Here is a 113,787-nt window from a genome sequence, read left to right as displayed (position 1 = left end):
GGCCCAGGCCATCACGTATCTGGCCTGCGCGCCGAAAAGCAACGCGGTATACATGGGCTTCAAGGCCGCGATGCGCAGCGCCACCGAGCACGGTTCGCTGGAAGTGCCGCTGCACCTGCGCAATGCCCCGACCAAATTGATGAAGCAACTCGGTTACGGCGACGAATACCGTTACGCCCACGACGAGCCGGATGCCTACGCCGCGGGCGAAGACTATTTCCCGGAAGAACTCGAACCGCAGCCGTTCTACCAGCCTGTGCCGCGAGGCCTGGAATTGAAGATCGGCGAAAAGCTCAATCACCTCGCCCAACTTGACCGTCTAAGCCCTCGGCAGCGGAGAAAATAGTGATTCCATTGGTCATCGCGGTGTCCATCGGCGGTGTCGCCGGCACGCTGTTACGTTTTGCTACCGGAAACTGGATCAACGCTAATTGGCCGCGGCACTTCTATACCGCGACGCTGGCCGTTAATATCGTGGGCTGTTTGCTGATCGGCGCTCTATACGGTCTGTTTTTGATTCGTCCGGAGGTGCCGCTTGAGGTGCGTGCCGGGTTGATCGTCGGCTTCCTCGGAGGGCTGACGACTTTTTCATCCTTTTCACTGGATACGGTGCGCCTGCTGGAAAGCGGGCAAGTGCCGCTGGCCCTGGGCTACGCGACGCTCAGCGTATTCGGCGGGCTGCTTGCCACCTGGGCCGGCCTGTCCTTGACCAAACTTTGATAAACGAGAAACCGACATGCTCGATTCCAAACTGTTACGTAGCAACCTTCAGGACGTAGCGGACCGCCTGGCATCCCGTGGCTACACGCTGGATGTTGCGCGCATCGAAGCGCTGGAAGAACAGCGCAAGACCGTCCAGACCCGCACCGAAGCACTGCAGGCTGAGCGTAATGCCCGTTCCAAATCCATCGGTCAGGCCAAGCAGCGCGGCGAAGACATCGCGCCACTGATGGCTGACGTCGAGCGCATGGCCAACGAATTGAGCGCCGGTAAAGTCGAACTGGACGCGATCCAGACCGATCTGGATTCGATCCTGCTGGGCATCCCGAACCTGCCGCACGAATCGGTACCGATTGGTGAAGACGAAGACGGCAACGTCGAAGTCCGTCGCTGGGGCACCCCGACCGCGTTCGATTTTCCGGTTCAGGACCACGTGGCCCTGGGCGAGAAATTCGGCTGGCTGGACTTCGAAACCGCCGCCAAGCTGTCCGGAGCGCGTTTCGCCCTGTTGCGCGGCCCGATTGCCCGCCTGCACCGTGCGCTGGCGCAATTCATGATCAATCTGCACGTCACCGAGCATGGCTACGAAGAGGCTTACACGCCTTATCTGGTCCAGGCGCCGGCGCTGCAAGGCACCGGTCAACTGCCGAAGTTCGAAGAAGACCTGTTCAAGATCGCGCGCGAAGGCGAAGCCGATCTGTACCTGATCCCGACTGCCGAAGTGTCGCTGACCAACATCGTCGCCGGCGAAATCGTTGATTCCAAGCTACTGCCGATCAAGTTCGTGGCCCACACCCCATGCTTTCGCAGCGAAGCGGGTGCGTCGGGTCGTGACACCCGCGGCATGATCCGTCAGCACCAGTTCGACAAAGTTGAAATGGTCCAGATCGTTGAACCGTCGACCTCGATGGAAGCGCTGGAAGGCCTGACCGCCAACGCCGAGAAAGTCCTGCAACTGCTGGAACTGCCTTACCGCACCCTGGCGCTGTGCACCGGCGACATGGGCTTCAGCGCGGTCAAGACGTACGACCTGGAAGTGTGGATCCCGAGCCAGGACAAGTACCGCGAGATTTCGTCGTGCTCCAACTGCGGCGATTTCCAGGCCCGTCGCATGCAAGCGCGTTTCCGCAACCCGGAAACGGGCAAGCCTGAACTGGTTCACACCCTGAACGGTTCCGGCCTGGCGGTCGGTCGTACCCTGGTGGCGGTGCTGGAGAACTATCAGCAGGCCGACGGTTCGATCCGTGTGCCTGACGTGCTGAAGCCGTACATGGGTGGCCTTGAGGTCATCGGCTAAATGAACTATCTGCCGCTGTTTCACAACCTGCGCGGCAGTCGTGTGTTGGTTGTCGGTGGGGGGGAGATTGCCTTGCGCAAATCCCGCCTGCTGGCCGATGCCGGTGCGCTGCTGCGGGTGGTTGCACCTGAAATCGAACCGCAACTGCGCGAACTGGTGGCCGGCAGCGGTGGCGAGTGCCTGTTACGCGGTTATGTCGAGTCGGATCTGGACGGTTGCGGGCTGATCATTGCCGCCACCGACGACGAGCCGCTGAACGCGCAAGTCTCCGCCGATGCCCATCGGCGCTGTGTTCCGGTCAACGTCGTGGACGCGCCGGCCCTGTGCAGCGTGATCTTTCCGGCGATTGTCGATCGTTCCCCCCTGATTATCGCGGTGTCCAGCGGCGGCGATGCGCCGGTGCTGGCGCGGTTGATTCGCGCCAAGATTGAAACCTGGATTCCTTCCACCTACGGCCAACTGGCCGGTTTGGCGGCGCGTTTTCGCCATCAGGTCAAAGACCTGTTTCCGGATGTGCAGCAGCGTCGCGGGTTCTGGGAAGACGTATTTCAAGGCCCGATCGCTGACCGGCAACTGGCCGGGCAGGGCGCCGAAGCCGAGCGTCTGTTGCAGGCGAAAATCGACGGCGAAGCGGATGTCACGACCGGCGAGGTGTATTTGGTCGGGGCGGGGCCGGGTGATCCCGACCTGCTGACGTTCCGTGCCTTGCGCCTGATGCAGCAAGCTGACGTGGTGCTGTACGACCGCCTGGTAGCCCCGGCGATTCTTGAATTGTGCCGTCGTGATGCCGAACGTGTTTACGTCGGCAAGCGCCGCGCCGATCACGCCGTACCGCAGGATCAGATCAACCAGCAACTGGTCGATCTGGCCAAGGCTGGCAAGCGGGTGGTGCGGTTGAAGGGCGGTGATCCGTTCATTTTCGGTCGCGGCGGTGAAGAGATCGAAGAACTGGCGGCCCATGGCATCCCTTTCCAGGTGGTGCCGGGTATCACGGCAGCCAGCGGTTGCGCGGCGTATGCCGGGATTCCGCTGACCCATCGTGATTACGCGCAGTCGGTACGGTTTGTCACCGGGCATTTGAAGGACGGCTCCACCGATCTGCCGTGGGCCGACCTCGTCGCGCCGGCGCAGACGTTGGTGTTCTACATGGGCCTGGTGGGCTTGCCGGTTATCTGCGAGCAGTTGATCAAGCACGGTCGCGGGGCGGACACCCCAGCGGCGTTGATTCAGCAGGGCACCACGGTCAATCAGCGGGTATTTACCGGTACGTTGGCGGATCTGCCACGGCTGGTGGCTGAGCATGAAGTGCATGCGCCGACGTTGGTGATTGTGGGGGAAGTGGTGCAGCTGCGCGAGAAGTTGGCGTGGTTCGAGGGTGCTCAGGCGCAGGTCTAGAGAGCGAGTCGCTGCCATCGCGATCAGGCTCACTCCTACAGGGGATCTGTGTCATTCACAAATCCCCTGTAGGAGTGAGCCTGATCGCGATGGGTCCTTCAAATTCGCCACAAAACCTCAGGCTTTGCGCCAAACCCCTTTCCCGCTCAACCGCGCCCGATCATGTGCCACGGTAAAGTCCTGCGCGGGCCCTTTCGGCACAATCCCGGTCGGGTTGATGGTCTTGTGGCTGCCGTAGTAATGATTCTTGATGTGCTCAAAACTCACCGTTTCGGCAATCCCCGGCCACTGGTAAATCTCACGCAACCAGTTCGACAAATTCGGATAATCGGCAATCCGCCGCAGGTTGCACTTGAAGTGCCCGTGGTACACCGCGTCAAAACGAATCAGCGTGGTGAACAGCCGAATATCCGCTTCGGTCAGGTATTCGCCGGTCAGGTAACGATTGGCGCTTAACAACTGCTCCAGTCGATCCAGTTCTTCAAACAAGCCATCAAACGCTTCTTCATAAGCATGCTGCGAGGTCGCAAACCCGGCGCGGTACACGCCGTTGTTCACTGCCGGATAGATCCGCTCGTTCAACGCATCGATTTCGCCGCGAAGTGGCTCAGGGTAGAAATCCAGGTCATTGCCGGTCAGGTCATCGAATGCGCTGTTGAACATGCGGATGATCTCCGCCGATTCATTGTTGACGATGCGGTTCTGCTGTTTGTCCCACAGCACCGGCACCGTGACGCGGCCGGTGTAGTTGGCGGTGTCGGCGGTGTAGCGCTGGTGCATGAAGTCGAGGTGATCGAGTTTGTCGCCGGTGGAGCCCAGGCTCTGGTCGAAGGTCCAGCCGTTTTCCAGCATCAGCCAACTGACCACCGACACGTCGATCAGGTTTTCGAGGCCTTTGAGTTTGCGCAGGATCAGCGTGCGGTGCGCCCACGGACAGGCGAGGGACACGTAGAGGTGATAGCGGCCGGCTTCGGCGGCAAAGCCACCGACACCAGTCAGGCCCGGCTTACCGTTGGTGGTGACCCAGTTGCGGCGTTGCGCCTGTTCGCGCTTGAACGTGCCGTCCTTGCCGCTTTCGTACCACTGGTCCTGCCAGCGGCCTTCGACTAATAAACCCATGATCAAGACTCCTCAAACCGATAAAGCGTTGGAGAGGAGTCTATGCCCATCAGTTCGAACAAATAGCGCAAAGGTTGGGCAGTTATGATCGGTTAAATCGATCTGTCGCGCGCATCCCAATACTGCTGGGCGGTTTCGAACGCCTGATCACGGGATTGACCGAGCCCGCGCAACGCCAAGGCCATGGTCGAAATCAGGGCCATTTGCGGGTAGCTGTCGACCACATCGCCGCGCCACACGGCCTTCATATGTTCAGGGTCGAGGGCGGCGGGTTTGACGTGACGCTGGGCCGACAGTTGCGGCCACTCTTCGTCCCAGCTTTCACCGCCGGTGGTGCCGTACAAGTGACTGTCGGCGTCCGGGTTGATCTCGATCTCGCCGCCGTCACCCTTCACCACAATCGCTGTGTCGCCCAGCAAGCCGCTGGCATCGCGGTGCACCGCCTGATAGCCGGGGTGGAAAATACTTTGCAGGCCGCAACGGGCGCCCAACGGATTGAGGATGCGTGTCAGGGAATGGATCGGCGAGCGCAGGCCCAAGGTGTTGCGCAGGTCGATCATGCGCTGCAGTTGCGGCGCCCAATCCACCAGCGGCATGAACGCCAGGCCGCCGTTTTCGAGCGCCGCACCCACCTGTTGCCAGTTGCGGCACAGTGGAATGCCCAGTCCTTCCAGCAGTTGTTCGCTGTACAGCCGTCCGGCGGTGTGCGCGCCGGCGCCGTGCATGAAAATGCGTACGCCGTTCTGCGCCAGGCATTTGGCCGCGAGCAGGTACCACGGCAGATGGCGTTTCTTGCCGGCATAGGTGGGCCAGTCGAGATCGACCTTCAAGTCAGGTGCCTGCAAACGTTCGCGCAGGGCCTCGGTGAAACCGGCCATTTCCTCGGCGCTTTCTTCCTTGTGTCGCAGCAACATCAGAAACGCCCCGAGCTGGGTGTCTTCGACCTTGTCGTCGAGCACCATGCCCATGGCTTCGCGGGCTTCTTCACGCGTCAGGTCGCGGGCGCCGCGTTTGCCTTTGCCGAGGATTCGCACGAACTGGGCGAATGGGTGCTCGGCGGGTGTTTCGAGGGTCAGCGCTGGGAAGTCGGTCATAAGCAATTCGTCGGTTTGGGCAGGCCCGCCAGTTTCGCGGCGAGTTTGGCAGGGGTGCCTTTGAACAGTCGGTTCAGGTGCAGGCTGTTGCCTTTTTCCGGGCCGAGCTTCAACGCGGTGTATTTGATCAGCGGGCGGGTGGCCGGCGACAGCTGGAACTCTTCATAGAAACGGCGCAGCAGTTCGAGGATTTCCCAATGCTCGGGGCTCAACTCAATGTCTTCGGCCGCAGCGAGGGCGCTGGCGACGTCAGCGGACCAGTCGCTCAGTTCGACCAGGAAACCGTCCTTGTCCAGCGCGATGGCGCGAGCGCCGACTGTCAGGGAGTTCATAGCCAACTGTTGACCTTGTCGTAGTGAATCGACAGATCGACGAAGGCCGGGTAATCGATGGCCTTGGCCCAGTCTGGCGTCTCAATGGACCGGGCTTGAACGTCCTCGGCCAGTACGAACAGTGTCAGGCCGCGAGTCTTCAGCGTGCTGAACGGGGCGGTGCCGGGTTGCAGGGCGTACACCGCGTCGCCGCTCAGCAGCAGCGCATCGTTGGTGCCGATCACGCGCAAGCAACTGCTCAGGCGATCGTCGCCGAACGGGGAATGAGACAACACATGCAAAGTCGACATCAGAGGGTGATCACCTGGTCGTAACGGTCAATAAGGGCGGTGATATCGTGGGCGGTCAGCACCTTGGCTTCTTCCAGCGAGAAACCGGATGGGTCCAGCCCACGTTCTGCGGCACTGGCAGCGCAGACGAACAATTGCTCGACACCAAACATCGGCAAGGCTTGGAGGTTGGCGCTCAGGTCTTTTTGTTGAAGCGCCTTGGCGTCCTGATTCGCGGCGAGCTGAAACACACCGTCATCGAGAAACAGCAGGCCGATCGGCAGATCGAAAGCACCACCCGCCAATACGATGTCCAGCGCTTCGCGCGCGTCAGGTCCGGACCATGGCGCCTGACGGCTGATAATCAGCAAGGATTTAGGCATCTCACGCGCCTCCGAAACAGATCAAGCGATCAGCGTCCTGCACCGCGTCGTGCAACTGACCGAGGCCGGACAATTCCCACGGCGCGCCCACGGCAACCGCGTCGCGCTGATAACGCCCGGCTTCTTCCTCATTCAACACGCCACGGCGCAGGGCGGCGGCGATACACACCACGCCGTCCAGTTGATGCTCGCTGACAAACCCGCGCCATTGCTTGGGCAGGTCCAGCTCGTCTTGCGGGGTGACCACGCTGCCGGACGCGTTGTAGACGCCGTCCTGATAGAAAAACAGCCGGACAATCTCATGCCCACCGGCCAGCGCAGCCTGGGCAAACAACAGGGCACGGCGCGAGGAGGGCGCATGGGCGGCGGAAAACAGCGCGATGGCGAACTTCATGACGGACTCGATCAGCGAAACTGCGGCCATGATAAAGCTTTATCGGCGGGGCGGCTAAATCGATGTTGTCTTTGCGGGCCTGCTCGCGATAGCGGTCTAACAGGCAACACCTGAATCAGCGCGGCATATACCCCAACTGCCACCGCCGCGGAACTTTCAACGACACCACCCCCAGCACCCCCGCCAGCAATCCGCTGGCGAACAAGGCCTGAAGCCCCAGATGATGTTCCAGCACCGCCCCAAGGATCGCCCCGACGAACATCCCGGTCCAGGGGATCAATTGCACGCGCCAGCCATTGCGCCGTTCGCCGAGCATCCAGCGCCCCAATCCGCGTCCGAAGCGCGAGAGGGCGCCGGTGACATAGGTCAGGCCGACCGGCAGCCCGTTCACTTCCTCAACGGCGGCATTGAGCATGCCCATGGCGATGATCGCCGCCAGCAGCGCGGGCAATTGTTCGTCGTAAGGCCAGGTAGCGGCCGCGCAGAGCAGCGCGGCGACGGTCAGCATCAAGGGCAGCGCCCGTCGCCTGCCGAGGCGGCTGACGACAATGCCCAGGGCGTTGCCGACGATGAACGTGGCCACGAGCAGTAGCAAACGTCCGGTCAGCCCCAGATCGCCGGCGCTGATGGCCACGGCGAGCCGCGTGGTGTTGCCGCTCATGAACGAGACAAAATCGCCGCTGGCCATGAAGCCGATGGCGTCGGTCATGCCGGCGAGGACCGAGAGCATGGCCACCAGCGTCATGCCGATGCGCCCGCGCCACTTTTGCGTGTGCAGGTGGCCGGGGCTGGCGTGGGTTGAGGAGGCGGAAGGCAGCATCGGTGCGGGCATCCTTGTGCAGGGGTTACGGTTCTATCCCGTATAACTCGCAATAGTCCAGCCAATTCATGCCGGCCATCTCGGCGACTTCCTTGTGCACTTCCCGGCGATGGGCTTCGTAGTCCTGTGGTGTGGCGGCCGTCAGAAGCAACGTCAGCTCCCAGGCGAACAGTCCCTGGCATTCCGCTTCGGCTTCGAACGCTTCGTGCAATCGCCCGTCGCGGTACTGCGCCGCAGTCTCACCCTTGGCCTGGGCCAATAGCGGGTTGAGGTTGTCGAGTTCGTCGCGCAGTTCAGGGCGCTCATCGAGAAACTTCTTCAGCGCCTGCTCGTGTTGCTGTTCGGTTGCCGCCATGGTCGCTCCTTGATAACGGGTTACGAAGATTGTTTCTTGCTGGCCTTGGCCGCGGCGGCCAGGCATTCGAGGGCGAACTGCTCGGTGTAGGTCATCTTGATCGGCGTGGTCTCGCCTTTGACGGTGCGTTCGCCATCGAGGATGTAACGGATGCGCTTGTCGGTGACGCCAATGCGCTTGGCAATCCAGGACGGTGTCTGGCCAATCTGGCTGATCAGCTTGTCGGCGTATTCAGGGGTTGGTTTGTAGAATTCGGCGTTGGGTGTCATGGGGTTTCCAGAAAAAGGCGGTGTTTATGGCGCGACAGGGTGCGCGAATCGTTACGCGGTGTCGCGGTATAAATGCAGTAAAGCAGAACGAAACGCCGCGCCACGGTGATACAGTCCGCTTTTTCTTGATGAGCGAACGTAATGCGAATTCTGATGGTGGCGCTGGCCGTAACGTTGCTGGCGGGATGCGCGGGCTCGGTGATGGACGATGCTCGCACCAAGGCCCCGTACAAAATCCTGAACTCGAACAAGCCGCAAATGGTCGTGGCCCAGTGCGTGCAGTTTTCCTGGCAGGACGAGGCGGTGTTTGGCGTGGACGCCGGCGCGTATTTGCAGCCGGGTAAAAAGGGCGGTTCGACGGTTTACACGCGGTCGGCGGAATCCTTTATCGACGTGACCACCGATGCGTCCGGCACCGTGATCAGTTACTACGCGCAGCATGATGATTTTGTGGCCAAGCGCCGTTTGGCGGCGTTGGCGACTTGCCTCTGAACCTGAGCTGACGCAGTACCCCCTGTAGCGGTGAGCCTGCTCGCGATAGCGGCATTACATTCAACAACAGTGTTGACTGACCCGACGCCATCGCGAGCAGGCTCACTCCCAAGAGGTTTGTGTTTTGCTCAGTTGATCAGGCGTTTCTGGAAGAAGTGGCGTTTGTGGCCCGGCGGGTAGTCGGCAATCTGGCCCAATTCGCTGTAACCGAGCCGTTTGTAAAACTCCGGCGCCTGAAAGTCGAAGGTGTCCAGCCAGATCCCCACGCATTTCTTTTCCCGCGCCAGGTCTTCGGCCATCTGCATCAGTTTCGAGCCCAAACCCTGTCCCCGAGCCTGTTCAGGCACCGACAGCAACTCGATAAACAACCACTGGTAAAAGAACCGGCCATACAACCCGCCGAGAATCTCGCCGTTGTCATCGCGCACCAGCAACGCCAGCGGTTGCGGATTGCCGGGGCCAGCCTGCGCGGTGTTGTAGGCGCGCAGCGGTATGAGGATCGCCTCACGTTCTGCCTCCGTGGGGTTTTGCGACTGTTCGATTCGCAGGGTCATGAGCGACATCCTTTTGGCAATGATCCGCCAGCCTAGCGTGCTCGCGGTCATTGTGGAACCGTCGCCGTCGCGCGGAGGTCTAGCCTAAACAGCGTCACTTCAGAACGCGGTCAATGAGGACACCCCGTGAATATTTTCGAAGCCTTGCGTGAAAGCCACGAACGCCAACGCAGCTATGCCGATGCGCTGATCAAAACCAGTGGCGACACCCCGGAGCGGGTCGAGGCTTACAAACAACTCAAGTCCGAACTCCAGGCCCACGAAACCGCCGAGGAGCGGCATTTCTATATTCCGCTGATGGCGTTCGACAACGGCGTCGACCTGAGCCGCCACGCCATCGCCGAGCACCACGAAATGGACGAAATGATGGAGGAACTGGACGAGACCGAGATGTCCAGCCCGGCCTGGCTGGCGACCGCAAAGAAGTTGGCCGAGAAGGTTCATCACCACCTGAAAGAGGAAGAGCAGAAGTTCTTCCAGATGGCCGGCAAACTGCTCGATGACAATCAGAAAGAAACCCTCGCCGGTCAGTATGAAAAAGAATACAAGGCGCAACTCTCCTGAGGCGTTCCTCGCCACAGGTTTGCGTTTGCCGCGAGATTTTCTTAAGTGGACAGGATTGCCGGGGATGCCGGGCTTTTGCGTTTTCGCCTACCATGGGCGCTTCTCATGAAAAAGGATGCGGTGCCATGGCGAACACAGCCGAACGGGTCAACATTATCGAATCCCAGGTGTTGTCCCACGACTGGTACCTGCTGAAGAAAATCACTTTCGACTATCAGCGCAACAACGGCGACTGGCAACGTCAGACCCGCGAGGTCTACGACCGGGGCAACGGCGCGGCGATTCTGTTGTTCAACCGCGAGCAGCGCACGGTCGTGCTGACGCGCCAGTTCCGCTTGCCGGTGTTTGTCAACGGCCATGACGGCTTGCTGATTGAAGTGGCTGCTGGATTACTCGAAGGGGCGGCGCCGGAAGAACGCATTCGCGCCGAAGCCGAGGAAGAAACCGGTTATCGCGTGCACCACGTACAAAAAATCTTCGAGTCGTACATGAGCCCCGGCTCGGTCACTGAAAAGCTGCATTTCTTTATTGCCGAGTACGACGCCACGTCGAAAGTCAGCGAGGGCGGCGGGCTGGAGGAAGAGACCGAAGAACTGGAAGTGCTGGAGTGGGCCTTCGACGAGGCGCTTGAAGCGTTTTATCGCGGGGAAATCTGCGACGCCAAGACCATCATGCTGCTGCAATATGCGGCGATGAAGAACATTTTCTCGGCTGAATAAGCCCCCATCAAAACAGGTCATCCATTCGGCTGGCGCCTGACCACTCGCACCCTTCAAGCGTCAGCAAGCGCTCTTTCGCCTCCAGCCCACCGGCAAACCCGGTGAGCTTGCCCGAGGCGCCGATCACCCGATGGCAGGGTGCAACGATCGAGATCGGGTTCTTGCCATTCGCCGCACCCACCGCCCGAACCGCGCTCGGGTTGCCGATTTGCTCGGCAATCTGGCTGTAGCTGCGTGTCTCGCCGAACGGGATGGTCAGCAGGGCCTGCCAGACCTTCTTCTGAAAATCGGTGCCGACAAAATCCAGCTCCAGATCGAACGAGTTTCGGGTGCCGGCAAAGTATTCCCGCAACTGCTGAGCGGCGCGCACCAGGATCGGGTTGTCCGGCGCTTCGTGCATCGGGCCCAGTCGCACCCGGTTCGGCTTGTCGTTTTCCCAGAGGATGGCCGCCAGTCTCGACTCTTTCGCCACCAGCTTCAGTTCGCCGACCGGAGACGCCAGGGTGGTGAAGGTGTAGGTCATGCTGGCGGACTCCGCAGAAGGGCTGAACAGAGCCCCAGCATACTGCCTCGACAGGGAGGCGCAATGTGTAATCCGAGCCATACTGCCTTCTGCTCTTGAAACGTTTTCTCTGCTTTTTTCAGACCCTAAAAACAAAAAGAGACCGACTCATGAAGTACGAACCTTTTGCCAAATCGCTCATCGCGACCTCCTTGGCGCTCTGCTGCCTCACTGCCCATGCCGCCTCCGTAGCCCCCGTCGCGGCCGAAAACGGCATGGTGGTCACGGCCCAGCACCTGGCCTCCCAGGTGGGCGTTGATGTGCTCAAGAACGGCGGCAATGCCGTGGATGCCGGCGTTGCGGTGGCGTATGCGCTGGCGGTGGTGTATCCCGCAGCGGGCAACCTCGGTGGCGGCGGTTTCATGACCATTCAGCTGGCGGACGGGCGCAAGACCTTCCTCGATTTCCGTGAAAAAGCCCCGCTGGCCGCCACCGCTAACATGTACCTCGACAAAGAAGGCAATGTCGTCCCTGACCTCAGTACCCGTGGCCACCTGGCCGTCGGCGTGCCGGGCACCGTGTCCGGCATGGAACTGGCGCTGAGCAAGTACGGCACCAAGCCGCGCAAGGAAGTGATCGCCCCGGCGATCAAACTGGCCGAAGACGGGTTTGCCCTGGAGCAGGGCGATGTCGATTTGCTCGACTACGCCACCGACGTGTTCAAGAAAGACATGAAGGATTCCGGCTCGATCTTCCTGAGCAACGGCGAGCCGATGCAAGTCGGGCAAAAACTGGTGCAAAAGGACCTGGCCAAAACCCTGCGGGAAATTTCCGAGAAGGGCGCCGACGGTTTCTATAAAGGCTGGGTCGCCGACGCCATCGTCACCTCCAGTCAGGCCAACAAAGGCATCATCACCCAGGCCGACCTCGACAAATACAAAACCCGCGAACTGGCGCCCATCGAGTGCGATTATCGCGGTTACCACGTGGTCTCGGCACCGCCGCCAAGCTCCGGCGGGGTGGTGATCTGCGAGATTATGAACATCCTTGACGGTTACCCAATGAAAGACCTTGGTTATCACTCGGCCCAAGGCATGCACTATCAGATCGAAGCGATGCGCCACGCCTATGTGGACCGCAACAGCTACCTCGGCGACCCGGATTTCGTGAAAAACCCAATCGCGCATTTGCTGGACAAAAACTACGCCACCAAACTGCGCGCTGCGATCCAGCCGCAAAAGGCCGGCGTGTCCCGCGACATCAAACCCGGCGTAGCGCCGCATGAGGGCAGCAACACCACGCACTTCTCCATCGTCGACAAATGGGGCAATGCGGTGTCGATGACCTACACCCTCAACGACTGGTTCGGCGCCGGCGTCATGGCCAGCAAAACCGGGGTCATCCTCAACGACGAAATGGACGACTTCACCTCGAAAATCGGCGTGCCGAATATGTACGGCCTGGTGCAAGGGGAGGCCAACGCCATTGCCCCCGGCAAGGCGCCGCTGTCGTCCATGAGCCCGACCATCGTCACCAAGGACGGCAAGGTCGTGATGGTCGTCGGCACTCCAGGCGGCAGTCGCATCATCACTGCTACCTTGCTGACAATGCTCAACGTGATCGACTACGGCATGAACATCCAGGAAGCGGTCGACGCCCCGCGTTTCCACCAGCAATGGTTGCCGGAAGAAACCAACCTGGAGACCTTCACCACCAGCCCGGACACGGTGAAGATCCTCGAAAGCTGGGGGCATAAATTTGCCGGGCCACAGGACGCCAACCACGTAGCGGCGATCCTGGTGGGTGCGCCTTCGCTGGAAGGTAAACCTGTCGGCAAAAACCGCTTCTACGGCGCCAACGACCCGCGTCGCAACACCGGGTTGTCACTCGGCTACTAGCGGTTGTGTTTGAAAGGGGACGGATCTATTTTCGTCCCCTGATCCACTGATTGTTCAAGGAACGAATCATGGCTACTGCACTGTTAATCATCGACGTCCAGCAGGCGCTGTGCTCTGGCGAGTACGAGTGCTTTGAGATCAACCGCGTTATCGAGAACATCAACCACCTGAGCATCCGGGCCCGGATAGCCAAGGTGCCGGTCGTTTTCATACAGCATGAGGAGGAGGACGGGCCGTCGGTGCATGAGTCAGCCGGCTGGCAACTGGCTGAAGGGCTTGAGACCGCGCCCGAGGATCTGCGCGTACGCAAAACCACACCTGATTCGTTCTACCAGACCAACCTGGAAAAGCTGCTGCCAAGAGAGGACTTCGAGCGCCTGATCATCTGTGGTTTGCAAACCGATTACTGCGTCAACGCGACCGTGCGCCAGGCACTGAAACTGGGTTACGACGTGGTGCTGGCGCAGGACGCGCACTCTACCATCGACAACGGTAACCTCACCGCCGAAGACATCATCGCCGAGTACAACAAGGATTTGGCGCACCTGACCGGTTCAGTGGCGCGGATTGACGTCATGCCTGCGGGGGAAATCCGCATCTGAACGCACTGCCGGATCAACGGAAACAAATTGTCATGAAATGAGAAAGCGCTGTCGCCAATTGAAAAATCGCTGATGTCCCCGCCTATTAAATTCTCTTCACGAATTGCGCCGCAAGCCCCGCAATTCGGCGGCTCGACCGCACAACCTTCAGTCGTAAGAGAACAATAATATGAGCGTAGAACAACTGATTGGCGATCTTCTCGCCGAGCTAACAGGCGTGAGGCCCGACGAACCCTTCAACGAGAACGAGCGCGTGCGGCAGAACAAAGCACTGTTCCAGCTCGATCATGATGTCTTCCATCCGGATTACGTGGCCAACAACCTGCGCTTCGGTGTGCTTGAAGAACAGTAAGTGTGTGAAAGGGGGACGATCTATTTTCGTCCCCGCAAAGCATTCGCCTCCCCAAAGGCTGGGCAGTCTTTTGTGAGGGCACTACGCATGACCTGGCGCGCGCCTGTAGCTCTGAAGGGATGATGTACAGCTTGAGACCTGGTTGTGTTTGGCTGCGTATATAGCCCAGGTTGGCCAAGGCGCCTACCGATGGGACGCCATTCATGCCTAACGCCACTTCATTGGCAAAGTGGCGCGCCGCCGCCCCCCGACTGAAACCCAGAAGCTACGAGTTGCGTTGGGGGTGGCGCAGATACAGTGATTGAGGGGCGGTAACCGGAAGGCTCAACCAAATGAGCCGCCATCGGACTGACCGGCGAAACCGGCGCTGGCGTGAAGCCGTTACCTCATAAACATAAAACAATCAGACGTTTTCTAAAGTACTCAACAACTCACTTGGCTTTCGGCTGTTGATGACCTCACCCGGCTGCAAAAATCCCGATCAACTCCGCCAGAAACGCACTCACCACCTCCCGTTGCCGCGCCGAATGTCGCACCGCCGCATGGAAACCCACCTCATAACGCAGCAGCTCAGGATTCAGCGGATGCAACTGCCCCAGCTGCTCGTGCTTGGCTGCGTAATGCTGTGGCAGAAAGCCCAAATGCTGACCCGAAAGAATCAGCAGGGCAGCGCCGTCCATGCTGTCAGTGAGCACCGTCAAGCGTTCGATAGACGTGGGCGCGGGCATTTCCGGCAACGGGTGGCTGGGCCAGACCCAGTCGTAATCGCGCACGTCCTCGCGGCTCAGCGCGCCGACGTGATCGAACAGCGGATGCGAGGGGGCGCAGTAGGCGATCTGGGTTTCCTGGAACAGCGGGAAGTAATCGATGTTGGGCAAACGGTGCCAGAAATAACCGATGGCCAGATCGATGTGGCCATTGATGATTTTCTCTTCCAGCAGCGAGGACGACAGCTCGGTGAAGTGGAAATACAGCCCCTCATGGCGCGAGCGCAGACGGGCAATCGCCAGGGCAATGTTCTTGTTGGCGGACGGATCGATTTGACCGAGCAAGCCAATGTTGATCGTGCCCGACACCTTGCGATTGATGTGCTGGACTTCAACCCGAAAGCCCTCGGCCGCCGCCAATAACCGACGGGCCGCTTCAACAAACTGGCCGCCCTTGGGCGTCACCGAAAACCCGCCGCGCCCACGCTCGCAGAGACGAAACCCGACCCGCGCTTCCAGCGTCGCCAATTGCGCGCTGATGGTGGGTTGTGTGGTGTTGAGTGCCGTTTGCGCGGCCGAGATTCCCCCGGCCTCGACGACGGTCAGAAAGACCCGGATCAAACGCAGATCCAGTTCCGATACAGTGCCCAGCATGTGTTGCCTCCGATGTTCACCACATAGACGCCGATCTATGTAAACAGTGCGCCTGCGATATTTTACCGCCCTGACCGACGCCCTACATTGCAATGAAACCGGCGCTTTGCCCATAAAAACAACAATCACCAGCATAGGAACATTCGTATGTCAGGGTCCCCACAGTCTGCGCACGCCCTCGAAGCGAGCAGCGGGTTGGCCATCGAAGGCCACTCGATCGATTACATTCCGGAAAGCGAACGTCACGCCAAACTCAGCAGCCAGGGGCCTTTCTGGTTCTTGGGCAACTTCCACTTCTTCACCATCTCCATCGGTTTTGTCGGCCCAAGCCTCGGCTTGTCGGCGCTGTGGACGATGCTGGCCGGTGCGCTCGGCATCATGTTCGGCACCATCTTCATGGCCTTCCACGGCTCGCAAGGTCCGGAAATGGGCCTGCCGCAAATGATCCAGTCCCGCGCCCAGTTCGGTTATCGCGGGGTGATCCTGGCCTTGATGGCGACGATGTTTGTGTTCGTCGGCTTCAACGTGGTGAACATCTCGCTGATCATGAACGGCCTCGAACATGTGTTCGGCATCGACCCGACGATTGTCGCGGTGGCGGTGGTGCTCATCGGCGCGTTGCTGTCGATCTACGGCCACGACCTGATGCACAAAGCCTTCAAATGGGCGTTGCTCGCCACCTTGCCGCTGTACGCGCTGGTCACCATCGCCCTGATGTTCGGCGCCGGCCAGGAGGGCGTCACCCCGGCGACGGACCTTGGCTTCAACTGGGTCGCCTTCGCCACGCTGTTCGCCATCGGCGCCAGCTACAACATTTCCTATGCGCCCTACGTGTCCGACTACTCCCGCTACCTGCCGAAAAACACCAGCCGGCCAAAACTGATCGCCGCCGTGTTCATCGGCGCCTCGCTGTCCGGCAGCTGGATGATCGGCCTAGGCGCGTGGCTGGCCCAGCAGTTGAAAGCGGTGGATGCGTTGGTGGCGCTGAACCAGGTCGGCTCGTCGATGATTCCGGGGCTGGGCAACGTGCTGGTGATCGTCTCGGTGGCGGGCTTCCTGCCGATCATCGCGCTCAACACCTACAGCGCCATGCTGACGCTGCTCACCGGTGCCGACTCGATCAAGAAAATCACCCCGACACCCCGCGCCCGAATCCTGTCCATCACCGCGATCAGCGTGATCCTGCTGACCTGCGTGCTGTCGATCAAAGGCGACGGCATCGCATTGCTGAACACCTTCCTCGTGCTGCTCCTGTACTTCCTCGTGCCCTGGACCGCCGTCAATTTGGTCGACTACTTCTTCGTACGCAAAGGCCGCTACGCCATCCCGCACTTCTTCACACCAACCGGCATCTACGGCGCCTGGCAATTTCGCGGCATCGTCTCGTACCTGATCGGCTTTGCCGCCATGGTGCCGTTCTTCTACATCTTTGATGCGGCGGCAGGCAAAGAAGTGTTTGTCGGTCCGCTGGCCCGCATGCTCGAAGGCGTAGACATCGCCTGGCTGGTGGGACTGGCGGTGTCGGGCCTGACGTACTTCATCCTCAGCCGCTCGCTGGACCTTGCGGCGGAACGCCGGGTTATCGACGCGATTACCGAGAGCGACATCATTGCCATGACCCAACCGACGATGGAGGAGGTGCGTTGAACACTGCAAAAAACACCGTGGTCGCCTGTTGCCAAGTGGCGCCGAAGATTGGCGATCTGGCGTTCAACCGGACGCTGACCGAACGGGCGATTCGTTCGGCGGCGCATCAAGGGGCGCAGGTTGTGGTGCTGCCTGAGTTGGTGCAAAGCGGGTATGTGTTCAATGACCGCCGTGAAGCGTTGTCGTTGTCGGAAACGGTCGATGGACCGGCCTTGAGCCTGTGGGCGGCACTCGCCCGCGAGTTGGACATTGTCGTGGTCGGCGGATTTTGCGAGCGACTGGACGGTGACGAACTGGCCAACAGCGCGGCGATGATCGATGCCCAAGGGGTGCGCGCTGTGTATCGCAAGGCGCACCTGTGGGATGCGGAGAGTGAAGTTTTCACCGCAGGTGATGCTGCGCCGCCGGTGGTTGAAACGGTGCATGGGCGGATTGGGATGTTGATTTGCTACGACCTGGAGTTTCCGGAGTGGGTGCGGCTGCCGGCACTGGCGGGGGCGGATTTGCTGTGTGCGCCGGTTAACTGGCCGGATGGGCCTCGGCCGCTGACGGAGCGTCCGGCGGAAGTGGTGCGGGTGCAGGCGAATGCTTCGGTGAATCGGATGTTTATTGCGGCGTGCGATCGGCATGGGTTTGAGCGTGGGGTGGGTTGGGTGCAGGGGTCGGTGATTGTGGATGCGGATGGGTATCCGGTGGCGGGGCCGGCGGAGCAGGGCGGGGAGCGGATTTTGTTGGCGACGGTGAATCTGGGGGAGGCGAGGAATAAGCGGATTAGTGCGCGCAATGATTTGCATGGGGATCGGCGGGAGGGGTTGTATGGGGGAGTCGGGGGATAAAGCGGTAGGTCGTTCTTGTTTTGGTTTATATGATTTTTGTGAATGATTTATAGCGTCGAAAAATCTAAAAGACTGTTACTTCTTACAGTTACAAATGTAGGCTGCTGGCCAGAGTATGAGTGCTGTTAGAGCAGTACATACCCGACTACGAAGGAGATCGTTATGCCAGACCTAACCCCACAGCAACTTCTAGACCTGCCTCCAGAGCAAGTGAAAAAACTTACTCCAGAGCAGATGAAGCAACGAGATGAACTCTTAAAACAAAAAAGAGTGTTAGGCAGGCCGGAATTTTCGTATTCCGCACAGGAATTGGAGTAGGTGCAGGGCAATTCAATTCGGATGTAACCGGTTGGTTGTGTTTACAAGACTGCCCAAAGGGCGTCCCGTTTTTCTTGCGCGATCTTGGGATGTTCCTGGCAATGTCTGGAGTGACTGCTTCTGGCCGATTGTGTTGAAAAAGTAGGTCCTTCCAGACTGCCCGCTTACTGACTGCTGAAAACACCTTTTTTGCGCGCAGCTACGCGAAATCTGAGCCCGGAATCCTCTGCTTAAAGTAAAGATTTCAATCTGAAGCGCGTACTTTTCTGCCGTGGAAACCATGGCAGACTTTTTCAACAGAATCGGCCGATAGCAGTCTGTACAGATCCGATTTTTCCCGAGAGTTGAAAAGTTATGCATGCACATTCGGGCCTACTACTTTTCCCTCTGTGGCGAGAACTCAGTCCCCCGCCACAGAGTCCAGCCCTTACTCCTTCACTTCAACCTTATCCAACGCCTGATTCACCGCCAATTCCCCCAACATCACCACCTGCGTAATCCCCAGCAGCGTCTTGCGGTGCGAGTTCTCCAGCAACGCCGCCAAATTGCTAAGCATCGTGGTCGCCGAGCCCAGTGATTCGCTGGCGTTGACCAGCAGGGATTCGGTGTTGCACTTGGGGTTGGCGAGGAACATCGGTTCGGGTTCGTGGTTGCCGGCCATGATCTGGGCAGCCGGGTTGAGGTAGTGGTCGAGGGCGCGTTCGGCCGCTTCGTGAAGTTTTTTGGAATCGAGCGATTCGTAGGGCGATGCCGGATCGGTTTCCGGTGGGTTGGGTGTTGGTTTGATCATTGATGAAGCTCCACTTAGACATTAAGGAGCCATCACCCTTGCTACCAAACGAGGGTGGTGGCCATACGCGGGTTGGTAGACCGGTCTAAGTGGGAAACCCGGCGCTCACGAAGGAGCCCCACGCATGACCACCATAAAAAACAGAGCCCGAAACAAGGCTGCATATGGTGTTGTCATGCGACCACTTAAAAGCGGGCTACCAAACCCGATCACTGTTTTGCAGTGACCGGAAAACGATATAGCCCACCCCGTAGCCGCACAAGCCGGCGGATTCTGTCTTACCCGTAGGCAACGACGCAAGGCGTTGTAGCCGTTAGGACGTTACACCGAGTGTCTTTAAACGCGCAGCCGGAAACACGTTTAAGCGCATCAAAATCGAACAGAACGCCCACACCGATCCATCAGGCAAAAACCAACGAAATCACTTTCTCACTGGTTTACCGCTGTTAGGCATATGCAGGTACGACATCACGCTTTCAGTCAACTCTGTCGCCAGTTTCACCGCCTCTTTATTGCGCGCCATCACGCCGGCGACCAGGCCTTCGATCAAGGCCAGCACGGCGATGTTGGAACTGGTCAGTACGGGGTGATCGCACGGCGCAAACAGGGTGTGCTCGGCAATGCCGGTGAGGGGCGAGGCGGGTGAGTCGGTGATGGCCAGCACCGATGCGCCACGTTCATTGGCGAAGCGTGCCAGTTGCAGGGTGTCGAGGGAGTAGCGCGGCAGGGAGATCGCCAGCAAGACGTCCTGGTCGGTGATCGCGGCCAGTCGGTACGCGGCGTTTTCGTTGCCGCCCTCCATGCTGATGGCCGTGGCGTCGGCACAGAAGGGCATCAGGGTGGAGGCGGCGAGGCCGGCGAAGTAAACACTGTTGCCGAACCCCAGAATGTAGATTTTACGTGCCGTGGTCAGGCGCGTGACGAATGCTTCAAAGGTGTCGGCGTGGTTGTTGGTCACTGCCGTGGCCAGGTTGCTGCTGGCGCTCTGGAGTTGTTCATGCAAGCCAAATGCGCCGCCCGGGCGATGGGCCAGTTCGTTGCGCAATTTGTCGACCGGCGACACCATCTGCTGCAACGTGGCGACCAGTTCGGCCTTCATGCCGCTGTAACCACCGAGGTTCAGCGCTTTGGCCAGACGGTTGACGGCGGCGGGTGAGGTCAATGTTTCGTGAGCCATTTCCTCGATGGTCAGGGTCGCGGCTTTGAGCGGGTGGCGCAGGATGAAGTCCGCGACCTTGCGCAGTGACGGCGGCAGTTCGGCAACGATTTCCGTCAGTTTTCGCATGACCGGCGCGGCGTAGACGGTGGTGTCTTTCGATGGGGTGGGCATATCCAGCTCAACATTTCCTGAAGGTGAGAGAAGGGCTGTGCCTGATGCCCTGACAAGGTTGGCTGGAGTGTATCCGAAGCCAACCTTGTCGGGGCAGCGCCGAGCAGTGGAGGGGTGAGCGGCGGTGTTATTTCAGGCTCCCAGCCAGAAACTGCTGGAGGCGTTCGGAGTGCGGATTGACCAGCACCTCACGCGGGTCGCCGCGTTCTTCGACAACGCCCTTGTGCAGGAACACCAGTTGGTTGGCCACCTCGCGGGCAAAGCCCATTTCGTGAGTCACCACCACCATGGTGCGGCCTTCCTGCGCCAGATCCTGCATGACTTTAAGCACTTCGCCGACCAGTTCGGGGTCGAGCGCCGACGTCGGCTCGTCAAACAGCATCACTTGCGGCTCCATCGCCAGTGCGCGGGCAATGGCCACGCGTTGCTGCTCGCCACCGGACATGTGCGCCGGCCAGGCGTTCATGCGGTGCGCCACACCGACTTTGGCAAGGTAGTGCTCGGCCTTTTCCCGGGCCTCTTTCTTGCCCAGGCCCTGCACATGCACCGGGGCTTCCATGACGTTTTCCAGCGCGCTCATGTGTGACCAGAGGTTGAAGTGTTGAAACACCATCGACAGCTGCGAACGCATGCGTTGCAACTGCTTGGGTTCGGCCGCTTTCAGCCCGCCCAGTTTATTGGTCACCAGTTTGAGCGGTTCGCCATTGAGCACGATGTTGCCCGCATTGGGTTGCTCCAGCAGGTTGATGCAGCGCAGGAACGTACTTTTGCCAGAGCCGCTGGAACCGATGATGCTGATCACGTCACCGGCCTGAGCTTGCAGGGACACGCCCTTGAGCACCTGGTGCGCGCCGTAACTTTTATGCAGGTCCTGAACTTCAAGTTTGTACATGGTTTGAACTCTCTGGAATCAGTCGCTGAGCAAGCGACCCTGGCGAATGGGGGTAGAGCCGGCAACTTTGGCCAGCCACAATCCAGGCTGGGCAAAGCGCAGCCGTTCGCGGGCATAAAGAATGCCGTCGGTACTGGCGCGCACCACGCTATGGCGGTCGGTCAGCGGGTCGATGACTTCGAACAGCGGATCGCCGACCTTGACGTGTGCGCCCAGCGGTTGCAGGAAACTCACCACACCCGGATGGGGCGCACAGGCGTACTGCGCGCCGGCGAATGGGACGGCTTGGCATTGGCTCGGCGGTGCCGCCGGCCAGTCACCGCTGATCAGGCCTTGATCGGCGAGATAGCCGAGGATGGCGTGTGCACTGTCGACGCATTGCTCGCGCTCGGTGTCTGCCATGCCTCGCAGTTCGATGGTGGTGGCCGCGCACGCCAGGGGAATATTGGCTTCAGGAAACCGCTCGGCCAGGTGTAACCACGTAATGGCGCAGGCCTCGTCGAAGGCGCTGCCGCCCGCACCTTCGGCCAGCAGCGTGACCCCGGCGCCGAGGCGTGCGGCCAGTGATTGCAGGCGTGGCCAGTGTTGCGGCATCGCATACAACAACATGATCGATTCGAAATCGCAGTGCAGGTCCAGCACCACATCGGCGTCACAGGCATGCTGCAATAGCAGGCGGCGCAGGCCGTCGAGTTCCGAGGCCGGCGCCGGCATGGCCGCGAGTGCATTGCCCATGGCACGGCGGATGAGGGCGATGTTGGCGGCGGCATCGTCTCCCAATCGGCCTTCCAGCAGCGGTGCAACCACATCAACCAACTCCGGGAAGTCGCGATTGAAGTTCTTGCCGCTGGAGAATTCAAAGCGCCCCTGATGGGTGGCCTGGAACATCTGGGCGATGCCAATCGGATTGGCCAGGGGCACCAACTCGATCACCCCGCTCAGGCGGCCTTGTGCTTCCAGTTCCAGAAGACGGCGCTTGAGCTCGACCGCGACGCGCATCCCCGGCAGTTCGTCGGCATGCAATGAAGCCTGGATGTACGCTTTGCGTGCGCCACTGCCAAAACGAAACAGCGTCAGTGTGCGTTCGGTGCCCGATGCACTCCACGGCAAGCGGTGTTGAATGTGCTCCATAGCAGCTCCTTAGTGCTTGCGCGGTGCCAGATACGCCAGCCAGCGGCGCTCGGCCAGCTTGAACAGACGCACCAGAATGAAAGTCAGGACGAGGTAGATGAGGCCGGCGGTGATAAACGCCTCGAACGGTAAATAGAACCGTGAGCTGACAGTCCGCGCGGCTCCGGTGATGTCGACGAGGGTGACGATGGACGCGAGGCTGGTGGTTTGCAGCATCATCAGCACTTCGTTGCTGTACTGCGGCAATGCCCGGCGCAAGGCCGACGGCAGGAGAATGCGGCGATACAGGGTCAGGCGTGACATGCCCATCGCCCTCGCAGCTTCGATCTCGCCTGGGGGCGCGGCTTTCAAACTGCCGGCCAGCAGCTCTGCGCTGTAGGCACTGGTGTTGATCGCGAAGGCCAGGCAGGCGCAAAAGGTGGCACTGGAGAGGTAAGGCCAGAGCACGCTTTGGCGTACGGCTTCGAACTGCGCCAGGCCGTAATAGATCAGGAACAATTGCACCAGCATCGGTGTGCCGCGAATCACGTAGGTGTAGAGCCAGGCCGGAAAGTTGATCAGTGGCGATCGCGAAACCCGCATCAGTGCCAGGGGTATCGCCAATACCAAACCCAGGGCCAGGGAAATGAGCAAGACTTTGAGGGTCAACAAGGCGCCATTGAAGTACAGCGGCAGGTTTTCCCAGATCAGGTTGTAGTCGAGAATCATGGGTGGTTCCCCCTCACAATTCGGCGGCTTTGATGCCGACCGAGTAGTGTTTTTCCAGGTAGCGCAGCACCAGCAAGGACAGGCTGGTGAGCATCAGGTACAGCGCCGCCACCGCGAGGAAAAACGTGAACGGCTCGTGTGTGGCATCCGCTGCGTTCTTGGCTTTGAACATCATGTCCTGCAAGCCGATCACCGAAATCAGCGCGGTGGATTTGGTCAGTACCAGCCAATTGTTGGTGAACCCGGGAATGGCGAGCCGAATCATCTGCGGCACCAGAATTTGCCAGAACACCTGCGCACCGCCCATGCCATAGGCCACACCGGCCTCGGCTTGACCTTTGGGGATTGCCATGAAGGCGCCGCGAAAGGTTTCCGAGAGGTAGGCGCCAAAAATGAAGCCCATGGTGCAGACGCCCGCGACAAAGGGGTTGATGTCGATATAGCGGGTGTAACCGAGCGCCAGGGCCATGCGGTTCACCAGATCCTGGCCGCCGTAGAAGATCAGCAGGATCAGCACCAGGTCTGGAATGCCGCGAATCAGGGTGGTGTAGCTTTCCCCGAGCAGGGCCAGCCATTTGAACGGTGACAGTCGTAATGCCGCGCCGATCAGCCCCAGGGCAATCGCCAGGGACATGGACGTCAACGCCAGGTTTATGGTCAGCCAGGCGCCATCGAGAATGCTCGATCCGTAGCCGTGAAGCATGATGAAGTTCCTCAAGCGAGCGCCGCGAGGCGCGCAAGACAAGCCCCGAGTGACGCCTGCCAAGGGCCGGCGCCGGGGCTAACGGTTGGGCTTACTCGCCGTAGATATCGAACGCGAAATACTTGGCCATCACTTGCTGGTATTTGCCGTTGGCACGAATGGCGTCAATCGCGGCACTCAGGCGCGCAACGTTGGCGCTGTCGCCTTTGCGCACGGCGATCCCGGCACCCCGACCAAAGTATTTCGGGTCGTTGATGTCCGGCCCTGTCAGGGCGAAGCCTTGGCCTGCCGGTGTTTTGATGAAGCTCTCATCGGTGTTGACGATGTCGGCGAGGGTGGCGTCCAGACGGCCCGAGGCCAGGTCGAGGAAAGCCTCATTCTGTGAGCCGTAACGCACCACGACGACGCCGGCCTTTTCCAGTTGCTCGGTGGCAAAACGATCGTAAGTCGAGGAGCGTTGCACGCCGACTTTCTTGCCCTTCAAGTCCACCAGCGGGTCATTGATCACGTTGCCGGCCTTCATCGCGAACTTGCCCGGTGTGTGGTAGTACTTTTTGCTGAAGTCCACGGACTTCATCCTGTCTTCGGTGATGGACATCGACGACAGCACGGCGTCGATCTTGCGCACTTTGAGCGACGGGATCATGCCGTCGAACTCCTGAATGACCCACTCGCACTTGACCTTCATTTCTTCGCACAAGGCGTTGCCGATGTCGTAGTCGAACCCGCTGACGTTGCCCTCGGGTGTCTTGAAGGAGAAGGGTGGGTAGGCGGCTTCGATACCGATTCGCAGGCTGTCGTCATCGGCATGTGCCAGGAAGCTGAAGGCACATAGCGCCAGGGCACCTAGAAGTTCTGTCTTGTTCATTTTGTTGACTCCTTGGAGGGCATTTGAGGGAACGGGTGCCCGCCATCCGGGTTGGCGCGGTGGATCAGTCCTGTGATCGGCGAGACTATAAATGACACAATAAAAATCCATATGCAACACATCTGAAAATAAACGTATCAGTTTGGCGCGTGGCGAAACGCATCAGAACCCGGTCGGGGCAGGTACTGGGGCTGATTCAGCGAGGTATCACGGCAACAGAATTTTGAACTCCCAATCCCGGCCCTAACTCCTAACCCTCAATGCCCTGCCCATAACAATGAAGTGGCGATGACCCACCAACAGCTGTTTAGCCGCAACCCCGGCGCGATATTCGAAACCGATCTTCCAGCACGCCTGGATCGCTTGCCGTGGGGCCGATTTCACTCTCTGCTGGTGGTCGCGCTGGGCATCACCTGGTTGCTCGACGGTCTGGAGGTGACGCTGGCCGGCTCGGTGTCCGGGGCGCTGAAAAACAGCCCCGACCTGCGCATGAGCAACTTTGATATTGGCTTGGCCGGCGGTGTCTACATCGCCGGCGCCGTGCTCGGTGCCTTGCTGTTCGGCTGGCTGACCGATCGCCTGGGGCGGCGCAAGTTGTTCTTCATGACGTTATGGCTGTATGTCGGTGCCACGGCGGCGACGGCGTTTTCCTTCAACCTGGAAAGCTTCCTGCTGTTCCGCTTCCTCACCGGCATGGGCATTGGCGGCGAGTACACGGCGATCAATTCGACCATCCAGGAATTCACCCCGGCACGCTTTCGCGGTTGGGTCGACCTGACCATCAACGGCACCTTCTGGTTGGGCGCAGCGCTGGGCGCCGGCGGGGCTATCGTCTTGCTGGACCCTCAGGTGGTCGGCGGCGATCTGGGCTGGCGCCTGTGCTTCGGCATCGGCGCCGCGCTGGGGCTGGTGATTCTGGTGATGCGCCTGTGGCTGCCGGAAAGCCCGCGCTGGTTGCTGATCCATGGTCAGCACGATGAGGCGCAACGCATCGTCGAAGGCATCGAAGCGCGTCTGCGCGATCAAGGTCATGAGCTGCCGGCGGTGACGAGTAAACCGCTGCGCCTGCACGCGCGGGACCATACGCCGCTGGCGGAGATCTTCCATACCCTGTTCATCCGGTTTACCCGCAGGGCGTTGGTGGGGATGACCCTGCTGACCGCGCAGGCGTTCTTTTACAACGCGATCTTTTTCACCTACGCGCTGGTGCTCACCGATTTTTACCAGGTGCCGGTCGAGCAGGTCGGTTGGTATGTATTGCCCTTGGCACTGGGCAATTTCTGCGGGCCGCTGTTGTTGGGGCGCCTGTTTGACGTGATCGGCCGGCGCGTGATGATCAGCTTCACCTACGCGACGTCCGGGATCTTGCTGGCGCTCAGTGGCTATGCCTTCCAGCAGGGTTGGCTGGATGTGACCCAACAAGCGGCGGCGTGGATGGTGATCTTCTTTTTCGCCTCGGCAGCGGCCAGCTCGGCCTACCTGACGGTGGCAGAAACCTTCCCGTTGGAAATCCGTGCATTGGCCATCGCCGTGTTTTACGCGTTTGGCACTGGCTTGGGCGGCATCATCGGGCCGATGTTGTTTGGCCAACTGATCCAGACGCAGCAGCGCAGCAGTTTGTTGATTGGATATTTGATAGGTGCCGCGCTGATGTGTGTGGCGGCGGGGGTACAAGCGGTTTGGGGCGTGGCGTCGGAGCGTCAAGCGCTGGAGCAGGTGGCCAGGCCTTTGTCGCAGGCTGGGGATTGAGCGGGGATCACGCCCCCCCAGCCCTTTACTTCAGATCAGCGACGATAGTAACGATGCTCGTCTTCGTAACGGTGCCGCATGGCGCGATCCTGGTGGCGCTCCCAATCACGACGTTCCGCTTCTCGACGGGCTTGCTCTCTACGCCAATTATCTCTGCGCCAGTCGTCCCGGCGCCAATCGTCTCTGCGATCGTGCCAACGGCCGTCACGCCAGTATCGGTCGTCATGGGCAAGCAACGCTCCTGGCTGATTGCTGGCCATACTGGCCAAGGGTTCTCAGCGGCTGGGACAGGCGCTTGAACGGCGGTGACTTGCGTTGCGAAAACTGGGGTTGAGGTTTTCATCGGTGTGGCGGATGCCGAGCTCACTGCCGCAAACGCGAACAGGCCGAAGAGCACCATCCGTGGGACATGGAATTTCATGAGCGAAGACAACCTCTGATTGAAAATTGGGCATGTGGCCATTTGGCTGAGGCAAGCCTGCGGGGCAGTGCTGACCGAGCGAATGTGCCTATCCAGATAGACCGATAAATAGGGAAAAGTTCTAAAGCCTCCTTGTTTAAATAGCCCCCGTTGCAGCAGGAACTTCAGGGCGTTGGCCCGGTCAATAGCCGCCCTGTATCGCAAACGCCGAACAGCGCTGTGGCCTGTTTAACGGCAGTGCCTTCCGAGTTCTGTCGAGTCCGCTTCTGATGCCAACCACGTGTTTTCTGCCGAGTCTCGTCCTGGTGCTCTGCGCCGTCGCGTCACTTTGTTCGGTGGCTGGCGAACGAGGCGCGTCCGCACAAAGCAACAGCGCATCCACCGCCCTGATCGAAACAGCCTCGCAGCAGTATGGAAACGGCCAATTGGACCAGGCCGCCGCCACGCTGGAGCGTGCCCTGCATATCCAGCCGAACAATCCGGCGACCCTGCATTATCTTGGCGTGTTGCGTCTTCAGCAGGGGCAGTATCAGCAGGCTGAAACCTTGGCGGCGCGCTCGAATTTGCGGGTGGGGCGCAACGTGGAGTTGCGCAACCGCAACTTTCAACTGATTCAGGCGGCGCAGCAGGCCCAATCTTCGGGTATCCCACCCACTGTCAAAGAGGACCAGGTCGCAGTGCGCGAGGGGCTGGAAGAGGAGACCCAAAGGCGCCGCGAGGCGGGCATGGCGGCGGTTGAGCCATCCCCTGCGGGCACTGGGCGTGACGCCGGCAACTTCGCTCGCGCACAGACCGATCTGACATCGGATTCACCGTCGGATGGCAGACTTCAGCCTGACGGATCATTGCAACGGGCTTCCCTCGAGCCAGAGCCGGAATACGATGAAATTCGGATTCCCCGCGGCCATATGCCGCCTCCGGGCAAATGCCGAATCTGGTTTCCTGATCGCCCGCCAGGGCATCAGCCACCACCCGGCAAATGCAAGAAATTGCGAGATCGGGTCCCGTTCGGGGCCTATCTGGTGCGTGGTTGAGTCTGCTTCTGATTAGGGACGTATTTTCCAATTGCGCATCCAAACGCCATGATGGGTAATCGCACTGATTGCCCACCCATTTGCATTCGACCTGACCAATCATTTGCATCGGATTTGACCATCCCGCTGTATGGTCTTGACCGGCAGATAACGACCCTTAGCAGGCGTTCCCGGAGAGCCGCTAACGGCTGTCGCGAAGGTCCATAGCCGACCCAAAGTGGCAAATTTTTTTGCGCGTAATGCTTATCCAAACCGCTTTCCATCTGCCGGTGGTTTCCCACCGACATTTTCTATTTCGCCTGTGCCAGTTGAGTCAGCTCACTGCAACCTGGGTGGATTGGTGGTCGAGAAGATGTAGCGCGCAAAGCGCCATTGACCATCGGTTTCTCGATGCAGCAGGAAGATTTCCTGGTTGCCTTCGGCGCTGGCCTGCCGGTCACCGGACAGTGGCTTGGCCGTTCCGTTAGAGCGCGTACGCGCAAACGCCCAGTCTCGTGACAGCGGTCGGATCTCATCGATGGTAAAACGTATATCGAGCTTGATCGTGTTGAAGACCCGGCGATACGCCGCGCGCACTGCGTCACGGCCTACGGCCGGCGGGCTGTGCTGTGGCATGAACACGGCATCGTCTGCATACAAGGTCATGACACGGTCGACGTCGGATGCGTTCAGTGCGGCTTCATAGTGGTTGAGTTGCTGGGTGACGGCAGTCTCCACCGCATTCTCGGAGGCGGATTTGGCGGCCTGAGCCGTCATGGGTAGTAGAAACGCGCCGAGAACCAGTGCGATCAATGCGGTACGCATGGCAGTACTCCTTAATGTCAGAGCAAGACGACGAGCTTGCCAAGTGCGCGATCGCTTTCCATCAAGCGGTGCGCGTGGCGGACCTCGTCGAAGGCGAAGGTTTGGGTACGGATGGAAGGCATTCGCTTGGCTGCGAGTTCCTTTGCGAGCCACGGCAACGGCGTGTCCTGCAATGGCAAGGCCGGTGTTCCCAATAATCCGCTCGGGAAGAAGTTCAGTCGCGTTCCACCAGGCAGGTCCTGCATCAGGTGGAATTGCTCCACTACCGGCGGGCCGCCGAGCAAGCCGATGACGCTCACCGCGCCGAAAGGTCGCAGCGTCTTGATCGTGTCACGCAGTGTCGTGGCACCGACGATTTCCAGTGCGGCATCCATCCCTGCAGGCGTGATTTCGCGAATACGCTGAGCGATGGCACCGTTGTCGACGACCACCTCATCAGCCCCCATTTCGTAAAGACGTTGGATGTTCGCAGAGGTGCGCGTAGTTGCGATCACTGTAAGTCCGCGGGCCTTGGCATAGGCGATGGCGGCCAGACCAACCGATGAAGTGCCTCCCCGTACCAGCAAAGTCTGGCCTTGTTGAATGGCTAAACTCTTGTCAAGCGCCCCCCAAACAGTGAGATACGCCTCCGGCAGTGTGGCCAGTTCTTCCCACGAGAGAGACGTGTCGTCCAGTGAGATCACGTTGTTGCGCAGTACCGTAACCTGCTCGGCATAGCTGCCATTGCGACTGAACTGCATGCCGCCCATGGCCGTTGCCACGCGCTGGCCGGTGCGCAAGACCCCGGCGGGGTCATGGATGACTTCGCCCACGGCCTCGATGCCAGGCACGCGTGGTGTGGTGATGTCACCCATTTTGCCAGCGCGCAGGTAAGTTTCTGCGCGGTTGAGGCCAAACGCACGGACGCGGATCTGCACTTCGTCCAGAGCCGGCTCGGGTGACGGGATATCTCGCAGTTGCAGGACTTCAGGGCCGCCCGGTTGTTCAATCACATAAGCTTTCATGGTCGTTTCCTCAGGTACGTGGCTGGTTGGTTGAAACGTTGTTTTCAGACAAGTGAGTGCACTATCCGCCACTCGAATGTGGAAGATAATCCACGCTGGAGATAAGCTTCATCTCAAAAATGAGAGGAATGCTTCAATGGACTTCAACGCCGTCCGAATGTTTGTCAGCGTGGCGCAGACCGGTAGCCTCTCGGCCGCAGCTGAGCGCCTGGACATTCCGTTACCAACCTTGAGTCGACGCATTCGCGAGCTTGAACAGCAATTGAAGGTGCAACTGCTCGAACGTTCTGTACGAGGCACCAAACTCACTGATTCAGGGACGCGATTGTACGAACATGCCAGCCGTGGCATTGAGGCGTTGATTGAAGGCGAACAGGCTGTGATCAGTGATCAGACGCATTTGAAAGGGCGCTTGCGGCTGTCATTGCCGCCGTCGTTTGAACCGTGGTGGGAGGTGCTGTCGGCTTTCCAGCGCCGCTATTCGCAGATCCAGATCAGCGTCTACACCACCGAGCGCCGCATCGATCTCATCGAAGATGGTGTCGATGTGGCGCTGCGCGTAGGCATGATTGCGCACGAGACTATGGTCGCCCGCCGAATGCTGACCTATCGTCACATTCTTGTGGCCAGTCCGGCATTGATTGAGCGGCTAGGTGCAGTCAGTAGCGTCGAGGCTCTATACGGTTATCCATGTGCGGTCTGGAGCCAGGGTGCCAATGCGACATGGCAGTTGGGGGGAGTGGTATTCAAACCTGAGGCGATGCTGTCCACCAACGACTATGCGCACCTGCGCAGCCGGGCGTTGATTGGTGATGTGGTAACGGAGCTTCCGCCTTTTATGGCGGCGAGTGCCATCCGGGAAGGGAAGTTACTTGCGCTACTTCCCGAGCATCCACTACCGGAACAGCCAATAAACTTGCTCTACCCATCACATCGTCACCCGTCTGCCATTGTGCGGGCGTACCTGGACTTCTCGCAGGAATACTTGGGATATCTAGCAGAGGTGTCGTCTTCTTCCGAATAAAGGGCTGCTTTTGGCCGATTTCTGTCTGTCAGGATGAGCTCATTACGGCGTCATCAGCACCGTTGCGTCATATTGATGGACTCTTGGTTCTTGCTGATCGTTGCCAGCGCATTTCGCACATTGTCTCCAACCTCACCGGAACCTGCATTGTGGAATAATTTTGTACATTCATAGGATAAGCTGATCAATCTGTCTGATCCCGAGTGCGCACCATGGCCATAAACTTCGACCTCAACGACCTGCAAGCTTTTCGCGCCGTGGTCGAGCAGGGCAGTTTTCGCAAAGCCGCCGACGCCGTGCGTATCTCTCAGCCTGCGCTGAGCCGGCGCATCGAAAAGCTTGAAGACGCCCTCGGCGTGCGATTGTTCGAACGCACGACACGTAAGGTCAGCTTGACTCAGGCCGGGCGCGGTTTCATGCCCAGCGTCGAGCGCTTGCTGGACGATCTGGACGTGGCGCTGCTGGGCATCAGCGAAGTCGCCTCGACCCGGCTCGGCCATGTCACGGTGGCCTGCGTGCCCTCGGCCGCGTATTACTTCATGCCGCGCGTGATCGCCCGTTACCACCGGCAGTTCCCGAAGATCAAAGTAAAAGTGCTCGACTCCAGCGCCCACGACGTACTCAGCGCCGTGGTCAATGGCGAAGCAGATTTCGGTTTGAGCTTCATGGGGACGCTGGAGACTGAAGTCGAGTTCGAACCATTGGTGCAGGAAGGTTATGTCCTGGCCTGTCGGCGCGATCATCCGTTGTCGGGTCGAACCAGCGTGACCTGGGATGAGTTCTATCAGCAGGATTACATCTCGCTGGACAAGACCTCGGGCAATCGCTTTTTGCTGGATCAGGCGCTGACCGGCATCGTGCCGCAACGGCAGAGCATCTGTGAAACCCGGCATGTGACGACGATGATCGGTTTGGTGGAAGCGGGGTTGGGGGTCGCGGCGGTGCCGCTGATGGCGATGCCGGCAGCGGATCACCCGATTCTGACGCGGGTGCCACTGACCGACCCGCAGGTGATGCGCAGTGTCGGCCTGATCAAGCGCCGGGGTCGCACGTTGACCCCGGCTGCGTTGGAACTGGAGCGGCTGGTGGTGGAAATGAAAGTACAGGTCAGCGACTGACCGAATCCAGCCCGGTGGCCTTCACATCCGGTTGAGCGGCCGAGGACGCCAGGTACTCCAGCAACGCCCTGGCTTCAGCCGGGTGTTGCGCGCCCACGGGAATGCCGGCAGCGAAGCGCGTTACCGATTGCACCGACTCTGGAATCTTTGCGACAAAACTGACGCCCGGCACGGGCAGCAATTCGCTGACCTGCTGGAAGCCCAATTGGTAGTCGCCGGTGGCAACCACCGAACCCACGGGGATTTTCGGGATCATCTTCGATTTGGGTTTGAGTTGGTCTTCAATGCCCAGGCGCTTGAACAACTGATCCTCGATGTACACGCCACTGGCGCTGTCGGAATAGGCCACGGATTTAGCATCCAGCAACGTTTTTTTCAGCCCCTCGACGGAGCTGATATCCGGTTTCGGAACGCCTTCGCGCACCACCAGGCCGATCCGCGAATCGGCCAGTTCCACCCGTGAAGCGGGATCAACTTTGCCTTGTTTGATCAGGTCGTCGAGGGCGTAACCGACCATGATCACTACGTCAGCCTTTTCTCCGCGAGAAAGACGGTTGGGAATAGCTTCCGGCGCTTTGCCCATCGACGGGCCAAGGGCTGTGTCGAGCGTGTTGCCGGTGGACGCAGCAAATTTAGGGCCGAGGATTTTGTAGGCAGCGGTGAAACCACCGGAGGTCATCACGCGGATCTCTTCTGCCTGGGCGACGGTGCTCAGGCCGAGGCTGGCCACCAGGCCGAGGGCGGCGAAATTGAATAGCTTGTTCATGGTCGTGTTCTCACAAAGGGCAGGTTCAAGACATCGCCGGTTGCAGGCGGCCGGTGGAACGGCGGTAGAGATACAGCGTCGCGCACAGTGCGCAGAGCGCGGCGAAACTCATCCAATAGCCGGGAGCAGCCTTGTCGCCGGTGTACTGGATCAGGAAGGTCGACATCGCCGGGGTGAAGCCGCCAAACACCGCCGTAGCCAGGCTGTAGGCCAGGGAGAAACCGGCGACCCGAACTTCGACCGGCATGATTTCCGTGAGCGCCGCAATCATCGCGCCGTTGTACAAACCGTAAATGAACGACAACCACAGTAAGACCAACAGCATGTTGACGAAGCTTGGCGCGTTGACCAGATAAGTCAGCGCTGGATACGCAGTGGCGAGGGTCAGCAGCGCCATGGCGATCAGCACTGGACGCCGACCGATGCGGTCAGACAACGCGCCGCCAATGGGTAACCAGAAGAAGTTCGAAACACCCACCAGCAAGGTCACCAATAACGCATCGGACGTACTCAGGTGCAGCACGGTTTTGCCGAAGGTGGGGGCGTAGACGGTGATCAGGTAAAAAGCCGTGGTGGTGAGGGCGACCATCATCATCCCGGCGAACACGATGACCCAGTTCTGCGCGAGGGTTCGGAACACATCGCCCATGCTCGGCCGATGTTTGCGCGCTTCGAATTCCTCGGTTTCTTCGAGGTTACGGCGCAGGAAAAAAATGAACGGCACGATCATGCAACCGACGAAAAACGGAATCCGCCAGCCCCAATCGGCAATCATTGCGGGCGCCATCCACTGATTCAACCCGTAGCCCAAAGCCGCCGCGACGATAATTGCCACTTGCTGGCTGGCCGACTGCCAACTGGTGAAGAAGCCTTTGTTGCCCGCAGTGGCGATTTCCGCGAGGTACACCGAGACGCCACCCATTTCCGCACCGGCCGAGAAGCCTTGCAGCAAGCGACCGATCAGCACGAGGGCGGGTGCAAATAACCCGATGGTTTCGTAACCGGGCACCAACACAATGAGAATCGTGCCGCTGGCCATAATCGACAGCGTCACGATCAACCCTTTGCGCCGACCCACATCGTCGATGTAGGCACCGAGTACCACCGCGCCCAACGGACGCATCAGGAACCCCGCGCCAAACACCGCGAAGGTCATCATCAGGGAGGCAAACTCACTACTGGCCGGGAAGAACACAGCCGCAATTTGCGTAGCGTAAAAGCCGAAAAGGAAGAAATCGAACTGTTCGAGGAAGTTACCCGAGGTAACCCGGAAAATCGCACTGGCGCGTGAACGCCCGGAAGGGTTTGATGTTGTCATTGACCTGTACTCCACCGCTCTTATGACGTGCGCTGCCTGGACGTGGCGCACGGTTCTTATTGGGGCGAATGGTGGAGCAGGACGATCGATATGATAAGTGCATTGTTGGCATGCATTAATGCATGAAGCAGATCAATACAAGCGAGCGTTAGAACCTGGGGAGGTCGTTAACTGCAATCTGAAGGGTTGTTTAGCAAGTTTGGGAGTTCAGCGTTTATAGATCAGTGCATCAACCACAACGCCAAACGCTGATGAATGCTCACGGCGATTGGGGTAGTAAAGATGGTATCCCGCAAAGGGTTGGCACCAATCCTCAAGTACTCGCACCAGGTTGCCGTCAGCCAGCTCCCTGGCGACCATATCTTCTGGCAGAAACCCTAAACCGCATCCCGCTACAGCAGCACGCAGGATCGGCACGCTGCTATTGAACGTCCACTGCCCCTCGACGCGCGCCTTGAGTTCGTGGCCATCCTTCTCAAAATCCCACTGCATCAGGCTCCCATGGGTGGGCAGACGCAGATTGATGCAGTTGTGCGCGGCCAGATCGCCCGGCTCCCGGGGAAACGACCGCCCCTTGAAGTATTCAGGTGATCCCACAACCGCGATGCGCAACGGCGGGCCGATGGGCACGGCGATCATGTCCTTGGCCACCTGATCTCCCAGCCGCACGCCGGCGTCATAGCGCTGCGCGACAATGTCGGAGAGGGCGTAGTCGACGGTGATTTCGACCTTGATGTCCGGGTAGTCGGGAAGCACCTTCAACAACTTGGGCCAAAGAATATTGTTCGCCGCATGTTCGGAGGCGGAGATCCGCACATTGCCTGCCGGGGTATCGCGAAACTCGCTGACCGCGGCCAGTTCAAGCTCGATCTCGTCAAAGCGCGGTGCCATGGTTTGATACAAGCGTTGGCCGGCTTCGGTCGGGGAAACGCTGCGTGTGGTTCGCGTCAGCAGGCGAACCCCAAGCCGGGTTTCGAGCGCACGCATGGTGTGGCTCAGTGCGGACTGCGAGACGCCCAGCTGTGCTGCCGCGCGGGTGAAGCTGCCTTCGCGGGCAATGACCACGAAGGCTTGCAGATCGTTGAGATTGGCGCGGGACATTGATGAGAGCCTCTCATGGGGCAGCGCGTGATTATGCCATGTAAGCAGGTTCCGGCTGGATGCGCGACCCCCGAAGCATCCGTCAAAGGGTTCGGGCGTAGAACGCTGTCAGCTTGCCAATGGCTGCGTCGACATAACGCGGGACCCAGTAGGTTTCGATATGGGTCGCGCCGTCGATGATGAACAATTCCTTGTCCTGGGTGCCGGTAGCCTTGGGGAACGCATCCTGAGTCATGTACAGGCTGTCAGCCTTGCTGCCCGCGATCATCAGCAACGGTTGATTGATCAACTCGATCTGGTTGGTCGCGTCGAAACGCATCAGGTCCAGCAGGCTGCTTGTGGTGTATTTGAAGGTCGAATTCGGATGCGCGTGGGTCTTCCAGTAGTACTCGTAGCCTTGGCGATAGAGTTCGAAGGGCAACTTGGAGATCTGCTCATCGGTGAGGTTGGCATCACCCGAATACAGCACCGCGCCCCCGGCGGCTTCCTGCGCGCGGGCGGCCGACGCTTGTTGCAGGCGTTGCTGGATGCTGTCCAGTTGCGAGTCGTTATAGCCGTTGCGGCGCACGCGTCCCGAGTTGAACAGGCTCACCGTCGCCAGCGATTTGAAGCGCTTGTCGGTTTGCGCGACGGCCAACGAGTAACCACCACCGCCGCAGATGCCAAGCAAGCCCAGGCGCGTGCTATCGACGCCCGCATATTGACTGATGAAGTCTGCCATACCGTGGATGTCTTCGATGCGATACGAAGGTTTATCGATGCTGCGAGGCTGTCCGCCACTTGCGCCTTGGTAGGCCGCATCGGCGGTGATCGTGATGTAGCCCTGTTCGGCCAGGCGCTGGGCGTACAGACCGGCGACCTGCTCTTTGACGCCGCCGTTCGGATGCGCGACCACAACGGTCGGGTAGACCTTCTTCGCATCGTAGTTGGCCGGGGTGTAAACGTTGGCAGCGATGTCCAGGCCATTGAGCTTGTAGCTGACCGGGTGGATGTTGACCTTGCCCGGTTCGTTGCTGGTCAGGGCGCCGTCGTACGCCAGGGTGAACGGGTTCTTTTTGTAGTCCGCAGCGCCAGCTTCGCCCGCAGAGAGACCGACCAGCGCCGACATGAGCGTGGCTTTGAGAAGGGTGTTTTTCACGTGAAGCTCCTGAGCAATAAAAAGGGCGGCAGTGCAATAGGGAGAGGGGTCAATCCAGCTGTTTTTCTTTGAGGAATTGCGACACCAGGTCGGCGATTTGCACGTTGTTCAAGTCCGACATGGGGAAATGGGTATTGCCGTTGATGCCAATCTCCGGCAAGTGGATCAGACGCACGTCGCCGCCGTGCCGATTCACTGCATCACGCCATAGCCGGGCCATCTTCAGGCGGGCGCGCCAACTGTCCTGGGCGGGCAGGTCGACCGCCTGTTCCGGGATGTTGTCGCCGTAGAGGATCAGGATCGGAATGCGCGTCAGTGCCATGAATCGTTCGATTGGCACCGCCGCGCCTTGCACCGTGTCGAACGCACTGGGAATCGGCGCCGGCACTTCGCCCTCGGCAAACACGAAGCTGCTGCCAGGCTCGAACGCCACAATGGCCTTGACCTTGTCGTTCTTGATCGCCGTCAACCAACCCGGCCCGCCGCCCTGCGAATGCGTGAACAAAATGCCCGGGCCGATCCTGTCGAAGACCGCCGACACACCATCGGAAACCACGCCCATGTCGAACGGCCCGGTGTTCGGTGTCATCGCACGGAAAAACTGATCACGGGTCTGCGCGTCCTGAGCCACTTGCACGCCGTTGAAGTAGTTGGGCCACAGGCCGATGCGGAACTGGTTGAACCACAGCTGTTCGTCCTGCGTTGGCTTGATGGTCGTCTCGACCATGCTGCGCCCGGCATCGCCACGCCGAGGCTGATCGATCAGATAGACGCCGTAGTGACGGCGCAGAAAGATGTTCTGGAAACCTTCGCGGCCATCGGCGGTGGTTTCCCAGGTCTTGGAAAACTGCCCCGCGCCGTGCCACATGACGATGGGCAGTTTTCGCGCATCGACCGGGATTTGGTAGAAGGTGTAGGCGTGGTCACCGTGGTAGGTCTGGCCGTCGGGCGTCATCGGCTTGCGCGGATTGAATGTGCCCGGCGCGGTGTTCATCGTTCCCCCGGCGGCGAAGCTGCCTTGTGCCTGAATCAGCAATGGGCCTGAGCCATCGGGCTGGTTCGCACAGGCTGCCAACAGGCTCAGCAGAGTGATGCCCAGCAGGTTTTTTACGGATTTCATGTCATTTCCCCGAGGCGGCGAGTGCCTGGTTCAGCGCTGTGTTTGCACGTTCGGCAGTTTGTGCATCGCCGTGGGCCTTCAGCACTTCAATGACCTGACGCAACTGTTCCGCGCTGAGCCCCACGCGCAGGCTCGCCAGCATGTGCGAACGCAATTGCGATTCCACCCCCGGCGTCGCCGCCAGCGCTCCGACGGTCGCCAGTTCACGGCTTTGCCAGTCGAGGTTGTCGCGCTCGAAGATGTCGCCGAACAGGTGGGTTTGCAGAAACCGGTTGATCACCGGGGCGAACTCGAACACCGGCCCTTTGACCGGGCCACCGGAAATCTTCGTTTGATTGGCCGTGCCGGCCGCCAGCAGCTCATTGCCGGTTGGAATGGCCCGGCCCGGCTCACGCCCGGGTGCGTCCTCGATGCCGCGTTGTTTGCGCGTTTGCACCACTGTCATCAGCTCGTTCAAGGCATTGAGGCTGCGCGGGAAACCAACATAGGCGTATAGCTGCACCAGAACCTCCCGGGTTTCGCTGACAGTCAGGCCGGCATCGAGCCCTTGGTTGAGCGCCGTGTTGAGATTGGCCATGTCACTGGTCGCCATGAATGCTGCGATCAGGGGAATGGCCTGTTGTTTGCTCGACAGCGTTTCTGCGGTGGCTTGCGTGGTAACGCTGAACATCGCCCCAAGGCTCAGGCAGAGCGCCATCAATGCGGGGAGGGGAGTGGTCTTGTGAGCATCAGTAGTCATCGTGAAAGACTCCGTCCATTGCGGGTCACTGCGGTGTCGCTGGATCGTACGGAGGATGGTTGTGGCGATTAACCCCGATATTGCGCAAGGACTTCTGAGCAGAACTCATGAGTCTTTTTTTTAAAGACCGTTGGAAACCGGACGCCAACTCGCAAACACTGGGCTGGAGGCGCTGTGGGGGTATCCTGAGAAAAGTGCCGAGCGCCAGGCCCTGACACATTTCGTAACTTCATTTACTGCGCTTGCGCTGCGTATTGCGCATCCGAGACTTTTTCCGCCCAAGTCACAGCCTTGCCGTCCTCGGCTTCAGCGATGGCGATATGGGTCATGCCGTTGCTGGCTGTGGCGCCATGCCAGTGACGAATGTGCGGCGGTATCCAGACAATGTCACCCGGACGGATTTCCTGACGCGGGCCTCCCTCTTGCTGCACATAGCCGACCCCGGCGGTGACGATCAGTGTTTGCCCCAGCGGATGGCTATGCCACGCAGTGCGCGCGCCAGGTTCGAAAGTCACCGTGCCGCCGCCGATGCGCGCCGGCAAGTCCCCCTTGAACAGGCCATCAACGCGTACCGTACCGGTGAAGTTTTGCGCCGCGCCCTTGATTGAGGGCTGAGAGCCATTCTGGGTGATGCGAATTTCATTGGCCGCTTGGGCTTCAGCGGTAAAGAGCGACAGGGCCACGAGTGGTGCGATCAATGGGTTCATCGGATGGACTCCGGTCAGACAATGAAGCTGCTCCGCAAACGGAGCAGCGCAAGGCAGGCTCAGAGGCCGGTCATCTTCAGCGCCGATTCCGGCAGGCGTTCACCGTGCACTTGGATCTGCGCCATCTGCTCATTGATCACGCTCAAATCGTCGCCAGTCAGCTCCAAGTCAACCGCGCCGAGGTTCTCTTCCAGTCGGTGTTGTTTGGTCGTGCCCGGGATCGGCACGATCCACGGCTTCTGCGCCAGCAACCAGGCCAGCGCTACTTGCGCAGGTGTCGCGTGTTTACGCTCAGCAACGGCCTTCACCACGTCGACCAGCGCCAGGTTGGCCTTACGCGCTTCAGGGGAAAAACGCGGAACAACATTGCGGAAATCGCTGGCGTCGAATTGAGTGTTTTCATCGATCTGGCCCGTAAGGAAGCCGGCGCCGAGAGGGCTGAACGGCACGAAACCGATGCCCAGCTCTTCCAGCACAGCAAGCAGTTCATGCTCGGGTCCACGCCAGAACAGCGAGTATTCGCTCTGCACCGCCGTGACCGGTTGCACGGCGTGCGCGCGGCGAATGGTTTGCACACCGGCCTCGGACAGACCGAAATGCTTGACCTTGCCCTCGGCGATCAGATCCTTGATGGTGCCGGCAACGTCTTCGATCGGCACCTGCGGATCAACCCGATGCTGATAAAACAGGTCGATGCAATCGGTGCGCAAGCGCTTCAACGACGCCTCTGCCACGGCGCGGATATGTTCCGGACGGCTGTTGGTGCCACTGCCACGCGCGCCGGTGACCAGGTCGATATCGAAGCCGAATTTGCTGGCGATGACCACTTGCTCGCGGATCGGCTTCAAGGCCTCGCCCAGCAACGCTTCATTGGCGAACGGGCCGTACGCCTCGGCGGTATCGAACAAGGTGATGCCTTGCTCATGGGCAAAACGAATCAGCTTGATCATGCTCGGTTTGTCAGCGGCCGGCCCGTAGGCCGAGGTCATGCTCATGCAACCGAGGCCCAGAGCGGAAACTTTCAGGCCACTGCCCAACGTGCGGGTTTTCATCGTGTTACTCCCGTGCAGAAATCGATTAGCGCGTGAGGTGGCTATCGCTCAACCATTCATTCACGCGTTCCATGGTCTTGCGCTCTTGCTCACCCTCCATCACAAAACCTTCCATTAGCCTGGATTTCGGTGCATGTGTTTCGAGAACGCGGCGGCTATTGCCCAACCCGTATCCGCCGTGAGTATTGAAAGGGATGAGGGTTTTGCCGGCCAGGTCGTGGGCGCTCAGAAACGCACGCACAATCGGCGGGGCGGTTTCCCCCCAGATCGGAAAGCCGAGATAGACCGTGTCGTAGTCGGTCAGCGCCCGACGCGCGCCTTGAGAGCCTCGGGATAGCGCTCGCCTTCGATGTGTATGTGCGCCAGCGCCGCATCGATAGCCTTGAGTTCGGCCGCGTCGAGCGTGATGTCCGCACCACCGAGGTTTTCTTCCAGTCGATGCAACTGGGTCGTCCCGGGAATCGGCACAATCCACGGTGCCTGGGCGAGCAGCCAGGCCAGTGCGATCTGCGCCGGCGTGGCGTGCTTCTGCGCGGCGATCTGGCGGATCAACACCACCAACCCCTGATTGGCCAGCAGCGCCGACTGGCTGAAGCGGGGCACGATGCTGCGGAAATCGTCGCTGCCATAAGTGGCATCCGCCGACACCGTGCCGGTGAGAAAACCCTTGCCCAGCGGGCTGAACGGCACGAAGCCGATCCCCAACTCCTTGAGCGTCGGCAGGATTTCCTGCTCGGGCTCACGCCACCACAACGAGTATTCGCTTTGCAGCGCCGTGACGGGTTGCACCGCATGGGCGCGGCGAATCGTTTGCGCACCGGCCTCTGACAGGCCGAAGTGCTTGACCTTGCCTTCGTCAATCAACGCCTTTACTGCACCGGCGACTTCCTCGATAGGCACGTCCGGATCAACCCGATGCTGGTAAAGCAAATCGATGTAATCGGTTTTCAGTCGGCGCAACGAACCCTCGACGGCGACCCTGATGTGCTCGGGACGGCTGTTGAGAATTTGCTGTTTATTGTCGTCGCCGAAGGTAAAGCCGAACTTAGTGGCAATGACCACCTGATCGCGAACCGGCGCCAGCGCCTCACCCACCACTTGCTCATTCAGGTAAGGACCGTAAACCTCGGCGGTATCGAAGAACGTGACACCTCGGTCGACTGCCGAGCGGATCAACGCGATGGCTTGTTGCGTGTCCGTCGCCGGGCCGTAGCCATGGCTCAAGCCCATGCAGCCTAAGCCCAGGGCTGACACTTCGAGTGAACCGTTTGCGAGTGTGCGCTTGTGCATTTCGATCTCCCGACGTTGGCGTTGGGGGAACAGTAAGCGAGCTAACGAGTGGGGACTAGACGGGGAAATCGGCAAGGGTTCATGAGGTTTACTCATCAGTCCCAAAAAGTGAGGAGGTGGCGTAAAATCTGTCGGCGTTGGTTGATCAGCAGACGAAAAATTTGCTGCTCTTAGGCCCCATGGGGCCTATCGGCCAATTGCGAGCGGGGCGTCAAGATGGCCAAGGCAACCGCCACGGTGAAGAGTGCCGGCACGTCACCAGCCAAGTGCCCCATTTGCCCCGGCTGGGTGACCGCCTGGACGGCCATGATTCCTCCATGTACGGCGCTGGACCACACGGTGAACCAGATCAGGCTCAGATTGGCTAACGGATCACGAGCCGCCAGGATCAAGAACACGCCAAGTGTGGCGTAGATGCCAACGATCATCATCGGGTAGTCCGAGTGACCGGCGTGCCAGGCCCAGCCGGACGGCCAGAACAACATAAGTGGGTAAAGAGCAAGGCACGCGAGGCCAGCCAAAACTAGAACGACGCGCAAATACCTGAGGCGATCGACTACGGTCATGGCGGACTCCTCTTTGGGCCTGACTCTGAATAGACCCCAAGCGGGGGTGATAACGCCTTCACGGGCTTGGTGAATAACATTCCTTGTTCCAGGCCGGGCATTGTGATGGTCGGGTGACCGCTGAAGGGGTTTATACACCGTGAACGGAAAGCCCAATCTGCTCAATCAGTTCCAGCAGTAGATCAAGCATAGCTACTCCTTTGCTATCGCTCTGTCCTCTGGCTGCTACTGGTCGGTTTCTACCTGTCGTGATAGGCAGAAAACGACCGATGCTGTTGAAAAAGTCGGCGTTGGTTTGCGCATCAGAAAAGTGCTTCCGGGCTCGGATTTCACGTAGCGGCGTGAAAAAAAGCGCTTTCGCCAGTCAATGCTCAGGCAACTTGGGCAGACCGACTTTTTCAACAGAATCAATCCAAACCTGACCTTCAGGTGGGTAAATTTTTGTCACCTCGTGAATGGCATCTTCAAGGACTTTGCGATCCGAGCTAAAATTTTTATGCATTTTTCAGAAACAACGAGCGGTGGTTCGTTAATCATGTAAAGCAGGTGTTCGAACGCTACTCCAGCCTCGTTGTGATCGACATAATCCAGAACTATTTCACCACCATTCTCTAAACCTGCCTGAGCTAATGCATGGTCTTCCGGTACAGGGCCGAGCTGGTCGTATGCAATGGACATCAGCGTCGAGATTTCCTCAAGTGCCTCAACGAAATCGGCCCTCAAGTCGTTGTTAAGGTGGCTCATAACAAACATTCCTTCGATTATGGTGACCTGCGTTCCGTTCCCGTCTGGTCGATTGTCGCCCAAGACCTGGTCTTTGCGCACGCGCTTGGGAAGCTAAGGTCGACTGTCCGCTCTTGGGTCACGCTTTACCCATTTCCTCGTACGAAGCATCGACGAACGTGATGTGCTCATCCCAAGCAGCTTCAGCTAGATCCCGGATAATTTCAGCGAGCGTCTCAACATCCACCCCCTTAGCTTCGATGCAGGCCAAGCGTCCGGGCGACCAGTCGATGACGGAACACTGTGGATACTTCCTTAGCAGTGCGGACAGCGCTTCCTGAGGAGGCTCTTTGTGGGTAGCCCTGGTGGAAATCGTCTTTCAGGTTGGTTGTGCTGCTGGTGACCGATTCTTCCAGCACTTGCGGCTGTTTGCCTTCGTGGAGGATTTCGGTGAGCAGCCACAGGTCATTCCATTTGGCTTTCGGGTGTTGGGTCAGGGCCAGGAAGTGGCCGCTGACCAGCAACGGCTGATCGCTTTTGCCTTCGGCGAGCTGGAAGTCGCTGCGGTGACGTTCGAGGGTGCGTTTGGCCAAGTGCTTGCCGCGTTCGCGGTCGAGGAAGCGGCCGGGGTAGTCGTAGTCTTCGAGGTCGGGCAGGGTCGTATTGAACGCAGTAGAGGCGCTCGGGATAAATCGCCCCGACTTTGAATGCGTAGGCGTCGCTCTGGATGCCGTGCTCTTCGAGGACCTTGCCGATGATTTTCGGCACGCTGAGGTTCTGGAAGATGCGCTGGTTGATGCGGTGCGCCAGGTAGGACAATTGCGGGCGCAGGGTCACCGCGTAGCGGGTCAGGCGTTTGCCGGAATCACCCTGGGCGGCCCGGTAGATCTGGCCGTGAATGCCGCTGCCGTCCGGCGAGAGCTGCAGGAAGGCCGGTTTGTGCAGCAGGGTTTCGAGGTCCAGGGACGGCTGTTCACTGACCAGCTCCACCTCAAACACGAACGGTTGGCTGATCGCCTCCCGACCTTGCAAGGACAGCACCTGCAAATCGCTGGAGAGACCTTCGATGGTCAGGGCAAAGTGAGTCTGATTGGCCGGCGCGAACATCCCTTGTTCCTCGTGCAGTGCAGCGGCGTGCGCCAATGGCCGAAAAGGCCTCGGCAGACGCAAAAATTCTGGAAGGGCGAAAACAACATCGACCAGCAGAGCTGGCCGATGCTTGAGACGGTCGGCCTGATTTAGGCGACCGGCAGACGCCAGTCATCGGAACCCGAAGTACCGGATACTTCGTGGGTCCAGGTGATTTTGCGGTAGGTGAACTGCACTTCTTCCAGGTGCGTGAAGTGCGAGTTCGACGGGTCCTGGCAGTTGTGCATTTTGTTGTTGATGGCGACGATGATCGCGTCTTCCAGTTTGGTGGTGTAGTAGTGCTCTTGGGTACCTTGAGCCGAAGTGCGGTACCACTGGATAACGATTTCGCTCATGCGCTCGCCGGAAGTCAGAGCGGCTTGCAGCAGTGGAGAGGACTTGTCGTAGACCTTGGTGATAACCACTGGCTTGTGAACGCGCTGACCGGTTGGCTGGCCGGATTGCGGGTCACGCGGGATGATCACGTCGTGGCTGAAAGCCTGAACCATGACCTGGTCTTCGTGACCTTCCTGGTAGGTGTTGCCAACCGAGTCGGCGGTGAATGCGCCGGCGGTGATCAGACCTTGTTTTTCGCCAGTGACGGACATGTACGCTGGTGTAGCCATGGGTGTGCTCCTTGCTAAAAATTTAGGGTGCCCGGGAGGCGTGTATCGCCCGGTGGGTGCCTGACTGTTATCAAGGTCCGTGCCAGAAATGTTGAGGGCTATGTAAACCGGGGGGATGGCCGAGGTTTTCAATCGCTTAAGTGATTTTGAAGGGAAAAGCCCCCTCAAAGTGCGCAACTTCTTGCGCATAATGGCTATTAGGCGTCAGTGGGTGATGATGGTGTAGCCAAGCTGTTGCCGCTGGCCGAGCATTGACTTGATAACGGCTGTCCTGCCGGCTGAAAACTGTCCCAGGTATTCAATTTGCGCCCTTTAGCTTTCGAGTAGGAGGACACGGCTCACCGGACTCGAAATCAGCAACCTGCCCTAGCTCAAATCACGATAGACAGGGTCGGTCAGTTTTCAGATTGCATTGAAAGACGGCAGTGGTAAGCCCATTGACCTAACTAAAAACTACAAACTGTCGAGCAATGGGGCATCAACGATCAGTCCTACTGGGTTGAAATATGGCTTTATCGCAGACCTGCAAAGGAACCTTGATGAAGCACTTTCCGGTGGCGGCATCGACACAAATCTAACTTTTGTTACGACTGTTGAATAAGTAGATGTTTTGCGGAGGTGTGTGTTTTGAAAGATTGGTTTTTTGGGGGCGTTTACATGTTTGCTGCCGAACACAGCTCAGGCCAGTACTAATATTGCTGAAATCGCTGGTAATTTGCTGTAGCGCCTAGGGCGGAAGGGTGAGAGCGTCATTGTTCAAAATTTCGGAACCTTGCCTGTTTTAATGTCGCAAGTTGTAACCCAACGAAAAAACGAAAAGGTATTGATCTCCGAGCAACTACGTTGGCCGTCGACGCCATCGGCGGTCAGAAAGAATGCAAATGATGGGTCAGTTCGATTGCAAGCGGGCGGTCAAATGAAGCGCAATTTCGCAGCCATGACCCGCAGCGATGACAATGAGCGCAAGAAAGCAGAGCAACTGAACGCTGAAGAAGGCAAACCGAACAGCCACGAAGGCATCGGTTTGCACATGGCAGACGTGCACCAGCGATTGGCACACGCGACCGATCAGCACGCACAGGCTCAAGTAGTTCACCGTAGGCCCGTTGATGTCGAGGGCTGAAATCACCCAGACGATGACGGCAAAGACCGGCAGGTTTTCCACGCAGTTGGCGTGTGCCCGTGTCCCGCGCCGATACCAGTCCTCGCCTTCGAGTTGATCGCTGCGGAAAGAGGCGATCGGCACATTCGAGAACAGGATGGCGACCCAGCGATACACGCCGACGGTGGCCATCAACAGCAGCAACGTCCAGGTCGCAAATCCCAGCAGCATCCACATCGGTATCGTCATGGCCGCCATCCTCCACAGATCGCTGTCAGCACGTTATCGCACAGCGCGCGGCCGACGGGCAGTCGGTCGCGCGCGGTCACTCAGTGGCTCATGATCGGCGCCAGTGCGGCCTGAATCCTGGCCATCTGTGCGGGCGTGGTCATGCTTGCCAGCAGCCGGCCAAAGTGGGGATGCTGCACGCCCGAGATAATGTATTGCCAGCGGTAGGCGCCCAGTACGCCGGCCTTGATTTGCGCGGTCTCGTCGGCACTGAGCGATCTGGACACATTGTCCATGAAGTACTCGGCATCGGCCGCCGATTGTGCCTGCAGGATGGCGTCGACGGCGCCTACCAGCGCAATCAGGTCATTAACTGCCTGGTCGCATTCGGCCGGCGTGAGTTTCGCGTGCTCGGCCTTCCATTCCAGTTCATCGAGTACGACGTGCCGGCTTTCATCCTTCCAGTGAAATTTGAAGACGTCCTTGAACAGCGGGCACAACTCCTCGCGCGGGGCGATGCTTTTCGTGTAGTGCGTTTGCACAAACAGCTCGATATGGCAGGTCAGCGCCAGCACCGACCAGGTGCTGGCCGCCAGTACCGCACGCGCCACATCGTTGGCATCGGCCACTTGGCGATAGCCTGCGGGCAAGTGCGAGTCCAGCATCGTTTCCATGCGCCGGAACAGCTCCTGGTGCTTGATCTCGTCGTTGGAAAAGCGCACCAGCGCTTCGAGGGCGAGCTGATCGTCAAAGACATGGGCGCGCCCCTGGTCGAGCATCTTGGCACTGATAAAACGCTCGACCAGGCCAAAGAGGTACGCGTAGGTCCGGCCCTGAATCTGACTGAGCAGGCGCGCCTCGTGCGCGGCGAGAAAGGTCAGGCGGTCGATCTGCGACAGCCCGTCAGGCAGGAATTTACGCGAGAAGTCGAAACGACGGTCCTGGAGCAAATCGCGATCGATTTGCCATTCCGATTTTTTCGATGACCTGACCATTTGCGCATAACGGGCGGCGTTGCCTGAATCCGGGCCGGGTATGGTCGTGAGGGTGTTCATATCGATCTCCTGCTGTGGGGCCGCTACGGTTGACGTCGGAACCCTTCGCCATGGGTGAGCCTGGGGGGCTCGTGTCGGTCGCCGGGTCCGCGTTGGTGCTAATCTAGGTGTCGCCTTTGCGGACGTGAATGCTCCGTACGCCTGATTACCTGCTCCGGGCTCCGGAAGGGAGGGTTGGCACATGCTGGATGCGCTTTCTGATGTCTTGCGAGTGATTCGGCTGTCTGGAGGGGTGTTCCTCGAGGCGGAACTCACCGCGCCCTGGTGCATTAACGGCAGGCTCTCGGCGGATGACTGCAGCCCGTTCCTGACGGCGCCCCGACACGTCATGTCATCGCATTTTGTCGCGGCGGGGCACATGCAAATAAGCATCGACGGTGGTGCCGCCGTCGACGTGGGGGCCGGCGAACTCGTGCTGCTTCCGCGCAATGACGCTCATTCGTTTGGCAGCGACCTGAGCATTGAACCCATGCCGGTAAAGGACGTTATCCAGCCGCCGGAAGTCGGCGCGATTTCACGGATCAATTGCGGCGGGGGCGGCGAGGCCACCCAGTTATTGTGCGGATTCCTCGGCTCTGAAACGCCCTTCAGTCCGTTGCTGTCGTCGCTGCCATCCTTGTTGAAGCTGGACTTGCGCGCGACGGCTTCGGGCGCCTGGATCGAAAGCTCATTCCGTTTCGCGGTCAGTGAAATCGCGGCGGGGCGCGTCGGCTCGACAACGGTCATCGCCAAGCTCTCGGAATTGTTGTTTGTCGAGGCCGTCAGCCAGTATGTCGCCAGTCTTCCCGAGGAGCGGCGCGGCTGGCTGGCAGGGTTGCGAGACCCGCACATCGGGCGTGCGCTGGCGTTGCTCCATGCCCGGCCAACCGACAGCTGGACGGCGGAAGCATTGGCTCAGGAGGTGGGTATGTCGCGCTCGGTATTCGCGGAGCGATTCACGGCGTTGGTCGGACAGCCACCGATGCAATACCTGACCCTCTGGCGTATGCACGTGGCGGCTCAACAGCTGCGCGAAGGTCGCGGTAATGTGGCGCAGATCGGCTTTGCCGTTGGCTACGAATCCGAAGCCGCGTTCAGTCGCGCCTTCAAACGCCAGTTCGGCACATCCCCTGGCACTTGGCGCAGACAATCGGCATGAGCCGTGACGGCTCGCTAGCGTCAGAAAGGGCGAAGTGGCGGCCTCTGATGAAGCCGCCCTGTTTCGCCTGTTTGATCAGTTGCCGCTTGGCATCGACAAGTTGATGCCTTCTTTTTTCAGGGCATCCCGTACGGATTGGAATTTCTGGTATTGCGACAGCTCGATTGGCCCGTCATACCCCATGCTTTGCAGTTTGCGTGGTGGGTAATCGGCATAGGTTTTCATCAGCTTCATGATCGCCGCCGTGATCGGCACCATCGTCCAGGTGCGCTCGGTGAAGTTGTTCATGAACAGGTCATAGCGCTCTTGCGGGTCTTGCCACAAATCGAAGACTTGCGGCACGGTTGCCACATATTTTTCCGCGCCTTTCCACCCCAGGTTGGTGTCCACCGCCAAGCCACCGGTTTGCGCGCCATCGTCGCCGCGCAGGTTGAACACGGCCTTGTAGTTCCCGACACGGGCCGCCCCCGGCGACAATTCGTTCTCGGTAAAGTAGAACCACTCCTTGCGTGGAGAAGGGCCACTGGCAGTGAGTACGGGGGTCATGTCGTAGCTGTCGAAGATGATCGGCTGACCTTCACGATCTTTCTCGGGCAGCTTCACGCCGGCAACCGAGGCGAAGGTGGCCATCAAATCCAGGCCCCCGAGTAACTCGTGGTTTTTGGTGTCTGGCTTGATCTTGTCTGGCCATACGGCAATGGCGGGCACCCGGTTACCGCCCTCACGCACCGTGCCCTTGGTCCCGCGGAACGGGGTGTAACCGGCATCCGGATACACATCCTGCCAGGCACCGTTGTCCGTGGTGTAAACCACCAACGTGTTCTTATCCAGGCCGAGCGCCTTGAGCTTGTCCATGATCCGACCGATGTGAGTGTCGAGTTCGACGATCGAGTCGGCGTACTTGGACTTGGACATGGACTTATGAATGAACTCCGGTGCCGGCATGTTGGGCTGGTGCACTTTCATAAAGTTGATGTTGATGAAAAAGGGCTTGTCCGATTTGGCCGCGGTGTCGAGAAACTCAAGCGCCGCTTTTTCGACGTAGTTGTCAAAGAACGGAATGCCGACCACGCCGGGCTTGCCGTCTACCACAGGCGTGTCGACGTACTGGCCGTTGATCTTGAATTCCTCGACCGGTTTTTCACCCGCCTTGCCGGACAACGCGCCCTTGGTCACCCGTTGAAACATGGCGCGGGTTTCCGGGTCCATGTCGGGGAACCAGGTCGGGTCACCGTAAGTGTAGGCATTGAGGTGGTACAGGCCGACGTATTTCATCACGTCATAACCCTGCGCATTGGGCAGCGCATAATCAGCTTCGCCCAAATGCCATTTGCCGGTGAAATAGGTGTCGTAGCCACCGGTTTTCAACACCGATGCCAACGTCCACTCGGCGGCGGGCAGACCACCGCCCTGGCCCTGGAAGGCCACGGTCGTCATGCCGCTACGGTTGGGGATTCGTCCGGTTTGCATGGCCGCGCGACCGGGTGTGCAGCTTGGCTGGGCATAAAACGAGTAAAACGTGACACCTTCTGCCGCCAACTGATCGATGCTCGGCGTGGGCATGCCTCGACCGACCCCACCGCCGTAAGGACCGAGGTCGCCATAGCCGGTATCGTCGGAGACGATAAACAGAATGTTGGTCTTGTCCGTTTGAGCCGCGTGGGCCAGTCCGTTGAATGACAAAAGCGCAGCAAACACTATAGATAACCTGAAACGATCCGATAACTGTTTCATACCAGGATTCCTCGTTATTTCATGGTGCTGGCAACCGGGCGATGAGTGCACGACAACATTGACCCTTGGTGCATTAACCACCGAGCAATTTGCCTGGGTACTGCGTACAGAATCATTTTCCCGTTGTGATATGACCCTCCACAGATACAGGCGCAGAAAAGAGTCTAGTGCGGTTTTTTCAAATGAACGGGGCGATTGCAGCGCTTGGTGGTGTATGTAACGTCAGGGTTACAACAGAATAAATCCCAGCCATGAACACAATCGCCACATAAAGCCCGACTCGACTCAACAGTGACTAGAGGTGCTTTATCGAGTCGCGTGCGCCACATCGCCGCAGAAAATATCGGCGCTGCCATCCTCGGGTGAAGTGCGCACGACAATGGAGTACTTGCCAGATAACAGGTCTGGCATTTTTATCGGCGCGCTTCTGTAAAAGGTCCATCCGCCGGTCCCCGCATTGGGTTCGGTATTGACCTTATCGTTCATGGCGAACGCGGCAGGCCCGGGTTGCTGGCAACTACCTTTGTTGATGAAGGTGTAGAGGCGCGGGGGCAGGATGGTTCCGTTTGGAACGCCGGTTATATAGAAGTCAAAGTTGGTTTGATTGCCTTCGCCAGTCAAAGTGGTCGTGGCGGTATGACCGGGGTTCCTCTGGGTCGCTGTCAAAGGAAGATTCATTGACGGGTTTGATGAGTGGGTGCAGCCGAAGAGACTTGCGGTGATCAATAGTGCTGACAGGGGGGGACAGACTTTCATTGCCAACCTCCAATAGTGGAAGAAGTGCGGTGGGGGGACTCTTGGGTATAGCTCATGCACGCGGCGTTGCGTTCTTGAATATCCCGCGCTGTCGCCAAAGTGCATGAGATTTCGGCAAGCGAACCACTAACCCGGATCTTTTTTCACTGTGCTTGCCATTTGGGCCAGAACGGTTTCACGCTGACAAATTTCCTCTTCCACGCCCCTCACTTCATTCATGTAAACCTCGACGGCGGGCGGCAGTGAGCGCTCTTTCAGGTAGATAAAGCCATAGCGGGTGCGCAGGGCGAGATCATGGAGGGGTAACGGTACGACCTCGCCGGCGAGGAACTCTCGCTCAAAAGTCGATAAATTCCCTACCGCCAGGGCGTTACTGTTCTCGACGAATTTTACGATTTGCATGGGCACGTCTATTTCAATGGCCGGTACAAAATCACCGTTCACCGCATCGTATGCACCGGCACAGCCCAACGTTGCCGGGAGTAAATGGCTGGCCAGTCGCAGCGGAATACGCGAAGCCACCCAGGGATAATCGAGTGTTTGCGCCAACGTCAATGCACGCTTTTGTGAAAGCAGAGGATGGCCGGGCCGAGAAAACAAGCGTCCCTGGTGCTCACCCAACAACTCACAGGTGAATTCGTCCCGACCCTCCAGGGTGCTGATTTCGGCAATCCCCAAATCCACTACGCCGGTCGCGACCTGATGAGCCACGTCACGCCATCCGGCAACATGGGCCGTGACGTTGATGTGCGGATGCCGGGCATGCAGCCGCGCGATGCCGGTGTATCCACTGGTGATACTTGGATAGGGACCCAAGGCCACTTTCAGCGCGCCGATATCACCTCCTGCCAGCAAGGCAATGTCACGCCGCAAATCTTCCTCGGCCACTAACAAGCGCCGACTTTTTTCACGAAGTAAATGACCGAACGCCGTCAACGCAATGCCTTCAGGGCGGCGGTCGAACAGCGTGACGCCGAGTTCACTCTCCAGTAATTGAATGCTTTTGCTCAGCGCAGGCTGGGAAACCCCTAACGCTTTGGCGGCTCGACCAAAGTGCGCATGTTCAATCAATGCCAGGAACTGACGTAAGCGGCGGGGCGTCATGTCATAACCTTTATGTTATTGAAAACCACTGAAACGGAATTTTTCGTAATGAAATGAATATGCTATTCATGGCCAGGCGGGTCAAGTTGACGCGTACCCAATCAATAAAATCGGGCGCAATTATCCGCATTGACGCTCTTGGCAGCCCTTGGCACAGGAACCCCTTCATGCACAACAAGACCCTTCATCTGGCACTGACAATTACGCTGGGCTGTGGCGCTGGCCCTGGCGTTTTTGCTGCCGATGCAAACGGCGCAAGTTCTGATCCTTCGTCAACAAAAAGTGCGCACTTCGATCCCAAAGGCAAACCGCCTTCGGCCTACACGATCGAACTGCAAAACGGTGTACGCAAGACACTTCCGTTCGGTGACAAACGAGATTTTGAAGAGGCCAGGAAAGGCTTTATAGCGGCACCGACTTACAACAAGATCATGGCTGAAGCCGGAAATGTCGCCTGGAACATGGGCAGCTATGACTTCCTGCTCGACGGCAAGGACTACGACAGCATCAACCCGTCGTTGCAGCGTCAGGCGATACTCAATATGGCCTTTGGTCTGTACGAGGTGGTTCCGGACAAGATTTACCAAGTGCGCGGGTTTGACCTGGCGAACATCACGTTCATCAAGGGCGATACGGGCTGGATTGTGTTCGACACGCTGATGTCGAAGGAAACCGCCAAGGCTGCGCTGGACTTCATCAACGAAAAACTCGGCAAGCGCCCGGTCGTAGCGGTGGTGATCTCTCACTCCCATGCCGACCACTTCGGTGGCGTGCGCGGGTTGGTCGATGAGGCTGATGTGCGCAGCGGTAAAATCCCGCTGATCGCACCGACCGGGTTCATGGAGCATGCGGTGGCTGAAAACGTCTACGCCGGCAACGCAATGACCCGGCGCGCATTTTTCCAATATGGCGTGCTGTTGCCGCACAGCCCTTATGGCCACGTCGACATGGCCATCGGAAAAAATGCGTCCATTGGCAACATGGGCCTGATCGAACCCAATCGCTATATCTCGAAAGACTTCGAGACCCTGACGATCGATGGCGTGGAGATGGAGTTTCAAAGTACGCCGGGCACTGAAGCGCCGGCGGAGATGAATACCTGGTTCCCGCAATTCAAGGCATTCTGGGCCGCGGAAAACATCGTTGGCACCCTCCATAACATCTACACCCTGCGCGGTGCCTTGGTCCGTGATCCTCTGGTCTGGTCGAAGAACATCAACAACGCTTTATATCGCTACGGACAACAGGCGGACGTCATGTTCGCCGCGCACAGTTGGCCACGTTGGGGCAATGAGCGGATCCAGGACGTGATGCGCGCACAGCGCGACGCCTACGCCAACCTGAATAACGCGGTGCTGCACGCGGCCAACCAGGGCGTCACCATCAACGAGATTCACAACGTCTACAAATTGCCGGACAGCCTGAAAAACAACTGGGCGACCCACAGCTACCACGGCTCCGAAGAGCACAACAGCCGCGCTGTGATCAACCGCTACCTCGGTTACTGGGATGCCAACCCGGCGACGCTGATGCCGCTGTCACCGAAGGATTCGGCACCGCTGTACGTGGAGATGATGGGGGGCTCAGAGAAGATAATGACCAAGGGCAAATCCTTGTTCGATCAGGGCAAATATCGCGAAGCCTATGAAATTCTCAATAAGCTGGTGTATGCCGAACCCCAGAACGCCGAGGCCAAGGACTTGCTCGCAGACGTCTATGAACAGGTGGGGTATCAGAAGGAAAGTGCCGGCGTGCGCAACAGCTTCCTTGCGGCGGCGTATGAGTTGCGCAACGGCATGCCAAAGGGTGTACCACCCAAAACCACCGGGCCTGACATGATCCGCGCCATGAGTACCGAGTTGTGGCTGGAGTACCTCGGCATCGCCCTGGATGGCAGCAAAGTGGCGAATCAACACTTCGTCTTGAACCTCAAGACGCCCGACAACGGGGAACAGTTTGTGGTTGAGTTGAGCAATTCAACTCTGACCAATATCAAGGGGCAGCAGGCGAAAAATGCCGACCTTACGATCACCCTTGATCGTGCTGATCTTGAAGGTGTTATGGCGAGGAAAACCAGCTTCGCTCAACTGGTCGGGGCCGGCAAAGCCACGTTCGTGGGCAACCACAAACCCTTCGAACAGTTGATGGCCGCGATCACCCCGTTTACCCCCACCTTTGAACTGCTGCCCGGCACGCAGCAGTAACCATCAGGGCCGCGCTTTTTCTGTTCAGGCGCAAGCTACCTTGCGCACCTGCTGACACCAGGTGCGCGAGGTGCGCAAAACCGACATGACGTTGGTGGCCTGGCGGGGGAGTGTGCGCTCAACGCCGGGCGCCTGGTTCAAGTACTGGAAGACTGGGCGCCCTGGTTTTCAGCTCTACTACCCGAGTCGACGTGCGAGATTCGGGAAAATTGCACATTGACCACTGTTGCCTACGCTTATCTCTTGCTTTGTCGATTCCAGGTGATGGGCAATGGATCTAATACAGCGATGGAGTTACACCTCTACGGCACTGTTCGCTTCATTGTGCTTCGTGCCCATGGCCCAGGCTGAGGACTCGGCAGAATTGGCCAAACAAGCCCTCAACCCGGTGGCAGCCATGTACAGCCTGCCGGTGCAGTACAACTGGGACCAGAAAATGGGGCCGACCGGAGAGGGCATGCACAGCGTGACCAATATTCAGCCGGTCCTGCCATTTACCCTCAATGACGACTGGAACCTGATTTCGCGCACGATCCTGCCGGTCATTGATCAGCATGGTCTGGCACCTGACGGCGCGGCGGACAAGTCCGGCGTTGGCGATATCACCCAGAGCTTCTTCTTTTCGCCGAAAAAGCCCACGGACAGTGGCTGGATACTCGGCGTCGGCCCGGCAATATTGATTCCTACCGGCAGTGATGAATTGCTCGGTAGCGAGCAGTGGGGCATCGGCCCGACTGCGGTTGCGCTGAAACAGGCCAATGGCTGGACTCACGGGATACTCGCCAACCATATCTGGGGCCTGGACGGCAGCCCGCCAGACAACAAGGAAAAGGTCAACCAGACCTTCCTGCAACCGTTCCTTTCCTTTACAACCAGCACTCTCACGACCTACGGGGTGAACACTGAGTCCACCTATAACTGGCAGTCACGCGAATGGTCCGTGCCGGTCAATCTGACGGTCACACAACTGTTGAAAATCAGCGGGCAACCCCTGACGGTGCAAGCCGGTCCACGCTACTGGCTCGACAGCCCGGATGACGGGCCACAGGGGTGGGGGTTTCGATTCGCGGTGACGTTGTTGTTTCCACGCTGAGACGGAGGCGACTGCAAGAGGTGAATAATGGACCCTCGCCGGGTTGACCGTAGACCGTTTCGCTGCTGTTTCACCGTATACCTCTCGCGGTCTCCCAGCTTTGTGACCTCGTCCACCGTCATGCTGCCCGGTACCACGGCCCCGACCCCGCCACTCGCGCCTCAACCGACGGACCTTCCGTGCGGTCTGGCCAGCCAACCCCTTTCTGGCGGCGTCCGCTGAGGCAAACCCTTCGGTGTCGTTCAACGTTTCGCCGATGCGTCGCACGGCCTGAAATCTTGCCAACAGCGCATACCTCAACGTCGCAAAACCCTCAAAGCAACCGTTCAATGGCAGAATCCCCTCAACTCGACCGTTTTGGAGAACACCATGCTTCGTGCGTTTGAACGAAGGCTCGACCCTTTTCCTCCTGACGAGGTGCCACCGCCACCCGCCGGCCTGGCGCGTTTCCTGTGGGCCTGCACGCGGGGCGCCCGCGGTTACATCCTGGCGCTTGCGCTGCTCAGTGCCGCTGTGTCGATTTACGAAGCCTGGCTGTTTTCCTTCCTCGGTCAGGTCGTGGATCTGCTGTCGACCTGGCAGGCCGGCGGGGAAGCGGCGGCGCAGGAAAGTCGCGTGTTGTGGGGCATCGGCATCGTCATGGTGACGAGTGTCGGGCTGGTGGCGTTGCGCACCATGGTGCAGCACCAGATCTTGGCGATTAACTTGCCGTTGCGGCTGCGCTGGGACTTCCATCGTCTGATGCTGCGGCAAAGCCTTTCTTTTTTTTCCGACGAGTTTTCTGGCCGCGTCACGACCAAGGTGATGCAGACGGCGCTGGCCGTACGCGATGTGCTGTTCACCCTGATCGAGATCGCCCCCGGGATCGGGGTGTATTTCATCGCGATCATCGCCCTGGCCGGCGGCTTCGCCCTCAAACTGATGCTGCCGTTCATTGCCTGGGTCGCGTTGTTCGGGCTGGCCATGCTGTACTTCGTGCCTCGCCTGGGGAAAGTCGGGCAGGAACAGGCCAATGCGCGGTCGATGATGACCGGGCGTATCTCGGACGCCTACACCAACATCACGACGGTGAAACTGTTCTCCCACTCCAATCGTGAAGCGCATTTCGCGCGTGCCGCGATGGAGGATTTCAAGCAAACCGGCTTTCGCCAGATGCGCCTGGTCAGCCAGTTCGAGATCGTCAACCAGGCGTTGGTGGTGGGTTTGATCATGGCAGCCGGTGGCTATGCGCTGTGGCTCTGGCACCAGGGTGAGGTCGGCGCAGGTGCCGTGGCGGCCATCACCGCCATGGCGTTGCGTATCAATGGCATGTCGCACTGGATCATGTGGCAAATGACCTCGCTGTTCGAGAGCATCGGCACCGTGCAGGATGGCATGGCCACCTTTACCCGCGGTCCCAAGGTGAAGGATGCCCCGGACGCAGGCGTGCTGGTGACCTCCGGTGGCGCGGTCACCTTCGATAACGTGAGCTTTAACTACAACGGCGAACGCCAGGTGCTCGATGGCCTGAGCCTGAGCATCCGCGCGGGCGAAAAAATCGGCCTGGTGGGCCGCTCCGGCGCCGGTAAATCCACGCTGATCAATCTGCTGTTGCGCTTCTATGACGTCGACAGCGGGGAGATTCGAATCGACGGCCAGAACATCGCACACGTGACGCAAGACAGCTTGCGCGGCGCCATCGGTATGGTCACGCAGGACACCTCGCTGCTGCACCGTTCCATTCGCGACAACATCGCCTACGGCCGTCCCGATGCGACCGACGCACAAATCCGCATCGCCGCGGCCAATGCCCAGGCCCACGAGTTCATCAGCCAACTGAGCGACCGGCAAGGCCACACCGGCTACGACACCCTCGTGGGTGAGCGCGGCATCAAGCTGTCGGGCGGCCAGCGCCAACGCGTCGCGATTGCCCGGGTGATGCTCAAGAACGCCCCCATCCTGCTACTCGACGAGGCCACCAGCGCGCTCGACTCGGAAGTAGAAGTCGCGATTCAGGACAGCCTCGATGAAATGATGCAGGGCAAGACGGTGATCGCCATCGCTCATCGGCTGTCCACGATCGCGGCCATGGACCGGCTCATCGTCATGGATGACGGACGCATCATCGAGCAGGGCACCCACACCGAACTGCTGGGGAAGAACGGCCTCTATGCGCGGCTTTGGCAGCATCAAAGCGGCGGTTTTTTGGGTGAGGACATGGGCGTAATCGAGGCTATGGATCAGGTGTGAGCCGTGGCTCGATCAACTGAGCAGGTGATTCGTCATTCACGTGTTCACTAAAGACGCCAACTATCACTTCGGAGTATTCGATGTGGCGGAGTGTGCCTTGCCCTCGAACACTGTGCCCCACACCTTGATGTCGCGAAGCCCTTTCACGCCAACGTCATAGGGGTCTTTATCGAGTATGGCAAAGTCGGCGAGCTTGCCTGATTCAATACTCCCTATCTCGTTTTCCATGCCGATCATATAAGCGGCGTCGATGGTGATGGCGCGGATGGCCTGATCCAGTGTCAGCCGCTCGGAGGGGGCAAACACTTTTGCGCTCAGGGTTTCGCGCGACGCGGCGGTCCAGGCCAGGAACAGTGGTTCTGCGGGTGCCATGGGGAAGTCCGAGTGCAGCGCTACCGGCACATTACGCCTTACCAAACCGCCCAATGGCGCAATGCGTGCGGCGCGATCAAAGCCAAGGCCCGTCTCGGCATAGCGATCACCCAAGTCATAGAGATAGAAGGGGTTGGCGGAGACCTGGGCGCCGAGCCTGGCTATGCGTCGCGAGGTGCCGTCGTTGGCATAACCGTAATGCTCGATCGTGAAACGATGATCTGCGTGCGGTTTTTCGTCCTCCAGGGCCTGCAATGTGTCGAGCACCATTTTGGCACCACCGTCGCCATTGGTGTGCACATGGATCTGGTAACCGGCATTCCAGTAGCTGCGGGCAAATTCGGCAAATGCGTCCGGCTGGGTAATCCACTCGCCTTTGTGGCCATCGATATAACCCGGGTCGCTGATCTGCATGGCCTGCGAGAACATTGCACCGTCTGCAAACAGCTTGATGGCGTTATTGAAGACCAGATGCCGGGTGTTCTGATCCTTCAACTGGCCGACCCGTTCCATCGCCGCCTCGGGGCTCTTCAGGGCGAGGCTGAGCTTGTAGACATCGGGCGTCAGGCGCACTCGAATCGGCGAATCTGCGGTATCCATGGTGCGCTTGAGGGCGGCCATTTCCATGTCCCAATTCGTGCTGCCGGTGGACAGGTCTGCGACTGTCGTCACGCCATTGTAGGTCAGGTAGTCACGCGTCTTTAAGTACGCCGGGTCAACTGAAACGGGGTCGAGCAGACTGCCTGCCAGGTAAGGCAAGACCACGCTGAACATACCGTCTTCCCAGAAATGGCTGCTCTTCCAATTAATCTGCGGGTGATCCTTGTACTTGTTTTCGTCCAGCCCCCTGGACCTCAGCAACGCCATCATGGGGGTATTGAAGTACACCTCGTGCATCGAGCGTTGCAGCACCATGATGGGTACATCCTTGGAGATGCCGTCCAATACTTCGCGCGACAGTTCACCGTGGGTGTCTGCGCTGAAGCCCCAGGTCATGAATATCGGTGCGTCTTTGTTGCGCTGGGAAAATGCTGTTTCGAGGGCTGCCCGATAGGCTTTTTCACCAAGGGTGGCGGGAGTTTGATGGCCCATCACATTCCAGGGCTCGGGGGTGATCCAGACGGTCTGAAAGGCGATTGCTCCAAGCATGGGATGCATGTGCGGGTCGATCAAGCCAGGCATCAATACCTTGTCTTTGAACTGGGGGTCGACCGTGTACTGTTTATCCTTCAACCAGGGCGCGAGGTCTTGCAGAGAGCCTACACCGAGGATCATCCCGTCGCGCACGGCGACGGCGGTCGCGGTGGGTCGTGTCGGGTCCATCGTGACAATTTTTTTCGCGGTGAAGACAGTAATCGCGTTTGGATCCTCTTGTGCCATGACGGTGCGTACTGCCACCAAGGCAACCAACGCGCAGATTGTCGATTCAAGAGCCCGTTTCATTGATGCATCTCCTTTGCGGAACAGCCGAGGGACGCGTGCTCGCGTTACATGCCCGAGTTTGCACAATGGCCAATTTCAATGCGTATGAGCCTGTATTAGCCCTGCCAGACCCAGCACTCGACTTGCGACAATGAAACAAGCATCCGATTCGGCGCACCCGGTTATCGCGTCTGCCTTCAAAGCGGTATCGCGTCGGTAAACGGTTTTGCCTTCCTTGATCGTCTCAAGCACCTTGATTTCAGCAATTTTCAGCGGATCTACAGTGAGTGAATTACCGTCAAGCACTGCAAAGTCAGCGAGCTTGCCTGCCTCGAGCGAGCCCTTTGATTTCTCTTCGAAGTGCTGATAGGCCGACCAGAGCGTATGGGCCTTCAGCGCCACCAATGGAGTCGTTCGATGTTCGGGACCAAGCACCTTGCCGCTACGTGTCACGCGATTGACCGTGGAAGAAATAACCCGCAGCGCGTCAGGCATCGCCACCGGCGCGTCATGGTGCGAGGTGAAAATCATGCCCCGCTCGATGGCCCAGCCCGTCGGTGAAATGTTGGCCGCACGATCAGGGCCCAATACCGAATCTCGATGCCAGTCACCCCAGTAATAGGTGTGCATCGGGAAAAAAGACGGAATGATGCCCAGCGCCTTGAACGCTTCGACCTGATCCAAACGTGCAGTCTGCGCATGTATGGCCACCGGGCGGCGATCAGCCATGCCATATTTTTTTTCAGCCGCACGTACAGCGTTGATGAATTGATCGATGGCGGCATCGCCGTTCACGTGTGCCAGAACTTGCCAGTTATTGTTGAAAGCTTGATCAACGAAGCCATTGACCTGTTGGTCAGTGAACGCAGAGTAGCCTTGATAATCCGGCTTTTGCCCGCTCGGCACTTTGTAATAAGGTTGAGTGAGCCATGCGGTTTTACCCTGCGGCGAACCGTCGAGCGTGAGCTTGATCCCTCCGAGACGGAAGTGACCTGAATAGGTACGTGACAACCAGGGCGCCTTCATTGCCTCCGCGCCCACGGTAATATCGGGATAAGCCACTACGTCGATGTCCAGCTTGCCACTGTTGGCCACCGCTTCCATGGTCGCCACCGAGGCGAGCGATGCTTTGCCTTCCTGTGCGGTGGTGTAGCCGAAGCGCTTGTATAGATTAACGCCTGCTGCGAATAGCGCCTTATTGGCATCCGGACTGAGTTTGCCCATCAGGCCGAAGAGCTGGCTAAAAAAAGCGTTCTCTTCGAGCACCCCATCAGGTTCTTGACTGCCTTTCTTGCGTCGAATGACGCCGCCGGGAGGGTTTTCTGTGCCCGCATCAAGCCCAAGGATCTCCAGGGCTTTACTGTTCATGGCCCCCAGATGCCCGGATTGGTGCACGATCACCACCGGCAACGTGGTCGAGACTTGGTCCAGATCGTCGCGTGTTGGATGGCGCTGTTCTTTGAGTTGTGCATCGTCATAGCCGAACCCGACAATCCAGCCGTATTCGACGGTGAGCTTCTGGTTCTGCTCGGCCCAGGCCTTTAGCGCAGCCTGCAATTGGGCAATGTCGTTCACGCCACCGTCCGGACGCGGCAGCAGATTGGCGGAGATCGCCTGAATGCCGGTATTGAACACATGGCCATGTGGGTCGATGAAACCGGGCACCAGGGTGTTGCCAGCCAAGTCGACCAGCTGTGTTTCGGGGCCCTTGTACTTCATGACCTCGTCGCGATATCCGACGGCGAGAATACGGCCGTCCTTGACTGCAATTGCCTCAGCCTGCGGCTGAAGCTCATTGACGGTGATGATGTCACCACCTGTGTAGATGGTATCGGCAGTGGTATTCGCCCCAGTCTGCGCCTGCGCCTCCAACGAGTGCGTGACAACCAAGGTCAGTAAGGCGCATCCAATCGCTTTAGCTGTCAGTTTCATTGTTGGCTCTCTCGCACTGAAATGACGAGTGGTAGGTATTCGATGAATATTGGCCGACGGGTTTGACGGGTTTGCCGTTCTGTAAAAAATCAGGACTGGATCGCTCCTGATTTTGTAGGCAAATACAAGAGTCGTCTTTCGGCTGCGAACTCAAGTGTCAGATGCAACACACTAGCTTCTGTGTAAGCAAAAGGCTTGATACAGATCAAGTAAAGACGCCGAATTTATTACAGTAAGAGCCTGGCCGCGGCGATGTGCGTGAAGGTGGCAACTTTTTCGCGTCCGCTATTGGCCGTTAGTTACCTGTCAAAACCAAGACCCTCGATACTCTGAACGCCACTGGTGAGCAACAACCACTTTCCGTCGCCCCACGTGCCCATCGCGATTTTGCCCGCTACAATGCGCACCTACCGTGATAACCAGATAAAAAATATGTCTCTTCCCAAACATCACCTGGAATTGCTCAGCCCCGCCCGTGACGTGAGCATCGCTCGCGAGGCTATTCTGCACGGTGCCGACGCCGTGTACATCGGTGGCCCGAGCTTCGGCGCCCGGCACAACGCCTGCAACGAAGTCAGCGATATTGCGCAACTCGTGGAGTTCGCCCGTCGCTATCACGCCCGCGTGTTCACCACGATCAACACGATCCTGCATGACAACGAACTGGAGCCGGCGCGCAAGCTGATCCACCAGTTGTACGATGCTGGCGTTGACGCGTTGATCGTTCAGGATCTGGGGGTGATGGAGCTGGATATCCCGCCGATCGAGCTGCACGCCAGCACCCAGACCGACATCCGTACACTGGCACGGGCGAAGTTCCTGGACCAGGCGGGTTTCTCCCAACTGGTATTGGCCCGCGAGCTGAACCTGCAAGAGATTCGCGCCATCGCCGACGAGACCGATGCCGCGATCGAGTTCTTCATTCACGGCGCCTTGTGCGTGGCGTTCTCCGGGCAGTGCAATATTTCCCACGCCCAGAACGGTCGTAGCGCCAACCGGGGCGACTGCTCCCAGGCCTGTCGTTTGCCGTATACCCTCAAGGACGACCAGGGCCGCGTCGTCGCCTACGAAAAACACCTGCTGTCGATGAAAGACAACAACCAGAGCGCCAACATCCGGGCGTTGGTCGAAGCCGGGGTTCGCTCGTTCAAGATTGAGGGGCGCTACAAGGACATGGGTTATGTGAAGAACATCACGGCCTATTACCGTCAGCGTCTGGACGACGTGCTGGAAGATCGCCCGGACCTGGCGCGGGCCTCCAGCGGCCGCACCGCGCACTTCTTTGTGCCCGACCCGGACAAGACCTTCCACCGCGGCAGCACCGATTACTTCGTCACTGATCGCAAGATCGACATCGGTGCTTTCGACTCTCCGACCTTCACAGGCTTGTCGGTGGGTGTGGTGGAGAAGGTCGGCAAGCGTGATTTGCAGGTGGTGACCTTCGAGCCGCTGTCCAACGGCGATGGCCTCAACGTGCAGATCAAGCGCGAGGTGGTGGGCTTTCGCGCGAACATCGCCGAGCCCAAGGGCGAGTTCCTCGAAGACGGCCAGAAGCGCTATCGCTACCGGGTCGAGCCCAACGAAATGCCGGACGGGATGTTCAAGTTGCGGCCCAACCATCCACTGAGCCGCAACCTTGACCATAACTGGCAGCAAGCCTTGCAGAAGACTTCCGCCGAGCGTCGTATCGGTTTGAGTTGGGTGGCACGTCTTGACGAGCAGCGCCTGCAACTGACCGCCACGAGTGAGGAGGGCGTCAGCGCCAGCCTGTCGCTGGACGGGCCGTTCGGTCTGGCCAACAAGCCGGAGCAGGCCCTGGAGCAACTGCGCGATCTGCTCGGTCAACTGGGCACCACGGACTACCATGCCACCGCGGTTGAACTGGATGCACCCCAGGCGTTTTTCATTCCCAACTCGCAACTCAAAGCCTTGCGCCGCGAGGTGATTGAGGCGTTGACCGCGGCCCGTTTGCTCGCCCACCCGAGAGGTCATCGCAAGGCCGAAACCACTCCGCCGCCGGTGTACCCGGAGTCGCACCTGTCGTTCCTGGCCAACGTCTACAACCAGAAGGCGCGGGACTTCTATCACCGCCACGGCGTCAAGCTGATCGACGCAGCGTTCGAAGCCCATGAAGAAACCGGAGAAGTGCCGGTGATGATCACCAAGCACTGCCTGCGGTTCTCCTTCAATCTGTGCCCCAAGCAAGCCAAAGGCGTCACCGGTGTGCGCACCAAAGTCGCGCCGATGCAACTGGTGCACGGTGACGAAGTGCTGACCCTGAAGTTCGACTGCAAGCCTTGCGAAATGCACGTCATCGGCAAGATCAAGGGGCACATCCTTGACCTGCCGCTGCCGGGCAGTGTCTCGGAGCCGGTCGTGGGTTACATCAGTCCTGAAGACCTGCTGAAGACGATTCCTCGCGCGCCGCATTGAGTGACGGGCGAGCATATTGAGCTGCGCCGATCATCGTCAATACCGATGATCGGCGCAGCTCATCTGGACGGCCCCATGCAGTGGAGTTTGATCTAGCCTTAAGTGAACTCACGGGAGATAAAATCATGCCCGTCGTTCTCAGACATGTGATGGCCGTTGCTTCGGGTTTGTTTTTTTGTATCGCTGCGAGCGGTCAAGGGATTGCAGGCACCCAACAGCCACCGGCAATACTCCCGCTGGAATCCGAGGCGGTGCCCACACTCGTCGCCTATCCACCGCTTGCCGAGCCACTCGCCCGCGGTGTTGTCATCATCCAGTATCAAATTGAGCACGCCAGGATCATGCCGGTATTTGGCAAAGCGGCGGTTGGTGTATCACCGCGTCTCGCTCACCTGCATGTGACCGTCGACGACTGGAAAGGCACCTGGGCGCACACCAGTGAAGATCCGATTATCGTGGTTGGGCTGACGCCCGGCACGCATAAGGTGCTGCTTGAAGTAGCCGACCCGACTCATAAAATTCTCACCAGTACGGAAGTGAGTTTTGTCGTTCCGCAGAAGTGAACAGCTTCAGACGACAGGTAAATAAATACGTCGCCTTTTTCGATGCTTTTTTTCGATGAAATAGGGCGATAAGAAATAACAAGACAGATTCATTAGTGTGCTTATGTGTTCAACTTCCGAAAACGTTAATAACTACTGTCTCAGAAATCTGCAGCTCTTAAAATAGCCTGGTGATTTCATTCAAGATCCGATCCTGGGTTTGAGCACTGGGCCTGTGACGATAAGCTACTGCCAAAAAAGCAACGCCTTCGTAGTCGCAGCGAATTGAAAAAGTCATACCTTCACGCATCCCATAGACTGATCTATCTCCTGCATCAACAAAATATCTCGCTTTTGTCAGCGCCGCACGGGCGTGCTTCAGGCAGTCAGCTTGGCTATACGAGTGTTGTATCCAGCTCGTCGTTACACGTACAGATGAAGTCTCGCTGTCATCAATAGGTGGTTGAGTAATTTCTTTCGTAGATGCAGTGCTGTTTTTATCGCTCGCGCAAGCGATCAGTCCAATTGAAATAACACTTATTAAAAATCCAAAACGAAGTCTGGAATACTTAAGTTGATTTCGCATGGAGTGACATTCCTGTGACGATCTGCAATGAACGAAGTGGTCGTTACTATTGTAGTAGCGGATTTCTGGTTTTTTGCTACTTATATTCAGTGACAGGATAGACCGTCTGCTTATAGGGCGCGCGATTTGGCAGCGAATACCCGTTTCTGGCTGATAGCTGACTGATTCAAGAGACCCTGCGTTCATCGCCTAGGCCTCTTGCCACAGGTATTCATCGTTTGATCGATGCTTTCACCCCCCCCATCCTTCCCTCACAGCCTTCCTGATCCCTTCCAGCAACATCGCAAACGCCGGGTTGTCATTGTTCTCGCGCCAGATCAAATGCAGCTCGCTCTGTACGCCTTCCCCCAGATCAATATCCCGGAACACCACGTTCTTGAATACCACGCTGGTGGCGCAACGCGGGACCAGGGCCAGGCCCATTCCAGCGTTGACCAGCGCCAGGATCGTCAGTGACGAACCGAGCCATTGCACGTATTCCGGGGCCACACGGGCCGAGCGCAGCATGCCGGTCAGCAGTTCGTTGAAGGGCGGGTAGGCGGCGTGGGAGTACATCAGGAACGGTTGCGCGTCGAGGTCTTTGACGGACACGGTGTCGGCAGTGGCCAGTGGGTGGCGACTGGGGACGGCGAGCACGAACGGCTCGCGCACCAGGCACTCGGTGGCGTAGCCCGGTTCCAGCAAGGGCGCGCGGACGATGCCCAGATCAATACGCCGGGCGCGAAGGGCTTCGTGCTGTTGGTAGGTGTTCATCTCCGACAGATCGATTTTGACATGAGGCTGTTTGAGCCTTGCTTCGGCGATGACCTTGGGCAGGAACTCATACACCGCGCTACCGACGAAGCTGATGTTGACTGAGCCAATGTCGCCTTCGGCAAACCGCCGGGCGGTGACGGCGGCTTGCTGGGCACGCTCCAGCAGGTTCTGCGCTTCGATGAAGAAGGCACGACCGGCGGCGGTGAGGGCGACGCTGCGAGTGGTGCGGGTGAACAGCTCGACACCCAGGTGATGCTCCAACAACTGGATCTGTCGACTGAGCGGGGGTTGCGTCATGTTCAGGCGTTCGGCGGCGCGACGAAAGTTGAGTTCGGTGGCCACCGTGGTAAAGCAGCGCAGTTGAGTCAGTTCGAACATTGATCTAATCCAGGTATCAATCGAATGCCAAGTTAGATTAGACGGGATCAATTGCCGCGTCCATGATCGGCTCGTCCCTAAAAAAACAATGATCGGGAGTTGCCTTTTGAATACCCTCCAGAATCCGCCAGACCCGAGTGTGCTGGCCCGCGCCGCGGCCAAGGTGAAGCGCCACGTGCTGCCGCTGTTCGTGGTGATGTTCATCGTCAACTACATCGACCGGGTCAACATCGGCTTCGTGCGCAGCCACATGGAAACCGATCTGGGCATCGGCGCAGCGGCCTATGGCCTGGGTGCCGGGTTGTTCTTCATCGGTTACGCGATCTTCGAAGTGCCCTCCAACATGCTGCTGCAACGCTACGGTGCTCGCGCCTGGTTGACGCGCATCATGTTCACCTGGGGCGCCGCCGCCATGGCCATGGCCTTCGTGCGCGGCGAAACCAGTTTCTATGTGCTGCGCTTCATTCTCGGCGCGGCCGAAGCGGGCTTTTTCCCGGGCATCATTTACTACTTCACCCAGTGGCTGCCGTCGACGGAGCGGGGCAAGGCCATGGCGATCTTTCTCAGCGGTTCGGCCATTGCGTCGGTCATTTCCGGCCCGGTGTCCGGTGCGCTGCTCAACGTCAGCGGTTTGAGCCTGCATGGCTGGCAGTGGATGTTCCTGATTGAAGGCTTCGCCTCCATTGTCCTGTGCGGTTTTGTCTGGTTCTGGCTGCAATCCCACCCGCGTGAAGCCAAGTGGCTGAGCGCTGAAGAGAAGGACGCGCTGGTGAGCGCCATCGCGCTGGAGCAGCAGGCTCGCGAAGCCGCGCAGACGATCAAACCGTCGATGTTCAAACTGTTGGCCGACAAGCAAATTGCGCTGTTCTGTTTTATCTACTTTTCCATTGCCCTGACCATCTATGGCGCCACGTTCTGGCTGCCGAGCATGATCAAGAAAATGGGCAACCTGGGCGACTTTCAGGTCGGCCTGTTCAACTCGATTCCGTGGCTGATTTCCATCGTCGCGATGTATGGCTTCGCCGCGATGGCCAGCAAATGGAAACACCAGCAAGCCTGGGTGGCGTTGACGCTGGTGATTGCGGCGTTCGGGATGTTCATGTCGACCACCGGGGGGCCGATCTTCGCCTTCGTCGCCATCTGTTTTGCGGCCATTGGTTTCAAAGCTGCGTCAGCGTTGTTCTGGCCGATTCCACAAGGCTATCTGGACGCGCGCATCGCCGCCGCAGTGATTGCCCTGATCAACTCCATCGGCAACCTCGGCGGTTTCGTGGCGCCGACGGCGTTCGGTTTTCTGGAACAGGAAACCGGCTCAATCGAGGGCGGGCTCTACGGCCTGGCCGCCACCTCGTTGGTCGCCGCCGTGTTGATCTTTTTCGCACGCACCGCACCCCGTGGTGACGCCTTGCGCGCGCTGACCGGTAAACCCGCCACGACCGCCTTGCCGCAATCCACTGTCAGTCACACCGCTTTGAAACCAGATCCAAAGGGAGCAGCCTCTTGAAAATCACACGAGTCACCGTCACCCCCATCGCTTTCCGTGATCCGCCGCTGCTCAATGCCAGTGGTATCCACGAACCGTTCGCGCTGCGCTCGATCATCGAGATCGAGAGCGACACTGGCTACATTGGCCTGGGGGAGAGTTACGGCGACGCGCCGGCGCTGGCGATCCAGCAGCAATTGCAAGACCAGCTGATCGGCCTCGACCCGTTCAACCTCAATCAGCTGCGCGCCATCGTGCAGGCCACCGTGGCGGCGAACAAACCCGCGAGCATCGCCGGCGCCGAACTGGCGCCCGGCTCTCACGCCAGCAAAGCGGTGAGCAATGCCTACTCGGCGTTCGAAGTGGCGTTCCTGGATTTGCAGGCGCACTCGCTGAACGTGCCATTGGTGGACTTGCTGGGCGGTGCGATCCGGGACGAGATTCCGTTCAGCGCCTACCTGTTTTTCAAGTACGCCCAGCACATCGATTCGCCCTACAAACCCGACAGTTGGGGTGAAGCGCTGAACGAAGAGCAGATCGTCGCCCAGGCTCGGCGCATGATCGAAACCTATGGTTTCAAGAGCATCAAGCTCAAGGCTGGCGCGCTGGAACCGGAGCATGAGGTGGCGTGCATCAAGGCGCTGAAAAAGGCCTTCCCGGGTTACCCGCTGCGGATTGATCCGAACGCTAACTGGTCGCTGGAAACCTCGATTCGCATGGCCGAACTGCTGGGCGACGACCTGCAATATTACGAAGACCCGACGCCGGGCCTGGAAGGGATGTCCGAACTGCACAAACGCACCGGCCTGCCGCTGGCGACCAATATGGTGGTGACTGATTTCGATGAGTTCCGCCGCAGTGTGGCCTTGAACAGCGTGCAGATCGTCCTCGCTGATCACCACTATTGGGGCGGTCTGCGCGATACCCAGGCGCTGGCGAAAATGTGCCAGACCTTTGGCCTGGGCGTGTCCATGCATTCCAACTCGCACTTGGGAATCAGCCTGATGGCCATGGCCCATGTCGCCGCCTCGGTGCCCAATCTCGATTACGCCTGCGACACGCATTACCCGTGGCAGGAGCCGGACGAAGAAGTGATCAAGGGCGGCAAGCTGCCGATCGTCGATGGTTGCGTGAAAATTACCCGGGCACCGGGGTTGGGCCTGGAGCTGGATCATGATCAATTGGGCAAGCTGCATGACCAATACCTGACGTGCGGCATTCGCCAGCGCGATGACGTGAAACAGATGCAGCGTTACAAGCCCGAGTGGAAAACCGTCAAACCGCGTTTTTGAGACGCTAACGCAATTTTGTAGCAGCTGGCGAAGCCTGCGTCCGGCTGCTACAAGGTTCGTGTAGCTTCAACCGCGTTTATTCAACGCCGCCTCAGCCGCCGCAATCTGCGCCTGGCGCTGGGCAATCACATCGCCCACCGGCGGCCCTTGGAAGCGTCGGGCTTCAAAGCCGAACCAGACAATCGCCGTCAGCACCAGGAAGCCGATGGTGATGTACAGCGCCCAATCGTTCGGTGGCTGAATGCCGATGATGAAAATGATCACCATCGACAGCACCGAGAGCAGGGCGAATACGGTGTACCAGAAGCGTCCCATGTTCCACGGCCCCATGGTCGGCCACTTCGAGGTCCCGTAGGTAAACAGGCCCAGCACGATGGGAATGATGAAAGAGAAGAACAGGAAGATCACCGTGCAGGACACCACGATCGTATACACCGGCGTGGCCCCGACCGAGATCACCGACGAGCCCCAGTCGAACAGCACGGCGAGGGTGGCACCCGTCCAGATCGCCGCCACCGGGCTGCGAAAGGTTGGCGAGACCGAGGCCAGTGCTCTGGAGAAGGGCAGGCCGCCGTCACGGGAGAAGGCGAAGATCATCCGGGACACCGAGGTCACGGTCGCCAAGCCGCAGAGGATCTGCGAGATGAAAATCGCTACATACAGCGCCACTTTCAGCGTCGGGCTGACCTGGGTGTTCATCGCCCAGAAAAACACGTTCCAGCCTTGCTTGGCCGCCTCGTCCATGTTCGGCAACATCAGCACGAACGAGCACAACATCACCCAGCCGAACAGCAACGACCAGACCACCGACATGACCATGCCGCGCGGCACGGAAATGGCTGCGTTGCGCGTCTCTTCGGAGGTGTGTGCCGAGGCGTCATAACCGGTGATGGTGTAGATCGGCAGCAGCAGGCCGAGCATGAACACCCAGCCGTTCGACACCGATGGCCAGACCGCGCCGCCGGCATCGCCGGAGTAGTTGCTGAAGGTCCACAACCGTGCGAATTCATAGCTCGGTGCCGAGATCAGGCAGACGATGGTCAGCGCCAAAGCCGTGGCGAAAATCAGGTAGCCGGAGAAGTCGGTGAGCCTGGCGGTCAGGCCGATCCCCAGGTGGTTGCACAAGGCCTGAAGACCGGTCAGCACGGCGAGGAAAATCACCCGCACCGTGGTCGTGTCTTCCATGCCCAATGCCGGTCCGAACGCACCGAAAAAGAAGTAATAGGTGCCGACGTTGATCGCCCCCAGTACGGTGACCAATCCCAGGAGGTTGAACCACGCGGTCAGCCATCCGGTGAAGCGGTTGCCCAGAATCGAGCCCCAGTGATACAGCCCGCCAGCGGTGGGGTACGCCGAGGAAATTTGCGCCATGGCCATGGCGAACACCCCGGAGATCAGGCAGCCGATGGGCCAGCCGATGCCGATGGACGCGCCGCCCGCACCGGAGGTGCCTTGGGCGAGGGAGTTGATGCCCCCGGAGAGGATGCAGATGATCGAGAAGGAAATCGCGAAGTTGGAGAAAACGCCCATGCGTCGCGAGAGCTGCTGGGCGTAGCCCATGCTGTGCAGTGCCTTGACGTCCTCGTCATGCGAGGCGTCGGAGCCGGGCTGGCTTGCTGGATTCATGTTGTGTGCCCCTTCAGGTTTTGATACGCGCCCCTCCGGAATGCCGGACGAACTGGCTTTCAACCCCTTGTCGTACTGCTCCTGTCTCCAACCGATACAACCTGCCGTGCGCTGCCTTCATGTGTCGAGCACCGACAGTCAACGGCTCTACAGGCGGCCGTGAAACGCCGCGTCGAAAATCTCTGCCGCACCGGCCTTGGTCAAAGGCAGCGGGTTGCCGCCGGCGGAAGGATCGACCACGGCCATGTCGGCGATCAGGTCGGCTTGTTTGTCATCCACGCCCAACTCGAACAGCGTGTGAGGCACGCCGATGTCTTTGCGCAGCTTGAGGATGAAGGCCAGGAAGCTGTCGAAGCCGGGGGAGGGCAAACGCAAATACGCGGCCAGGCGCGTGATGCGCTCTTCGATGGCCGGGCGATTGAATTTCAGCACATAAGGCATGAATGTCGCGTTGGTCATGCCGTGATGGGTGTCGTACAGCGCGCCGACCGGATGCGAAAGGGCGTGCATCCCGCCCAGGCCTTTCTGGAACGCGGTGGCGCCCATCGCCGCCGCCGCAAGCATGTTCGCGCGCGCTTCCAGGTCGCCCGGCGTGTGCACGGCGCGCACCAATGCGTTGGCCACCAGGCGCATGCCTTCCACGGCGATGCCGTCGGCCAACGGGTGAAAACCGGGGGCGCAGTAGGCTTCCAGGCAGTGCGCCAGGGCGTCCATGCCGGTGCCGGCGGTGATTTTCGCCGGCATGCCGACGGTCAGGGCCGGGTCGCTGATGACCACGCGCGGCATCATTTTCGGGTGGAAGATGATGCGTTTTGTGTGGGTTGCCTCATCGATGATCACCGCCGCACGGCCGACTTCGGAGCCCGTGCCCGCCGTGGTCGGCACCGCAATGACCGGGGCGATGCGGCTTTCATCGGCGCGAGTCCAGTAGTCGCCGATGTCTTCGAAATCCCAGACCGGCCGCGTCTGCCCGCTCATGAAGGCGATGAGCTTGCCCATGTCCAGGCCACTGCCGCCCCCGAAGGCGATCACGCCATCGTGGTTGCCGGAACGCCAGGCATCCAGGCCTCCGGCAAGGTTGGCTTCGACCGGGTTGGGCTTGAGGTCGCTAAACATCGCCGCACCGAGGCCCGCTGAGCGCAGAGCGTCGAGGGTGGCGAGGGTCATCGGCGCACGCGCCAGGCCACTGTCGGTGACCAGCAACGGTCGCTGAATGCCTTGGGCGCGGCAGGTGTCGGCGAGTTCGGCGATGCGGCCGACACCGAAGCGGATGCTCGTGGGGTAATTCCAGTTCGCGGTCAGGCTCATGGCTCAGATCTCGTGGCGCAAATGGAAGGATTTGGCGCGGGTCAGGTGTTCATAACCGAGGCGCGACAAGGTGACGCCGCGTCCGCTGTTTTTCACCCCGGTCCAGGCCAGGGCCGGGTCGAGGTAATCGCAGCGGTTCATGAACACGGTGCCAGTATCGATCTCGTTGCCCAAGCGTTCGGCGGCGGCGAGGTCCTGGGTCCAGATCGAGGCGCTGAGCCCGAATTCGCTGTCATTCATCAGGGCGATGGCTTCATCGTCACCTTCGACGGGCATGATGCCAACCACCGGGCCGAAGCTTTCCTCGCGCATGACTGACATGTGGTGGGTGACGTCGACCAACACCTGCGGCGCGAGGTAGGCGCTGCCCGGTTCGTCAACGGGAAACGCCGTGGGTTCAATCAGTGCCTTGGCGCCTTGGGCCAGCGCTTCGACGATCTGCCCTCGCACGAAATCAGCGGCGGCCGGGGTGACCAAGGGGCCGAGTGTGGTGGCTTCATCCAGTGGATTGCCCAGCACGTATTGGCGGGTCAGGGCAGCGAAACGCTCGATGAAGGCTGGGTAGATTTTTTTGTCGACGTAAATGCGTTCGATGGCGCAGCAACTCTGTCCGGAATTGAAGAAACTGCCGTCCACCAGATTCTCTACCGCGTGTTCGAGATTGGCATCGGCGCGCACGTAGGCCGGGTCTTTGCCGCCGAGCTCCAGGCCTACACCGAGGAAGCGCCCGGTGGCGGCGGTTTCCATGGCCTCGCCAGCGCCGACGGAGCCGGTGAAATTCACTTGTTGCACGCGTCCTGATCCGATGATTTCGGCGGTCTGGTGGTGATCGAGCAGCAGGTTGTGAAACAGACCGGGCGGCAAGTTGGCGCTGGCCATGGCCTCGGCGAACCGTTCTCCCACCAGCAGCGTTTGCGATGCGTGTTTGAGGATGACGCTGTTGCCGGCCATCAGCGCCGGAATGATCGTATTCACGGCGGTCAGGTACGGGTAATTCCATGGCGCAACGACCAGCACGGTCCCCAATGGATCACGTTGAATGTACCGACGAAAACCGCTGACGGGCGTGGGTTCAATCGTCGCCAGGGCTTCAGGTGCAATGGCGATCATGTGCCGGGCTCGCTCTTCGAAACCGCGCAATTCACCCGCGCCAAAGCGTATCGGGCGCCCCATTTGCCAGGCCAGTTCCCGCACGATGTCGGTTTTCATCGCCAGCATCGCGTCCACCACGGCACTGCAAAAAACCGCGCGCTCGCTCAGCGGCCGGCGTTTCCATTGCGCCTGGGCGGTGGAGGCGGCGGACAGTGCCTGTTCGATCTGCGTGGCGTCGGCGCAGCGGCGCTCGGCATAAACCCGGCCATCGACCGGGGAAATGAGCTTGATGGTTGCCGTCATGCTGACCTCAATAGCGCTCGAAGCCGCGCTGCAGTTCCCAGTCGGTGATTCGCCGGTCGTATTCTTTCTGCTCCCATTCGGCGGTGTGCACGTAGTGGTCGATCACCTCGTCGCCAAACGCTTCACGCAACATGCTCGAACGCTGGAGCGCGGCGCTGGCTTCGCGCAAAGTCTTGGAGACTTCGGGTAGATGGTCATCGACGTAAGCGTCGCCTTCAAAGGGCGGGGCGAGGGTGAGCTTCTCGTCGACCCCGGCCAGACCCGCCGCGATCAGCGCCGCAAAGGCCAGATAAGGGTTGAGGTCGGCGCCGCCGATGCGGCATTCGATGCGGATGGATTTGCTGTTTTCGGCACACAGCCGAAAACCAGCAGTGCGATTGTCGCGGCTCCACACCGCCCGCGTCGGTGCAAACGTGCCGGCCTGGAAACGTTTGTACGAGTTGATGTAGGGCGCGAGAAAACAGGTGATGTCGTTGGCGTATTTGAGCTGTCCGGCGACCCAGGAGCGCATCAGGTTCGACATGCCGAATTCGGCCTTGGCATCGAAGAACAGCGGCTTCTTGCCGTTCTTGTCCCACAGCGAATTATGGATGTGGCTGCTGGACCCGGCGGCGTCATAACGCCACTTGGCCATGAAGGTGATCGCCTTGCCTTGCAGTTGCGCGATCTCTTTGCAGGCGTGTTTGATGATGACGTGGTGGTCGGCCATGGTCAGGGCATCGGCGTAGCGGATGTTGATCTCTTCCTGGCCGGGGCCCCATTCGCCCTTGGAATTTTCCACGGGGATGCCGCTGGCCTGCAGGTGCTTGCGAATCGCCCGCAGCACCGGCTCTTCGCGGGTGGTCTGCAGGATGTTGTAATCCTCGATGTAATGGCCGGCGGTTCTTGGCTTGTGGTAGTTGCGCTTGTGGATGGCCTCGTAACTCTCGTCGAACAGATAGAACTCCAGTTCCGAGGCGAACATGCCGGTATAGCCACGCTCGCGCAGGCGTTCGATCTGCTTCTTCAGGATTGCTCGGGGGCTGTGTGGCAAGTCGCGGCGATGGTGGTGATCGAGCACATCACAGAGCACCAGCGCCGTGCATTCCAGCCAGGGCACCCGGCGCAGGGTGGACATGTCGGGCTTGAGCACAAAGTCGCCATAGCCTTTGCTCCAACTGGCAGCGGCATAGCCCGGTACGGGCTCCATGTCGATGTCGTCGGCCAACAGGTAATTGCAGCAGTGGGTTTCTTCGTGGCCGCTGTCGATGAAAAACTCGACCTGGAATCGTTTGCCGACCAGACGTCCCTGCATGTCGACCATGCAGACCAGGACGGTATCAATTTCGCCGGCAACGGCGGCACGCTTCAGTTCATCAAAGCTGAGAAGGGGCTCGGTCATCACGTCAGTCCTGCGTGAACAGTGTGGGCCTGTCTGAAATAGCTGTTGCAGACGCTCTTCAGAAAAACCCAAACCCTGCCGGAGCGAGCATCGTGCGCAATAAGCTGATCCTTAGCTTAGCCTACTGTCGATTTGTGCAAGTTTTGATGGAGTTGGCGATACGCAGCCACCAACTGATTCAGCGAAAACGCCAGATTTCGCCCGCTCGGGTTGGGCAAGATCCAGACCTTGGCGTCGCCGAAGGTCTTGGGTTGAAGACCCCAGGCAATCTCCCGCTGGCCGGTTAACGCGCTGTAGGCGGCCTTGCCCAGAAACGCGACGACGCGGGGCGTATGGCGCAGGATCTTCTGTTCAAAGTCGGCAGCGGCGGCGGTGAATTCGTGCAACGACAGCTGATCGGCGCGCGCCGTGGGCCGGTCGACCACGGCGGTCAATCCGCAGCGGTACTGCAAAATCGTCCGGTCGTTTTCCGGGCGCACCTCCTCTGGCGTAAAACCGGCTAGGTGGAGCGTGCGCCAGAAGCGATTACTCCGGCCCGCAAAGTGATGCCCTTGGGCGGCGGCTGTCATGCCCGGATTGATCCCGCAGAAAATCACATCGAGATCGTCGGCCAGTATGTCTTCAAGTCCTTCACTCGCCATAAAGCTTCTCAACCACAGATCACGTTGACCGCGTTGCGTGCCAGTTCGGTCAGCTCCGCGCGGGATTTGCCGGCCCGTGCCCGGATCGAAATGCTGTGCAACAGGGAGGAGGCGAGCACGGCGAGGGCGGCCGGGTCGACGTTGTCTTTGAGTTCGCCGGCAGTAACGGCTGTTCGCAGACGCGCTTCGAGATCGGCGTCGAGTCGGCTCAGACGGTCCGACAGCACCTCACGGATTTCAACATCCTCGACGGCTTCGGTGGTTGCCGTGCCAATCGCGAAACAGCCACGCGGCTGACCGTCACCCGAGAAATAGATCGACAGCTGGCCCTCATAGAAACGCATCAGCGCCTCGCTCAAGGACAGTTGGCTGTCCGTCAGCGCCGCGTGCATGTCGGCGGCGGCAAATTCCCAGTACTGCTCGAGCGCCTTGATGTACAGCGCGTGTTTGTCACCGAAGGCGGCATACAGGCTCGGGCGGTTCATGCCCGCTGCGGTGGCGATGCTGTCCAGGGACGCGGCGGAATAGCCGGTACTCCAAAACACACCAAGCGCTTGCTGCAGTGCGGTCTGCGGGTCGTAGGCGCGTGGGCGTCCACGTCCTTTTGCTTCGGTAATCTTTTTTTGTGCCATGGCGTACAAAATCCTTGTGTGAAGGTAGGTCGAGGCATATTCTTACACCATCGCACAAAATTAAGGAACCAGAAGTTCCTCAATTTCAGGTTTGTTGAAGCAGCGCTCGAACGGGGTATAGCGGCGACGAAACAGGGTGCGGCGGAGTGATCCTTCTGACTGCGCACGGTATGGCTGTTTTTTATGGGTATTAGCCCCTGACTTCCCGGTTAAAGGTGTTTTCGATCATGACTAAACAGTTCGATATTCCGGCTTCACAAACCTTTGAGCACCCAGGGCCGAATCCGACAGCGCCCAACAAAAAAACGCTTAAAGAAACTGTACGGCCCCTGTTGATGGTGGGTGTCCCGGCGCTTTTTGCAGCGATCGGCTACGCCCACTATGTAGCCGGCGAACCTTACATCTCGACCGATAACGCCTACGCCCGAGTGGCCAAGGCGTCGATCAATGCGCGCACCTCGGGGCAGGTCATCGAGATCGCAGTCGAGGACAACCAGCCCGTTCGCAAGGGCCAGGTATTATTCCGCATCGACCCCAAACCCTTGCAGATCGCCGTTGACCGCGCACAAGCCCAGTTGAGCGTGGCGCGTTTGCGCATCGATGGGCTCAAGGCCAGTTACCGGCAGCAACAGGCCGAACTGCAATCGGCCAAAGAGTCGGCCGACTTCGACCAAAAGGAATTTGGCCGCAAGAAGGCACTGGTCGCGTCCGAGTTCGTGTCGAAGTCGATGTATGAGCGCGCCGACACCGACGTGAAGGTGTCGCGCCAGCGAATTGCCTCGATCGAACAACAGATTGCCAGCACCGTGGTTGCGTTGAACGGCAATCCGAACATCGAGGTCGACAGCCACCCGGCCGTGCGCGAGGCCAAGGCGCAGCTGGATGAAGCCCAGCTCTACCTCTCCTACGCCACGGTGTATGCGCCAGACGACGGCATCGTTGCCAAGGTCGATGATTTGCAGGTAGGCAATTTTGTGAACAACGGCGCGCCAGCCTTTGCGCTGCTGTCTGATCGCGAGGTGTGGGTGGAAGCCAACTTCCGCGAAACGGAGGTGACGCATATGCGTCCGGGTCAGGCCGCGACCATTCACCTCGATACCTACCCGGATCACGAGTTCAAGGCCCACGTGATCAGCATGAGCCCCGGTGCCGGTTCGGACTTCGCCTTGCTGCCGCCGGAAAATGCCACCGGCAATTGGGTCAAGGTGGTGCAGCGGGTGCCGGTGCGGCTCGAACTCGACGAGCTCGACCCGCAGATGCCGCTCTATTCGGGGATCAGCGCCACGGTCAAGGTCGATACCGGGCACCGCACGCCATGGTGGCAACCGCTCAAGGCGCTGTTGACCGCAGGAGCTTCCTGATGAACACCACTCCCGCGGGTTCATTGAGGTTGGCCGCATTGCTCGCGACGTACATGCAATCGGCGAACCTGCCGTTGCCCAATGCCGTGCTCAGACATATTCAAGGCAGCCTGTCGATGACCGACGACCAGGCCGGGTGGATCTTCACCTCCTACCTTGCAGCGAGCGCGATCACCATGCCGATCGCGCAGTGGCTGGCCGGGCGTTATGGCTTGAAACGGGTGTATCAAACCGCGCTGGCCGTGTTCGTCCTGGGCTTGCTGCTCGCCACCCTGGCTTCGACGCCGCTGGAGTTCATCGGCGCGCGGATTATTCAGGGCCTGGCGAGTGGCGTTCTGGCGCCATTGTCGATGGCGATTGCTCTGGAAACCTTGCCACTGGAGAAACGCGCCAGGTTCGGTGCCACGTGGACCACCATCGTGCTGTTGGGCATCGTCAGCGGCCCGAGCATCGGCGGCTGGGTCGCCGAACATTTCGGCTGGCGCCCGATCTTCTACATCAGCCTGCCGCTGTCGGCGTACATCTTCCTGGTAATCGCATTGTTGCTCGCCGAGAAGAAGGCCGAGAAACGCCCGACGTTCGATTTCTTCGGTTTCGGCACCTTCACGCTAGGGCTGATCAGCCTGCAAATGTTGCTCGATCGCGGTGAACGCCTGGACTGGTTTGCCTCGACCGAAATCTGGCTGGAAGCAATCGGCTGTGCGCTCGGGCTCTACCTGTTCCTGGTGCATGTGCTGACCGCGAAGGTGCATTTCCTCAACAAGCGTTTGTTCAGCGACCGTAACTTCGTGTTGTCGACGGTGATCTTTTTTGCGGTGGGTTTCGTGCTGCTGTCGACCATGGCGCTGACGTCGCCGATGCTCGATGAAATCCTCGGCTACCCGCCGGACACCACCGGTTCACTGACCATCCCGCGCGGCATGGGCCTGGTCGGTGCGTTTCTGTTGATGGGGCGTGTTCCGGAGCGTTTCGACCGTCGACTGTTCGTGGCGGCGGGCGTGGCCATCGTGGTGTATGCCAACTGGCTGATGCTCGGTTACTCGCCGCTGATGGACGGGTGGCCGGTGGCGCTGGCGGGTGCGATTCAGGGCATCGGCATCGGCCTGTTGATGCCGTCGCTGACCAAGGTTGCGTTCAGCACGCTCGACCCGACGCTGCGCCCGGAAGGCACCGGTCTGTTCAATCTGTCGCGTGTGTACGGCAGCACCCTCGGTGTGGCAATCGTGCAGTTGTATTTCTACAACAACACCCACGCGATGCACATGGCGCTGGCCAGCAACCTGACGCCGTATGGCGCGGCGGCGCATTCGGCGGCGACGTCCCTGCAAGCCATGGCGGGGCTCAACGAAATGATCACCGGCCAGGCGGCGTTTATCGGCGTGGTCGGCCAATTCAAGATTTTGATGTTCGCGATGCTGGTGGTGAGCCCACTGGTGATCTTCCTTCGCAAGCCCGTTGCGACCAACTAGTTTTCGTGGAGTTTGCCTCATGAAATCCAATGCGCGTTTCATCAACAGACAACTGATCAACACCACCTTCGGTGCGGTCGCGGTGCTGGTGTTCCTGACCGCTTGCACGGTCGGCCCCGATTATCAAATGCCGCCACCGAGCTCGTCCCAACACTACGATCAACAGGCCGAGCAGCGTCTTGGCCAGCGCATCGATTTGGGCAAGAACGTCAACGGCGACTGGTGGACGGCGTTTCGTTCGCCCAAGCTCGACAGCGTTGTGCGCCGGGCCATCGACGGCAATCTGGAACTCGTCGCGGCCGATGCCACCATTCGCCAGGCGGCATCTTCCGTCGCGGCGGCGGAAGGGGTGCTGTATCCGCAGGTCGATTTTGCTGCCCAGGCCGGTCGCCAGCGTACGCACAACGGACCGCAGCCCGTGGTTTCCAACTTTTATGCCATCGGGCCTCGGGTCGGTTTCGATCTGGACGTGTTCGGCGGCAACAAGCGCGAGGTTGAACAACAGCAAGCATTGACGGCGTTTCAGCAACATCGCTACGAAGCGGCGTACCTGACCTTGACGGGCAATGTCGCCAGCCAGGCGTTGTTGATGGCCTCGGCGAATGCGCAGATCCAGGCCGTGGAAAAACTGCTGGCCAATGACAGCAAAAACCTTGAATTGGTGCGCATGGCCCATGCCAACGGCAGCACCACGCAGATCGATGTGTCGCTGGCCGAAACCCGGCTCGCCCAGGACCGCACGCTATTGCCACCTCTGGCTCAGCAACGTGATTCGGCCCGGCATGCGCTGTCGATCCTGACCGGCAAAGGCCCGGCCGACTGGATCGCGCCGGACTTCGACCTGAGTGAATTTGCCTTGCCGGCCAACGTGCCTGTCAGTCTGCCCTCGGAAATGGCCCACACCCGGCCGGACGTACTGCAAGCCGAAGCGCAACTGCACATGGCCAGCGCCGCCGTCGGTGTCGCGACCGCCAACCTGTATCCGCATGTGGAGCTGTCGGCGTTTCTCGCGCAGTCGGCGTCCGGTAATGGCGGCGCCGCGCTCTGGGGCTTTGCCGCCGGGGTGGCGGGACCGATCTTCAATGGCGGCACCCTCAAGGCTGAACGCCAGGCGGCGGTCGACGGCTACAACGCCTCACTCGCGGATTATCAGCAGACCGTCATCCAGTCGTTCGGTCAGGTCGCGGACACGCTGCAATCCATCAACCATCACGCCGAAGAAAACCTCGCCCAGGAAGACGCATTGCGCGCCGCCGACAGCAGTTTTCGCTTGAACCAACAAGCGTACGCCCAAGGCGATAACAGCATCCTCCAGGTGCTGGAGGCCGAGCGCGCCTATGAGCAGGCGTTGTTGGGACAGATCAGGGTGAAGACCGCGCAGTACCTCGACACCGTCCAGTTGTTTGTCGCCCTCGGCGGCAATTCGGTCGGCGTGTTTGAGCAGCGAGTCGCCAGCCGCGAAGAATCCAAACGTTCATATCAGTAAAGGCTGCGGCCTCAGAGAGTGGAGTAACGACATGACCTACGAAGCCTTTCACGACGAACTTCGCGAGACAAAATTTGCACTGAATCACGGCTCGGCCGAGATGCCAGCCGTGGGCTTTGGCACCTTGTTTCGCGACCTCAGCGTCACCACCCAAGCGGTCACCCACGCGCTGGAAACCGGTTTCCGTCATTTCGATTGCGCCGAGCGTTATCGCAACGAAGAAGCAGTGGGCGTGGCGTTCAAGGCCTTCATCGACTCGGGCAAGGCCCGGCGCGAAGACCTGTTCATCACCACCAAACTGTGGAACACCAACCATCGTCCCGAGCGCGTGTTGCCGGCGTTCGAGGCCAGTTGTCGGCGTCTTCAAGTGGATTACGTTGACTGCTACCTGATCCACACGCCGTTCGCCTTTCAACCCGGTGATGACCAGGAACCCCGAGACCCGTTCGGCCACATGATCTATGACTCGGGCGTGACCTTGATCGAGACATGGCGGGCGTTGGAACAGCTCGTGGATGAAGGGCGCTGCAAATCCATCGGCTTGTCGGACATCACCCTTGAGGCGTTGAAGGCGATTGTCGACGTGGCGCGGATAAAACCTGCCGTGGTGCAGGTGGAATCCCACCCGTATCTGCCGGAATGGGAGCTGCTGGAGTTCTGCAAACTGCACGGCATCATCGTCCTCGCGTTTGCGCCGCTCGGTCATGGCATGCAGCCTGCGGTGCTGGAAGATCCGGTGCTGACCGGCATCGCCAAACACCTGCGCAGAACCCCGGCTCAAGTCGCCTTGGCCTGGTCGGTGCAGCGCGGTGTGGCGTTTCTGACCACGTCTGCGACACTGAGCCATATTCAGGAAAACTTTGACATTGCCACGCTGCCGCACCGGGCCATGCTTGAAATCAAGGAGGACATCACGACCCGGGTGCGCTTCAACTCGGTGGTGGAAACCGGTATTCCGGGCTTTATCCCAGGCAAAAGGTAACCCATGCTAACGCGGTGGTCTGATCTCAGGCCGCCGCTTTTTTTTGACTGGTCAATTGTGTGCCGAGGCAAAACCGATGGACGTTTTCCAAACCCTGCGTTGTTTCATCGCGGTAGCCCAGAGCGGCAGTTTTACTGCCGCAGCGGCGATGCTGGACACTTCGACCACCAACATTTCCAAAGCGGTTTCCAGCCTGGAGGCGCGGCTGCAAACACGCCTGATCAACCGCACGACGCGCCGCCTGGCCCTGACCGAGGCCGGGCAGCGCTATTTACAACGCTGCGAGAAGATTATCGAGGAGATGCGCGAAGCCGATGAAGAAGCGGGAACGGCGCATACCCAACCCGTGGGGCGGCTGAAAATTCATGCAATGTCCGCTGTGGGCAATCACTACGTGATCAACGCCATCGCCCGGTACAGGGAGACGCACCCTTCGGTGATGTTTGATTTGACCCTGACCAATCGGCTGCCGGACTTGCTGGAAGAAGGCTATGACATGTCGATTGTGTTGGCGCGGGACTTACCCGATTCAGGTTTTGTCGCGCAGCGGCTGGGCATTACCTACAGCATTCTCTGCGCCTCGCCCGCGTACTTGAAGAAGCGCGGAATTCCCGACGCACCGGGTGCACTGGGCGCACATGATTGCCTGAGGATTGTGAACACGGTGATGCCGGCGCAAAACTGGGTATTCGAAGGGCCCGAAGGCGTGGAGACGGTGAGCACTCCAATGTCGCCGTTTCACGTCAACACCGCCGACGCGATGACAGTGGCGATCAGCAATGGAATGGGCATCGGCATTCAACCGATTGCGTCTGCCGTGGAAGGTTTGAAAGCGGGGACCTTGGTGCGGGTGTTGCCTGAGTATCATTTTGAAGAATTGAGTGTGTTTGCCATCTATCCGTCACGCAAATTCGTCGATGCGAAGATCAAGACCTGGGTGGATTTTCTCAAGAACTACATTCCGGTCCTGTTGGCCTCCGATGAAAAAATCGTGGGTTCAACCCCAAAAAACTAACCGCCGTCGGTATGGAGTGTCGACCCTCCACCGTCTGCACGCTACTCAACTGTTGGAACAGCCGCTGCCCATGACTTGATATTGCAGGACGTGCTGTTGACCGCGGGAGTCTTCGTAGGTCATTTGCGCCGGTACCGGGCCACACTCATCGCCGACGTTTGACACGCTGATGACGCGTTTAATGTCGAGGTGGGTGTCGTAGGTGTAGGTTTCAACCGGGGTGTTGGCCGTTGCAGAACTATCGTCAGCGAAGGCGGGGGCGCCAAGACTGGCAAGTATCAGCACAAGCGCGAATTTCGAAAGTTTCATGGCATTCACCGTATCGTTTGAGGAGGGTTGGTTTTCTACCTTGGGAGCTGTTGGTAAATGCTCACCGGGCAGGAACGATGCTAGGGGGTTGCCCAGGCCTCAAACAGCGGTCGGAAGGACAAACACTGTTGCCGTTTTGCGCATGAATGCAGGGCTTGTGGACGCCATCGCTGGCCGTGTGGCATGGTCGAAAAAATGCCAGGCAGCCAACAGGATCAAGATGATGGAGGAGGGGAGTGAGGTCGGCGGCACACCGTCGATGGCGACGCTGAAGGCCTTCAATCAATGCGTGTTGCACCTCGGGCGACTGGCTCGGGAGCGCGGCGCCTCGCAATTCATCGAAGACGGGCTGCAAGCCTTCCGCCCGCTGGTGCCGTTTGCGTCAGCATGGTGGGGCGAGATGTCCACGTCCGACGCCCAAGTGGCACCGAAAAGCTGGATGCACGGGCGCATCGACCTGCCCGAATCGTTTGCCACCGAATGGCACAAGAGCGCGGGCAGCGACCGGTTCTCCCATGACACGTTGAGCCAACCCGGCGCAGTGGTGCGCGACAGCGGCTTCACCGATCCCCATGAAGAGGTCGATGCATTCGCTCGCCGTCATGACCTCTACCATGTGATCTGCATCACCTTCGAGTTGCCCGAAAGCGGTTTGATGTTTTTTGTCTGCCTGTATCGCGGCGAGAACGGGTCAGGCTTCAACGACAGCGAGGCCGCGTTGTTTTCGGCGTTCTGCGACCACCTGTTGCAGCTCTGGCGTTTCCAGGTGCAAGACATGATTCGCATCGACACCGGTAACGGCGCCAGCGACTTTGGCGTGGCGCGCATGGACGGCACGCTGCTGTACGTCGGCGCCAGCCTGTGTGCGGCCATTCAGCGTGAAGTGCCGGGGTGGAGCGGGTCGATGCTGCCAGCGCAAGTGATCGCCCAATTGCCGAAAGCGCCGAGTGTCATGCGCCTGGGACGCTGCGCATTGACCCTCAGCCCAAATGCCAAACACGTCATTCTGTCCCTCGAAACACAGTCGCGCGGCGTGGTGCTGGCGCCACGGGAACGGACGGCGGCGATGCTGTTCGCGGCCGGTCACTCGTATAAAGAGATCGCCAAAATCCTGGGCTTGAGCCCTGCAACGGTGCGCACTTATCTGCGCAACTGCTATTTGCAGCTCGGCGTGAAAAGCAAAGTCGAGCTGGGCGCTGTCTTGTCTGCACAGGCAACCCGCCGCGAAGCCCTCTGAATCACCGCCCCCTCCTCATTTGTGGAGGTCCATCCAACGCCCGCGCACGCTAGGGTATGCCTTGCATATCAGGGGCTTGCGCGCAGGCTGTTCGGGCCTCTTCCAAAACTATAAAAACAGAGGTGAGGCAGTTGAAATTCTCCAGGCTTTTTGTCGCCATTGCGGCAACCACGGCATTTTCCGGTCTGGTGCTGGTGGGGTGCCAGACCCAGGTTTCGACCCCGGCAGACATGGTCATGCGCAACGGTTATGTCTACACCGTCGATGGCCAGAACTCGGTGCAGCAGGCAATTGCCGTCACGGGCGGGAAGATTGTCTATGTCGGCAACGACGAAGGGGCTGCCTCGTACATCGGCAAGCAAACGCAGTTGATTGATCTGGCGGGGCGCATGCTGATGCCGGGCTTTATCGACGCGCACATGCACCCCGGTGACGGCGGCCGCGCCATGACCTTGTGCGACCTGAAATACCAGACCATGACCCGCAAGGAGTTCCAGACCACCATTCAGGCGTGCCTGGATGCCGACAAAGGCAAGGGGCCTGATGTCTGGCTGGAAGTCGGCAGCTGGGACCGGATGGGCATGGACGGCCTCGACGGCGACCCGGACAAATCGACGCTGGACGGCCTCAAGACCCACCGGCCGATTCAGGTTCGCTCCACCGATTTCCACACCGTGCTAGTCAATTCGCGCGGCCTGGCCATCGCCGGCATCAACAAAAACACCGCCAATCCCGGGGATGGCAAGTACGTGCGCGACAGTGCCGGCAACCTCACCGGCATCTGCGAAGACGGCGCGGCCGACACGATGGCCGCTGTGGTGCCGCCGGCCACCGACGCGGAAAAACTCAACCAGACCCGCGCCGCGCTCGACGCCATGCGCCAGCAAGGCATCACCAGTTTCTTCGATGCCTTGTCGGGGCCGGAGAACGGCAAAGCCTTCACCACCTTGCAGCAGTCGGGTGAACTGACCGCCCGGGCCTTGCTGGCGATCAAACTGGACCCGGCCGCCGCCGCAGCCGACCCGGCGAAAACCATCGCCGAGGCCAAGGCGATGGCCGCGACCTACGATCAGGGCGACGCTAAAGTCGCGCCGGGTGTGAGCATGCGTCACGTCAAATTGTTCATGGACGGCATCATCAATGCGCCGGCGGACACCGGTGCGATGTTGACGCCATACCTGCACAACGCCGGCACCGAGAAGGCACCGAAATGGGCGCCGGGCAAGAACGTCGGCGAACTGTATTTCCCCCCGCAAGTGCTCAAGCCGCTGCTGTTGCAAGCCGTGCAGGCCGGCCTCGACCCGCACCTGCACGCCACCGGCGACCGCGCCGTGCGTGACTCACTCGACGGCATCGAATACGTGCGTCAGCAATTGCCCGGCAATGGCTTCCGCCCGGCCATCACCCACAACGAGTCCGTGGACCCCGCCGACTATGGACGTTTCAAGGCCCTCGACGTGACCGCCAACATGTCCTTCCAGTGGGCACAACAAGCGCCGTCGACGGTCGACGGCACCAGCGATCACCTCGGGCCTACTCGATTTGCGCGTATGGAGCCTTCGGGCAGCATCGCCCGTGCGGGTGGTCGCGTGGCTTATGGCAGCGACTGGCCGGTTGATCCGCTTGATGAGTTCCTGGCGCTGAAAGTCGGTGTCACCCGTTCCGGTGATCCGACCAACCCGCACAGCTATGGCCCCAAATACGCCGGTCGCCTGAATGCCGCCCCGGCGCTGTCCCGTGCCGAAGTGCTGCGCACCATCACCGTCAACGCCGCCGAGCAACTGAAACTGGAGAACGTCGTCGGCTCGGTCGAGGTGGGCAAGTTTGCGGACCTGATCGTGCTGGATAAAAACTTCATGCAGGTGCCCGAGGAAGAACTGGCCCGCAACAGCGTGTTGATGACCGTAGTGGGGGGCAAGATCGTGTGGGCCAAGGCGCCATTCGTAGGCCACGTGGCGATGACCGAACAACAAAAATAACCGCCCCCTAAAACGCTCCCACCTTGAAATGTGTGAATGCCTTCTACTTTTGAAGAGAATAAAAATAATGACCCAGCCCCACGATAATCAACAACGAAGTCCCCTGATCGAGACCCGCTCGATCGATTTCATCCCCGAGGCCGAGCGTCATGGCAGCCTCTACAGCCAGTTCACCCTTTGGCTCGGCGCTAACCTGCAAATCACCGCAATCGTCACCGGGGCGTTGGCCGTGGTGTTGGGCGGGGATGTGTTCTGGTCATTGATCGGCTTGCTGATCGGCCAGTTGCTCGGCGGTGCGGTCGTTGCCTTGCACGCGGCCCAGGGCCCGAAACTGGGTCTGCCGCAGATGATCTCCAGCCGTGTGCAGTTCGGGGTCTACGGCGCGGCGATCCCGATTGTGTTGGTGTGCCTGATGTACCTCGGTTTCAGCGCCACCGGCGCGGTGTTGTCGGGGCAGGCGATTGCCCAGTTGATCAGCGTCAGCGACAGCGCCGGCATCCTGATTTTCGCTGCGTGCATCGCGTTCCTGACGATCTTCGGCTATCGGGTGATTCACCTGGTGGGGCGTGTGGCCAGCGTGCTCGGCATTATCGCCTTCGCTTACCTGTTCACCCGGTTGATGACTCTTAATGACATCGGCCTGCTCTTGCAAAACCGTCACTTTGGCTGGAGCACCTTCCTGCTGGCGGTGTCGCTCTCGGCGTCCTGGCAGATTGCGTTTGGTCCGTACGTGGCCGACTACTCGCGCTACTTGCCGAGCAAAACCTCGTCCTGGAAAACCTTCACCGCCGTCGGCCTCGGCACTGTGCTCGGCGCCCAGGCGTCCATGGTGCTGGGTGTATTCACTGCGGCGTTGGCCGGCGCCAACTTTCGCGGTCACGAAGTGGCCACCATCGTCGGCCTGGGCAGTACCGGGGTAATGGCGTCGTTGCTGTACCTGAGCGTGGTGTTTGGCAAGGTCACCGTGTCGACGCTCAACGCCTATGGCAGCTTCATGTGCGTGGCGACCATCATCAGCGGTTTCCGCAGTCGCCTGGAAATCACCGCCCGCCAACGCATGCTGTTTGTGTTGCTGATCGTCGTGGCATCGACCACGCTCGCGTTGGTGGGTCAGTATTCGTTCTTGAACTCGTTCAAGTACTTCATCCTGTTTTTGCTGACGTTCTTCACCCCGTGGAGCGCGATCAACCTGGTGGATTACTACTTCATCAACAAGGAGCGCTATGACATCCCGGCCTTGTCTGACCCGGCCGGTCGTTATGGTCGCTGGAACGTGTTGGGGATCAGCGTGTATGTCTGCGGCGTGTTGATCCAGCTGCCTTTTGTCGACACGCATTTCTACTCCGGGCCGATGGTCGCGCAGCTGGGTGGCGTGGATATTTCCTGGATCGTCGGGCTGGTGGTGCCGGGTGTTCTTTACTACCTGCTGGCGAGGAAATCGGCGGTGGTAGTGCCGGTTGCACGAAGCACGAAGGCCTGACCGACAGGGGCGACAGTGCATGGCTCGTCATTGCACTGTCGCTAGGTCCCTGTTGAAGGATCTGTGCTGATTTCGTCACTCCCTCCGTGCAAACCCATCAAGACCTGTCGCCTCGAATAGACCACCCTGACCGGTCTGTTCAAGGAGATGACCATGATCCGACTGACCCTGATCGAAGCCCATGCGTTGGCCGAATCGATCCTGTTGCACAACGGTTTTAACCAGGCCCATGCGCGTGCGGTGGCGACGACGGTGACGGCCGGCGAGCGCGATGGCTGTGCTTCTCACGGCTTGTATCGGGTTCTGGGATGCGTCAATTCCCTGCGGGCCGGCAAAGTCTCGGCCACTGCTGAACCCGAGGTGATCAACCAGGCACCCTCGATTGTGAGAGTGGATGCCGGTGGCGGTTTTTCGCAGTTGGCGTTTCAGGCGGGTTTGCCATTGCTGACGGAGAAAACCCGAGCCAACGGGATTGCGGCGCTGGCGATCAATCGCTGTGTGCATTTCTCGGCGCTGTGGGTGGAGATCGAGCAATTGACCGCTGCCGGACTGGTGGCGCTGGCGTGTAATCCGAGTCATGCCTGGGTGGCACCGGCCGGTGGGTGCTTGCCGGTGTTCGGCACCAACCCCATTGCCTTCGGCTGGCCCCGTCAGGGGCATGATCCGTTCGTGTTCGACTTCGCCACCAGCGCCATCGCCCGTGGCGACATCGAATTGCACCGCCGTGCCGGCAGAGCGATACCCGAGGGCTGGGGCGTGGACGCGCAGGGGCAACCGAGCACCGATGCCAACGTCGTCCTCGACAGCGGCGCGATGCTGACATTCGGAGGGCACAAGGGCTCGGCACTGGCGGCCATGGTGGAGCTGATTGCCGGGCCGTTGATCGGTGACCTGACCAGTGCCGAATCCCTGGCCTACGATGCGGGCAGCAAATCGTCGCCGTACCATGGGGAACTGATCATTGCCCTGGACCCACGGCGCTTTTTGGGGGATTCGACGGAGGTGCATCTGGCCAGGGCCGAAGCGTTGTTCCAGGGGATTGAAGGGCAGGGCGCACGTTTGCCATCTCAACGCCGATACGAAGCGCGGGCGCGTAGCCTGGTGGAGGGCGTGCAGATTCCCGAGGCGTTGTATAACGACCTCATGGCATTGCTGGCTTGATTCAAAAACTGGGGGAGCGAGCTTGCTCGCGATGGCGGCGGCACAGTCAACATCTCTGTTGACTGACACTGCGCTATCGCGAGCAGGTTCACTCCAACAAGGTTTTGGGTGTTTTTCAGATCGGGTTTCGGTGGGTGTTGCCGTCGATTAGCCGCGCGATGCCCAGTGGGTTGGCGTTTTTCAGTGGGGCGGGCAGCAGCGCGTCCGGGCAGTTCTGGTAGCACACCGGGCGCAGGAAACGTTCGATGGCCAGGCTGCCGACCGAGGTGCCACGGGCATCCGAGGTGGCCGGGTAGGGGCCGCCATGCACCATCGCATCACACACTTCGACGCCGGTGGGGTAGCCATTGAACAGCACCCGGCCGACCTTTTGTTCCAGCAGCGCCAGCAACTCTGCATGTTCATGCAAGTCCTGGGGTTCGCCAATCAGGGTGGCGGTGAGTTGACCGTGCAAGCTGTTCAGCGCTTGGCGCAGTTCGGCCTTGTCGGCCACTTCGACGAGGAGGGTGGTCGGGCCGAACACTTCTTCCTGTAGCAACGGATCACCTTCAAGCAACAGACTCACGTCGGCCTTGAACAGATGCGTGCGCGCCTGATTGCCGTGTTGTTCATGGCCGGTCAGGTGGGTCACGCCTGGGTGACTAATCAAGGCCTGCACACCTTTTTCGTAGCTGCGCAGGGTGCCGGCGTTGAGCATGGTTTGCGCCGGTTGTTCAGCCAGTCGTGCAGTCAGGGTCTCAGTGAAGGCACTGAATTGCACGGAGTGCATTCCGATGACCAATCCCGGATTGGTACAGAACTGGCCGCAGCCGAGCACCACCGAGGCGGCCAGTTCATTGGCGATATTCTCGCCGCGAACATCAAGGGCTTCGGGCAACACCACGACCGGATTGATGCTGCTCATTTCCGCAAACACCGGAATAGGTTGTGGACGTGCGGCGGCCATGTCACACAACGCCCGGCCACCGTTGAGCGAACCGGTGAACCCGACGGCCTGGATCGCCGGATGCTTGACCAGCGCTTCACCCACGCCCGCGCCGTAGATCATGTTGAACACACCCTGGGGCATGCCGGTCTGTTCGGCGGCGCGGATGATTGCATCGGCCACTTGTTCGGCCGTTGCCATGTGTCCGCTGTGGGCCTTGAACACCACCGGGCAACCGGCGGCCAGGGCTGCTGCGGTATCGCCGCCAGCGGTGGAGAACGCCAACGGAAAGTTGCTCGCACCAAACACTGCCACGGGGCCGACGCCAATCTTGTACTGACGCAGGTCGCTACGGGGAAGCGGTTGACGGTCGGGCAAGGCGCGGTCGATGCGTGCGCCGTAAAAATCACCGCGTCGCAAGACTTGGGCGAACAGGCGCATCTGGCCGCTGGTGCGCGCACGTTCCCCCTGTATCCGTGCGCCAGGCAGTGCGGTTTCGCGGGTGACCAGGGCGACGAATTCATCATCCAGCGCATCCAGTTGTGCGGCGATGGCTTCGAGAAAATCCGCACGGCGTGCCGCTGGCATCGTGCGAAAGACCGGGAATGCAGCGGCAGCGGCCTCAGCGGCGGCGTGCACTTCGCCTTCGGTGGCTTGCACGAAAGCGTAGGGCAGCGCCTCGCCGGTGCTGGCGTCATGGCTGTGTAACGTGAGGCTGCCGGCGGCACTGCGTGTGCCGCCAATGTAGTTGTGGCCGAGGATCTGGGGCATGAAAACTCCTGTCAGGCAAAAGGTCATACATCCCCTGTGAGCGTGGGCAAGCCACGCGCCGACAGGTTTTGGGTTCACGCCAGCGAATCGCCTCGACGCGGGGTCGCGGGGGCGGCGTTATCCAGTGAGGCAATGCGCGCAGCGGACTCGGCATCCACCGCGTGCAGCGACTTGCCGCGGGTTTCCCGGGTCAGCCCGACGGCAATGACAGAGATCAGCGAGGCACCGACCAGGTACCAGGCGATCGGCGTCGAGCTGTGGTACTTGTTGAGCAACGTGATCGCGATCAGCGGTGCAAGGGAACCGGCGAAAATCGGTGCCACCTGGTAGCACAGCGAGAGGGCGGTGTAGCGCACGTGAGTCGGGAACATCTCGGCCATCAGCGCCGAGTACGGTGCGTAGGTCATCGACTCGATGGCCAGGCCCAGGGTAATGGCCGCCATGATCAGCCAGTTGTTGCCGGTGTCCATCATCGGGAAGCCGACGAAGCCCCAAAATGCCGTAAGCACCGCGCCGACCAGATACACCGGTTTGCGCCCGACGATGTCCGACAGATACCCCATCAACGGGATCATGAAGAAGTGCAGCAAGTGAGCGCCGAACATCAGAAACAGAATCTCTGAAGTGTCCTTGTGCACCACCAGCTTGAGGTAGGTGATGGAGAACGTCACCACGGTGTAGTAGAGGATGTTTTCGGCAAAGCGCGCGCCAATACCCACCAGCACCGAACGCCAGTGGTGACGCAGCACCTCCACCACGCCCAATTGTTGTTGCTTGGTGTGAGCCTGACGCGCCTGGGCTTCCTTGAAGATCGGTGCGTCATCGACGCTGGTGCGAATCCAGTAGCCGATCAACACCACGACCGCCGAGAACCAGAACGCCACGCGCCAGCCCCAGGCGAGAAATTGTTGCTCCGACAGGTTCGACGACAACAGCAGCAGGGCGACGGTCGCGACCAGATTCCCGGCTGGCACACCGGCTTGCGGCCAACTGGCCCAGAAGCCCCGGCGATTGTCCGGGCAGTGTTCGGACACCAGCAGAATCGCGCCACCCCATTCACCACCAAAGGCGAACCCCTGAATCAGCCGCAACAGCACCAGCAACACCGGCGCCGCGTACCCGATCTGGTCGAATCCGGGCAGGCAACCCATCAGGAACGTGGTGATGCCGACCACCACCAGGCTCAGTTGCAGCAGGCGCTTGCGGCCGAATTTGTCACCGTAGTGACCGAACACCAGCCCCCCCAGCGGGCGGGCGAGAAAGCCCACGGCGTACAGCGCGAACGCGGCGATGATGCCGTCGACGGGGCTGTCGGTCTGGCGGAAGAACAGTTGGCCGAAGACCAGGGCCGAGGCCGTACCGTAGAGAAAGAATTCATACCACTCGGCGACCGTACCGGCCATGGCGGCGGCCACGACGCGCTTGAGTCCGGAGGGCGTGGTTGCGCGTTGAGTGTCTTGATGATTGGGCATGCTGACGTTTCCTGTAGAGGCGCAAAAACAGGCAGCCGGGCCGGGCCTCCAAGGCCCGCCCGGCACTCACTCAGAGACCGACGTCCGGCAGCTGCGGACGGTTCGCCAGGGCTTTGGCCATGATCTGTTCGACGAACAGGCGATCTTCGTCCGGCAAGGCCAGGCGTGGCGGACGGGTCAGCGCGCTGCCGCGACCGGCAATGGCCTCACACAGTTTGATGCACTGCACCAGGTCGGCACGGGCATCCAGGTGCAGGATCGGCATCAGCCATTCGTAGATCGGCATGGCTTCGGCAAAACGCCCGGCCTTGGCCAGACGGAAAATGGTTTCACCTTCTTTCGGGAACACGTTGGACATGCCCGAGACCCAGCCTTCGGCGCCCACGGCGATGCTTTCCAGCACCACGTCGTCGAGCCCCGCGAACAACACGAAGCGGTCGCCGACTTCATTGCGCACGTCGATGAAACGGCGGGTATCACCGGAGGAATCCTTGAAGCACACCACGTTGTCGCAGTCGGCCAGGGAAATCAGGATGTCCGGAGTGACGTCGTTTTTGTAGATCGGCGGGTTGTTGTAGACCATCAACGGTACGTCGGCATGCTTGGCCACGTAGCGGTAGTGCTCGGCGGTTTCAAACGGCTTGGAGCTGTAGACCAGCGCCGGCATCAGCATCACGCCATCGACGCCCACCTTGCGCACGGCGTTGGCCACTTTGGCCGCTTGCACGCTGGTGAATTCGGCCACGCCACAAATCACCGGCACCCGGCCGCGAGAGGCATCGACCGCGACTTCGGTGACGGCGATTTTTTCTTCGGCGGTCAACGAGGTGTTTTCACCCACCGAACCACACACCACCAGGCCCGACACGCCATCGCGGATCACGTTGGAAATCACCTGGTGGGTCTTGTCCAGGTTGATGGTGAAGTCATCGTTGAATTGAGTGGTCACCGCGGGGAAGACGCCACTCCAGTTAATACGCTTGCTCATTTGTTGCCTCCGGGTCGTTAATTGTATTTCGTATACGATATTTAAAATGAAAAGATTCGGCCAGTGCTATTTCGGCTTTTTCAGGGGATTTTGTAGCCGTTGGTCCGGGTGTTCGGGATTAAGCTCCCGGCCAGGTATCGGACAAGCGATAGCCCTGCGGCCATGGATCGCTCGGATCGAGCAGCAATTGGTGAGTACCGGTGATCCAGGCCCGCCCGGAAATGCATGGGTAGATGGCCGCGCGGCCGGCCACTTCGGTCAGCGAATCAATGCGGCAGTGGAACTCGGAACCGATGATCGAACGACCGATAAACCGTTCGCCCACCTGCATCAAGCCCTTTGCGTGCATCACGGCCATGCGCGCCGAGCAGCCAGTGCCGGTAGGGGAACGGTCGATTTTGCCGGGTTGAATCACCACCGCGTTGGCGCCGGTGGCAATGCCGTTCTCATGGACGATGGGTGCCGCAATCTGGCAGAAGGAAATATGCGACCACTCCGGATTCAGCGGATGCACGAAGCCCAATTGTTCGTTGGCGGCGCGGGTGATTTTCAGCCCGACCGCGACCAGATCGGCGGCCTCGTCGGGTCGGATGGAAAAGCCCAGCCCCTTGGCGTCGGCAATCACGAAACTGTCGCCACCGTAGGCGGTATCGACCTTCAATGAACCGATGCCCTCGACTTCAATCCAGGCGTCCAGGCGGTCGGCGAAGGAAGGTACGTTTTTGATTTCCACCCGTTCAACCTTGCCGTCACGGCAATCGGCGACGGCCTCGATCAGCCCGCCGGGGGCTTCCAGCACCAGCCGGGTTTGCGGCTCGGTCATCGGCAGGATGCCGCTGTCGAGCAACACCGTGGCCACGCACAGTGAGTTGGAACCGGACATCGGCGGGGTGTCCGCCGGTTCCATGATGATCCAGGCCATCTGCGCCCGCGGGTCCTTGGCCGGCACCAGCAGGTTGACGTGGCGAAACACGCCGCCGCGCGGTTCGTTGAGCACGAAGTTGCGCAGGGTTTCGTCCCTGGCGATCCAGCGTGATTGTTCCCACACGGTGGCGCCGGGTGGAGGGGCGACGCCGCCGACGATCACGTCACCGACTTCGCCTTCGGCGTGGCAGCTGACGACGTGGATTATTTTTGATGAGCGCATGGATTGCTCCTTGTTGTGTCTGTCGGGGTCTCATCGCGAGCAGGCTCACTCCTACAGGGTTCAGCGTTCAACTCAGATCTACTGTAGGAGTGAGCCGGCTCGCGATGGGGCCATCAATTACTTCACCGATTTAAGAAACGCCGCCGTTTCCGCATGCACCGGATTGCCAATCACCTGATCCGGCGACCCAATCTCATGCACCAGTCCATTGCGAAAGAACGCCACCCGGTCGGACACATCGCGGGCGAAGCGGATTTCATGGGTCACCAGCACCATGGTCATGCCGTCTTCGGCGAGCATGCGCATGGTGTCCAGCACTTCGCCCACCAGTTGCGGGTCGAGGGCGGAAGTGGCTTCGTCGAACAGCATGTAGTCCGGTGACATCGCCAATGCGCGGGCGATGGCCATGCGTTGCTGCTGACCACCGGACAGCTTGCCGGGGAAGGTCTTGAGCTTGTCGCCCAGGCCGACATGGGTCAGTTGTTGCACCGCCAGTTCCTCGGCCTCGGCCTTGCTTTTGCCCAGCACTTTGCGCGGCGCCAACATGACGTTTTCCAGCACTGTCAGGTGCGGAAAGGCATTCCATTGCTGGAACACGATGCCGATTTTCTGCCGCAGACGGTTAAGGTCGGTGGCGCTGTCATGGACTTCGACACCGTCGACGCGGATGTTGCCTTTCTGGATCGGCTCCAGGCCGTTGATGCACATCAGCAGCGTGGATTTCCCGGAGCCGGAGCCGCCAATGATCGACACCACCTCGCCCTTGTTCACGGTCAGGTTCACGCCCTTGACCACTTCGAGGTTGCCGAACGATTTGTGTACGTTGTCGATCTCAATCATTTTCCTGCCACCTTCTTTCCAGACGAGCGCCGAGGCGTGCAACCACCAGGCTCATGACGTAGTAGATAAGGCCCGCGATGCACAGCACCAACAACGGCTCCTGGATGCGGGTGACGATGGTTTGTGAAGCGCGAAGCAGTTCGACGATGCCGATCCACATCACCAGCGCGGTGTCTTTCATCACCCCGAGCACCAGGTTCAGCCAGCCGGGGAAGGCGACGCGCGTGGCCATCGGCAGGACGATCCAGCGCAGGTCCTGCAAGAAACTCAGGCCCAGTGAGCGGCTGGCCCGGCGTACCGTGAACGGCACCGCCAACACGCCGCCGCGCACGATCTCGGTGAAGTACGCGGCGGTGTACACGCCGAGCACGATACAGCCGACGCTGAAGGCGCTGATGTTCAGGCCGACGATGCTTTTGAGTGAGTTGAACAGCACGAACTGAATCAACAACGGCACGCTGCGAAACACGTCCAGCACCCAGGCGAGCGGCAAACTGGCCCGTGGCAACAACGCCCGCAACAAGCCGAACAACAGCCCGGCGATGGAGCCGAGGATGATCGACCAGAACGTCAATTGCAGCGTGACCCAGGCGCCATTGAGCAGGAACATCAGGTCATTCGAGGAAAAACCGGTGGCAAACATGGACAGCTCCTCAGTAACGGAACAACCGCCAGGCCATCAGCCGGGCCGTCGCGACGATCGTCTTGGCAATCGCGTAATACAGCACCGCCGCAATCGCGAAGTATTCGAAGGTGCGGAATGTTTTGACGTTGTAGTCCTGGGTCACCCCGGTCAGGTCATTGTTCAGCCCGACGATCACCCCCAGCGACGTCATCAGCACCGCCCAGACCATTTGGTTGGTCAGCGGGTAGAACACGATGCGCAGCAGTTGCGGGACGATGATCATGCGATAGGTCTGAAAGGCGCTCATGCCCAGTGACCGTGCCGCGCGCACTTGGGTTTGAGGCACGGCCTTGAGCCCGCCGCGAAAGTTTTCCGCGAGGTAGCCGGCGTTGTTGAACGTGATCCCGGCCAGCAGCGCGAGCCATGAACTGACGTGCATGCCCAGCGAGCCAAGGCCGAAGTACAGGATGTAGATCTGGAACAGCGACGGCGTGTTGCGGGCAATCGATACCCAGCCGTTGCCGATGCCGCGCAGCAGTGGCTGTTTGCTTTCGCGCATGACCGTCAGGGCCAGGGCGATGAGCACGCCGAAGATCATCGACAGGGCTGCGGTCTCGAACGTGACCACTGCGCCGGCGAGCATGTCCGGCAAGGCGCGCAGGGCAGAGCGCCATTGGAAGGTGTAGTCAAACATGCGCAGGGCTCTCCAATTGGGCGGCGGGTTGCAGCCAGGCTGGCAGGCGTGCGCTGGCGATGGCGGTGCACGCGGTATCGACGCACTCGGCAAGGCTGGCGAAATGCACCTTGCGACCCACCAGTCCGGGTGCGTAGTGGGCGTACTTGCCCGAGTTGGTCATCAGCGTGGTGGCGGCGGGTGGAATCACCGGCTCGCCGAGCATGCACCAGCAGGTGTCGGTGACCAGCGTGGCGCCGAAGGCCTCGATCACCGCGATATGCCCGGCCTCGCGGGCCTGCTCCAGCACCGCTCGGCCGCAGGTGATGGCGAGGACGACGTCCGGGTGTTTGTGCCGACCTCGGCACAGCCGCGCCAGATGCGCGAACTCGCTGAGGGAAAAATGCGGGTTGCCCAGCGACACCACATCCACGTGGTGATTGCGGGCACTGTTGAGCTCGCGCCAACTCACCAGCAAGTCTTTCAGGCGGATTTTTTCCACGGGGATGGACGCATCTGCTTCCAGCACCTGTAAAGGGTCAATGGCCTCCGGTGTAACCCCGGCGATATGAAACAGCGGCGCCGCCGAGGTGGTGGCAAACGCGGCGCCGAACGCCTTGAGATCGTCCAGGCTCGGCTGGCGATTTTCCAGACCCAGCACCAACGGCACGCGGCTGCCGGCCAGCGCACCGATGTGATAACCGAGCAACGGGTAAAACGCATCGTCCAGTTCACCGAGCACCGGCAACTCGATCTGCAACCGCGCCTTGCGTTGCGCGTCCAGGTGGCAGCCGATCAGCGGGGCACGGCCGGTGAGGGCGATGCAAATGTCGAGGTAGTCCGGGTACTTCAGAGTGCGCGCACCGAGCACACTGTTGGCGTACACCACGGCATTGGATTCGGCCCAGACAATCTGCTCGCCGGCCTTGGGCGCACTGTCGAGCAGGTACGGCGCGCAGGTGAAGCTCAGTTGCGCGCCCATTGCCATATAGGCATCGCCCAAGGCACTGGCCGGCTCGCCGAGCGCCGGGTCGATGCCCAATTCGCGCCAGCGACGCTGGTCCACGGAAATCGAATTGAGGGTGGTGGGCACCCGCACTTTGGCCCCCCATTCCACTAACTGTTGGGCAAAGCGCAGGCTTGCAGGCCCGGTGTAGATGCAGCCATCGATGTGCGCCTGGGTGACATCCACCAGGCTTCGCGCCCCTTGCAGCTCGGCCATGCGCAGCACGATGTGCATGGCCATTTGCGCGGCTTGACCGTGCTGGCCGTCGAGCAAGGCCTGATCAAACCCGGTGAGCTCGATTGAAGCACGGCTGTCGGTGGACAACGGTTTTTCGAGTGCCTGCCGGGCATCGCCGGGCAGGTTTTCGAACAGGTTCAGCGTGTCGCCATCCACCCTGGCGAAAGGGTGATCGCGCAACGTTGCGAAGGCCTCCCGGCCGATGCACAGCACCGGCAGGGAACGGGCAAAAATGGTCTGCGCGACCAGCACGCCCAGGGTCAGGATCTCATCCGGTTCGGCCAGCACCAGTGCCGCGGGTGCATGGCCGTTGCTGATCAGTTCCATCAACACACTGCTGCCGGTGCAAGAGCCGCGTCCGCTGGGAATCGCCAGCACACACCCCGACAGATATTCGCCGCTGAGCGGGTGGTGGCGATCGATGACCTCACCACTGGCGGAATCAACGCCGCCCCAGAAACTCAGCCCGACATCGGCGAACAGCAGGGCGCCTTGAGCGGCACCCGCGACCAGACTGCGACCGGTCAGAGAAACAGACCCAGGCATGCCGGACACCTTAGTAGTAGACCTTTGGGACGGTCAGGTCGGCCGGCGAAATATCGGTGCCGACCCATTTGACGAACAGCTCGTTATAACGACCGGTGCGCACCTGTTGGTTGACGAACAGGTCGAGGTAGTTGAGCAGGCCGTACTCGCTGCGCTTGGCGCCGAGGGACACGTAGTCGATCACGTACGGAGCATTACCGGCGACTTTCAGGTTTTTGTATTTACCCGATTTGAGGGTGGCGGCAGCCACGGTGTTGGTGACCACGGTGGCGTCGATGTGGCCTTGGGCGACGGCGAGCAGGGTGTCGTTCTGCGACTGGTAGGCGCGGAAGCTGCCGGTGCCCCAGTTCTTCACGTCTTTCTCCAGAGCGATGGCCTCATAGGTGCCGCTGGTGTTGCCCACGGGTTTGCCCTTGAGGTCTTTGAAATCGTTGATGCCGGTATCGTCGCGGGTCAGCACCACCATTTGGAACGCGAAGTAGGGCACGGTGAGGCCGACGGTCTTGGCCCGTTCGAGGGTGTCGGAGGTGGAGGCGACGATCACGTCGGCGCGCCCGGAGACCAGTGCCGGAATACGATCCGGGAACGGCGTCTCGACCACTTCAGCCTCGACCCCGAGGATCTTCGCCAGGTCGTGGCAATAATCCACATCGAAACCGGCCGGGTTGTTACTGGCATCGCGGAAACCCATCGGTGGGAAGTCCAGGGTCACGGCACAGCGCAGCTTGCCCGAACCGATGATGTCGTCGAGCTTGTCCGCTTGGGCGCTGGCGACAAAGGAGGTACTGAGAACAGCGCTGAGGGCTACGGCAAATGCAGGGTTTTTCATAGAGGCCTCGTTCGTGTGAAGTGCTGTTGAGATATCGTATTGAGGATTTCGTATACGATATTAACAATAGCAATCAACGTGCCGATTTCCAGTCAGCACCGTGAATTTAGCGTCAGCCCTTGAAGTAGAAGGTTTGCAGTGAGGAAACACAGCGCCGGCGACCTGCGTTCCGGTGTTACAGATCGGAGCAATGCTGGTGCGGGCGCCCCTTTAGGGAACACCGGTGACGGGCTTAACGCTGATTGTCGCGGTACTGGCTCGGCGACAAACGGGTCAGTGCGCGGAACTGCCGACTGAACGCACTGTGGTCGGTGTAACCGCAGCGCAGGGCGATTTCGGTGATGGGCAAATCGGTGCTCAGTAACAGGCGAGAACCTTCTTCCAGGCGCGCTTTGTGAATCATCTGCCGCGGTGTGAGCTGGAACACTCGCTTGCAGTGACGCTCCAGTTGCGCGACGGAATAGCCGCCAATCGCCGTCAACTCAGAGAGGCTGATGGGTCGCGCGAAGTGGTTGCGGATATGTGCATCCACGGCGGCGAGCTTCAGGTACGCCGGGTGAGTGGACTGGGGCGTTGGCAAATCCCGGGAGATACCGGCGAGGCCGACGATGTGACCCTGTTCGTCGTGAAGGGCCAGTTTGTGGGTCAGGCACCAGATCGGCTGGTTGCCGAAATACAGGTGCAATTCCAGTTGGTCGGCGAGCATCCGGCCGCTGGATAACACCCGTCGATCCTGCTCGGTGTACAGCGGCCCGAAGTGTTCCGGGAACACCTTGTCGGCGGTGAGCCCGAGCAGTTGATCGCTGTGTTTAAAACCGCAACGCCGCGCCAGCGTCTGGTTGACGAAGGCGTAGCGGGCGTCGCGATCCTTGATGAAAAACACCACGTCCGACAGGGTATCGAGCAGCGGCGCGATCGGCTGAAGGTTGCTTAACAGCGTCGGCAGATCGCAGGGTTTGAACGTGGTGAGTGAGGGGTACATAGCGCTGGGAGGTCCGAGGGCGACCTCCGGATCATAGAGGCTCGGCCGCACGACCGAAACCCCAGTCATGTTCATCACACGGGCGGGGTGTCGTCCAGGCACATCAATGTCTCGATCCGCGCCGGGCTGTACGGTGGGCGCGACGCTGAAGGTTGCCAGCCAAACAAATGCTCAGCCGCGGCGCCACACACACGACCTTGGCAGGCGCCCATGCCGCAGCGGCTGGCGAGTTTGGCCGAGCGCCAGTCGCGGTGTTCGGTGAGGGCTGCGTAGGGCACGTCTTCACAGCGGCAGACCAGGGTGTCGGGTCGGGCTAGGGACTTGAGTTGCGGGTCGAGGGCGAAGGCCTGATTCAACGCCTTGGCGAAACCCTGCCAGCGTGCCCGGCGTGGCCACCATTGGCGGGCCTGATCCAGATCACCCACGGCGCTGTGCCCGGCAATCGCACCCTCGGCCAAGGCCAGTTCACTGCCGCCGAACCCGGTGCATTCGCCCGCTGCGTAATGATCGGCACGGGTGCTGGCCTGCCACACATCCACCGCCAGCGCCTGTCCTTCGATGGCGTAACCCAGTGCCTGACCCAATTGGATGTTCGGGATCAGACCGAACCCACAGGCCAGCCGATCACATGCCAGTTCAATGATTTTGCCTTGCTGTTGCAGGCGCACGCCTTCGAGTCGGTCGGTGCCAAGCGCAGCCAGCACGTGAGTACCTGCACGGTAATGACGGTTGAACAGGCTGAATGATTGCCGCCATTTCGCCGGCCAGCGCGGCAGTTGCGCGGCAAAACCGGCGACCGACAGTAACGAAGCTTGCTCGGCGATGCGCAGCACCGAAGCTCCGTGTTTTGTGGTGGTCGCCGCGCTGGCCAATAATAGAGGCCCGCTTCCGGCGATCACCACGCGTTCATCGCGCACTGACAGTCCGGATTTGATCAGTGCCTGCAACCCCCCGGCCCCGGTCACCCCAGGCAACGTCCAGCCGGGGAAGGGCAGCAGCAACTCGCGGGCGCCGGTGCACAGGATCAATTTGTCGTAGCTGATCAGCCAGCCGTTTTCGTCGTCTTCGACCAGCAGTTGTTTCGGGCCGGGATTGGCGATCACCCGGGTGCCGTTGTGATGGCGGATGTTGCCGTGGGATTGCAAGCGCTCACGCAGCTGACGGGCCTGAGCGGGAAGGCTGGCTTGAGGGCCGTCGCGCCAGATTTGCCCGCCTGCCAACGGATTGTCGTCGAGCATGACAATGCGTGCGCCACTGGGGGCTGCGGCCAGTGCGGCGGCCATGCCCGCGGGGCCGGCACCGATGATCAGCACATCAGCGTATTCGTTCATGGCTGTGTCTCCACCTGCATGCCGTCACGGCAAAGGGTCTGGCACGCGAGGCGACGGCGACCGTCGATGGTCACCCGGCATTCCTGGCAAATGCCCATGCCGCACAGCGGTGCGCGGCGTTGTCCGCTGACCGAGGTGCGACTGCAACCGTTGCCGCCCAACGCCAGGGCTGCGGCGACGCTGGTACCGTCGGCGACCGTCAGGGCATGACCGTCGAGGATCAATTCAGGCATTCACAGGTTCTCCGAGGAAACGCTGGGGCAGGTAGGGTTGCGCGGCCAGTGGCGGGGTTTCGTTGAACAGTAACGCGACCAGCAAATCCGCCGTGCCAGGCGCGGTCGTCACCCCCAATCCTTCATGACCGACCGCCAACCACAAGCCCTGACGTTGCGGGTGCTGACCCACCAGCGGCAAGCCGTCAGGGCTGGCGGCACGAAATCCGGTCCACGCGCGGATGCCATTCAGTTGGGCCAACCCCGGCATGTAGCCGGCCGCTCGCTTGAGCATTTTCGCGAGCATCCAGCCTTCGACCTGCGGGTCGGTCGTGCCGAATTGCCGCGAGGCGCCAATGAACAATTGCCCGGTCGGACGCGGTTGAATATTGCAGGCCACCGACGGGCCTTTGGCGTTGTGGGCACTGGTGACGTAGCCCAGTTCCACCAGCGTGTGGGTGACGGTGGCGGGGTAGCGGTCGGTGATCAACAGGTGGCCCTTTTTCGGCTCGATGGGCAACTCGGGGCACAGTTGACTGGCCTCAGTTCCGTTGGCCAGCACCACTGCGTCGGCACTCAACCAATGGCCGTCCTCGAGGCGTACCCGATGGCCATCGACCTCCGTGACACGTGCCCGACGCTGGCGGATGTTCGGGGTGTCGAGCATCCAGTTGGCCGTGGCGGGCGCATACAGAATGCCGTCACCCTTGATCAGCAGTCCTCCTTCAAGGCCCTCGGCCAGCTCCGGTTCACGCTGGCGCAAGGCACCGGCACCGATCAGCTCACAGGCGATTCCCTGGGCCTGCAGGTTCAGGTATTTGCTCTGGGCCACCGCCATTTCCTCGGGGTTGGCGGCCAGCCATAGCGTGCCGTTGTTGCGGTAAGCACAGCCGTCGGGCAAGACCGGCCCGTGCTCACGCCAGCGTTGCAGGGAGTAATCACTCAAGGCCAGTTCGGCCGGGTTGTCGTCGAGCACCAGCAAGTGGCCCATGCCCGCTGCCGTCGCGTTGTGCAGGCCGGCATCGAGCACCAGCACCTGCAAACCGCGCCGCGCCAGCGCTTGGGCACACGCCGCGCCGATGATGCCAGCGCCGATGACGATCACATCGGCCACACGCCCCTCAATCATGGGCGAATGCCCCAGGCGAATGGGTCGTCCTGTTCGATGATCAGCCGCGCTTCGGCACTGATAAACGCGCGGCCACGAATGGTCGGGATAATGCGCTCACCTTGCCATTCGAAGGAGCCTTCGAACTCGCTGCCAATCACACTGGCCTGACGCCAGATCTGCCCTGGCTGCAATTTGTCATCCGCCGCCATGCACGCCAGTTTGGCGCTGGTACCCGTGCCGCACGGGGAACGGTCGTAGGCCTTGCCGGGGCAGAGTACGAAGTTACGGCTGTCGGCGTGATCGTCATCGGCGAACAGCTCGACATGATCGATCAGGCCGCCGTCTTCACCGCGAATACCTTGGGTGTCCAGCGCTTGCTGTACGGCGTAGGTGTACGCGGTCAGCGTCTCAAGGTTGTCACCGGCCACCCGTAGGCCATGGTCGGCGATCAGGAAGAACCAGTTGCCGCCCCAGGCGACATCGCCGGTCACCTGACCGATCCCCGGCACCTGCACGGTCAAGTCTTTGCGATAACGATAGGCGGGGACATTGCGCACGCTGACCGTGTGGTCGTCGTGCAGGGTGGCCTGGACCGTGCCCACCGGCGTTTCGATACTGTGCACGCCGGGCCCGATCTTGCCCATGTGCGCGAGCGACGCCACCAGGCCGATGGTGCCGTGGCCGCACATGCCCAGGTAACCGCTGTTGTTGAAGAAAATCACCCCGGCACAGGCGCTCGGGTCAACCGGTTCGCAGAGCAAGGCACCTACCAATACATCACTGCCGCGTGGTTCGAGCACGCACGCTGCACGCCATGGGTCATGCTGTTCGGCGAGGATTTTGCGCCGTTCAGCCATGCTGCCGCGGCCCAGATCAGGAAAACCGGCGGTCACCAGACGCGTCGGTTCGCCGCCGGTGTGGGAGTCGATGACGGAGATGTGTTTCATGGGAGGGCCACGTCCATTCGGTTGAGTGAACGCTAGAGTGGCCCGTGCGGTCGGGTGGCGGCTTGATGGATTTAAACTGTGCCGATGACGAAATCGGCACAGTGCCCGCAGCGATCAGTGGGAGTGTGGCAGGTGCTCGAAAAGCGTTTTGCAGACCCCGGCAATGTGCTCATCCAGCAGTTTTACCGCCAGGTCCACATCCCCGGCACGGCAGGCTGCCAGGATCTCGCGGTGTTCGTGATCGGCGCGCTCCTTGCCGGCGGACAGGCTCATCTGCATGCGCAGGTAGCGCTCCAGTTTGTCGTTGACCGAACGGATCAGACTCACCAGAAACGGCCGCTGCGCCGGCTCGTAAAGGCAGGAATGCAGCTCCCAGTTGAGCTCGGCCCAGCGCCCGACGTCGTCTTCGCCGATGAACTCCTGGCAGATACGCTCGGCGCGGGCGAAGGTCTCTTCGGTCATGTTGGGAATGGCCAGGCGCAACACCTTGTCTTCCAGCAACATGCGCACTTCGAACATCTGCGCCAGTTCCGCATCGGAAATCCGCGTAACCATCGCCCCGCGATTGCGCTGGAACATCACCAGCCCTTCGGCCTCCAGCCGCTTTAGCGCCTCGCGCACCGGGATTTTGCTGACGTTGAACTGCCGGGCAATGTCGTCCTGGCGAATCGGTTCATCTTCGGCAAAATGCCCGGCAACAATCGCGTCCCGCAGATGGCGGGTGATGATTTCCGAGGTCGAAGGCGTATTGCCAAGGTCGGGAGCGTTGAGTTTGGGTAGGTTCACGTCGGCAGGTCGTTTGCAGTGAGATGGGGATAGGGTATACGAAATTCTTTGGCTGATCTTCTTCAAGAGCTGGGATGGTGTGGCGCGTGGCTCACCACGCCTCGTGCTGGAAATAGAGCCACCTGGATAACCGCTGGCCTGTGGCGAGGGGCATCAGGCTGAAAAATACCGATGACTCTTACTTCAAAGGAGATACAAATGACATCAGGGCAATGTCTTTGCGGCGCCGTACGCTTTTCCCTGGCAGTTGAACCACGATTCTTCTACCGCTGCCATTGTACCTTGTGCCGCAAACAAAACTGGGCCGGCCACAACCTCGCCACACGGGTCAACGCTCGTGACTTCCGATGGGAAAAAGGACAAGACGCGATCACCCGTTGGCTTAAACCCAGCGGTTACAGAAATGACTTTTGCTCGCCATGCGGCTCCACCGTGCCAAATGCTCTTCGCGAGACATCTTACTTCTGGATTCCGCTTGGACCTCTCGATGTTGAACTGAGCGTAACGTGTGTTAGCGATTTCTGCACCGACGACGCGATGCCATGGGATGCGCAACGCTCGGAAAGAAACCATGGTTCAGCCCCAGAGTCACTTGGGTGTCTTCTGGATAAGCTTCAGGTCAACGGTGATTGACTCAGCGCTTGGCCGGCGGAGGGATGGATTGATTTTTGTCTGTCAGGAGGGGCCGTAAACCTATTGCTGACACTCATACGAATTGAGTTTGTGATTCTCCCTGGCATTCTTTACCGGGTAGCATCAACTGGTGCTAGATACCCTTCGCATGCAGGGCCTTCAATTCGATCAGGGGGACTGACTCTTGGGCCATGCAGCAAGACTCTTTCAATGTCATACATGCTGAGTCAACAAACTATCCTGCCTGAGTCTGAGCAACTTTGAGATTCCTCTCATACTTGCGTCGCGCCGGTCTGACTAAATTGGCTTCGTTGTCCACGAGGACACGATTTCTTTCTACCGGAGCTCATCATGAAAACTTCAAAAATCCTCATCGCGTCAACCTTCGCCGTCAGCGCCATGGCCTCCCAGTTCGCGTCTGCTGCGCCAACGACTGGCACTATCACCTTCACGGGTGCGCTCGTTGCTGATACCTGCATCATCGGCGGTGGTAGCAACGACTTTAGCGTGTCCCTGCCATCAGTCCAAACAACCAGCTTGGCCGCGGCTGGCCAAACCGCCGGCGATACGCCTTTCAGCATCGCATTGACCGGTTGCTCGCCTTCGGTTCCTGTGCGCGCGTTCTTCAGTTCGGCAAGCAGCGGCATTGATGGCGCCACCGGGCGCCTGAAAAACACTGGTCTGGCGACCAGCGTACAAGTCCAATTACTCAATAGCGCTAGCGCGCCAATTGCACTCAATAATGCAACCGCCGCTGCCCAGGGCGATACGCTGAAAACCACCGATGCAACGGGTGCTGCCACGCTGACCTACACCGCTCGTTACTTCGCCAGCGGTGCCACAGGTGCCGGTTCGGTGAATTCCAGTGTGACGTACGAGATTGTCTACAACTAAGGCTCACAATCAGCCAGCGTTGTATCGACACGGATGATCGCGATTGTTGTCGCCGCGTTCATCCAGCTTTCTCAGGCGACATCAGTGACAGGTCATGAATATCAAAAGCAAATTTCACGTCGTTCTAGGTGCCAGCTTGTTGGTGCTGGGTCTTGTGGCTGGTTCTTGCGCAAATGCGTCGGTGGTGATTGCTGGAACTCGGGTTATCTATAACGCGCAAGAGCACGAAACCACTCTGAAAATCAGCAATAAAGGAAAGGAGCCGGCACTCATTCAAGCGTGGGTCGACAAAGGCGAGGCCAACGCCGAACCGTCCGAAATCGATGTTCCCTTTACGGTGACGCCACCGTTGGCCCGCCTCGATCCGCAAAGGAACCAGACGCTGCGCATTTTCTACACCGGTGAAGCGTTGCCCAAGGACAAAGAGTCGGTCTTCTGGCTTAACGTTCTTGAGGTTCCACCCAAACCTGCAGCAGACAAAGAGGATAAAAACATCCTTCAGCTTGCAGTCCGCTCGCGGATCAAACTGTTCTTCCGGCCAGCCGATCTCAAGGGGGATGCCGCACTAACACCGGGCAGCCTCACCTGGCGCTTGATTCGGGATGCCGGTGGCGCAGCCCTTGAGGTGCACAACCCAACCGTTTTTCACGCGTCGTTCGCCAGTGTTGATGTCTCCAGTGGCGGCAAGACAGCCACGTTTGAGGACGGTGGCATGGTCGCGCCTGGCGAGACGCGCCGTTTCCCGTTGAAAGGGCAGATCACTTCGGGTGTCGATGCCAAAGTCCACTACCGCGCGATCAATGATTACGGCGGAATCACCGAGGGTGATGCCGGCTTGATCAGTGCTGCCAACCAAGCCAAGTGACAAGGGCTTCTTGCAGTCACTGACTGCTGACTGACCCTTCCCAAGAACTTCAGGAATTGCTGAATGCTAGTAGCGTGTAGCGCTGCGACGGCTTTGCTGTTCCTGTTATTTCGGTAGTACTGCAATGCAAATCCGCGTGAGTCCTCGTTTGTTCGTTCGTCAAGGCTCGATAACTTTTCTGACTCTGTCTCTTTGCGCCAGTGGTTTGGTATTGGCCGCCGAACCTGCTAGTACGACGAAAGAAGTCCAGTTCAGCAATGACTTTCTGCGTACCGGGACTCAGGCGATAGACACCAGCCGATTTAGCAAGGGCAACGTCACACCGCCGGGACAGTATCGGGTTGATTTGTATATCAACAAGAGCTGGCTGGCGAAGGTCGACATTACTCTGGGTGCGGTGGGCGAGGACAAGAACAACATACAGGCGTGTTTCGACCGTGATTTGCTTGACCGCATCCACGTAGACCTTGGAAAACTCACCCCGCAAGCCAGCGCGCTTCTGGCCCAGAAGAGCGCCTGCGTGGCGTTGCCAGCGTTGATTCAGGATGCGACGGCGGTCTTTGACTTTGGTGAGCAACGGCTCGATGTCAGCGTACCTCAGGTCGCCATGAGTCGTAGTGCGCGCGGTTATGTCGATCCGCAGTTCTGGGATGAGGGCGTGACGGCGGCGCGTCTCGGATACAACGCAAACCTGTATCGCAGTGACTCAGCGGGCAATTCATCGACACAAAGCTATGTGGGATTAAATAGCGGCGTGAACGTGGGTGCCTGGCGGCTCCGCCATGATGGTAGCTATAGCCGGAGCCCTTATCTGGGTGGCAAGTATCAAAGTATCCAGACCAATCTGCAGCGCTCGGTGGCACCGCTGGATAGCCAATTGGTGATCGGTCAGGCATACACCGATGGTTCCATGTTCGATAGTGTCGGTTTCCGAGGTGTGCAACTGGCGACCGATGATCGTATGCGTCCCGATTCTCAGCGCGGGTACGCACCGATCATTCACGGTATTGCCCGCAGCAATGCGGTGGTACAGATCCGCCAGAACGGCAATCTCATTTACGAAACCAACGTTGCCCCTGGCGCTTTCGAAATCAACGATCTATATCCCACCGGTTACGGCGGTGATCTAGACGTCGTGGTGACTGAAGCAGACGGTAGCGTACACCTCTCCAAAGTGCCGTATGCCGCACCGGTAAACTCTGTTCGCGAGGGCGTCACACGCTACAGTTTCACCAGTGGCAAGTATGACAATCCGGGCGTTGACGAGGCGCCCTGGTTGATGCAGGGCACGCTTCAGCACGGGTTTACCAACATGCTCACCGGGTACGGAGGTGTAAGGGCCGCAGATGGTTATTCGGCGGCTCTGGGCGGCATGGCGCTCAATACCGGTCTCGGTGCGTTCGGTGTGGATATCACACATGCCGTGGCTCAGCTGTACAACCAGCCTGACCAGGCAGGCCAAAGCGTGCGTTTGAGCTACAGCAAACTCCTGGCACCGACCAATACCAACATTGCCGTCGCCGCCTACCGCTATTCAAGCAGCGGTTACCTCGATTTTCAGGATGCGGTGATGCTGAACGATGCCGAACGCAAGGGCACGCCCCAGACCTGGGACTCGCAAATGCATCGTCGCGGGCAAATGCAAGTCACAGTCAACCAGAGTCTGCCTGAAGGCTACGGCAGCTTCTATGCCTCGGGTTCCAGCCAGGACTACTGGGATCGCAGCGGTCGCGATGTGCAATACCAGTTCGGCTACAACAACAACTACAAACAAGTGAGTTACAGCGTTTCGGCTTCCCGACAGTTGGATGTCACCAATGACAGATGGGACAACACACTGATGTTGACCATTGGATTTGCCCTTGGGTCCGGGGAGCACCCGCTCTACTCGACAACGACTGTGCAGAAGAGCTCTAGCGGTAATAGCAGTGTCCAGGAAGGGGTCAGTGGCACTTTGGGCCAGGACAACAATTTCAGTTACGGGATGAACGCCAACCGTAGCGACAGTCGGGACACCTCCGGCAGTACCAATATGGGCGGCAATGCCAGCTACACCTCTTCAATGGCTCGCGTCAGCGGCAGTGTCAGCCATAGCAGCAGTTACAGCCAGGTGGGGGCCAGCATGTCCGGCGGAGTTGTGGCTTATGACGGCGGTGTGGTGTTTACGCCAAGCCTGGGAGAGACCAGCGCAATCGTGGAAGCCGATGATGCCATCGGTGCGCGCATCACCAATGCCAGCGGTTTACGCGTCGATCCATGGGGACATGCGGTGGTGTCGAGCCTGACGCCATATGCGCGAAATCAAGTGGAAATCGATCCAAAAGGCTTGCCCGTCAACGTAGAAATGAAGTCAACCATGGAGCAGGTGGCGCCGACCGCAGGGGCCGTGGTCAAGCTCAAGTTTGAAACCACCAACAACGGTCGTGCGGTGTTCCTGCGATTGACCACGCCGCAAGGCAAGTCGTTGCCATTCGGTGCGCAAGTGTTCGCGGCAGATGGCAGCACTATCGGTACGGTCGCACAAGGCGGGCGCCTCATTGCACGAGGCCTGAAAGCTGACAAGGGAGAGTTGAGCGTCAAGTGGAGTGACTCAAGTCCGCATGCCTGTCGAGTGGATTATCAATTGCCGCCAGTGGTCAAGGGCGACGAGCCGAGCCCGGTAGCCATTAGTGCGATGTGCCAACCAATCGCGACGGACACCAACGTTGAGATGTTGACCACCAAACCGAATCAATGATGGGGTAGATGATGCGCCTGCAAGTTAACGATATGAAACAGGCCGTGGTCAGACACCCGAAGCCGGCACTGGCTATTCGCATTCTTCTACAATTCTGGATCCTCGTGGCGTTGTTGATCCGCAGTTGTGGCGTCGCTGAGGCTTATCAGTGCGGGGACGGCTATGCGCTCGACCCTGCCATTCCCGTCACGATTGGTGGCAGTGTCATCACCACTTCGGCAGATGTGCCTGTCAACGGCTGGATCGGGGACTGGTCCGCGTACAGCAAAACCTACCGAAACTGGTGGTGCTACGCTTCCAACGGGGACAATCTGCGACCTAAATTGCAGGGGAGCACGCAATTCGCCTCCCCGTCATCCCTGGTGCTCGATGGCGTCACCTACGCCGTTTTCCAGACCGGGGTTGCCGGGCTTGGCGTCGTGTTTCATTGGCACCCTATCTATGGGACTGCCGATGCCTCGGGTAACTACACCGGTACGGTTTATGAGCCCGTCACCGATGTGCCATTGACTAATGCGTACACCTCAGCAGCACCTCCCTGGCCTTTCCAGCTGCCAAGTCAATACACCGATATTGGCATTGCTATCAGTGCACGCTACGTCAAGATCGGCACCATCACTGCAGGAAGCACCCTTGTAGCTCGAAGCAATACCGTCATTGGAACCGCTACGATTCAGTACAACGGGATAACGTTCGGCACGAACAACATCACCTTGACCCAGCTGAAATCAACCTTTCCGGTACTCGGTTGTACTCCCACGACCAACGTACCGGTGAGCATGGGCATCCATGCAACGTCGGAGTTCAAGGGGATTGGCACCACTGCCGGCAAACGCAGTTTCACCCTCCCGCTGGCAGGCTGTCCGGCAGGTATGGGCGCGATCATATTCTCTTTGCACCCGGTCAGTGGCAGTGTCGGGGCGAGCACGAACGGGATAGCACAGTTGACTCCCGGGACGGGCGTGGCCACTGGTATCGGACTTCAAATTTCAACGACGGGATCCGGTACGGTGGTGGGCTTTGACGTGGACACTCGCTTTGACGGCTATACCGGTGCGGCTGGCAATTATCAGATCGGGCTGGACGCGGCTTACTACCAGACACAAGTGAGTGTCACTGCTGGCAGCGCCAATTCGTTGATCGAATTCACTATTCAATACCAGTAGAAGAACGGCTCAGAGACTTGTTTGGCAGGGAGGGGCCATATTGCGAAATGTCTCATTTTTCCGAGTCAGGCCAAAGCCTAGTCTGAGGAACGTCAACCCATCGCAACAGATACCGGCGCTGCGATACGGGCTACTTAATCCGGTCGAGGGGTAGATCATTCTTGTGCAGACCTTCAATTTGAAACTGGCCGTTGTCAGGCTGCCTATATCGACACTGGCTCTTCGCATTAGACTTCAACGTTGGATCCTCGCGGTGTTGCTGATCTTCAGTTGCGGTATCGCACAGGCGTATCAGTGCGGGGGCGGTTATGCGCTGGACCCTAACATACCCATTACTGCGGGCGGTGGCGTCATCACCACGTCTGCAGATGTGCCTGTCAATGGCTGGATTGGCGACTGGTCTGCGTACAGCAAAACTTACCGTAACTGGTGGTGCTATGCCTCCTCTGGCGATGTGCTGCGACCGCAGCTCATGGGCACCGGACAACTGGCCTCGCCGTCATCTCTGACATTGGATGGCGTCACTTACAGCGTCTTTAAAACCGGGGTTGCCGGGCTCGGCATCGTGTTTCAATGGCATCCGATCTACGGGACTGCGGATGCTTCGGGTAACTACACCGGTACAGTCTATGAGCCAACCACCGATGTGCCATTGACGAATGCGTATAACAATTCAGCGCCAGCCTGGAACTTTTCCATGGCGTATCAACCAACGGATATCGGTATTGCCATTAGTGCGCGCTACGTGAAGATCGGCACCATCGCTGCAGGAAGCACGCTGGTAGCGCAAGGCGGTATGACAATCGGCACCGCTACCATCCAATACAACGGGGCCACATTTGGCACCAACAACATTGTATTCACTCAACTCAAATCCACCTTTCCGGTACTCGGTTGTACCCCCACGACCAACGTACCGGTGAGCATGGGCATACATGCAGCGTCGGAGTTCAAGGGGATTGGCACCACTGCCGGGAAACGCAGTTTCACCCTCCCGCTGACAGGCTGTCCGGCAGGTATGGGCGCGATCATGTTCTCTTTGCATCCGGTCAGTGGCAGTGTCGGGGCGAGCACGAACGGCATCGCACAGTTGACCCCGGGGACCGGGGTGGCCACTGGCATCGGACTTCAACTCTCTACGACGGGAACTGGGTTGGTGGTCGGCTTTGACGTGAACACACGCTTTGCCGGTTATACCGGCATGGCTGGTAATTATCAGATCGGGTTGGACGCGGCTTACTACCAGACGCAGGCCAGTGTCACTGCTGGCACGGCTAACTCACTGATCGAATTCACTATTCAGTATCAATAAAGGTTGCGAGCTCTGGCATGTCGTAGGGGGGAATCCATATTGCGAACTGTCTCATATTTACTCGTCAGACCACTGCTTAGGCTGGGGGAATGTGGATCTTGCCTACATGCTGCTGAAAAGCATGAGCAGGCATCTTTATCAGTAGCGGATACCTAGCGAGGGCAATGTATGAGTCAGGGTGATGTAACAAACATTTCGGTAAGGGCTGGTTCGACCTCCGTACTGCTGGTCGAAGATCATGCGTTCCAACGTGAATACGTGGCGCAACAACTGCGCACAGACATCGGTGTTGAGGTGGCGTGTGCTTCGAATGGTATTCAGGCGTTAGAGATGTTGAGCGTCAAGCGCTACGACTTGGTTATCTGCGATCTGGCCATGCCCGACATGGACGGGATTGTGTTTATCAAGCGTCTGGCGGAACTGAACGAAAAACCGGATCTAGTCGTTCTCTCGTCGCAACCGGTCTCACTTATTCAGTTGGTAGAACGACTGGCGACCTCATTGGGTTTCAGGCAATTGAGCGCATTGAGCAAGCCGCTTAATACCGGCGAACTCAGTGCGGCAATGCGTCGTTTCGATCGTATACGCCGTTCGCCGGAATTGAATTCACCAGGCGGTGCCGCAACCCCGATGCCCGCTGACTCTGTTGATGTGCTGGAAGGCTTGATCGGCAAACAATTCACCGCTTGGTATCAGCCGCAACATGATATCGAGACCTCCAGGATCGTTGGAGTTGAGGTGCTTGCGCGCTGGAATCATCCAACCAAGGGCGTTCTGCTACCTTCGGTGTTTTTGAGTACGATCATCTCCTCGGGATGGATCAACCATTTGAATTCAATCCTGTTGGAGAAAGCACTGAGAGCTCAAGCCGCCTGGCGCAAGATGGGCTGGCCGCTCACCTTGTCATTTAACATTCCTGTTTCACTCCTCTCTGAGGAGTCGCTACCCGAACGGTTGCTTGCAATAGTCGAGCACTGTGGGGGAGATCCGGCAACCTTGATGCTGGAGTTGACCGAGACGACGGAGACTGACGATTTCAGTGACTACCTGGCAGGCGCGGCACGGCTCAAGCTTAAAGGCTTCAAATTATCAATTGACGATTATGGAACCGGTTACTCGTCGTTGTTGAATTTGATGTCAGTTCCGTTCGATGAAATAAAGATTGACCGTGTATTTGTTCACGGGGCACATAAAAGCCCTGTGGCTCAAGTGGCGCTTGAAAGCAGTATTGCGTTGGCGAAGCGGCTAAATATAAAAGTGGTTGCAGAGGGTATAGAGGATCTTCGGGACCTGGAACTACTTAAAAAGCTGGGTTGCGGTACCGTGCAAGGTTATCTGTTCAGTAAACCGATGGCGGAGTCTGCACTGGCCCAGCGATTGCTTGGGTGAGGGTGTGTCGAAACTGACTATTTCATGATGCTGGGCCGAGTATAAGAATCCTCTCATTCAAGAAGACCGGTTTGGCGAATAGTATTTCGCCATGATCAAGCATTCACATACTCATACTCAACGACTTCGCAATAATTGGATATTTCATCCAAGATTTGCTTATAAATTGATTGGCTGCCTGTCGATGGCATTTGTACTCGGTGTGTTGGGTGCTGTCGCGATGTATTTATATGCCTCGGTGATGTCAGAAACTTCAGAATATCGTAAGAATTTTAATAACGGTTATACTCAAAGTCGTGATTTTTTTGAGAAAAATGAACTCCTGCTTGCCGGGATGATCAAGGATGTCGACTTTGTATCGCGTTCGACTGATTCCGTATCACATTCGGAAAGAAAGAGTTTTTATTTTGAGTCGTTACCGGCGCTCGACGGTCGTAAAGGCGTTCTGAGGCTGTCTGCGCAAACGCGTCAGGAACTTCGTGAGTCAAATGTAAATATTATTTATATGGATCGGACGACAGGTGCTGCACGTTATGTTTTAAAATCGAACCCAAAGCAGAGTGATCAGTTGAAGGCAGTGTCTGAAAAATTGTCGGATGTTGATGCTCTAAGTCACGCGGGAAATGGACCGCGCGTCTTTCAGTTAGGGGCAGGTAGCGAGAAAAAGTCATATATCTTTGAGCCGATTTCGCCTCGACTGATGCCCAATGCCTGGCTCGGACTAGAAGTGCCACATGCGCACGTTCAGGCATCAATAATGACCGAAATGAATGCGGCTCCGGAACTGGGGATAAAGTACCTGATTCTGGATGAAAACGGTCGCATGGTGAGTGGTGTTCCAGAACTGGAATTGAGGAGCCACCGCAATAATGATTTTTTGCAGGTGCTAAGCAGAAAGGGTGATGGCTTTGCAAGTTATGGTGCTCCTGTATTCAAGCTGTCATTTAAGAAAGAGTTGGGAGGCCGTCAGCGCTGGATTGTTTATTATGCAAGTTATAGTGATGTGTTGTGGCAGATACGTTATTCGATGGTTTTCGGATTTTTGTTTTTTGCAGTCTCAGTTGTGTCTGCATTTGTTGTCATGCGGTATGTAAAACACGCAGTGTTTCTTCCTGCCCAAGAGCAGGCCGCGCAACTTATTGAAAGAGAGGCGTTCAATCGTACGATGCTGAAGTTAGCACCGGTGGGGATCTGTGTATTCAACCGGGAAAGTGGAGCGTTATTGGTTCAGAGTGAGAAAGCCAAGGCAATGCTCGCGTCATACGTTGAAATGGGCGGTTGCCGTGCAAGCCTACGCGACTTTTTCATGAGCATTCCGCTAGCAGAGGGTGAAGCGCCCTATCGCACAGGGGTGACAACGTTCACCACCAATGAAAATACACCCCGGTACATTCGTATTTCGTTGGCGGAGTTGCAATACAACGACCAGCCGGTGCTTTTTTGTTCGTTTGTCGATGACAGCGAACGCAGGAATGCGGAGTTGATGCAAGCCTCCGCCAAAGAAGCCGCCGACGAGGCCAATGCGGCCAAATCAACATTCCTGGCGATGATGAGTCACGAGATTCGCACCCCGTTATACGGCGTACTGGGCACACTGGAGTTACTAGCAAATACTGCGTTATTACCGCAACAGCGAGGCTATCTGAGTACCATTGAGCACTCATCCAGTAACCTGCTGCATATCATCGATGACATTCTGGATTTCTCCAAGATTGAGGCAAGTCAGCTCACATTGGAGTTGGGGCAATTCAACCTGATTGAATTGGCACAATTTGTGGGCAAAAGTTTCGTATCGCTGGCGCGAAAAAAAGGCGTGGAGCTTTATTGTTGTTTGCAGCCGGATCTGCCTTTGTTTATCGGGGATCGCAACCGTCTACAGCAGGTGCTGAACAATCTGTTGAGCAACGCGGTGAAGTTTAC

The 113,787-nt window shown here is 59.3% G+C and carries 107 protein-coding genes and 3 pseudogenes (1 of these 110 only partly in view); 42 read left to right on the top strand and 68 right to left on the bottom strand.

The features are described 5' to 3' along the window. The 4 genes in view from J2X66_RS24310 to cysG are tightly spaced (at most 16 nt apart) and all read left to right on the top strand, a layout consistent with a single transcriptional unit that may run on beyond the window. Nucleotides 1–346 carry the 3' end of a replication-associated recombination protein A gene (locus J2X66_RS24310; protein ID WP_027925133.1) on the top strand. 977 nt of this gene lie to the left of the window's left edge, so 346 of the gene's 1,323 nt are visible here — the last part of the coding sequence; the start codon falls outside the window, past its left edge; its stop codon occupies nt 344–346. Beyond that, a complete protein-coding gene (crcB, locus tag J2X66_RS24305) occupies nt 346–720 on the top strand; it encodes a fluoride efflux transporter CrcB (protein WP_027925134.1) in 375 nt (124 codons plus the stop codon). The genes J2X66_RS24310 and crcB overlap by 1 nt, the downstream gene beginning before the upstream one ends. A 16-nt stretch (nt 721–736) precedes the next feature. Continuing rightward, nucleotides 737–2,017 (top strand): serine--tRNA ligase, encoded by a 1,281-nt coding sequence (gene serS / locus J2X66_RS24300; RefSeq protein WP_310269608.1) that lies wholly within the window; start codon nt 737–739, stop codon nt 2,015–2,017. Next, complete coding sequence (cysG, locus tag J2X66_RS24295) at nt 2,018–3,412, top strand: siroheme synthase CysG (protein ID WP_310269605.1); 1,395 nt, start codon at nt 2,018–2,020, stop codon at nt 3,410–3,412. It begins immediately after the preceding gene. A 117-nt stretch (nt 3,413–3,529) separates the two neighbouring features. On the opposite strand, the gene J2X66_RS24290 is transcribed toward cysG, so the two are convergent. The 9 genes from J2X66_RS24290 to J2X66_RS24250 all read right to left on the bottom strand — a co-directional run bounded on the left by J2X66_RS24290 (nt 3,530) and on the right by J2X66_RS24250 (nt 8,447). Further along, complete coding sequence (locus J2X66_RS24290; protein ID WP_310269602.1) at nt 3,530–4,531, bottom strand: glutathione S-transferase family protein; 1,002 nt, start codon at nt 4,529–4,531, stop codon at nt 3,530–3,532. 92 nt (nt 4,532–4,623) lie between these two features. Continuing rightward, complete coding sequence (locus J2X66_RS24285; RefSeq protein ID WP_310269599.1) at nt 4,624–5,625, bottom strand: glycosyl transferase family protein; 1,002 nt, start codon at nt 5,623–5,625, stop codon at nt 4,624–4,626. Further along, nucleotides 5,622–5,957 carry a TusE/DsrC/DsvC family sulfur relay protein gene (locus J2X66_RS24280; RefSeq protein WP_310269596.1) on the bottom strand — a complete coding sequence of 112 codons (336 nt, stop codon included), beginning with the start codon at nt 5,955–5,957 and terminating at the stop codon, nt 5,622–5,624. Before J2X66_RS24280 ends, J2X66_RS24285 begins: the two co-directional genes overlap by 4 nt. After that, nucleotides 5,954–6,247: a sulfurtransferase complex subunit TusB gene (tusB, locus tag J2X66_RS24275; RefSeq protein WP_310269593.1), complete on the bottom strand. Its 294-nt coding sequence runs from the start codon at nt 6,245–6,247 to the stop codon at nt 5,954–5,956. Before tusB ends, J2X66_RS24280 begins: the two co-directional genes overlap by 4 nt. Then, the gene (gene tusC / locus J2X66_RS24270; protein ID WP_310269590.1) at nt 6,247–6,609 is read right to left on the bottom strand and encodes a sulfurtransferase complex subunit TusC; all 363 of its coding nucleotides are present in this window, start codon (nt 6,607–6,609) and stop codon (nt 6,247–6,249) included. Before tusC ends, tusB begins: the two co-directional genes overlap by 1 nt. Before the next feature lies 1 nt (nt 6,610). Further along, the gene (tusD, locus tag J2X66_RS24265; protein WP_310270270.1) at nt 6,611–7,003 is read right to left on the bottom strand and encodes a sulfurtransferase complex subunit TusD; all 393 of its coding nucleotides are present in this window, start codon (nt 7,001–7,003) and stop codon (nt 6,611–6,613) included. Nucleotides 7,004–7,118: 115 nt separating this feature from the next. Further along, nucleotides 7,119–7,823 (bottom strand): YoaK family protein, encoded by a 705-nt coding sequence (locus J2X66_RS24260; protein WP_310269587.1) that lies wholly within the window; start codon nt 7,821–7,823, stop codon nt 7,119–7,121. 25 nt (nt 7,824–7,848) lie between these two features. Continuing rightward, on the bottom strand, nt 7,849–8,178 hold the full coding sequence (locus J2X66_RS24255; protein WP_310269584.1) for a DUF6388 family protein: 330 nt from the start codon (nt 8,176–8,178) through the stop codon (nt 7,849–7,851). 20 nt (nt 8,179–8,198) lie between these two features. Beyond that, a complete protein-coding gene (locus J2X66_RS24250) occupies nt 8,199–8,447 on the bottom strand; it encodes a hypothetical protein (protein ID WP_027925145.1) in 249 nt (82 codons plus the stop codon). 141 nt (nt 8,448–8,588) lie between these two features. Between J2X66_RS24250 and J2X66_RS24245 the strand changes: the two genes are divergently transcribed. After that, nucleotides 8,589–8,939, top strand: coding sequence for a hypothetical protein (locus J2X66_RS24245; protein ID WP_310269577.1), 351 nt, complete (start codon nt 8,589–8,591; stop codon nt 8,937–8,939). Between the two features lie 128 nt (nt 8,940–9,067). Here J2X66_RS24245 and J2X66_RS24240 read toward each other — a convergent pair whose 3' ends face one another. Continuing rightward, on the bottom strand, nt 9,068–9,493 hold the full coding sequence (locus tag J2X66_RS24240) for a GNAT family N-acetyltransferase (protein WP_310269573.1): 426 nt from the start codon (nt 9,491–9,493) through the stop codon (nt 9,068–9,070). A gap of 126 nt (nt 9,494–9,619) precedes the next feature. On the opposite strand from J2X66_RS24240, the gene J2X66_RS24235 reads away from it, so the two are divergent. Together J2X66_RS24235 and J2X66_RS24230 are read left to right on the top strand one after the other, a co-directional pair. Next, a complete protein-coding gene (locus J2X66_RS24235; protein ID WP_310269570.1) occupies nt 9,620–10,057 on the top strand; it encodes a hemerythrin domain-containing protein in 438 nt (145 codons plus the stop codon). Between the two features lie 125 nt (nt 10,058–10,182). Then, a complete protein-coding gene (locus J2X66_RS24230) occupies nt 10,183–10,776 on the top strand; it encodes an NUDIX domain-containing protein (protein ID WP_310269567.1) in 594 nt (197 codons plus the stop codon). Nucleotides 10,777–10,783: 7 nt separating this feature from the next. Here the strand turns inward: J2X66_RS24230 and J2X66_RS24225 are convergent, their stop codons facing one another. Further along, nucleotides 10,784–11,299, bottom strand: a complete 516-nt coding sequence (locus J2X66_RS24225) for a methylated-DNA--[protein]-cysteine S-methyltransferase (RefSeq protein WP_310269564.1) — start codon at nt 11,297–11,299, stop codon at nt 10,784–10,786. A 149-nt stretch (nt 11,300–11,448) separates the two neighbouring features. On the opposite strand from J2X66_RS24225, the gene ggt reads away from it, so the two are divergent. The 3 genes from ggt to J2X66_RS24210 all read left to right on the top strand — a co-directional run bounded on the left by ggt (nt 11,449) and on the right by J2X66_RS24210 (nt 14,130). Beyond that, nucleotides 11,449–13,176, top strand: a complete 1,728-nt coding sequence (gene ggt, locus J2X66_RS24220) for a gamma-glutamyltransferase (protein WP_310269562.1) — start codon at nt 11,449–11,451, stop codon at nt 13,174–13,176. Nucleotides 13,177–13,244: 68 nt separating this feature from the next. Next, the gene (locus J2X66_RS24215) at nt 13,245–13,778 is read left to right on the top strand and encodes a cysteine hydrolase family protein (protein WP_310269558.1); all 534 of its coding nucleotides are present in this window, start codon (nt 13,245–13,247) and stop codon (nt 13,776–13,778) included. Nucleotides 13,779–13,947: 169 nt separating this feature from the next. Beyond that, a complete protein-coding gene (locus J2X66_RS24210; RefSeq protein ID WP_310269555.1) occupies nt 13,948–14,130 on the top strand; it encodes a hypothetical protein in 183 nt (60 codons plus the stop codon). Nucleotides 14,131–14,588: 458 nt separating this feature from the next. Here J2X66_RS24210 and J2X66_RS24205 read toward each other — a convergent pair whose 3' ends face one another. Next, a complete protein-coding gene (locus J2X66_RS24205) occupies nt 14,589–15,491 on the bottom strand; it encodes a LysR family transcriptional regulator (RefSeq protein WP_310269552.1) in 903 nt (300 codons plus the stop codon). A gap of 147 nt (nt 15,492–15,638) precedes the next feature. Here J2X66_RS24205 and J2X66_RS24200 point away from each other — a divergent pair, with 147 nt between their 5' ends. The 3 genes from J2X66_RS24200 (at nt 15,639) to J2X66_RS24190 (ending at nt 18,292) form a co-directional block, all read left to right on the top strand. Beyond that, complete coding sequence (locus J2X66_RS24200; RefSeq protein WP_310269550.1) at nt 15,639–17,138, top strand: cytosine permease; 1,500 nt, start codon at nt 15,639–15,641, stop codon at nt 17,136–17,138. Next, the gene (locus tag J2X66_RS24195; protein ID WP_310269547.1) at nt 17,135–17,974 is read left to right on the top strand and encodes a nitrilase family protein; all 840 of its coding nucleotides are present in this window, start codon (nt 17,135–17,137) and stop codon (nt 17,972–17,974) included. Before J2X66_RS24200 ends, J2X66_RS24195 begins: the two co-directional genes overlap by 4 nt. A gap of 162 nt (nt 17,975–18,136) precedes the next feature. Continuing rightward, nucleotides 18,137–18,292 (top strand): hypothetical protein, encoded by a 156-nt coding sequence (locus tag J2X66_RS24190; RefSeq protein WP_310269544.1) that lies wholly within the window; start codon nt 18,137–18,139, stop codon nt 18,290–18,292. Nucleotides 18,293–18,719: 427 nt separating this feature from the next. Here J2X66_RS24190 and J2X66_RS24185 read toward each other — a convergent pair whose 3' ends face one another. The 7 genes from J2X66_RS24185 to J2X66_RS24155 form a co-directional block, all read right to left on the bottom strand. Further along, nucleotides 18,720–19,082: a DUF6124 family protein gene (locus J2X66_RS24185; protein WP_310269541.1), complete on the bottom strand. Its 363-nt coding sequence runs from the start codon at nt 19,080–19,082 to the stop codon at nt 18,720–18,722. 421 nt (nt 19,083–19,503) lie between these two features. Continuing rightward, entirely contained in the window at nt 19,504–20,412 is a 909-nt protein-coding gene (locus tag J2X66_RS24180) for a MurR/RpiR family transcriptional regulator (RefSeq protein WP_310269537.1), read from the bottom strand. 127 nt (nt 20,413–20,539) lie between these two features. Beyond that, a complete protein-coding gene (locus tag J2X66_RS24175) occupies nt 20,540–21,304 on the bottom strand; it encodes an ATP-binding cassette domain-containing protein (RefSeq protein ID WP_310269534.1) in 765 nt (254 codons plus the stop codon). Between the two features lie 18 nt (nt 21,305–21,322). Continuing rightward, nucleotides 21,323–22,435, bottom strand: a complete 1,113-nt coding sequence (locus J2X66_RS24170) for a M14 family metallopeptidase (RefSeq protein WP_310269531.1) — start codon at nt 22,433–22,435, stop codon at nt 21,323–21,325. A 9-nt stretch (nt 22,436–22,444) separates the two neighbouring features. Next, the gene (locus J2X66_RS24165; protein ID WP_310269528.1) at nt 22,445–23,143 is read right to left on the bottom strand and encodes an ABC transporter permease; all 699 of its coding nucleotides are present in this window, start codon (nt 23,141–23,143) and stop codon (nt 22,445–22,447) included. 13 nt (nt 23,144–23,156) lie between these two features. Next, the gene (locus tag J2X66_RS24160; protein WP_310269525.1) at nt 23,157–23,846 is read right to left on the bottom strand and encodes an ABC transporter permease; all 690 of its coding nucleotides are present in this window, start codon (nt 23,844–23,846) and stop codon (nt 23,157–23,159) included. 91 nt (nt 23,847–23,937) lie between these two features. Next, nucleotides 23,938–24,714, bottom strand: coding sequence for an ABC transporter substrate-binding protein (locus tag J2X66_RS24155; RefSeq protein WP_310269523.1), 777 nt, complete (start codon nt 24,712–24,714; stop codon nt 23,938–23,940). Between the two features lie 288 nt (nt 24,715–25,002). Here J2X66_RS24155 and J2X66_RS24150 point away from each other — a divergent pair, with 288 nt between their 5' ends. Then, nucleotides 25,003–26,463 carry an MFS transporter gene (locus J2X66_RS24150; RefSeq protein ID WP_310269522.1) on the top strand — a complete coding sequence of 487 codons (1,461 nt, stop codon included), beginning with the start codon at nt 25,003–25,005 and terminating at the stop codon, nt 26,461–26,463. A gap of 25 nt (nt 26,464–26,488) precedes the next feature. Here J2X66_RS24150 and J2X66_RS24145 read toward each other — a convergent pair whose 3' ends face one another. Then, nucleotides 26,489–26,689 carry a hypothetical protein gene (locus J2X66_RS24145; RefSeq protein WP_310269519.1) on the bottom strand — a complete coding sequence of 67 codons (201 nt, stop codon included), beginning with the start codon at nt 26,687–26,689 and terminating at the stop codon, nt 26,489–26,491. 464 nt (nt 26,690–27,153) lie between these two features. On the opposite strand from J2X66_RS24145, the gene J2X66_RS24140 reads away from it, so the two are divergent. Next, on the top strand, nt 27,154–27,918 hold the full coding sequence (locus tag J2X66_RS24140; RefSeq protein ID WP_310269516.1) for a tetratricopeptide repeat protein: 765 nt from the start codon (nt 27,154–27,156) through the stop codon (nt 27,916–27,918). Between the two features lie 318 nt (nt 27,919–28,236). Here J2X66_RS24140 and J2X66_RS24135 read toward each other — a convergent pair whose 3' ends face one another. Together J2X66_RS24135 and J2X66_RS24130 are read right to left on the bottom strand one after the other, a co-directional pair. Further along, nucleotides 28,237–28,722 (bottom strand): SgcJ/EcaC family oxidoreductase, encoded by a 486-nt coding sequence (locus J2X66_RS24135; RefSeq protein WP_310269514.1) that lies wholly within the window; start codon nt 28,720–28,722, stop codon nt 28,237–28,239. A gap of 17 nt (nt 28,723–28,739) precedes the next feature. Further along, on the bottom strand, nt 28,740–29,726 hold the full coding sequence (locus J2X66_RS24130; RefSeq protein WP_310269511.1) for a zinc-binding dehydrogenase: 987 nt from the start codon (nt 29,724–29,726) through the stop codon (nt 28,740–28,742). A 136-nt stretch (nt 29,727–29,862) separates the two neighbouring features. Between J2X66_RS24130 and J2X66_RS24125 the strand changes: the two genes are divergently transcribed. Then, nucleotides 29,863–30,750: a LysR family transcriptional regulator gene (locus J2X66_RS24125; protein WP_310269509.1), complete on the top strand. Its 888-nt coding sequence runs from the start codon at nt 29,863–29,865 to the stop codon at nt 30,748–30,750. Between the two features lie 212 nt (nt 30,751–30,962). Then, complete coding sequence (locus tag J2X66_RS24120) at nt 30,963–31,868, top strand: LysR family transcriptional regulator (protein ID WP_310269506.1); 906 nt, start codon at nt 30,963–30,965, stop codon at nt 31,866–31,868. On the opposite strand, the gene J2X66_RS24115 is transcribed toward J2X66_RS24120, so the two are convergent. The 17 genes and pseudogenes from J2X66_RS24115 to J2X66_RS24035 form a co-directional block, all read right to left on the bottom strand. Beyond that, the gene (locus J2X66_RS24115) at nt 31,858–32,634 is read right to left on the bottom strand and encodes a substrate-binding domain-containing protein (RefSeq protein ID WP_310269503.1); all 777 of its coding nucleotides are present in this window, start codon (nt 32,632–32,634) and stop codon (nt 31,858–31,860) included. The genes J2X66_RS24120 and J2X66_RS24115 overlap by 11 nt on opposite strands. Before the next feature lie 25 nt (nt 32,635–32,659). Next, on the bottom strand, nt 32,660–33,952 hold the full coding sequence (locus J2X66_RS24110; protein WP_310269500.1) for an MFS transporter: 1,293 nt from the start codon (nt 33,950–33,952) through the stop codon (nt 32,660–32,662). Between the two features lie 207 nt (nt 33,953–34,159). Beyond that, the gene (locus tag J2X66_RS24105; protein ID WP_310269497.1) at nt 34,160–35,053 is read right to left on the bottom strand and encodes a LysR family transcriptional regulator; all 894 of its coding nucleotides are present in this window, start codon (nt 35,051–35,053) and stop codon (nt 34,160–34,162) included. Between the two features lie 82 nt (nt 35,054–35,135). Then, the gene (locus J2X66_RS24100) at nt 35,136–36,191 is read right to left on the bottom strand and encodes an alpha/beta hydrolase (protein ID WP_310269494.1); all 1,056 of its coding nucleotides are present in this window, start codon (nt 36,189–36,191) and stop codon (nt 35,136–35,138) included. 49 nt (nt 36,192–36,240) lie between these two features. After that, nucleotides 36,241–37,185 (bottom strand): alpha/beta fold hydrolase, encoded by a 945-nt coding sequence (locus J2X66_RS24095; RefSeq protein ID WP_310270266.1) that lies wholly within the window; start codon nt 37,183–37,185, stop codon nt 36,241–36,243. Nucleotides 37,186–37,312: 127 nt separating this feature from the next. Continuing rightward, nucleotides 37,313–38,050, bottom strand: a complete 738-nt coding sequence (locus J2X66_RS24090) for a carboxymuconolactone decarboxylase family protein (RefSeq protein ID WP_310269492.1) — start codon at nt 38,048–38,050, stop codon at nt 37,313–37,315. A gap of 233 nt (nt 38,051–38,283) precedes the next feature. Then, nucleotides 38,284–38,757, bottom strand: coding sequence for a cupin domain-containing protein (locus tag J2X66_RS24085; RefSeq protein ID WP_310269489.1), 474 nt, complete (start codon nt 38,755–38,757; stop codon nt 38,284–38,286). Nucleotides 38,758–38,816: 59 nt separating this feature from the next. Further along, nucleotides 38,817–39,809 carry an aldo/keto reductase gene (locus J2X66_RS24080; RefSeq protein ID WP_310269486.1) on the bottom strand — a complete coding sequence of 331 codons (993 nt, stop codon included), beginning with the start codon at nt 39,807–39,809 and terminating at the stop codon, nt 38,817–38,819. A gap of 25 nt (nt 39,810–39,834) precedes the next feature. After that, nucleotides 39,835–40,116: pseudogene (locus tag J2X66_RS24075) on the bottom strand (flavodoxin); the annotation flags it as partial. Beyond that, a complete protein-coding gene (locus J2X66_RS24070) occupies nt 40,110–41,099 on the bottom strand; it encodes an aldo/keto reductase (RefSeq protein WP_310269483.1) in 990 nt (329 codons plus the stop codon). The gene J2X66_RS24070 and the pseudogene J2X66_RS24075, both read right to left, overlap by 7 nt. 170 nt (nt 41,100–41,269) lie before the next feature. Further along, nucleotides 41,270–41,665: a DUF6632 domain-containing protein gene (locus J2X66_RS24065; protein ID WP_310269481.1), complete on the bottom strand. Its 396-nt coding sequence runs from the start codon at nt 41,663–41,665 to the stop codon at nt 41,270–41,272. A gap of 444 nt (nt 41,666–42,109) precedes the next feature. Further along, nucleotides 42,110–42,409, bottom strand: a complete 300-nt coding sequence (locus J2X66_RS24060; RefSeq protein ID WP_007985566.1) for a MafI family immunity protein — start codon at nt 42,407–42,409, stop codon at nt 42,110–42,112. A 230-nt stretch (nt 42,410–42,639) separates the two neighbouring features. After that, nucleotides 42,640–43,107: pseudogene (locus J2X66_RS24055) on the bottom strand (contractile injection system protein, VgrG/Pvc8 family); the annotation flags it as partial. A 120-nt stretch (nt 43,108–43,227) separates the two neighbouring features. After that, a pseudogene (locus J2X66_RS24050) lies at nt 43,228–43,495 on the bottom strand (contractile injection system protein, VgrG/Pvc8 family); the annotation flags it as partial. Between the two features lie 131 nt (nt 43,496–43,626). Then, the gene (locus tag J2X66_RS24045) at nt 43,627–44,142 is read right to left on the bottom strand and encodes an Hcp family type VI secretion system effector (protein WP_007948242.1); all 516 of its coding nucleotides are present in this window, start codon (nt 44,140–44,142) and stop codon (nt 43,627–43,629) included. Between the two features lie 889 nt (nt 44,143–45,031). Continuing rightward, complete coding sequence (locus J2X66_RS24040) at nt 45,032–45,493, bottom strand: MAPEG family protein (protein WP_310269478.1); 462 nt, start codon at nt 45,491–45,493, stop codon at nt 45,032–45,034. Nucleotides 45,494–45,573: 80 nt separating this feature from the next. After that, nucleotides 45,574–46,527: a diiron oxygenase gene (locus J2X66_RS24035; protein WP_310269475.1), complete on the bottom strand. Its 954-nt coding sequence runs from the start codon at nt 46,525–46,527 to the stop codon at nt 45,574–45,576. Nucleotides 46,528–46,708: 181 nt separating this feature from the next. Here J2X66_RS24035 and J2X66_RS24030 point away from each other — a divergent pair, with 181 nt between their 5' ends. Then, a complete protein-coding gene (locus J2X66_RS24030; RefSeq protein ID WP_310269473.1) occupies nt 46,709–47,665 on the top strand; it encodes an AraC family transcriptional regulator in 957 nt (318 codons plus the stop codon). Between the two features lie 75 nt (nt 47,666–47,740). Here J2X66_RS24030 and J2X66_RS24025 read toward each other — a convergent pair whose 3' ends face one another. The 3 genes from J2X66_RS24025 to J2X66_RS24015 all read right to left on the bottom strand — a co-directional run bounded on the left by J2X66_RS24025 (nt 47,741) and on the right by J2X66_RS24015 (nt 51,259). Then, nucleotides 47,741–49,399, bottom strand: a complete 1,659-nt coding sequence (locus J2X66_RS24025; RefSeq protein WP_310269470.1) for an arylsulfatase — start codon at nt 49,397–49,399, stop codon at nt 47,741–47,743. 306 nt (nt 49,400–49,705) lie between these two features. Then, a complete protein-coding gene (locus tag J2X66_RS24020) occupies nt 49,706–50,155 on the bottom strand; it encodes a hypothetical protein (protein WP_310269467.1) in 450 nt (149 codons plus the stop codon). Nucleotides 50,156–50,281: 126 nt separating this feature from the next. Beyond that, nucleotides 50,282–51,259: a LysR family transcriptional regulator gene (locus J2X66_RS24015; protein WP_310269464.1), complete on the bottom strand. Its 978-nt coding sequence runs from the start codon at nt 51,257–51,259 to the stop codon at nt 50,282–50,284. A gap of 167 nt (nt 51,260–51,426) precedes the next feature. Between J2X66_RS24015 and J2X66_RS24010 the strand changes: the two genes are divergently transcribed. The 3 genes from J2X66_RS24010 (at nt 51,427) to J2X66_RS24000 (ending at nt 56,785) form a co-directional block, all read left to right on the top strand. Further along, complete coding sequence (locus tag J2X66_RS24010) at nt 51,427–53,463, top strand: alkyl sulfatase dimerization domain-containing protein (protein WP_310269461.1); 2,037 nt, start codon at nt 51,427–51,429, stop codon at nt 53,461–53,463. 337 nt (nt 53,464–53,800) lie between these two features. After that, entirely contained in the window at nt 53,801–54,556 is a 756-nt protein-coding gene (locus tag J2X66_RS24005; protein WP_405046805.1) for a transporter, read from the top strand. A 369-nt stretch (nt 54,557–54,925) separates the two neighbouring features. Beyond that, nucleotides 54,926–56,785: an ABC transporter ATP-binding protein gene (locus tag J2X66_RS24000; protein ID WP_310269457.1), complete on the top strand. Its 1,860-nt coding sequence runs from the start codon at nt 54,926–54,928 to the stop codon at nt 56,783–56,785. A gap of 63 nt (nt 56,786–56,848) precedes the next feature. Here the strand turns inward: J2X66_RS24000 and J2X66_RS23995 are convergent, their stop codons facing one another. Both J2X66_RS23995 and J2X66_RS23990 read right to left on the bottom strand, forming a co-directional pair. Next, nucleotides 56,849–58,600, bottom strand: a complete 1,752-nt coding sequence (locus J2X66_RS23995; RefSeq protein ID WP_310269454.1) for an amidohydrolase family protein — start codon at nt 58,598–58,600, stop codon at nt 56,849–56,851. 75 nt (nt 58,601–58,675) lie between these two features. Then, entirely contained in the window at nt 58,676–60,511 is a 1,836-nt protein-coding gene (locus J2X66_RS23990; RefSeq protein WP_310269450.1) for an amidohydrolase, read from the bottom strand. 432 nt (nt 60,512–60,943) lie between these two features. Between J2X66_RS23990 and J2X66_RS23985 the strand changes: the two genes are divergently transcribed. Together J2X66_RS23985 and J2X66_RS23980 are read left to right on the top strand one after the other, a co-directional pair. Further along, the gene (locus J2X66_RS23985) at nt 60,944–62,944 is read left to right on the top strand and encodes a U32 family peptidase (RefSeq protein WP_310269446.1); all 2,001 of its coding nucleotides are present in this window, start codon (nt 60,944–60,946) and stop codon (nt 62,942–62,944) included. 125 nt (nt 62,945–63,069) lie between these two features. Beyond that, the gene (locus J2X66_RS23980) at nt 63,070–63,507 is read left to right on the top strand and encodes a DUF6130 family protein (protein ID WP_310269443.1); all 438 of its coding nucleotides are present in this window, start codon (nt 63,070–63,072) and stop codon (nt 63,505–63,507) included. Between the two features lie 157 nt (nt 63,508–63,664). Here the strand turns inward: J2X66_RS23980 and J2X66_RS23975 are convergent, their stop codons facing one another. Together J2X66_RS23975 and J2X66_RS23970 are read right to left on the bottom strand one after the other, a co-directional pair. Continuing rightward, nucleotides 63,665–64,072: a hypothetical protein gene (locus tag J2X66_RS23975; RefSeq protein ID WP_310269440.1), complete on the bottom strand. Its 408-nt coding sequence runs from the start codon at nt 64,070–64,072 to the stop codon at nt 63,665–63,667. 231 nt (nt 64,073–64,303) lie between these two features. Then, nucleotides 64,304–65,206, bottom strand: a complete 903-nt coding sequence (locus J2X66_RS23970; protein ID WP_310269437.1) for a LysR substrate-binding domain-containing protein — start codon at nt 65,204–65,206, stop codon at nt 64,304–64,306. 106 nt (nt 65,207–65,312) lie between these two features. Between J2X66_RS23970 and J2X66_RS23965 the strand changes: the two genes are divergently transcribed. Together J2X66_RS23965 and J2X66_RS23960 are read left to right on the top strand one after the other, a co-directional pair. Next, complete coding sequence (locus J2X66_RS23965) at nt 65,313–66,710, top strand: MFS transporter (protein ID WP_310269435.1); 1,398 nt, start codon at nt 65,313–65,315, stop codon at nt 66,708–66,710. Next, complete coding sequence (locus J2X66_RS23960; protein WP_310269432.1) at nt 66,707–67,981, top strand: glucarate dehydratase family protein; 1,275 nt, start codon at nt 66,707–66,709, stop codon at nt 67,979–67,981. The genes J2X66_RS23965 and J2X66_RS23960 overlap by 4 nt, the downstream gene beginning before the upstream one ends. 66 nt (nt 67,982–68,047) lie before the next feature. Here the strand turns inward: J2X66_RS23960 and J2X66_RS23955 are convergent, their stop codons facing one another. The 6 genes from J2X66_RS23955 to J2X66_RS23930 all read right to left on the bottom strand — a co-directional run bounded on the left by J2X66_RS23955 (nt 68,048) and on the right by J2X66_RS23930 (nt 74,964). Beyond that, nucleotides 68,048–69,607, bottom strand: coding sequence for an amino acid permease (locus J2X66_RS23955; protein WP_310269429.1), 1,560 nt, complete (start codon nt 69,605–69,607; stop codon nt 68,048–68,050). 147 nt (nt 69,608–69,754) lie between these two features. Then, nucleotides 69,755–70,915, bottom strand: a complete 1,161-nt coding sequence (locus J2X66_RS23950) for an iron-containing alcohol dehydrogenase (protein WP_310269427.1) — start codon at nt 70,913–70,915, stop codon at nt 69,755–69,757. A 3-nt stretch (nt 70,916–70,918) separates the two neighbouring features. Further along, on the bottom strand, nt 70,919–72,310 hold the full coding sequence (locus tag J2X66_RS23945) for an aldehyde dehydrogenase family protein (RefSeq protein WP_310269423.1): 1,392 nt from the start codon (nt 72,308–72,310) through the stop codon (nt 70,919–70,921). A 7-nt stretch (nt 72,311–72,317) separates the two neighbouring features. Continuing rightward, the gene (locus J2X66_RS23940) at nt 72,318–73,691 is read right to left on the bottom strand and encodes a glutamine synthetase family protein (RefSeq protein WP_310269420.1); all 1,374 of its coding nucleotides are present in this window, start codon (nt 73,689–73,691) and stop codon (nt 72,318–72,320) included. 116 nt (nt 73,692–73,807) lie between these two features. Beyond that, nucleotides 73,808–74,332, bottom strand: a complete 525-nt coding sequence (mug, locus tag J2X66_RS23935) for a G/U mismatch-specific DNA glycosylase (RefSeq protein ID WP_310269417.1) — start codon at nt 74,330–74,332, stop codon at nt 73,808–73,810. 8 nt (nt 74,333–74,340) lie between these two features. Next, a complete protein-coding gene (locus J2X66_RS23930; RefSeq protein ID WP_310269414.1) occupies nt 74,341–74,964 on the bottom strand; it encodes a TetR/AcrR family transcriptional regulator in 624 nt (207 codons plus the stop codon). A gap of 227 nt (nt 74,965–75,191) precedes the next feature. On the opposite strand from J2X66_RS23930, the gene J2X66_RS23925 reads away from it, so the two are divergent. The 5 genes from J2X66_RS23925 to J2X66_RS23905 all read left to right on the top strand — a co-directional run bounded on the left by J2X66_RS23925 (nt 75,192) and on the right by J2X66_RS23905 (nt 81,277). Next, complete coding sequence (locus J2X66_RS23925) at nt 75,192–76,325, top strand: HlyD family secretion protein (protein ID WP_310269411.1); 1,134 nt, start codon at nt 75,192–75,194, stop codon at nt 76,323–76,325. After that, nucleotides 76,325–77,794 carry an MDR family MFS transporter gene (locus J2X66_RS23920; protein WP_310269409.1) on the top strand — a complete coding sequence of 490 codons (1,470 nt, stop codon included), beginning with the start codon at nt 76,325–76,327 and terminating at the stop codon, nt 77,792–77,794. Before J2X66_RS23925 ends, J2X66_RS23920 begins: the two co-directional genes overlap by 1 nt. Nucleotides 77,795–77,813: 19 nt before the next feature. Next, on the top strand, nt 77,814–79,280 hold the full coding sequence (locus J2X66_RS23915) for an efflux transporter outer membrane subunit (protein ID WP_310269406.1): 1,467 nt from the start codon (nt 77,814–77,816) through the stop codon (nt 79,278–79,280). Nucleotides 79,281–79,311: 31 nt separating this feature from the next. After that, nucleotides 79,312–80,262 (top strand): aldo/keto reductase, encoded by a 951-nt coding sequence (locus tag J2X66_RS23910; protein WP_310269404.1) that lies wholly within the window; start codon nt 79,312–79,314, stop codon nt 80,260–80,262. A gap of 76 nt (nt 80,263–80,338) precedes the next feature. Further along, the gene (locus tag J2X66_RS23905) at nt 80,339–81,277 is read left to right on the top strand and encodes a LysR family transcriptional regulator (protein WP_310269401.1); all 939 of its coding nucleotides are present in this window, start codon (nt 80,339–80,341) and stop codon (nt 81,275–81,277) included. Nucleotides 81,278–81,322: 45 nt separating this feature from the next. Here J2X66_RS23905 and J2X66_RS23900 read toward each other — a convergent pair whose 3' ends face one another. Further along, the gene (locus J2X66_RS23900) at nt 81,323–81,586 is read right to left on the bottom strand and encodes a DUF2790 domain-containing protein (protein ID WP_310269398.1); all 264 of its coding nucleotides are present in this window, start codon (nt 81,584–81,586) and stop codon (nt 81,323–81,325) included. Between the two features lie 223 nt (nt 81,587–81,809). On the opposite strand from J2X66_RS23900, the gene J2X66_RS23895 reads away from it, so the two are divergent. From J2X66_RS23895 to J2X66_RS23880, 4 genes are all read left to right on the top strand, one after another. Further along, a complete protein-coding gene (locus tag J2X66_RS23895; RefSeq protein WP_310269395.1) occupies nt 81,810–82,823 on the top strand; it encodes a helix-turn-helix transcriptional regulator in 1,014 nt (337 codons plus the stop codon). 131 nt (nt 82,824–82,954) lie between these two features. Next, the gene (locus tag J2X66_RS23890; protein ID WP_310269391.1) at nt 82,955–84,802 is read left to right on the top strand and encodes an amidohydrolase; all 1,848 of its coding nucleotides are present in this window, start codon (nt 82,955–82,957) and stop codon (nt 84,800–84,802) included. A gap of 67 nt (nt 84,803–84,869) precedes the next feature. Further along, nucleotides 84,870–86,282: a cytosine permease gene (locus J2X66_RS23885; protein ID WP_310269388.1), complete on the top strand. Its 1,413-nt coding sequence runs from the start codon at nt 84,870–84,872 to the stop codon at nt 86,280–86,282. 153 nt (nt 86,283–86,435) lie between these two features. Continuing rightward, nucleotides 86,436–87,443 (top strand): Ldh family oxidoreductase, encoded by a 1,008-nt coding sequence (locus J2X66_RS23880; RefSeq protein WP_310269385.1) that lies wholly within the window; start codon nt 86,436–86,438, stop codon nt 87,441–87,443. Nucleotides 87,444–87,558: 115 nt separating this feature from the next. On the opposite strand, the gene J2X66_RS23875 is transcribed toward J2X66_RS23880, so the two are convergent. The 15 genes from J2X66_RS23875 to J2X66_RS23805 form a co-directional block, all read right to left on the bottom strand. Next, on the bottom strand, nt 87,559–89,139 hold the full coding sequence (locus J2X66_RS23875) for an aldehyde dehydrogenase (NADP(+)) (RefSeq protein ID WP_310269382.1): 1,581 nt from the start codon (nt 89,137–89,139) through the stop codon (nt 87,559–87,561). Between the two features lie 74 nt (nt 89,140–89,213). Further along, complete coding sequence (gene abaF, locus J2X66_RS23870; RefSeq protein WP_310269379.1) at nt 89,214–90,611, bottom strand: fosfomycin efflux MFS transporter AbaF; 1,398 nt, start codon at nt 90,609–90,611, stop codon at nt 89,214–89,216. A gap of 70 nt (nt 90,612–90,681) precedes the next feature. Then, nucleotides 90,682–91,599 (bottom strand): dihydrodipicolinate synthase family protein, encoded by a 918-nt coding sequence (locus J2X66_RS23865; protein ID WP_027924793.1) that lies wholly within the window; start codon nt 91,597–91,599, stop codon nt 90,682–90,684. A 118-nt stretch (nt 91,600–91,717) separates the two neighbouring features. Next, the gene (locus J2X66_RS23860; protein WP_310269374.1) at nt 91,718–92,746 is read right to left on the bottom strand and encodes a trans-3-hydroxy-L-proline dehydratase; all 1,029 of its coding nucleotides are present in this window, start codon (nt 92,744–92,746) and stop codon (nt 91,718–91,720) included. Between the two features lie 117 nt (nt 92,747–92,863). Continuing rightward, on the bottom strand, nt 92,864–93,586 hold the full coding sequence (locus J2X66_RS23855; RefSeq protein WP_027924791.1) for an amino acid ABC transporter ATP-binding protein: 723 nt from the start codon (nt 93,584–93,586) through the stop codon (nt 92,864–92,866). Beyond that, nucleotides 93,579–94,229 (bottom strand): amino acid ABC transporter permease, encoded by a 651-nt coding sequence (locus tag J2X66_RS23850; protein WP_027924790.1) that lies wholly within the window; start codon nt 94,227–94,229, stop codon nt 93,579–93,581. Before J2X66_RS23850 ends, J2X66_RS23855 begins: the two co-directional genes overlap by 8 nt. Nucleotides 94,230–94,239: 10 nt before the next feature. Then, nucleotides 94,240–94,905, bottom strand: coding sequence for an amino acid ABC transporter permease (locus tag J2X66_RS23845; RefSeq protein ID WP_027924789.1), 666 nt, complete (start codon nt 94,903–94,905; stop codon nt 94,240–94,242). Next, nucleotides 94,898–96,673, bottom strand: a complete 1,776-nt coding sequence (locus J2X66_RS23840; RefSeq protein WP_310269368.1) for an aconitase family protein — start codon at nt 96,671–96,673, stop codon at nt 94,898–94,900. The genes J2X66_RS23845 and J2X66_RS23840 overlap by 8 nt, the downstream gene beginning before the upstream one ends. A gap of 10 nt (nt 96,674–96,683) precedes the next feature. Further along, the gene (locus tag J2X66_RS23835; protein ID WP_310269365.1) at nt 96,684–97,502 is read right to left on the bottom strand and encodes a transporter substrate-binding domain-containing protein; all 819 of its coding nucleotides are present in this window, start codon (nt 97,500–97,502) and stop codon (nt 96,684–96,686) included. Between the two features lie 232 nt (nt 97,503–97,734). Beyond that, the gene (locus tag J2X66_RS23830; protein WP_310269362.1) at nt 97,735–98,484 is read right to left on the bottom strand and encodes an AraC family transcriptional regulator; all 750 of its coding nucleotides are present in this window, start codon (nt 98,482–98,484) and stop codon (nt 97,735–97,737) included. A gap of 74 nt (nt 98,485–98,558) precedes the next feature. Beyond that, nucleotides 98,559–99,815 carry an FAD/NAD(P)-binding oxidoreductase gene (locus tag J2X66_RS23825; RefSeq protein ID WP_310269359.1) on the bottom strand — a complete coding sequence of 419 codons (1,257 nt, stop codon included), beginning with the start codon at nt 99,813–99,815 and terminating at the stop codon, nt 98,559–98,561. Continuing rightward, nucleotides 99,812–100,048, bottom strand: coding sequence for a (2Fe-2S)-binding protein (locus J2X66_RS23820; RefSeq protein WP_310269356.1), 237 nt, complete (start codon nt 100,046–100,048; stop codon nt 99,812–99,814). Before J2X66_RS23820 ends, J2X66_RS23825 begins: the two co-directional genes overlap by 4 nt. Beyond that, on the bottom strand, nt 100,041–101,156 hold the full coding sequence (locus tag J2X66_RS23815; RefSeq protein WP_310269352.1) for an FAD-dependent oxidoreductase: 1,116 nt from the start codon (nt 101,154–101,156) through the stop codon (nt 100,041–100,043). Before J2X66_RS23815 ends, J2X66_RS23820 begins: the two co-directional genes overlap by 8 nt. Next, nucleotides 101,153–102,085, bottom strand: a complete 933-nt coding sequence (locus J2X66_RS23810) for a 4-hydroxyproline epimerase (RefSeq protein ID WP_310269350.1) — start codon at nt 102,083–102,085, stop codon at nt 101,153–101,155. Before J2X66_RS23810 ends, J2X66_RS23815 begins: the two co-directional genes overlap by 4 nt. Nucleotides 102,086–102,199: 114 nt before the next feature. Next, nucleotides 102,200–102,871 carry a GntR family transcriptional regulator gene (locus J2X66_RS23805; protein ID WP_310269347.1) on the bottom strand — a complete coding sequence of 224 codons (672 nt, stop codon included), beginning with the start codon at nt 102,869–102,871 and terminating at the stop codon, nt 102,200–102,202. A 171-nt stretch (nt 102,872–103,042) separates the two neighbouring features. Between J2X66_RS23805 and J2X66_RS23800 the strand changes: the two genes are divergently transcribed. The 8 genes from J2X66_RS23800 to J2X66_RS23765 all read left to right on the top strand — a co-directional run. After that, nucleotides 103,043–103,504, top strand: coding sequence for a GFA family protein (locus J2X66_RS23800; RefSeq protein ID WP_310269344.1), 462 nt, complete (start codon nt 103,043–103,045; stop codon nt 103,502–103,504). A 351-nt stretch (nt 103,505–103,855) separates the two neighbouring features. After that, a complete protein-coding gene (locus tag J2X66_RS23795; protein WP_310269341.1) occupies nt 103,856–104,398 on the top strand; it encodes a fimbrial protein in 543 nt (180 codons plus the stop codon). Between the two features lie 94 nt (nt 104,399–104,492). Beyond that, the gene (locus tag J2X66_RS23790; RefSeq protein ID WP_310269338.1) at nt 104,493–105,263 is read left to right on the top strand and encodes a fimbria/pilus periplasmic chaperone; all 771 of its coding nucleotides are present in this window, start codon (nt 104,493–104,495) and stop codon (nt 105,261–105,263) included. Nucleotides 105,264–105,411: 148 nt separating this feature from the next. Further along, nucleotides 105,412–108,000 (top strand): fimbria/pilus outer membrane usher protein, encoded by a 2,589-nt coding sequence (locus J2X66_RS23785; protein WP_310269335.1) that lies wholly within the window; start codon nt 105,412–105,414, stop codon nt 107,998–108,000. Between the two features lie 8 nt (nt 108,001–108,008). Further along, entirely contained in the window at nt 108,009–109,166 is a 1,158-nt protein-coding gene (locus J2X66_RS23780; RefSeq protein WP_310269330.1) for a fimbrial protein, read from the top strand. 253 nt (nt 109,167–109,419) lie between these two features. Further along, a complete protein-coding gene (locus tag J2X66_RS23775; protein ID WP_310269327.1) occupies nt 109,420–110,478 on the top strand; it encodes a fimbrial protein in 1,059 nt (352 codons plus the stop codon). Between the two features lie 168 nt (nt 110,479–110,646). Further along, nucleotides 110,647–111,867 carry an EAL domain-containing response regulator gene (locus tag J2X66_RS23770; RefSeq protein ID WP_310269324.1) on the top strand — a complete coding sequence of 407 codons (1,221 nt, stop codon included), beginning with the start codon at nt 110,647–110,649 and terminating at the stop codon, nt 111,865–111,867. A gap of 91 nt (nt 111,868–111,958) precedes the next feature. Further along, the coding region (locus tag J2X66_RS23765; protein ID WP_310269321.1) for a histidine kinase dimerization/phospho-acceptor domain-containing protein at nt 111,959–113,787 on the top strand (1,829 nt) is incomplete at its 3' end.

It is taken from the genome of Pseudomonas sp. 3296, assembly GCF_031456615.1.
Classification (GTDB): domain Bacteria; phylum Pseudomonadota; class Gammaproteobacteria; order Pseudomonadales; family Pseudomonadaceae; genus Aquipseudomonas; species Aquipseudomonas mucoides.
The sequence above is the reverse complement of the archived record's forward strand: the minus strand, read 5'-3'. Positions and strand labels throughout refer to the sequence as shown.

Excerpts from the sequence above, each read along its gene's own strand:
- serS (WP_310269608.1), top strand. The coding sequence starts at position 737 with ATGCTCGATTCCAAACTGTTACGTAGCAACCTTCAGGACGTAGCGGAC.
- cysG (WP_310269605.1), top strand. The coding sequence starts at position 2,018 with ATGAACTATCTGCCGCTGTTTCACAACCTGCGCGGCAGTCGTGTGTTG.
- J2X66_RS24290 (WP_310269602.1), bottom strand. The coding sequence starts at position 4,531 with ATGGGTTTATTAGTCGAAGGCCGCTGGCAGGACCAGTGGTACGAAAGC.
- J2X66_RS24285 (WP_310269599.1), bottom strand. The coding sequence starts at position 5,625 with ATGACCGACTTCCCAGCGCTGACCCTCGAAACACCCGCCGAGCACCCA.
- J2X66_RS24280 (WP_310269596.1), bottom strand. The coding sequence starts at position 5,957 with ATGAACTCCCTGACAGTCGGCGCTCGCGCCATCGCGCTGGACAAGGAC.
- tusB (WP_310269593.1), bottom strand. The coding sequence starts at position 6,247 with ATGTCGACTTTGCATGTGTTGTCTCATTCCCCGTTCGGCGACGATCGC.
- tusC (WP_310269590.1), bottom strand. The coding sequence starts at position 6,609 with ATGCCTAAATCCTTGCTGATTATCAGCCGTCAGGCGCCATGGTCCGGA.
- tusD (WP_310270270.1), bottom strand. The coding sequence starts at position 7,003 with ATGAAGTTCGCCATCGCGCTGTTTTCCGCCGCCCATGCGCCCTCCTCG.
- J2X66_RS24260 (WP_310269587.1), bottom strand. The coding sequence starts at position 7,823 with ATGCTGCCTTCCGCCTCCTCAACCCACGCCAGCCCCGGCCACCTGCAC.
- J2X66_RS24255 (WP_310269584.1), bottom strand. The coding sequence starts at position 8,178 with ATGGCGGCAACCGAACAGCAACACGAGCAGGCGCTGAAGAAGTTTCTC.
- J2X66_RS24250 (WP_027925145.1), bottom strand. The coding sequence starts at position 8,447 with ATGACACCCAACGCCGAATTCTACAAACCAACCCCTGAATACGCCGAC.
- J2X66_RS24245 (WP_310269577.1), top strand. The coding sequence starts at position 8,589 with ATGCGAATTCTGATGGTGGCGCTGGCCGTAACGTTGCTGGCGGGATGC.
- J2X66_RS24240 (WP_310269573.1), bottom strand. The coding sequence starts at position 9,493 with ATGACCCTGCGAATCGAACAGTCGCAAAACCCCACGGAGGCAGAACGT.
- J2X66_RS24230 (WP_310269567.1), top strand. The coding sequence starts at position 10,183 with ATGGCGAACACAGCCGAACGGGTCAACATTATCGAATCCCAGGTGTTG.
- J2X66_RS24225 (WP_310269564.1), bottom strand. The coding sequence starts at position 11,299 with ATGACCTACACCTTCACCACCCTGGCGTCTCCGGTCGGCGAACTGAAG.
- ggt (WP_310269562.1), top strand. The coding sequence starts at position 11,449 with ATGAAGTACGAACCTTTTGCCAAATCGCTCATCGCGACCTCCTTGGCG.
- J2X66_RS24215 (WP_310269558.1), top strand. The coding sequence starts at position 13,245 with ATGGCTACTGCACTGTTAATCATCGACGTCCAGCAGGCGCTGTGCTCT.
- J2X66_RS24210 (WP_310269555.1), top strand. The coding sequence starts at position 13,948 with ATGAGCGTAGAACAACTGATTGGCGATCTTCTCGCCGAGCTAACAGGC.
- J2X66_RS24205 (WP_310269552.1), bottom strand. The coding sequence starts at position 15,491 with ATGCTGGGCACTGTATCGGAACTGGATCTGCGTTTGATCCGGGTCTTT.
- J2X66_RS24200 (WP_310269550.1), top strand. The coding sequence starts at position 15,639 with ATGTCAGGGTCCCCACAGTCTGCGCACGCCCTCGAAGCGAGCAGCGGG.
- J2X66_RS24190 (WP_310269544.1), top strand. The coding sequence starts at position 18,137 with ATGCCAGACCTAACCCCACAGCAACTTCTAGACCTGCCTCCAGAGCAA.
- J2X66_RS24185 (WP_310269541.1), bottom strand. The coding sequence starts at position 19,082 with ATGATCAAACCAACACCCAACCCACCGGAAACCGATCCGGCATCGCCC.
- J2X66_RS24180 (WP_310269537.1), bottom strand. The coding sequence starts at position 20,412 with ATGCCCACCCCATCGAAAGACACCACCGTCTACGCCGCGCCGGTCATG.
- J2X66_RS24175 (WP_310269534.1), bottom strand. The coding sequence starts at position 21,304 with ATGTACAAACTTGAAGTTCAGGACCTGCATAAAAGTTACGGCGCGCAC.
- J2X66_RS24170 (WP_310269531.1), bottom strand. The coding sequence starts at position 22,435 with ATGGAGCACATTCAACACCGCTTGCCGTGGAGTGCATCGGGCACCGAA.
- J2X66_RS24165 (WP_310269528.1), bottom strand. The coding sequence starts at position 23,143 with ATGATTCTCGACTACAACCTGATCTGGGAAAACCTGCCGCTGTACTTC.
- J2X66_RS24160 (WP_310269525.1), bottom strand. The coding sequence starts at position 23,846 with ATGCTTCACGGCTACGGATCGAGCATTCTCGATGGCGCCTGGCTGACC.
- J2X66_RS24155 (WP_310269523.1), bottom strand. The coding sequence starts at position 24,714 with ATGAACAAGACAGAACTTCTAGGTGCCCTGGCGCTATGTGCCTTCAGC.
- J2X66_RS24150 (WP_310269522.1), top strand. The coding sequence starts at position 25,003 with ATGACCCACCAACAGCTGTTTAGCCGCAACCCCGGCGCGATATTCGAA.
- J2X66_RS24145 (WP_310269519.1), bottom strand. The coding sequence starts at position 26,689 with ATGACGACCGATACTGGCGTGACGGCCGTTGGCACGATCGCAGAGACG.
- J2X66_RS24140 (WP_310269516.1), top strand. The coding sequence starts at position 27,154 with ATGCCAACCACGTGTTTTCTGCCGAGTCTCGTCCTGGTGCTCTGCGCC.
- J2X66_RS24135 (WP_310269514.1), bottom strand. The coding sequence starts at position 28,722 with ATGCGTACCGCATTGATCGCACTGGTTCTCGGCGCGTTTCTACTACCC.
- J2X66_RS24130 (WP_310269511.1), bottom strand. The coding sequence starts at position 29,726 with ATGAAAGCTTATGTGATTGAACAACCGGGCGGCCCTGAAGTCCTGCAA.
- J2X66_RS24125 (WP_310269509.1), top strand. The coding sequence starts at position 29,863 with ATGGACTTCAACGCCGTCCGAATGTTTGTCAGCGTGGCGCAGACCGGT.
- J2X66_RS24120 (WP_310269506.1), top strand. The coding sequence starts at position 30,963 with ATGGCCATAAACTTCGACCTCAACGACCTGCAAGCTTTTCGCGCCGTG.
- J2X66_RS24115 (WP_310269503.1), bottom strand. The coding sequence starts at position 32,634 with ATGAACAAGCTATTCAATTTCGCCGCCCTCGGCCTGGTGGCCAGCCTC.
- J2X66_RS24110 (WP_310269500.1), bottom strand. The coding sequence starts at position 33,952 with ATGACAACATCAAACCCTTCCGGGCGTTCACGCGCCAGTGCGATTTTC.
- J2X66_RS24105 (WP_310269497.1), bottom strand. The coding sequence starts at position 35,053 with ATGTCCCGCGCCAATCTCAACGATCTGCAAGCCTTCGTGGTCATTGCC.
- J2X66_RS24095 (WP_310270266.1), bottom strand. The coding sequence starts at position 37,185 with ATGAACACCGCGCCGGGCACATTCAATCCGCGCAAGCCGATGACGCCC.
- J2X66_RS24090 (WP_310269492.1), bottom strand. The coding sequence starts at position 38,050 with ATGACTACTGATGCTCACAAGACCACTCCCCTCCCCGCATTGATGGCG.
- J2X66_RS24085 (WP_310269489.1), bottom strand. The coding sequence starts at position 38,757 with ATGAACCCATTGATCGCACCACTCGTGGCCCTGTCGCTCTTTACCGCT.
- J2X66_RS24080 (WP_310269486.1), bottom strand. The coding sequence starts at position 39,809 with ATGAAAACCCGCACGTTGGGCAGTGGCCTGAAAGTTTCCGCTCTGGGC.
- J2X66_RS24070 (WP_310269483.1), bottom strand. The coding sequence starts at position 41,099 with ATGCACAAGCGCACACTCGCAAACGGTTCACTCGAAGTGTCAGCCCTG.
- J2X66_RS24065 (WP_310269481.1), bottom strand. The coding sequence starts at position 41,665 with ATGACCGTAGTCGATCGCCTCAGGTATTTGCGCGTCGTTCTAGTTTTG.
- J2X66_RS24060 (WP_007985566.1), bottom strand. The coding sequence starts at position 42,409 with ATGAGCCACCTTAACAACGACTTGAGGGCCGATTTCGTTGAGGCACTT.
- J2X66_RS24045 (WP_007948242.1), bottom strand. The coding sequence starts at position 44,142 with ATGGCTACACCAGCGTACATGTCCGTCACTGGCGAAAAACAAGGTCTG.
- J2X66_RS24040 (WP_310269478.1), bottom strand. The coding sequence starts at position 45,493 with ATGACGATACCGATGTGGATGCTGCTGGGATTTGCGACCTGGACGTTG.
- J2X66_RS24035 (WP_310269475.1), bottom strand. The coding sequence starts at position 46,527 with ATGAACACCCTCACGACCATACCCGGCCCGGATTCAGGCAACGCCGCC.
- J2X66_RS24030 (WP_310269473.1), top strand. The coding sequence starts at position 46,709 with ATGCTGGATGCGCTTTCTGATGTCTTGCGAGTGATTCGGCTGTCTGGA.
- J2X66_RS24025 (WP_310269470.1), bottom strand. The coding sequence starts at position 49,399 with ATGAAACAGTTATCGGATCGTTTCAGGTTATCTATAGTGTTTGCTGCG.
- J2X66_RS24020 (WP_310269467.1), bottom strand. The coding sequence starts at position 50,155 with ATGAAAGTCTGTCCCCCCCTGTCAGCACTATTGATCACCGCAAGTCTC.
- J2X66_RS24015 (WP_310269464.1), bottom strand. The coding sequence starts at position 51,259 with ATGACGCCCCGCCGCTTACGTCAGTTCCTGGCATTGATTGAACATGCG.
- J2X66_RS24010 (WP_310269461.1), top strand. The coding sequence starts at position 51,427 with ATGCACAACAAGACCCTTCATCTGGCACTGACAATTACGCTGGGCTGT.
- J2X66_RS24005 (WP_405046805.1), top strand. The coding sequence starts at position 53,801 with ATGGCCCAGGCTGAGGACTCGGCAGAATTGGCCAAACAAGCCCTCAAC.
- J2X66_RS24000 (WP_310269457.1), top strand. The coding sequence starts at position 54,926 with ATGCTTCGTGCGTTTGAACGAAGGCTCGACCCTTTTCCTCCTGACGAG.
- J2X66_RS23995 (WP_310269454.1), bottom strand. The coding sequence starts at position 58,600 with ATGAAACGGGCTCTTGAATCGACAATCTGCGCGTTGGTTGCCTTGGTG.
- J2X66_RS23990 (WP_310269450.1), bottom strand. The coding sequence starts at position 60,511 with ATGAAACTGACAGCTAAAGCGATTGGATGCGCCTTACTGACCTTGGTT.
- J2X66_RS23985 (WP_310269446.1), top strand. The coding sequence starts at position 60,944 with ATGTCTCTTCCCAAACATCACCTGGAATTGCTCAGCCCCGCCCGTGAC.
- J2X66_RS23980 (WP_310269443.1), top strand. The coding sequence starts at position 63,070 with ATGCCCGTCGTTCTCAGACATGTGATGGCCGTTGCTTCGGGTTTGTTT.
- J2X66_RS23975 (WP_310269440.1), bottom strand. The coding sequence starts at position 64,072 with ATGCGAAATCAACTTAAGTATTCCAGACTTCGTTTTGGATTTTTAATA.
- J2X66_RS23970 (WP_310269437.1), bottom strand. The coding sequence starts at position 65,206 with ATGTTCGAACTGACTCAACTGCGCTGCTTTACCACGGTGGCCACCGAA.
- J2X66_RS23955 (WP_310269429.1), bottom strand. The coding sequence starts at position 69,607 with ATGAATCCAGCAAGCCAGCCCGGCTCCGACGCCTCGCATGACGAGGAC.
- J2X66_RS23950 (WP_310269427.1), bottom strand. The coding sequence starts at position 70,915 with ATGAGCCTGACCGCGAACTGGAATTACCCCACGAGCATCCGCTTCGGT.
- J2X66_RS23945 (WP_310269423.1), bottom strand. The coding sequence starts at position 72,310 with ATGACGGCAACCATCAAGCTCATTTCCCCGGTCGATGGCCGGGTTTAT.
- J2X66_RS23940 (WP_310269420.1), bottom strand. The coding sequence starts at position 73,691 with ATGACCGAGCCCCTTCTCAGCTTTGATGAACTGAAGCGTGCCGCCGTT.
- mug (WP_310269417.1), bottom strand. The coding sequence starts at position 74,332 with ATGGCGAGTGAAGGACTTGAAGACATACTGGCCGACGATCTCGATGTG.
- J2X66_RS23930 (WP_310269414.1), bottom strand. The coding sequence starts at position 74,964 with ATGGCACAAAAAAAGATTACCGAAGCAAAAGGACGTGGACGCCCACGC.
- J2X66_RS23925 (WP_310269411.1), top strand. The coding sequence starts at position 75,192 with ATGACTAAACAGTTCGATATTCCGGCTTCACAAACCTTTGAGCACCCA.
- J2X66_RS23920 (WP_310269409.1), top strand. The coding sequence starts at position 76,325 with ATGAACACCACTCCCGCGGGTTCATTGAGGTTGGCCGCATTGCTCGCG.
- J2X66_RS23915 (WP_310269406.1), top strand. The coding sequence starts at position 77,814 with ATGAAATCCAATGCGCGTTTCATCAACAGACAACTGATCAACACCACC.
- J2X66_RS23910 (WP_310269404.1), top strand. The coding sequence starts at position 79,312 with ATGACCTACGAAGCCTTTCACGACGAACTTCGCGAGACAAAATTTGCA.
- J2X66_RS23905 (WP_310269401.1), top strand. The coding sequence starts at position 80,339 with ATGGACGTTTTCCAAACCCTGCGTTGTTTCATCGCGGTAGCCCAGAGC.
- J2X66_RS23900 (WP_310269398.1), bottom strand. The coding sequence starts at position 81,586 with ATGAAACTTTCGAAATTCGCGCTTGTGCTGATACTTGCCAGTCTTGGC.
- J2X66_RS23895 (WP_310269395.1), top strand. The coding sequence starts at position 81,810 with ATGGAGGAGGGGAGTGAGGTCGGCGGCACACCGTCGATGGCGACGCTG.
- J2X66_RS23885 (WP_310269388.1), top strand. The coding sequence starts at position 84,870 with ATGACCCAGCCCCACGATAATCAACAACGAAGTCCCCTGATCGAGACC.
- J2X66_RS23880 (WP_310269385.1), top strand. The coding sequence starts at position 86,436 with ATGATCCGACTGACCCTGATCGAAGCCCATGCGTTGGCCGAATCGATC.
- J2X66_RS23875 (WP_310269382.1), bottom strand. The coding sequence starts at position 89,139 with ATGCCCCAGATCCTCGGCCACAACTACATTGGCGGCACACGCAGTGCC.
- abaF (WP_310269379.1), bottom strand. The coding sequence starts at position 90,611 with ATGCCCAATCATCAAGACACTCAACGCGCAACCACGCCCTCCGGACTC.
- J2X66_RS23865 (WP_027924793.1), bottom strand. The coding sequence starts at position 91,599 with ATGAGCAAGCGTATTAACTGGAGTGGCGTCTTCCCCGCGGTGACCACT.
- J2X66_RS23860 (WP_310269374.1), bottom strand. The coding sequence starts at position 92,746 with ATGCGCTCATCAAAAATAATCCACGTCGTCAGCTGCCACGCCGAAGGC.
- J2X66_RS23855 (WP_027924791.1), bottom strand. The coding sequence starts at position 93,586 with ATGATTGAGATCGACAACGTACACAAATCGTTCGGCAACCTCGAAGTG.
- J2X66_RS23850 (WP_027924790.1), bottom strand. The coding sequence starts at position 94,229 with ATGTTTGCCACCGGTTTTTCCTCGAATGACCTGATGTTCCTGCTCAAT.
- J2X66_RS23845 (WP_027924789.1), bottom strand. The coding sequence starts at position 94,905 with ATGTTTGACTACACCTTCCAATGGCGCTCTGCCCTGCGCGCCTTGCCG.
- J2X66_RS23840 (WP_310269368.1), bottom strand. The coding sequence starts at position 96,673 with ATGCCTGGGTCTGTTTCTCTGACCGGTCGCAGTCTGGTCGCGGGTGCC.
- J2X66_RS23835 (WP_310269365.1), bottom strand. The coding sequence starts at position 97,502 with ATGAAAAACCCTGCATTTGCCGTAGCCCTCAGCGCTGTTCTCAGTACC.
- J2X66_RS23830 (WP_310269362.1), bottom strand. The coding sequence starts at position 98,484 with ATGTACCCCTCACTCACCACGTTCAAACCCTGCGATCTGCCGACGCTG.
- J2X66_RS23825 (WP_310269359.1), bottom strand. The coding sequence starts at position 99,815 with ATGAACGAATACGCTGATGTGCTGATCATCGGTGCCGGCCCCGCGGGC.
- J2X66_RS23820 (WP_310269356.1), bottom strand. The coding sequence starts at position 100,048 with ATGCCTGAATTGATCCTCGACGGTCATGCCCTGACGGTCGCCGACGGT.
- J2X66_RS23815 (WP_310269352.1), bottom strand. The coding sequence starts at position 101,156 with ATGATTGAGGGGCGTGTGGCCGATGTGATCGTCATCGGCGCTGGCATC.
- J2X66_RS23810 (WP_310269350.1), bottom strand. The coding sequence starts at position 102,085 with ATGAAACACATCTCCGTCATCGACTCCCACACCGGCGGCGAACCGACG.
- J2X66_RS23800 (WP_310269344.1), top strand. The coding sequence starts at position 103,043 with ATGACTCTTACTTCAAAGGAGATACAAATGACATCAGGGCAATGTCTT.
- J2X66_RS23795 (WP_310269341.1), top strand. The coding sequence starts at position 103,856 with ATGAAAACTTCAAAAATCCTCATCGCGTCAACCTTCGCCGTCAGCGCC.
- J2X66_RS23790 (WP_310269338.1), top strand. The coding sequence starts at position 104,493 with ATGAATATCAAAAGCAAATTTCACGTCGTTCTAGGTGCCAGCTTGTTG.
- J2X66_RS23780 (WP_310269330.1), top strand. The coding sequence starts at position 108,009 with ATGATGCGCCTGCAAGTTAACGATATGAAACAGGCCGTGGTCAGACAC.
- J2X66_RS23770 (WP_310269324.1), top strand. The coding sequence starts at position 110,647 with ATGAGTCAGGGTGATGTAACAAACATTTCGGTAAGGGCTGGTTCGACC.